The 112,198-nt window shown below is 71.9% G+C and carries 91 protein-coding genes, 4 tRNA genes and 1 pseudogene; 26 read left to right on the top strand and 70 right to left on the bottom strand.

Translation table 11 applies throughout. The features are described from left to right. Window positions 1-151: 151 nt before the first annotated feature. The 4 genes from ACIPW5_RS30575 to hrcA all read right to left on the bottom strand — a co-directional run bounded on the left by ACIPW5_RS30575 (window position 152) and on the right by hrcA (window position 4,309). Window positions 152-898 (bottom strand): 16S rRNA (uracil(1498)-N(3))-methyltransferase, encoded by a 747-nt coding sequence (locus tag ACIPW5_RS30575; protein WP_401251763.1) that lies wholly within the window; start codon window positions 896-898, stop codon window positions 152-154. Beyond that, the gene (locus ACIPW5_RS30580) at window positions 895-1,986 is read right to left on the bottom strand and encodes a nitronate monooxygenase (RefSeq protein ID WP_401251766.1); all 1,092 of its coding nucleotides are present in this window, start codon (window positions 1,984-1,986) and stop codon (window positions 895-897) included. Before ACIPW5_RS30580 ends, ACIPW5_RS30575 begins: the two co-directional genes overlap by 4 nt. 166 nt (window positions 1,987-2,152) lie before the next feature. Continuing rightward, window positions 2,153-3,292, bottom strand: a complete 1,140-nt coding sequence (gene dnaJ / locus ACIPW5_RS30585; protein WP_401251769.1) for a molecular chaperone DnaJ — start codon at window positions 3,290-3,292, stop codon at window positions 2,153-2,155. After that, the gene (gene hrcA / locus ACIPW5_RS30590; RefSeq protein ID WP_362474602.1) at window positions 3,293-4,309 is read right to left on the bottom strand and encodes a heat-inducible transcriptional repressor HrcA; all 1,017 of its coding nucleotides are present in this window, start codon (window positions 4,307-4,309) and stop codon (window positions 3,293-3,295) included. Window positions 4,310-4,468: 159 nt separating this feature from the next. Between hrcA and ACIPW5_RS30595 the strand changes: the two genes are divergently transcribed. Then, the gene (locus tag ACIPW5_RS30595) at window positions 4,469-5,200 is read left to right on the top strand and encodes an MBL fold metallo-hydrolase (RefSeq protein WP_401251772.1); all 732 of its coding nucleotides are present in this window, start codon (window positions 4,469-4,471) and stop codon (window positions 5,198-5,200) included. A 28-nt stretch (window positions 5,201-5,228) separates the two neighbouring features. Then, window positions 5,229-6,029 carry a DUF3097 domain-containing protein gene (locus tag ACIPW5_RS30600; protein WP_401251775.1) on the top strand — a complete coding sequence of 267 codons (801 nt, stop codon included), beginning with the start codon at window positions 5,229-5,231 and terminating at the stop codon, window positions 6,027-6,029. Between the two features lie 6 nt (window positions 6,030-6,035). Here ACIPW5_RS30600 and ACIPW5_RS30605 read toward each other — a convergent pair whose 3' ends face one another. The 4 genes from ACIPW5_RS30605 to lepA all read right to left on the bottom strand — a co-directional run bounded on the left by ACIPW5_RS30605 (window position 6,036) and on the right by lepA (window position 11,898). Further along, complete coding sequence (locus tag ACIPW5_RS30605; RefSeq protein ID WP_401251778.1) at window positions 6,036-6,590, bottom strand: Uma2 family endonuclease; 555 nt, start codon at window positions 6,588-6,590, stop codon at window positions 6,036-6,038. A 67-nt stretch (window positions 6,591-6,657) separates the two neighbouring features. Continuing rightward, window positions 6,658-7,890, bottom strand: coding sequence for a radical SAM family heme chaperone HemW (hemW, locus tag ACIPW5_RS30610; protein ID WP_401251781.1), 1,233 nt, complete (start codon window positions 7,888-7,890; stop codon window positions 6,658-6,660). A gap of 57 nt (window positions 7,891-7,947) precedes the next feature. Then, entirely contained in the window at window positions 7,948-9,840 is a 1,893-nt protein-coding gene (locus ACIPW5_RS30615; RefSeq protein ID WP_401251784.1) for an AMP-dependent synthetase/ligase, read from the bottom strand. Between the two features lie 192 nt (window positions 9,841-10,032). Continuing rightward, window positions 10,033-11,898, bottom strand: a complete 1,866-nt coding sequence (gene lepA, locus ACIPW5_RS30620) for a translation elongation factor 4 (protein WP_401251787.1) — start codon at window positions 11,896-11,898, stop codon at window positions 10,033-10,035. Window positions 11,899-12,108: 210 nt separating this feature from the next. On the opposite strand from lepA, the gene rpsT reads away from it, so the two are divergent. Then, entirely contained in the window at window positions 12,109-12,369 is a 261-nt protein-coding gene (rpsT, locus tag ACIPW5_RS30625) for a 30S ribosomal protein S20 (protein WP_030030523.1), read from the top strand. A 195-nt stretch (window positions 12,370-12,564) separates the two neighbouring features. Here rpsT and holA read toward each other — a convergent pair whose 3' ends face one another. Beyond that, complete coding sequence (holA, locus tag ACIPW5_RS30630; RefSeq protein WP_401251790.1) at window positions 12,565-13,560, bottom strand: DNA polymerase III subunit delta; 996 nt, start codon at window positions 13,558-13,560, stop codon at window positions 12,565-12,567. 61 nt (window positions 13,561-13,621) lie between these two features. On the opposite strand from holA, the gene ACIPW5_RS30635 reads away from it, so the two are divergent. Beyond that, window positions 13,622-13,864: a hypothetical protein gene (locus ACIPW5_RS30635; RefSeq protein WP_401251793.1), complete on the top strand. Its 243-nt coding sequence runs from the start codon at window positions 13,622-13,624 to the stop codon at window positions 13,862-13,864. A gap of 17 nt (window positions 13,865-13,881) precedes the next feature. On the opposite strand, the gene ACIPW5_RS30640 is transcribed toward ACIPW5_RS30635, so the two are convergent. From ACIPW5_RS30640 to ACIPW5_RS30705, 14 genes and pseudogenes are all read right to left on the bottom strand, one after another. Next, window positions 13,882-14,763 (bottom strand): YceI family protein, encoded by an 882-nt coding sequence (locus tag ACIPW5_RS30640; RefSeq protein ID WP_401251795.1) that lies wholly within the window; start codon window positions 14,761-14,763, stop codon window positions 13,882-13,884. Window positions 14,764-14,899: 136 nt separating this feature from the next. Then, window positions 14,900-17,245: pseudogene (locus ACIPW5_RS30645) on the bottom strand (ComEC/Rec2 family competence protein); the annotation flags it as partial. Between the two features lie 131 nt (window positions 17,246-17,376). After that, a complete protein-coding gene (locus ACIPW5_RS30650; protein ID WP_401251798.1) occupies window positions 17,377-18,147 on the bottom strand; it encodes a helix-hairpin-helix domain-containing protein in 771 nt (256 codons plus the stop codon). 384 nt (window positions 18,148-18,531) lie between these two features. After that, window positions 18,532-19,377 (bottom strand): DegV family protein, encoded by an 846-nt coding sequence (locus tag ACIPW5_RS30655; protein WP_401251801.1) that lies wholly within the window; start codon window positions 19,375-19,377, stop codon window positions 18,532-18,534. Window positions 19,378-19,461: 84 nt separating this feature from the next. Further along, window positions 19,462-20,226, bottom strand: coding sequence for a hypothetical protein (locus ACIPW5_RS30660; protein WP_401251804.1), 765 nt, complete (start codon window positions 20,224-20,226; stop codon window positions 19,462-19,464). 129 nt (window positions 20,227-20,355) lie between these two features. Continuing rightward, window positions 20,356-23,220 (bottom strand): leucine--tRNA ligase, encoded by a 2,865-nt coding sequence (gene leuS / locus ACIPW5_RS30665; protein ID WP_401251807.1) that lies wholly within the window; start codon window positions 23,218-23,220, stop codon window positions 20,356-20,358. Window positions 23,221-23,477: 257 nt separating this feature from the next. Continuing rightward, window positions 23,478-23,550: transfer RNA gene (locus ACIPW5_RS30670), tRNA-Ala, on the bottom strand. A 153-nt stretch (window positions 23,551-23,703) separates the two neighbouring features. Further along, window positions 23,704-23,937 (bottom strand): hypothetical protein, encoded by a 234-nt coding sequence (locus ACIPW5_RS30675; protein WP_008738908.1) that lies wholly within the window; start codon window positions 23,935-23,937, stop codon window positions 23,704-23,706. 146 nt (window positions 23,938-24,083) lie between these two features. Further along, window positions 24,084-24,156 (bottom strand) — tRNA-Ala (locus ACIPW5_RS30680). Between the two features lie 133 nt (window positions 24,157-24,289). Next, window positions 24,290-24,952: a histidine phosphatase family protein gene (locus ACIPW5_RS30685; RefSeq protein ID WP_401251972.1), complete on the bottom strand. Its 663-nt coding sequence runs from the start codon at window positions 24,950-24,952 to the stop codon at window positions 24,290-24,292. Continuing rightward, window positions 24,949-25,395, bottom strand: a complete 447-nt coding sequence (gene rsfS / locus ACIPW5_RS30690) for a ribosome silencing factor (RefSeq protein WP_125602767.1) — start codon at window positions 25,393-25,395, stop codon at window positions 24,949-24,951. The genes ACIPW5_RS30685 and rsfS overlap by 4 nt, the downstream gene beginning before the upstream one ends. Window positions 25,396-25,538: 143 nt before the next feature. After that, a complete protein-coding gene (locus tag ACIPW5_RS30695) occupies window positions 25,539-27,185 on the bottom strand; it encodes a LytR C-terminal domain-containing protein (RefSeq protein ID WP_401251811.1) in 1,647 nt (548 codons plus the stop codon). 24 nt (window positions 27,186-27,209) lie between these two features. After that, entirely contained in the window at window positions 27,210-27,827 is a 618-nt protein-coding gene (nadD, locus tag ACIPW5_RS30700) for a nicotinate-nucleotide adenylyltransferase (RefSeq protein ID WP_007264023.1), read from the bottom strand. 64 nt (window positions 27,828-27,891) lie between these two features. Next, entirely contained in the window at window positions 27,892-28,059 is a 168-nt protein-coding gene (locus tag ACIPW5_RS30705) for a hypothetical protein (protein ID WP_362474236.1), read from the bottom strand. Window positions 28,060-28,200: 141 nt separating this feature from the next. Between ACIPW5_RS30705 and ACIPW5_RS30710 the strand changes: the two genes are divergently transcribed. Then, the gene (locus ACIPW5_RS30710; RefSeq protein ID WP_401251815.1) at window positions 28,201-29,319 is read left to right on the top strand and encodes a M48 family metallopeptidase; all 1,119 of its coding nucleotides are present in this window, start codon (window positions 28,201-28,203) and stop codon (window positions 29,317-29,319) included. Here the strand turns inward: ACIPW5_RS30710 and ACIPW5_RS30715 are convergent. From ACIPW5_RS30715 to ACIPW5_RS30745, 7 genes are all read right to left on the bottom strand, one after another. After that, window positions 29,288-30,481: a hypothetical protein gene (locus tag ACIPW5_RS30715; RefSeq protein ID WP_401251818.1), complete on the bottom strand. Its 1,194-nt coding sequence runs from the start codon at window positions 30,479-30,481 to the stop codon at window positions 29,288-29,290. The two genes, ACIPW5_RS30710 and ACIPW5_RS30715, sit on opposite strands and share 32 nt — an antisense overlap. Window positions 30,482-30,548: 67 nt before the next feature. Then, on the bottom strand, window positions 30,549-31,088 hold the full coding sequence (locus ACIPW5_RS30720; RefSeq protein ID WP_401251821.1) for a hypothetical protein: 540 nt from the start codon (window positions 31,086-31,088) through the stop codon (window positions 30,549-30,551). Between the two features lie 77 nt (window positions 31,089-31,165). Further along, window positions 31,166-32,452, bottom strand: a complete 1,287-nt coding sequence (locus ACIPW5_RS30725; RefSeq protein ID WP_401251823.1) for a glutamate-5-semialdehyde dehydrogenase — start codon at window positions 32,450-32,452, stop codon at window positions 31,166-31,168. 402 nt (window positions 32,453-32,854) lie between these two features. Further along, complete coding sequence (locus ACIPW5_RS30730; RefSeq protein ID WP_385761397.1) at window positions 32,855-33,250, bottom strand: hypothetical protein; 396 nt, start codon at window positions 33,248-33,250, stop codon at window positions 32,855-32,857. 82 nt (window positions 33,251-33,332) lie between these two features. After that, window positions 33,333-34,460, bottom strand: coding sequence for a glutamate 5-kinase (gene proB, locus ACIPW5_RS30735; protein WP_401251825.1), 1,128 nt, complete (start codon window positions 34,458-34,460; stop codon window positions 33,333-33,335). A gap of 93 nt (window positions 34,461-34,553) precedes the next feature. After that, on the bottom strand, window positions 34,554-35,000 hold the full coding sequence (locus tag ACIPW5_RS30740) for a GtrA family protein (RefSeq protein ID WP_401251828.1): 447 nt from the start codon (window positions 34,998-35,000) through the stop codon (window positions 34,554-34,556). Then, entirely contained in the window at window positions 34,997-35,980 is a 984-nt protein-coding gene (locus tag ACIPW5_RS30745; protein WP_401251831.1) for a glycosyltransferase family 2 protein, read from the bottom strand. Before ACIPW5_RS30745 ends, ACIPW5_RS30740 begins: the two co-directional genes overlap by 4 nt. 159 nt (window positions 35,981-36,139) lie before the next feature. On the opposite strand from ACIPW5_RS30745, the gene ACIPW5_RS30750 reads away from it, so the two are divergent. Both ACIPW5_RS30750 and ACIPW5_RS30755 read left to right on the top strand, forming a co-directional pair. Continuing rightward, on the top strand, window positions 36,140-39,019 hold the full coding sequence (locus ACIPW5_RS30750; RefSeq protein ID WP_401251834.1) for a CDP-glycerol glycerophosphotransferase family protein: 2,880 nt from the start codon (window positions 36,140-36,142) through the stop codon (window positions 39,017-39,019). Further along, window positions 39,016-40,197 (top strand): glycosyltransferase, encoded by a 1,182-nt coding sequence (locus ACIPW5_RS30755; protein WP_401251836.1) that lies wholly within the window; start codon window positions 39,016-39,018, stop codon window positions 40,195-40,197. Before ACIPW5_RS30750 ends, ACIPW5_RS30755 begins: the two co-directional genes overlap by 4 nt. Window positions 40,198-40,274: 77 nt before the next feature. Here the strand turns inward: ACIPW5_RS30755 and galE are convergent, their stop codons facing one another. From galE to ACIPW5_RS30795, 8 genes are all read right to left on the bottom strand, one after another. Next, window positions 40,275-41,291 (bottom strand): UDP-glucose 4-epimerase GalE, encoded by a 1,017-nt coding sequence (gene galE, locus ACIPW5_RS30760; protein WP_401251839.1) that lies wholly within the window; start codon window positions 41,289-41,291, stop codon window positions 40,275-40,277. Between the two features lie 16 nt (window positions 41,292-41,307). Next, complete coding sequence (locus tag ACIPW5_RS30765; RefSeq protein ID WP_401251842.1) at window positions 41,308-42,948, bottom strand: glycosyltransferase family 2 protein; 1,641 nt, start codon at window positions 42,946-42,948, stop codon at window positions 41,308-41,310. Window positions 42,949-43,014: 66 nt separating this feature from the next. Beyond that, window positions 43,015-44,460: a GTPase ObgE gene (gene obgE / locus ACIPW5_RS30770; protein ID WP_401251845.1), complete on the bottom strand. Its 1,446-nt coding sequence runs from the start codon at window positions 44,458-44,460 to the stop codon at window positions 43,015-43,017. Window positions 44,461-44,630: 170 nt separating this feature from the next. Beyond that, the gene (rpmA, locus tag ACIPW5_RS30775; protein WP_007264038.1) at window positions 44,631-44,885 is read right to left on the bottom strand and encodes a 50S ribosomal protein L27; all 255 of its coding nucleotides are present in this window, start codon (window positions 44,883-44,885) and stop codon (window positions 44,631-44,633) included. A 13-nt stretch (window positions 44,886-44,898) separates the two neighbouring features. Further along, the gene (gene rplU / locus ACIPW5_RS30780) at window positions 44,899-45,219 is read right to left on the bottom strand and encodes a 50S ribosomal protein L21 (RefSeq protein ID WP_007264039.1); all 321 of its coding nucleotides are present in this window, start codon (window positions 45,217-45,219) and stop codon (window positions 44,899-44,901) included. A gap of 280 nt (window positions 45,220-45,499) precedes the next feature. Further along, window positions 45,500-49,537, bottom strand: coding sequence for a ribonuclease E/G (locus tag ACIPW5_RS30785; RefSeq protein WP_401251849.1), 4,038 nt, complete (start codon window positions 49,535-49,537; stop codon window positions 45,500-45,502). A gap of 234 nt (window positions 49,538-49,771) precedes the next feature. Next, entirely contained in the window at window positions 49,772-50,551 is a 780-nt protein-coding gene (locus tag ACIPW5_RS30790; RefSeq protein ID WP_401251852.1) for a TIGR03936 family radical SAM-associated protein, read from the bottom strand. Between the two features lie 109 nt (window positions 50,552-50,660). After that, window positions 50,661-51,611, bottom strand: a complete 951-nt coding sequence (locus ACIPW5_RS30795; protein ID WP_401251855.1) for a hypothetical protein — start codon at window positions 51,609-51,611, stop codon at window positions 50,661-50,663. Window positions 51,612-51,791: 180 nt separating this feature from the next. Here ACIPW5_RS30795 and ACIPW5_RS30800 point away from each other — a divergent pair, with 180 nt between their 5' ends. Beyond that, on the top strand, window positions 51,792-53,204 hold the full coding sequence (locus ACIPW5_RS30800) for a recombinase family protein (RefSeq protein WP_401251857.1): 1,413 nt from the start codon (window positions 51,792-51,794) through the stop codon (window positions 53,202-53,204). Between the two features lie 36 nt (window positions 53,205-53,240). On the opposite strand, the gene ACIPW5_RS30805 is transcribed toward ACIPW5_RS30800, so the two are convergent. The 10 genes from ACIPW5_RS30805 to ACIPW5_RS30850 all read right to left on the bottom strand — a co-directional run bounded on the left by ACIPW5_RS30805 (window position 53,241) and on the right by ACIPW5_RS30850 (window position 65,801). Then, complete coding sequence (locus tag ACIPW5_RS30805; protein WP_401251860.1) at window positions 53,241-55,178, bottom strand: TIGR03960 family B12-binding radical SAM protein; 1,938 nt, start codon at window positions 55,176-55,178, stop codon at window positions 53,241-53,243. A 76-nt stretch (window positions 55,179-55,254) separates the two neighbouring features. Continuing rightward, window positions 55,255-56,778: a CHAD domain-containing protein gene (locus tag ACIPW5_RS30810; protein WP_401251863.1), complete on the bottom strand. Its 1,524-nt coding sequence runs from the start codon at window positions 56,776-56,778 to the stop codon at window positions 55,255-55,257. Window positions 56,779-56,891: 113 nt separating this feature from the next. Beyond that, window positions 56,892-58,091: a rod shape-determining protein RodA gene (gene rodA, locus ACIPW5_RS30815; protein ID WP_401251976.1), complete on the bottom strand. Its 1,200-nt coding sequence runs from the start codon at window positions 58,089-58,091 to the stop codon at window positions 56,892-56,894. Window positions 58,092-58,100: 9 nt separating this feature from the next. Then, window positions 58,101-60,263: a penicillin-binding protein 2 gene (gene mrdA / locus ACIPW5_RS30820; RefSeq protein ID WP_401251866.1), complete on the bottom strand. Its 2,163-nt coding sequence runs from the start codon at window positions 60,261-60,263 to the stop codon at window positions 58,101-58,103. Window positions 60,264-60,279: 16 nt separating this feature from the next. Then, the gene (gene mreD / locus ACIPW5_RS30825) at window positions 60,280-60,975 is read right to left on the bottom strand and encodes a rod shape-determining protein MreD (protein ID WP_401251869.1); all 696 of its coding nucleotides are present in this window, start codon (window positions 60,973-60,975) and stop codon (window positions 60,280-60,282) included. A 3-nt stretch (window positions 60,976-60,978) separates the two neighbouring features. Continuing rightward, the gene (gene mreC / locus ACIPW5_RS30830; protein ID WP_401251872.1) at window positions 60,979-61,929 is read right to left on the bottom strand and encodes a rod shape-determining protein MreC; all 951 of its coding nucleotides are present in this window, start codon (window positions 61,927-61,929) and stop codon (window positions 60,979-60,981) included. A 167-nt stretch (window positions 61,930-62,096) separates the two neighbouring features. Beyond that, entirely contained in the window at window positions 62,097-63,116 is a 1,020-nt protein-coding gene (locus ACIPW5_RS30835) for a rod shape-determining protein (RefSeq protein ID WP_030008578.1), read from the bottom strand. A 316-nt stretch (window positions 63,117-63,432) separates the two neighbouring features. Then, on the bottom strand, window positions 63,433-63,843 hold the full coding sequence (gene ndk / locus ACIPW5_RS30840) for a nucleoside-diphosphate kinase (protein WP_125821114.1): 411 nt from the start codon (window positions 63,841-63,843) through the stop codon (window positions 63,433-63,435). Window positions 63,844-63,907: 64 nt separating this feature from the next. Continuing rightward, window positions 63,908-64,267 carry a DUF4233 domain-containing protein gene (locus tag ACIPW5_RS30845; RefSeq protein WP_401251874.1) on the bottom strand — a complete coding sequence of 120 codons (360 nt, stop codon included), beginning with the start codon at window positions 64,265-64,267 and terminating at the stop codon, window positions 63,908-63,910. A 7-nt stretch (window positions 64,268-64,274) separates the two neighbouring features. Beyond that, window positions 64,275-65,801, bottom strand: coding sequence for a bifunctional folylpolyglutamate synthase/dihydrofolate synthase (locus tag ACIPW5_RS30850; RefSeq protein ID WP_401251876.1), 1,527 nt, complete (start codon window positions 65,799-65,801; stop codon window positions 64,275-64,277). Window positions 65,802-65,918: 117 nt separating this feature from the next. Here ACIPW5_RS30850 and ACIPW5_RS30855 point away from each other — a divergent pair, with 117 nt between their 5' ends. After that, the gene (locus tag ACIPW5_RS30855; protein WP_401251877.1) at window positions 65,919-66,968 is read left to right on the top strand and encodes a rod shape-determining protein; all 1,050 of its coding nucleotides are present in this window, start codon (window positions 65,919-65,921) and stop codon (window positions 66,966-66,968) included. Here ACIPW5_RS30855 and ACIPW5_RS30860 read toward each other — a convergent pair whose 3' ends face one another. Further along, window positions 66,969-68,117: a sensor histidine kinase gene (locus ACIPW5_RS30860; RefSeq protein ID WP_401251880.1), complete on the bottom strand. Its 1,149-nt coding sequence runs from the start codon at window positions 68,115-68,117 to the stop codon at window positions 66,969-66,971. Between the two features lie 162 nt (window positions 68,118-68,279). Between ACIPW5_RS30860 and ACIPW5_RS30865 the strand changes: the two genes are divergently transcribed. Next, complete coding sequence (locus tag ACIPW5_RS30865; RefSeq protein ID WP_401251883.1) at window positions 68,280-68,852, top strand: vitamin K epoxide reductase family protein; 573 nt, start codon at window positions 68,280-68,282, stop codon at window positions 68,850-68,852. A 64-nt stretch (window positions 68,853-68,916) separates the two neighbouring features. Here the strand turns inward: ACIPW5_RS30865 and ACIPW5_RS30870 are convergent, their stop codons facing one another. Continuing rightward, on the bottom strand, window positions 68,917-71,538 hold the full coding sequence (locus ACIPW5_RS30870) for a valine--tRNA ligase (protein WP_401251886.1): 2,622 nt from the start codon (window positions 71,536-71,538) through the stop codon (window positions 68,917-68,919). A gap of 98 nt (window positions 71,539-71,636) precedes the next feature. On the opposite strand from ACIPW5_RS30870, the gene ACIPW5_RS30875 reads away from it, so the two are divergent. Beyond that, the gene (locus tag ACIPW5_RS30875) at window positions 71,637-72,230 is read left to right on the top strand and encodes a hypothetical protein (RefSeq protein ID WP_401251889.1); all 594 of its coding nucleotides are present in this window, start codon (window positions 71,637-71,639) and stop codon (window positions 72,228-72,230) included. 93 nt (window positions 72,231-72,323) lie between these two features. Next, window positions 72,324-73,322: a hypothetical protein gene (locus ACIPW5_RS30880; RefSeq protein ID WP_401251891.1), complete on the top strand. Its 999-nt coding sequence runs from the start codon at window positions 72,324-72,326 to the stop codon at window positions 73,320-73,322. 66 nt (window positions 73,323-73,388) lie between these two features. Here ACIPW5_RS30880 and clpX read toward each other — a convergent pair whose 3' ends face one another. The 5 genes from clpX to ACIPW5_RS30905 form a co-directional block, all read right to left on the bottom strand. Further along, window positions 73,389-74,675 (bottom strand): ATP-dependent Clp protease ATP-binding subunit ClpX, encoded by a 1,287-nt coding sequence (clpX, locus tag ACIPW5_RS30885; RefSeq protein WP_007264060.1) that lies wholly within the window; start codon window positions 74,673-74,675, stop codon window positions 73,389-73,391. Window positions 74,676-74,829: 154 nt separating this feature from the next. After that, entirely contained in the window at window positions 74,830-75,483 is a 654-nt protein-coding gene (locus tag ACIPW5_RS30890; protein WP_401251979.1) for an ATP-dependent Clp protease proteolytic subunit, read from the bottom strand. 104 nt (window positions 75,484-75,587) lie between these two features. After that, window positions 75,588-76,205, bottom strand: a complete 618-nt coding sequence (locus ACIPW5_RS30895; protein ID WP_401251895.1) for an ATP-dependent Clp protease proteolytic subunit — start codon at window positions 76,203-76,205, stop codon at window positions 75,588-75,590. A gap of 286 nt (window positions 76,206-76,491) precedes the next feature. Continuing rightward, on the bottom strand, window positions 76,492-77,871 hold the full coding sequence (gene tig / locus ACIPW5_RS30900; RefSeq protein ID WP_401251897.1) for a trigger factor: 1,380 nt from the start codon (window positions 77,869-77,871) through the stop codon (window positions 76,492-76,494). Between the two features lie 180 nt (window positions 77,872-78,051). Then, a tRNA-Pro gene (locus ACIPW5_RS30905) sits at window positions 78,052-78,128 on the bottom strand. A gap of 178 nt (window positions 78,129-78,306) precedes the next feature. Here ACIPW5_RS30905 and ACIPW5_RS30910 point away from each other — a divergent pair. Next, window positions 78,307-78,377 (top strand) — tRNA-Gly (locus ACIPW5_RS30910). A gap of 85 nt (window positions 78,378-78,462) precedes the next feature. Here the strand turns inward: ACIPW5_RS30910 and ACIPW5_RS30915 are convergent. The 5 genes from ACIPW5_RS30915 to ACIPW5_RS30935 all read right to left on the bottom strand — a co-directional run bounded on the left by ACIPW5_RS30915 (window position 78,463) and on the right by ACIPW5_RS30935 (window position 82,784). Next, window positions 78,463-78,657, bottom strand: a complete 195-nt coding sequence (locus ACIPW5_RS30915) for a hypothetical protein (protein WP_362055086.1) — start codon at window positions 78,655-78,657, stop codon at window positions 78,463-78,465. A 164-nt stretch (window positions 78,658-78,821) separates the two neighbouring features. Beyond that, window positions 78,822-79,277 carry an HD domain-containing protein gene (locus tag ACIPW5_RS30920; protein ID WP_401251900.1) on the bottom strand — a complete coding sequence of 152 codons (456 nt, stop codon included), beginning with the start codon at window positions 79,275-79,277 and terminating at the stop codon, window positions 78,822-78,824. Next, window positions 79,274-80,659 carry a pyridoxal phosphate-dependent decarboxylase family protein gene (locus ACIPW5_RS30925; protein WP_401251903.1) on the bottom strand — a complete coding sequence of 462 codons (1,386 nt, stop codon included), beginning with the start codon at window positions 80,657-80,659 and terminating at the stop codon, window positions 79,274-79,276. Before ACIPW5_RS30925 ends, ACIPW5_RS30920 begins: the two co-directional genes overlap by 4 nt. Before the next feature lie 76 nt (window positions 80,660-80,735). Continuing rightward, a complete protein-coding gene (locus tag ACIPW5_RS30930; RefSeq protein WP_401251906.1) occupies window positions 80,736-81,524 on the bottom strand; it encodes an ABC transporter ATP-binding protein in 789 nt (262 codons plus the stop codon). Window positions 81,525-81,641: 117 nt separating this feature from the next. Continuing rightward, entirely contained in the window at window positions 81,642-82,784 is a 1,143-nt protein-coding gene (locus tag ACIPW5_RS30935) for a PP2C family protein-serine/threonine phosphatase (RefSeq protein ID WP_401251908.1), read from the bottom strand. Window positions 82,785-82,901: 117 nt separating this feature from the next. Here ACIPW5_RS30935 and ACIPW5_RS30940 point away from each other — a divergent pair, with 117 nt between their 5' ends. Continuing rightward, a complete protein-coding gene (locus tag ACIPW5_RS30940) occupies window positions 82,902-84,137 on the top strand; it encodes a GNAT family N-acetyltransferase (protein ID WP_401251911.1) in 1,236 nt (411 codons plus the stop codon). Window positions 84,138-84,150: 13 nt separating this feature from the next. Here ACIPW5_RS30940 and ACIPW5_RS30945 read toward each other — a convergent pair whose 3' ends face one another. Then, a complete protein-coding gene (locus tag ACIPW5_RS30945) occupies window positions 84,151-84,957 on the bottom strand; it encodes an Fpg/Nei family DNA glycosylase (RefSeq protein ID WP_401251914.1) in 807 nt (268 codons plus the stop codon). 63 nt (window positions 84,958-85,020) lie between these two features. Next, window positions 85,021-85,509, bottom strand: coding sequence for a ribose-5-phosphate isomerase (locus ACIPW5_RS30950; RefSeq protein ID WP_401251917.1), 489 nt, complete (start codon window positions 85,507-85,509; stop codon window positions 85,021-85,023). Window positions 85,510-85,728: 219 nt separating this feature from the next. Here ACIPW5_RS30950 and ACIPW5_RS30955 point away from each other — a divergent pair, with 219 nt between their 5' ends. Continuing rightward, a complete protein-coding gene (locus ACIPW5_RS30955; RefSeq protein WP_401251920.1) occupies window positions 85,729-87,216 on the top strand; it encodes an amino acid permease in 1,488 nt (495 codons plus the stop codon). Window positions 87,217-87,290: 74 nt separating this feature from the next. On the opposite strand, the gene ACIPW5_RS30960 is transcribed toward ACIPW5_RS30955, so the two are convergent. Then, window positions 87,291-87,875, bottom strand: a complete 585-nt coding sequence (locus ACIPW5_RS30960) for a biotin transporter BioY (protein WP_401251923.1) — start codon at window positions 87,873-87,875, stop codon at window positions 87,291-87,293. A gap of 284 nt (window positions 87,876-88,159) precedes the next feature. On the opposite strand from ACIPW5_RS30960, the gene ACIPW5_RS30965 reads away from it, so the two are divergent. From ACIPW5_RS30965 to ACIPW5_RS30975, 3 genes are all read left to right on the top strand, one after another. Continuing rightward, on the top strand, window positions 88,160-89,548 hold the full coding sequence (locus ACIPW5_RS30965; RefSeq protein WP_401251926.1) for an amino acid permease: 1,389 nt from the start codon (window positions 88,160-88,162) through the stop codon (window positions 89,546-89,548). Between the two features lie 144 nt (window positions 89,549-89,692). Beyond that, window positions 89,693-91,102 (top strand): amino acid permease, encoded by a 1,410-nt coding sequence (locus tag ACIPW5_RS30970; RefSeq protein ID WP_401251928.1) that lies wholly within the window; start codon window positions 89,693-89,695, stop codon window positions 91,100-91,102. Window positions 91,103-91,287: 185 nt separating this feature from the next. Then, complete coding sequence (locus ACIPW5_RS30975; RefSeq protein WP_030958438.1) at window positions 91,288-91,944, top strand: superoxide dismutase; 657 nt, start codon at window positions 91,288-91,290, stop codon at window positions 91,942-91,944. Window positions 91,945-92,068: 124 nt separating this feature from the next. Here ACIPW5_RS30975 and ACIPW5_RS30980 read toward each other — a convergent pair whose 3' ends face one another. Continuing rightward, window positions 92,069-92,716 (bottom strand): DsbA family protein, encoded by a 648-nt coding sequence (locus tag ACIPW5_RS30980; RefSeq protein ID WP_401251931.1) that lies wholly within the window; start codon window positions 92,714-92,716, stop codon window positions 92,069-92,071. Between the two features lie 125 nt (window positions 92,717-92,841). On the opposite strand from ACIPW5_RS30980, the gene pepN (ACIPW5_RS30985) reads away from it, so the two are divergent. Further along, on the top strand, window positions 92,842-95,397 hold the full coding sequence (gene pepN / locus ACIPW5_RS30985) for an aminopeptidase N (protein WP_401251934.1): 2,556 nt from the start codon (window positions 92,842-92,844) through the stop codon (window positions 95,395-95,397). A gap of 64 nt (window positions 95,398-95,461) precedes the next feature. Here the strand turns inward: pepN (ACIPW5_RS30985) and ACIPW5_RS30990 are convergent, their stop codons facing one another. Then, complete coding sequence (locus ACIPW5_RS30990) at window positions 95,462-96,004, bottom strand: peptidase inhibitor family I36 protein (protein WP_401251937.1); 543 nt, start codon at window positions 96,002-96,004, stop codon at window positions 95,462-95,464. Window positions 96,005-96,226: 222 nt separating this feature from the next. On the opposite strand from ACIPW5_RS30990, the gene ACIPW5_RS30995 reads away from it, so the two are divergent. Further along, window positions 96,227-97,189: a hypothetical protein gene (locus tag ACIPW5_RS30995; RefSeq protein ID WP_401251940.1), complete on the top strand. Its 963-nt coding sequence runs from the start codon at window positions 96,227-96,229 to the stop codon at window positions 97,187-97,189. On the opposite strand, the gene ACIPW5_RS31000 is transcribed toward ACIPW5_RS30995, so the two are convergent. Beyond that, the gene (locus tag ACIPW5_RS31000; RefSeq protein ID WP_401251943.1) at window positions 97,165-98,061 is read right to left on the bottom strand and encodes a pyridoxamine 5'-phosphate oxidase family protein; all 897 of its coding nucleotides are present in this window, start codon (window positions 98,059-98,061) and stop codon (window positions 97,165-97,167) included. The genes ACIPW5_RS30995 and ACIPW5_RS31000 overlap by 25 nt on opposite strands. Window positions 98,062-98,084: 23 nt before the next feature. After that, entirely contained in the window at window positions 98,085-98,549 is a 465-nt protein-coding gene (locus tag ACIPW5_RS31005; RefSeq protein WP_401251946.1) for a VOC family protein, read from the bottom strand. Between the two features lie 141 nt (window positions 98,550-98,690). On the opposite strand from ACIPW5_RS31005, the gene ACIPW5_RS31010 reads away from it, so the two are divergent. Together ACIPW5_RS31010 and ACIPW5_RS31015 are read left to right on the top strand one after the other, a co-directional pair. Further along, a complete protein-coding gene (locus ACIPW5_RS31010) occupies window positions 98,691-99,257 on the top strand; it encodes a CGNR zinc finger domain-containing protein (protein WP_401251949.1) in 567 nt (188 codons plus the stop codon). 274 nt (window positions 99,258-99,531) lie between these two features. Next, a complete protein-coding gene (locus ACIPW5_RS31015; RefSeq protein WP_401251951.1) occupies window positions 99,532-102,870 on the top strand; it encodes a S8 family serine peptidase in 3,339 nt (1,112 codons plus the stop codon). A gap of 88 nt (window positions 102,871-102,958) precedes the next feature. Here the strand turns inward: ACIPW5_RS31015 and ACIPW5_RS31020 are convergent, their stop codons facing one another. After that, the gene (locus ACIPW5_RS31020; protein ID WP_401251953.1) at window positions 102,959-104,440 is read right to left on the bottom strand and encodes a M28 family metallopeptidase; all 1,482 of its coding nucleotides are present in this window, start codon (window positions 104,438-104,440) and stop codon (window positions 102,959-102,961) included. A gap of 265 nt (window positions 104,441-104,705) precedes the next feature. On the opposite strand from ACIPW5_RS31020, the gene ACIPW5_RS31025 reads away from it, so the two are divergent. Then, the gene (locus ACIPW5_RS31025; protein WP_401251955.1) at window positions 104,706-105,734 is read left to right on the top strand and encodes an aspartate-semialdehyde dehydrogenase; all 1,029 of its coding nucleotides are present in this window, start codon (window positions 104,706-104,708) and stop codon (window positions 105,732-105,734) included. A 55-nt stretch (window positions 105,735-105,789) separates the two neighbouring features. On the opposite strand, the gene ACIPW5_RS31030 is transcribed toward ACIPW5_RS31025, so the two are convergent. Beyond that, entirely contained in the window at window positions 105,790-106,296 is a 507-nt protein-coding gene (locus ACIPW5_RS31030) for a DUF1203 domain-containing protein (RefSeq protein ID WP_401251958.1), read from the bottom strand. 138 nt (window positions 106,297-106,434) lie between these two features. Here ACIPW5_RS31030 and pepN (ACIPW5_RS31035) point away from each other — a divergent pair, with 138 nt between their 5' ends. Further along, on the top strand, window positions 106,435-109,014 hold the full coding sequence (gene pepN / locus ACIPW5_RS31035) for an aminopeptidase N (protein ID WP_401251961.1): 2,580 nt from the start codon (window positions 106,435-106,437) through the stop codon (window positions 109,012-109,014). A 533-nt stretch (window positions 109,015-109,547) separates the two neighbouring features. Here pepN (ACIPW5_RS31035) and ACIPW5_RS31040 read toward each other — a convergent pair. Beyond that, on the bottom strand, window positions 109,548-109,802 hold the full coding sequence (locus ACIPW5_RS31040; RefSeq protein ID WP_401251964.1) for a hypothetical protein: 255 nt from the start codon (window positions 109,800-109,802) through the stop codon (window positions 109,548-109,550). 183 nt (window positions 109,803-109,985) lie between these two features. Between ACIPW5_RS31040 and ACIPW5_RS31045 the strand changes: the two genes are divergently transcribed. Beyond that, window positions 109,986-111,329, top strand: a complete 1,344-nt coding sequence (locus ACIPW5_RS31045; protein WP_401251967.1) for a hypothetical protein — start codon at window positions 109,986-109,988, stop codon at window positions 111,327-111,329. A 54-nt stretch (window positions 111,330-111,383) separates the two neighbouring features. Continuing rightward, entirely contained in the window at window positions 111,384-111,851 is a 468-nt protein-coding gene (locus tag ACIPW5_RS31050; RefSeq protein ID WP_401251969.1) for an NUDIX hydrolase, read from the top strand. Window positions 111,852-112,198 lie beyond the last annotated feature (347 nt).

Below are 112,198 nucleotides of genomic sequence, written 5' to 3' on the forward strand. Positions count from 1 at the left end.
CGGGGCTGAAATCAGCCCCGCCGGCGTTTGAGGCGCGGGGGTCTGGGGGCGGAGCCCCCAGGGAACGGGCGAAGGGCGGGGCGGGGAGCAGCCCGCGCAGCGGCACGGCGGCCGCACCCGGCGCCCCCGACCCGCCCGGCCAGGGCAACGGCTACGACCAGCGCCCCGTCCGCGCCAGCAGGACCGCCGCGGCCGCCGTCCCGGCGGTGGAGGTGCGCAGCACGGACCGCCCCAGCCGGTACGGCCGCGCCCCGGCCTCGGCGAAGGCCGCCAGTTCCTCCGGCGAGACCCCGCCCTCGGGGCCGACCACGAGCACCACGGACCCCTTCTCCGGCAGCACGGCCGTCGCCAGCGCCTCCGAAGGGGTGTCGCGGTCCTCGTGCAGCACCACCGCCAGGTCGGCCTGCGCCAGCAGCGCTGCCACCTGCTTCGTGGACATCGCCCCGGCCACCTCCGGGAACCGGACCCGGCGTGACTGCTTGCCCGACTCCCTGGCCGTGGAACGCCACTTGGCCAGGGACTTCTCCCCCCGGTCGCCGCGCCACTGCGTGATGCACCGCGAGGCCTGCCACGGCACGATGGCGTCGACGCCGGTCTCCGTCATCGTCTCGACCGCCACCTCGCCCCGGTCGCCCTTCGGCAGCGCCTGCACCACCGTGATCCGCACGTCGGGCTCCGGCTCCTCCAGCACGCTCTCCAGGTCCATGACCACCAGGCGGTCCTTGCCCTCGGCCGCCTTGACGACGCCCTCGGCCCAGCGGCCCCGCCCGTCCGTGAGGACCACGTCCTCACCCGGGCCCAGCCGCTTCACGGACACCGCGTGCCGTCCCTCGGGGCCCTCCAGCACGAACTCCGGCCCCGCCGGAACCTCTTCGACCACGAACACGGGGGCCGTCATGACGTTCTCCTCGTCTGCAATGCGTTCAACGCGTTCTGCGCCTCGGCCAGTTCGGCCGCGAGCACCTCCACCAGCTCACCGGCCGGCAGCGCCCGCGCCAGCCGGTGCCCCTGGCCCGCCCACAGGGACATGCCCTGCGGGTCCCCGGCCGCCGCGGCCGCCCTGCGCAGCCCCGCGGTCAGGTGGTGGACCTGCGGGTAGGCGGCCGGGGCGTACGGCCCGTGCTCCCGCATGAAGCGGTTGACCAGGCCCCGGGCGGGCCGTCCGGTGAAGGCCCGGGTCAGTTCCGTGTGCGGGAACATCGGGTCGGTCAGGGCCTTCTTGTGCAGCGGGTGCGCGCCCGACTCCGGGCAGGCCAGGAAGGCGGTGCCGAGCTGGGCCGCGTCCGCTCCGGCCGCGAGCACCGCCGCGATCTGCGCCCCGCGCATCAGCCCGCCGGCGGCGGTGACGGGCAGGGCCACGGCCTCCCGTACCTGCGCGACCAGCGCGAGCAGGCCGACGCCGGCCGTGCCGTCGGTCTCCGGGTCGTCGCGGTGGGTGCCCTGGTGGCCGCCCGCCTCGATGCCCTGGACGCAGACGGAGCCGGCCCCGGCCGCCTGCGCGGAGCGGGCCTCGTCGACGGAGGTGACGGTGACGACGGTGTGCGTGCCGGCCCTGCGCAGCCGCTCCAGCACGGCGGGCGCGGGGGTGCCGAAGGTGAAGGAGACCACCGGGACGGGGTCCTCCAGCAGGATGGCGAGCTTGGCCTCGTAACCGTCGTCGGAGGTGCCGATGATGTCCTCGGGGGCGAGCGAGACCTCGTACCAGCCGGCCTCGCCGGCCAGCTGCCCGCGGTAGGTCTCCACCGCGGCCGGGTCCACGTACCCGGTCTGCGGCATGAGGAGGTTCACGCCGAAGGGGCGCCGGGTGAGGCCCCGCGTCCGCTTGATCTCCTGGTACATGCCGTCGGCGGTCTTGTAGCCGCCGGCGAGGTAGCCGAGCCCGCCCGCCTCGCACACCGCGGCGACGAGCGGCGGGCAGGAGGCGCCGCCCGCCATGGGAGCCTGCACGATCGGGTACGGCGGGAGGCCGTTCGGTGCGGAGGACATGGACTGCATCGTGCCACGTCCCGGCCACCGCGCCGAACCGTCGCATTCGCCTGGCATAGTCCGCTTCCGCAACGTGTCCGGGAACCGCCGCGGCCAGGCCCCGGACAGCACGGAGCCCGGTCCGGGGCGTCCCCGGACCGGGCTCGTACGAGTTCCCCGGGCCGACTCAGCGGCCGTTGAACGCGTCCTTCAGACGGCTGAACAGACCCTGCTGGCCGGGGGCGAACTGGCCCATCGGCCGCTCTTCGCCGCGCAGCTTGGCGAGCTGGCGCAGCAGCTCCTCCTGCTGGGCGTCCAGCTTGCCGGGGGTGGTGACCTCGACGTGGACGATCAGGTCGCCGCGGCCGCCGCCGCGCAGGTGGGTGACGCCCCGCCCGTGCAGCGGGATGGCCTGCCCGGACTGGGTGCCGGGCCGGATGTCGATCTCCTCCATGCCGTCCAGCGTCTCCAGCGGGCACTTGGTGCCCAGGGCCGCGGCCGTCATGGGGATGGTGACCGTGCAGTGCAGGTCGTCCCCGCGCCTCTGGAAGGTCGGGTGCGGCAGCTCGTGGATCTCCACGTAGAGGTCGCCGGCGGGGCCGCCGCCGGGGCCGACCTCGCCCTCGCCCGCGAGCTGGATCCGGGTGCCGTTCTCGACACCGGCGGGGATCTTGACGGTGAGGCTGCGGCGGGAGCGGACCCGGCCGTCGCCCGCGCACTCGGGGCACGGGGTCGGGACCACGGTGCCGAAGCCCTGGCACTGCGGGCAGGGGCGCGAGGTCATGACCTGGCCCAGGAAGGACCGGGTGACCTGGGAGACCTCGCCGCGGCCGCGGCACATGTCACAGGTCTGCGCCGAGGTGCCGGGGGCGGCGCCCTCGCCGGAGCAGGTGCCGCAGACGACGGCCGTGTCGACCTGGATGTCCTTGGTCGTGCCGAAGGCGGCCTCGTCCAGTTCCAGGTCCAGGCGGATCATGGCGTCCTGGCCGCGGCGGGTCCGCGAGCGCGGGCCGCGCTGCTGGGACTGGCCGAAGAAGGCGTCCATGATGTCGGAGAAGTTGCCGAAGCCGCCGGCACCGAAGCCGCCCGCGCCGCCACCGCCGCCCGAGGAGGACAGGGGGTCGCCGCCGAGGTCGTAGACCTGCTTCTTCTGCGGGTCCGAGAGGACCTCGTAGGCCGCGTTGATCTCCTTGAAGCGCTCTTGCGTCTTCGGGTCCGGGTTGACGTCCGGGTGGAGCTCACGGGCGAGTCGGCGGAAGGCCTTCTTGATCTCGTCCTGCGATGCGTCGCGGCGCACGCCGAGTACGGCGTAGTAGTCCGTGGCCACTTACGACTCCGCCAGGATCTGTCCGACGTAACGTGCCACTGCGCGTACCGCTCCCATCGTTCCGGGGTAGTCCATGCGGGTCGGTCCGACCACGCCGAGTTTGGCGACTGCTTCGCCGCCCGAACCGTAGCCGACGGACACGACCGACGTGGAGTTGAGTCCCTCGTAGGCGTTCTCGTGACCGATGCGTACGGCCATCCCCGACTCGCCGGCCTCGCCCAGCAGCTTCAGGAGCACCACGTGCTCCTCCAGCGCTTCGAGCACGGGCCGGATGGTCAGGGGAAAATCATGTCCGAAACGGGTGAGGTTGGCGGTGCCGCCGATCATCAGCCGCTCCTCCGCCTCCTCGGCCAGCGTTTCGAGGAGGGTCGCGAGGACGGCCTTGACGGTCGCCCGGTCGTCGATCTCGAACGACTCCGGAAGGTCCTGCACCAGCTGCGGCACGTCGGTGAAGCGACGGCCGACGACCCTGCTGTTCAGGCGCGCCCGCAGATCGGCGAGGGAGTTCTCGCCGAAGGGGGTCTGGGTGTCGACCAGCCGCTGTTCGACCCGCCCGGTGTCGGTGATCAGGACGAGCATCAGCCGGGCCGGGGCCAGCGACAGCAGCTCGACGTGCCGCACGGTGGAGCGGGTCAGCGACGGGTACTGGACGACGGCGACCTGCCGGGTGAGCTGCGCGAGCAGCCGTACCGTGCGGCCGACCACGTCGTCGAGGTCGACGGCCCCGTCGAGGAAGTTCTGGATGGCCCGGCGCTCGGGCGTCGACAGCGGCTTGACGCCCGCCAGCTTGTCGACGAAGAGCCGGTAGCCCTTGTCCGTGGGGATCCGGCCGGCGCTGGTGTGGGGCTGGGCGATGTAGCCCTCCTCCTCCAGCACGGCCATGTCGTTGCGCACGGTGGCGGGCGAGACGCCGAGCTTGTGCCGCTCGGTGAGCGCCTTGGAGCCGACGGGCTCCTCCGTCCCGACGTAGTCCTGGACGATGGCGCGCAGCACCTCGAGTCTGCGTTCGCTGAGCATCGCGCACACCTCCGGATGCGGTCGGTCGACGGTCGGGCCTTCGGGGCCGGTCCTGGCTTGTTGGCACTCTGCGCTCGGGAGTGCCAGAGATCCCCCGGTCAGTGTACGGCCGGGTAGTACGCCGGGGGCAAGGGCGGCCCGCCAGGGTAGCGTCACCGCATGGACGTGCATTGGGAAGAGGCGGGCTGGGAACGGGTCACCGGACGGGTGGGCCGGCGACGGCTCCCGGTGTGGGACTGCACCGTGGGACTGGTGGTGGGGGACGAGTCGGTGCTGCTGATCGACCCGGGATCCTCCGTGCGCGAGGGGGCGCAGGTGCGCGCCGAGGCGGAGCGGCTGACGGGCCGCCGCGTGACCCATATCGCATTCACGCACGGACATTTCGACCACGTGCTGGGGGGTGCGGCCTTCTCGGGCGCCGAGTTCTTCGGGGCGGTCGGCCTGGAGCGGATGCTGTCGGCCCCGGCGGGCCGCGAGGACGTGCGGGTGAGCGCGGTCCGGATGGGTCTGCCGGAGGCGGAGGCCGCGGAGGCGGCGGACCTGCTCCAGGCGCCCCGGCACCTGGTGTCGGGCGAGTGGACGCTGGAGCTGGGCGGGGTGCAGGTGCTGCTGGCGAACGTGGGGCCCGCGCACTCCGAGCACGACCTGGCCATCTTCGTGCCGGGCGAGCGGGAGGCGGTGTTCTGCGGGGACCTGGTCGAGGAGTCGGGCGAGCCCCAGGCCGGCTCGGACGCGGTGCCGGGCCAGTGGCCGGCCGCCCTGGACCGGCTGCTGTCGCTGGGCGGGGACGACGCGGTGTACGTGCCGGGTCACGGAGCGCTGGTGGACGCGGAGTTCGTGCGTGCGCAACGCGACACACTGGCGGCCAGGTTCGGCGTGTCGGGGGCGTGAGGGCGCCGGCTCTCCTAGTGTCGGCCGGATGCGTGAGTACTCCCCCGACCTGACCCCGCAGTGGAAGCGCGCCAAGCCCGTGCCTGAGGTGCCGGCGGACCCGGACCTGGTGGTCGAGGTGGCGGGTACGGACTTCTGCGGCGCGGTGGTGGCCTGCGAGGCGGGCACGGTGACCCTGGAGGACCGCTTCGGCAAGCGCCGGGTGTTCCCGCTGGAGCCGCGCGGCTTCCTGCTCGACGGCGCGGTGGTCACCCTGACCCGCCCCGCGCGCGGGCCCGCCGCGCCCGCCCGTACGGCCTCGGGCTCGATCGCCGTCCCGGGGGCGCGGGCGCGGGTGGCGCGGGCGGGGCGGATCTACGTGGAGGGGCGGCACGACGCCGAGCTGGTCGAGCGGGTCTGGGGCGACGACCTGCGCATCGAGGGCGTGGTGGTGGAGTACCTGGAGGGCGTCGACGACCTGGCGACGGTGGTGGCCGAGTTCTCCCCCGGCCCGGACGCCCGTCTCGGGGTCCTGGTCGACCACCTCGTACCGGGCTCGAAGGAGTCCCGGATCGCGGCCTCGGTGACGGGGCCGGACGTGCTGGTGGTGGGCCACCCGTACGTGGACGTCTGGCAGGCGGTGAAGCCGTCGGCGCTGGGCATCCGGGCCTGGCCGGAGGTGCCGCGCGGCCAGGACTGGAAGACGGGCGTCTGCCGGGCCCTGGGCTGGCCGGAGAACACCGGCGCCGCCTGGCAGCACATCCTGTCCCGCGTGACGTCCTACCGCGATCTGGAGCCGACGCTGCTGGGGCGGGTGGAGGAGCTGATCGACTTCGTCACGGCTCCCTGACCGGGGCTACGCGAGGGTGCCGAACTCGGTGGTGTCGAGCGTGACGCCGAGGACGTCGAGCGGGACCGGCTCGCCGAACTTGCCCCTGCGCGTGACCCGGTAGTCGGCCCCTTCGCCGGCACCGAAGGGTTCGCTGAGGACCGTGCACTCGGCCTGGAAAGGGTCGACGATCAGGTACGTGGGGATCCCGCCGGCCGCATAGACGAAGCGCTTCGTCAGGTGGTCGCGCAGCTTGCTGGTCCTGGAGACGACTTCAACCACCATCGCCAAGGCGCCCGCGTCCAGCGGACGACCCGACTCCGGCGCCGCCCCGATCGGCAGTACGGCGAGGTCCGGCTGCGGTTGGGAGGATTCCGCCTGGATGTCCACATCCTGTGTCTGGAGCGAGTACCAGCGGTCCACGGGGATCTGCCGCTGCACAAACGTGACGATCAGGTTGTGGACCACGTCCTGCCCGGCCGTCATGACGATCTCTCCCCTGAGGAGCTCGGCCTTGACCCCTTCGGGAGCCTCGAAGCTCGCGAAGTACTCGGCCATCCGGCGATCGTCCACAGCGGTCACGGCAGAAGGCTACGAACAGGCTAGGCCGCACCTGCCCGTATCCGCAGCGAATCACTCGGGGGAGTGATCAGTCCACCAGGTCCCGCACCACCGCGTCCGCCAGCAGCCGTCCGCGCAGCGTCAGGACCGCCCGTCCGGCATCGTAGGGGGCCGCTTCCAGCAGGCCGTCGGCCAGGGCGCGGCGGGAGGCCGCCAGGCCTGCGGGGGCCAGCAGGGACAGCGGGACGCCGTCCACGAGGCGGAGCTCCAGCAGGATCCGCTCCACCCGCCGGTCCTCCGCCGACAGCAGCTCGCGTCCCGCGCCCGGGGAGCGGCCCTCCGCGAGGGCGGCCGCGTACGCGCCGGGGTGCTTCACGTTCCACCAGCGGACCCCGCCCACGTGCGAGTGGGCGCCGGGGCCCGCGCCCCACCAGTCGGCGCCTCGCCAGTACAGCTCGTTGTGCAGGCAGCGGCCGGCCTCGGTGGTGGCCCAGTTCGAGACCTCGTACCAGGAGTAGCCGGCCGCGGCCATGACCTCGTCGGCGATCAGGTACCGGTCGGCGTGCACGTCGTCGTCGGTCATCGGGACCTCGCCGCGGCGGATCCGGCGGGCCAGCTGGGTGCCCTCCTCGACGATCAGGGCGTAGGCGCTGACGTGGTCGGGGCCCGCGCCGAGCGCGGCCTCCAGGGAGGCCCGCCAGTCGTCGTCGGACTCGCCGGGGGTGCCGTAGATCAGGTCGAGGTTGACGTGCTCGAAGCCCGCCGCCCGCGCCTCGGCCACGCAGGCCTCGGGGCGGCCGGGGGTGTGGGTGCGGTCGAGGACCTTCAGGACGTGCTGCCGGGCGCTCTGCATGCCGAAGGAGATCCGGTTGAACCCGCCGGCCCGCAGCTCGGCCAGGTACGCGGGGTCCACGGACTCCGGGTTGGCCTCGGTGGTGACCTCGGCGTCCTCGGCCAGCCCGAACTCGTCGCGGATCGCCGCGAGCATGCGGACGAGGTCCCGGGCGGGCAGCAGCGTGGGCGTGCCGCCGCCGACGAAGACGGTCCGCACGGCGCGCGGGTCGTCGCCGAGGACCTTGCGGGCGAGGCGGACCTCGTCGATCAGGGTGTCGGCGTAGTTCTCCCGGGAGGCGAGCACGCCGCCGGTGCCGCGCAGCTCGGTGGCGGTGTACGTGTTGAAGTCGCAGTACCCGCAGCGGGTGGCGCAGTACGGGACGTGCAGGTAGAACCCGAGCGGCCGGTCCCCGGCGCCCTCCAGGGCGTGCGACGGCAGCGAGCCGTCTTCGGGCATGGGGTCACCATCGGGCAGTGCGGAAGGCATGAGCCCATTGTCCCGCACCGCCCCATGGTCGTTTACGCCCTCGGCCCGGGGCGGAGGCTACGCCTCCCTGGAGCCCTCGTACATCTCCTCGATGAGGTGCTTGAACTCGCGCTCGACCACCGGCCGCTTCAGCTTGAGGCTGGGGGTGAGGTCGCCGTGCTCGACGTCGAGGTCGCGCGGCAGGATCCGGAACTTCTTGATCGTCTGCCAGCGCTGGAGGTCCTCGTTGAGGGTCTGGACGTACGTCTCGACCAGCCGGCCGGTCTCGGCCGCGGCGAGGACCTCGCCGTACGTCTTGCCCTCCAGGCCGTTCTCGGCGGCCCAGCCCAGGATGGCGGGCTCGTCGAGGGCGATCAGGGCGGAGCAGAAGTTCCGGTCGGCGCCGTGGACGACGATGGTCGACACGTAGGGGCAGATCGCCTTGAACCGGCCCTCGATCTCCGCCGGGGCGACGTACTTGCCGCCGGAGGTCTTGATCAGGTCCTTCTTGCGGTCGGTGATGCGCAGGTAGCCGTCCGGGGAGAGCTCGCCGATGTCGCCGGTGTGCAGCCAGCCGTCGCTTTCGAGGACCTCGGCGGTCTTGTCGGGCTGGCGGTGGTAGCCCTGCATGATGCCGGGGCCGCGCAGCATGACCTCGCCGTCGTCGGCGATGCGCACCTCGGTGCCGGGGAGCGGCTTGCCGACCGTGCCGGTGCGGTAGGCCTCGCCGGGGTTGACGAAGGAGGCCGCGCTGGACTCGGTGAGGCCGTAGCCCTCCAGGATGTGGATGCCGGCGCCGGAGAAGAAGTAGCCGATGTCGGGGGCCAGGGCGGAGGCGCCGGAGACGGCGGCGCGCAGGCGGCCGCCGAAGGCCTCGCGGAGCTTGGAGTAGACGAGGGCGTCGGCGACCTTGTGCTTGGCGGAGAGGCCGAGGGGGGCGGTGGCCCGGCCGGTGCGGCGATAGTTGTCCTGGGTGACCTTGGCGTACTCGCGGGCGACGCCCACGGACCACTGGAAGATCTTGTACTTGGCCCCGCCGCCGGCCCGGGCCTTGGCGGCCACGCCGTTGTAGACCTTCTCGAAGATGCGCGGGACGGCCGCCATGTAGGTGGGCTGGACGACCGGCAGGTTCTCGATGATCTTGTCGATGCGGCCGTCGACGGCGGTGACGTGGCCGACCTCGATCTGGCCGGAGGTGAGCACCTTGCCGAAGACGTGGGCCAGCGGCAGCCACAGGTACTGGACGTCGTCCGAGTTGATCATGCCGGTGGCCACGGTGGCCTTGGCCATGTACGACCAGTTGTCGTGCGGCAGGCGGACGCCCTTGGGGCGGCCGGTGGTGCCGGAGGTGTAGATGAGGGTGGCGAGCTGGTCGGGGGTGATGGCCGCGATCCGCTCCTTGACCGCCGCGGGGTGCTTGGCGAGGTACTCCCTGCCGCGCTCCTCCAGCTCGGCGAGGGAGAGCACCCAGCCCTCCGGGTCCCCCTCGGCGGGCACGGCGTCGGCCGCCTCCAGGACCACCACGTGGGCGAGGTCGGGCAGGTCGGCGCGGCGCTCGCGGGCCTTGGCCAGCTGCTTCGCGTCCTCGGCGATCAGCACCCGGCTCTCGGAGTCCGAGAGGATGAAGGCGGACTCGTCGGCGTTGGTGCTGGGGTAGATGGTGGTCACCGCGCCGCCGGCGCACATCACGCCGAGGTCCGAGAGGATCCACTCGACCCGGGTGTTGGAGGCGAGCGCGACCCGCTGCTCGGGGCGCAGGCCGAGGGCGACGAGTCCGGCGGCGATGGCGAAGACCCGGTCGGCGGCCTGCCCCCAGCTGAGCGACTTCCAGTCGTCGGGACCGCCCTCGCGGCCGGCAGCTGCCACGGGGAAGCGGTAGGCCTCCGCGTTCGGCGTGGCGGCGACGCGGTCAAGGAAGAGGGCCGCCACGGTGGGCGGACGGTTCTCGATCAAGGTCTGTGTGTCGCTCACGGACGTCCTCCGGACCACGCGGCAGGGCCTGTTCGGGCATGACTACGGGCATGACTACGGGCTTGTAACTGGCGGGTAACCAATGCTCAGGGTAGGGGCCCTCCGGCTGGCGCGTAAGAGCCAACCGGCGGCCGATTCATAACGAAAGAGGCCCCCGAGCGTACGCTCGGGGGCCTCTTTCGCATACAGCGGCTACTTCTTCTTGCCGCTGGACTCGTCGCTGGACAGGACGGCGATGAAGGCCTCCTGGGGGACCTCCACGGAGCCGACCATCTTCATCCGCTTCTTGCCTTCCTTCTGCTTCTCCAGCAGCTTCCGCTTACGGGAGATGTCACCGCCGTAGCACTTGGCGAGGACGTCCTTGCGGATGGCGCGGATGGTCTCGCGGGCGATGACGCGGGAGCCGACGGCGGCCTGGATCGGCACCTCGAAGGCCTGCCGCGGGATGAGCTCGCGCAGCTTGGCGACCAGGCGCACGCCGTAGGCGTAGGCGGCGTCCTTGTGGCAGACGGCGGAGAAGGCGTCGACCTTGTCGCCGTGCAGCAGGATGTCGACCTTGACCAGGCTGGAGGCCTGCTCGCCGGTGGGCTCGTAGTCGAGGGAGGCGTAGCCGCGCGTCTTGGACTTCAGCTGGTCGAAGAAGTCGAACACGATCTCCGCGAGGGGGAGCGTGTAGCGGATCTCGACGCGGTCCTCGGAGAGGTAGTCCATGCCGAGCAGGGTGCCGCGGCGCTGCTGGCAGAGCTCCATGATCGCGCCGATGAACTCGGTCGGCGCGAGCACGGTGGCCCGGACGACCGGCTCGAAGACGTCCTTGATCTTGCCTTCGGGGAACTCGCTCGGGTTGGTGACGGTGACCTCCGTGCGGTCCTCCATCACCACCCGGTAGACCACGTTGGGCGCGGTGGCGATCAGGTCGAGGCCGAACTCGCGCTCCAGGCGCTCGCGGACCACGTCCAGGTGCAGCAGGCCGAGGAAGCCGACGCGGAAGCCGAAGCCGAGCGCCGCCGAGGTCTCCGGCTCGTAGACGAGCGCGGCGTCGTTGAGCTGGAGCTTGTCCAGGGCCTCGCGCAGCTCCGGGTAGTCCGAGCCGTCGAGCGGGTACAGGCCCGAGAAGACCATCGGCTTCGGGTCCTTGTAGCCGCCGAGGGACTCGGTGGCGCCGCCCGTCATCTGGGTGATGGTGTCGCCGACCTTGGACTGGCGGACGTCCTTCACGCCGGTGATCAGGTAGCCCACCTCGCCGACGGACAGGCCGTCGGCCGGCAGCATCTCGGGCGAGTTGGTGCCGATCTCCAGCAGCTCGTGCGTGGCGTTCGTCGACATCATCCGGATGCGCTCGCGCTTGTTGAGCGTGCCGTCGACCACGCGGACGTAGGTGACGACGCCCCGGTACGAGTCGTAGACCGAGTCGAAGATCATCGCGCGGGCGGGGGCGTCCTTGACGCCGACCGGGGCCGGGACGGTCTCGACGACGCGGTTGAGCAGGGCGTCGACGCCGAGGCCGGTCTTCGCCGAGACGCGCAGCACGTCGTCGGGGTCGCAGCCGACCAGGTTCGCCAGCTCCTCGGCGAACTTCTCCGGCTGGGCGGCCGGCAGGTCGATCTTGTTCAGGACCGGGACGATCGCGAGGTCGTTCTCCATCGCCAGGTACAGGTTGGCGAGGGTCTGGGCCTCGATGCCCTGGGCGGCGTCCACCAGCAGGATCGTGCCCTCGCACGCCGCGAGGGAGCGGGAGACCTCGTAGGTGAAGTCGACGTGCCCGGGGGTGTCGATCATGTTCAGGATGTGCGTGGTGCCCGTGCCCGCGCCCTCGGTGGGGCTCCAGGGCAGGCGGACCGCCTGCGACTTGATCGTGATGCCGCGCTCGCGCTCGATGTCCATGCGGTCGAGGTACTGGGCGCGCATCTGCCGCGAGTCGACGACACCGGTGAGCTGGAGCATCCGGTCGGCGAGCGTCGACTTGCCGTGGTCGATGTGCGCGATGATGCAGAAATTACGGATCAGCGCCGGGTCGGTACGGCTCGGCTCGGGCACGTGGCTGGGGATGGCGGGCACGCAGTGTCCTGATTCTCGGTCGCTGTCGGATCTGCTGTCGGATCGGTAGGCAGACTTGTACGCAGACTCCCATGGTCCCATGGACGCGGGGATGCGCTCGGTTTGGGCCGGTCGAAGCGCGCCTGGTAGTCTGGGTGGCTGTGTCTCGCATGCCCTCTCAGCAGACGTGACACGAATCCGAAAAAACTCTGAACCTGAAAAGGCTCTTTCGTGGCGAACATCAAGTCCCAGATCAAGCGGAACAAGACCAACGAGAAGGCTCGCCTTCGCAACAAGTCGGTCAAGTCCGAGCTGCGCACCTTCATCCGCAAGGCCAACGAGGCGATCCTCGCCGGCGACGCGGAGAAGGCCACCGCTGCGGCCCGCCTGGCTTCCAAGAAGCTGGACAAGGCCGTCTCGAAGGGTGTCATCCACAAGAACGCCGCCGCCAACAAGAAGTCGGCGCTGGCCTCCAAGGTTGCCGCCATCTGAGTTCCGCACTCGATGTGATCGCCGGGACGGACCCAGCGGGCCCTCTCTCCCGCTCCTGACCGGCACCCCGCGCCGCACGCGGCCTGCGTTCGCCACGCGGGTGCGGCGCACAGAGCAGTGACCGAAGGCCCCGGATCCCCCCTTCCCCAGGGAGGATCCGGGGCCTTCGTGTGTCCCCCGGGGCCCGGAAGGGGCTCAGCGCCCCCGCGGGGCCCTGGCGGCCCGCGCCACGGCCACGACGGCCTTCTCCAGCGCGTACTCCGGGTCGTCCCCGCCGCCCTTGACCCCGGCGTCGGCCAGCGCGACCGCGCGCAGCGCGTCCGCGACGCCGTCCGCCGACCAGCCCCGCATCTGCTGGCGGACCCGGTCGATCTTCCACGGCGGCATGCCCAGGTCCCGGGCGAGGTCGCCCGGACGGGCCCCGCGCGGGGCGGAGGCGAGCTTGCCGATGGCCCGGACCGCCTGCGCCAGCGCGCTGGTGATCAGAACGGGGGCCACACCGGTCGCCAGGGACCAGCGGAGGGCTTCGAGGGCCTCCGCGGCCCGCCCCTCGACCGCCCGGTCGGCGACCGTGAAGCTGGACGCCTCCGCACGGCCCGTGTAGTAGCGGCCGACCACGGCCTCGTCGATGGTGCCCTCGACGTCCGCGCACAGCTGCGCCGCCGCGCTCGCCAGCTCCCGCAGGTCGCTGCCGATCGCGTCCACCAGCGTCTGGCAGGCCTCCGGGGTCGCCGAGCGCCCCAGGGTCCGGAACTCCCCGCGGACGAACGAGAGCCGGTCGGCCGCCTTCGTCATCTTCGGGCAGGCGACCTCGCGGGCACCCGCCTTGCGCGCCGCGTCCAGCAGGCCCTTGCCCTTGACCCCGCCCGCGTGCAGCAGGACGAGGGTGATCTCCTCGTACGGCTCGGCGAGGTAGGCCTTGAGCTCCTTCACCGCGTCCGCGCCCAGGTCCTGCGCGTTCCGCACGATCAGGACCTTGCGCTCGGAGAACAGCGAGGGGCTGGTCAGCTCCGCCAGCGTGCCGGGCTGGAGCTGGTCGGAGGTCAGGTCCCGTACGTCGGTGTCGGCGTCGGCCGCGCGGGCGGCCGTCACCACGTCCCGCACGGCGCGGTCGAGCAGCAGGTCCTCCTGCCCCACCGCGAGGGTGATCGGGGCGAGCGGATCGTCGGTGGGGTTCTTCCTGGTGGCCATCGCCCCCAGCATCCCACGCCGCACTGACAGCACCCCTCGCCCCGTGCCCGAGAATGGTCGGGTGAACGTGCGACATGTACTGGTCCTGCCCGACCGCGACGCCGCCGAGGAGGTGGCCCAGGAGGCCGTGGACCGCTTCGGCCTGCCCGAGGAGCCCCAGTTGGTGCGCGACGCCCTCGCCGGCGAGGACGACGCCGAGGACGCCCAGTGGCTGGTGGTCGTCGAGGACCCCCGGGAGCGGCTCGACGCCGCCGCGCTGGACGAGCTCGCCGCCGAGTACGAGGGCTGGCTGGAAGCCCCGTAGGGCGGCGCTCCCGCGGCCTACGCCTTGTGGACGATCTGCACGTCCAGCTCCACTTCCACGGTCGGCCCGATCGCCGCGATGCCCTGGGCCAGCACGGACTGCCAGTTCAGCGCGAAGTCCCCGCGGTTCAGCTCGGCCGTGGCGCGGCAGGCCGCCCGCGGCTCGCCCTCCAGGCCCGTGCCGTGGCCCAGGTACTGGGTGTCGAGGGTGACCGAGCGGCTGACCCCGTGGAGGGTGAGGGCGCCCGCGACGGCCCAGCGGCTGCCGCTGCGGTGGATGAACCGCTCGCTGTAGAACTCCACCCGCGGGTGGCGGACCGCGTCCAGGAAGTCGGAGGACCGCAGGTGGTCGTCCCGCCGGCGCATCCCGGTGTCGATGCTCGCCGCATCGATGATCACGTGCATGGAGGAGTCCTCCATGCGCTCGGCTATCCGCACCGCTCCGGCGAAGGTCGTGAACCGGCCGTGGATCCGGGCGAAGCCCATGTGCCGGGCGGTGAAGGCGATCGACGAGTGCGTCGGGTCGAGCTCCCAGTGACCGGGCTGCGGCAGCAGCGGCGGCTCCACCGAGTCGAGGATGATCTCCGCCGTGCCGGGCTGCGCCGGGTCCCCCACCAGCGTCGCCCCGTGGAAGGGCGCGTACCCCTCGGCGGTGACGGAGAGCCGGTACTCGCCCTCCGGCATCGCCGCCGTGAACCCCCCGTAGGGATCCGTCTCCCCGCTGACGACCCGTCGGCCGATCGGGTCGGTGACCTCGAACTTGGCCTGGCGGATGGGCTGGTGGACCGTGTCGAGCACCCGGCAGCTCAACAGCCGCGCCGTGTGCGGCAGTGTGAGAGTGGCGGATGTGGTCGAAGCGGCACCACTGGTCGTCTCCATCCCCCGTCGGCGACCGAACATGGCTAGTGCACCCCCGTGCTGTGTGGACTTGGACCGTTCTGGCGAAGAGGCATTCGATCATGCTGTCGGGTTGTGGGCAAACAGAGTGGTCGCGCCCGGTATGACCACGCACTTTCGGACGCCGTCCGGCCGGAAACGCACGCATCCGGGCGCCGCTCCCCGAGACGGCGACGGAGCCGTCCTCGTCGGTCCGCAAAACGGCCGCCCCATGGGCCCTGAGCTGGGCGATCGTGCCCGGTGCGGGGTGCCCGTAGCGGTTTCCGGCACCGACGGGGACGATCGCCAGGCGCGGCCGGATCCGGTCCTGGAGGCCGGGGTCCTGGTGTGCCGATCCGTGGTGGGCGACCTTGAGCACGTCCACCGGGCCCAGTTCCGGATGCTCCCTCAGAAGCGCTTCCTGCGAAGGGGGTTCGAGGTCTCCGAGCAGGAGGAGCGTCAGACCCGAGGTACGCACCAGCAGGGCGACGCTCGCGTCGTTGGGCCCCTCCGGCGGCGGAGCCGTCGCCGAGGGCCACAGCACCTGCCACTCCAGCAGCCCGGTCCGGCGCCGCTCCCCCGGCACCGCGGGCACGACGGGCACCCCGGCCCGCGCCGCCGCCCGCCGGACCGCGGCCGCCTGCGCGGCCGGCTCCTCCAGCACGGTGGTTTCGATCACACCCACGGACCGGCCCCGCAGCACCCCGGAGACCCCTCCCACGTGGTCGGCGTGGAAGTGCGTCAGCAGGAGCAGCGGGACCCGGCTCACCCCCAGGGCGCGCAGGCACGCGTCGACCGGCCCCGGCTCGGGCCCGGCGTCGACCACGACGGCCGTACCGGCGCCGGCGGCCAGCACGGCCGCATCGCCCTGGCCCACGGCGCACTGGACGTAGCTCCAGCCCGGCGGCGGCCAGCCGGTGACGGTACGGACCAGCTGCGGCGGCCGCACCACCGCGACCAGCAGCAGCACGGCCGCGACGGCACAGGCCCCGCGGCGCCGCCCGAACCGGACCCCGAGCCCCACCGCGACCGGCACGGCCGCAGCCAGCAGCAGCCCGCCGACCAGCCCGCCCGGCCAGGGCAGCTCCGCCCCCGGCAACCGGGCCCCGGCCCGCGCCACGGCGGCGATCCACCCGGCGGGCACCCCCGCGCACCGGGCGAGCAGCTCCGCCACGGGCATGGACAGCGGGGCCGCTCCGAGGACCGCGAAGCCGAGCACGGTGGCGGGACCGGCCGCCAGCTCCGCCAGCAGGTTGCACGGCACCGCGACCAGGCTCACCCGGGCGGAGAGCACCGCCACCACCGGGGCGCACACGGCCTGCGCCGCGAGGGCCGCCCCCAGGGCGTCGGCGAGCCGCGGCGGCGTCCCCCGCCGCCGCAGGGCCCCGCTCCAGCGCGGCCCGAGGGTCAGCAGCGCCCCGGTCGCCAGCACCGAGAGCAGGAACCCGGTGCTGCGGGCGAGCCACGGGTCGTACAGCACCAGCAGCAGCACCGCCCCGGCCAGCGCCGGGACCAGGGACCTGCGCCGCCCGGTCGCGAGGGCCAGCAGGGTGACCGCCCCGCAGCCGGCGGCCCGCAGCACGCTCGGGTCGGGCCGGCACACCACCACGAAGGCCAGCGTCAGCGCCGCCCCGCCCAGGGCGGTGGCCCGCAGCGAGAGTCCCAGCCGGGGCGCCAGCCCGCCCCGCTCGGCGTGCTGCGCGCGGGCCGGGGACCCGATCAGCAGGAACAGCACCACGGTCAGGTTGGAGCCCGAGACGGCCAGCAGGTGCAGCAGGTCGGTGGCCCTGAAGGCCTCGTGCAGCTCGGGCGGGACCCGGGAGGTGTCCCCGACCACCAGCCCCGGCAGCAGGGCCCTGGCGTCCCCGGGGAGCCCCTCGGTGGCCTCCCGCAGCCCGCCCCGCAGCACCCCCGCGAGCCGCTGCACCTGGTCCGGGCCGCCCGTCACCCGGGGCGGGACGTCCCCGGCCGGGCGGAGCAGGGCCACGGCCCGCTCCCCGTCCCGCGCCGGCGCCAGCCGGGCCACCACCGCGACCCGGGTCGAGGGCTCCAGCCGGGCCCACCCCGGATGCCCGGCCAGCACCCGCACGGGGGTCTCCACCCGGGTCCGCGTCCCGTCGGGGCCGCTCACCCCGGTCAGCACCGCGTCCAGCACCACCACCGGCGGCCCGGCCCCGCCCCGGGCCGTCCGGGGGTCCGAGCCGACGGTGAGCTCCGCCCGCACCCGGGCATGTTCCCCGGCCAGCCGGGCCATCGGCCCCGCCCGCGCCTCGGCCCGCTCCAGCCCGGCCACCCCCGCCCCGGCGGCGGCGCAGAGCAGCACGGCGGCCACGGCCGGTCCGACCCCCCACAGCGGCTGCGCCCCGCGGAGGGCGGCGAGCAGCAGCACCCCCGCCGCGGCCACCGCGAGCCCCGCCCCGGCGGCGCTCCACCCGCCCGGCACCCCGAGCGCCAGGGCCGCCGCACCCCAGGCCGCCACGGCCGGCACCGCCAGCCGCAGATCCACCGGCCCGGCCCGCTCGTCCCGCGCCGACTCACCTCCGGCCCGCTCACCCTGAACAGGCCCACCCCGCGCCGACTCACCTCGGGCCCCCGCACCCCCCGCCGGCGCTCCCCCCGCCCGCTCCCCGGCGCCGCTCACGGCCGCACCAGCCCGCGCAGTTCGGCGAACCTCCGCTCGCCGATCCCGTCGACCTGCCGGAGGTCCTCCACGGCCCGGAACCCGCCCCGCGCGGTGCGGAAGGCGACGATGTTCCGGGCGAGCACGGGCCCCACCCCGGGCAGCGCGTCCAGCTGCTCGACCGTCGCACCGGCCAGGCTCAGCGGCCCGGCCCCGGCCCCGGCCCCGCCCGCTCCCGCGCCGGGAGCCGGCCCTCCCGCACCCGGCGGCGCGCCGGCACCCACCAGCACCTGTTCGCCGTCCACCAGGACCCGGGCCCGGTTCAGCCCGGAGGTGTCCGTACCCGGCCGCACTCCCCCCGCGGCGGCCAGCGCGTCCTCCACCCGCGAGCCGCTGGGCAGCCTCCGCACACCGGGCTCGCGCACCTTGCCGCTGACGTCCACCACGATCCGGGCCCCCGTACCTCCCGGGGCCGCCGACGGCACCGGGGCGGCAGGAACGGCGCCGGGCCCGAGCACGGCCGGGGCCGTCACCGGCTGCGGCCGGCCGGACCAGTACTGCTGGGCGGCGAACCCGACCGCCACCACCAGCACCACCGCCACGGCGGCCACCGTCCTCGGCTCCACCCCGCACCGGACCTGCAGCCACACCGGCAGCCGCTCCCGCAGCGCGGGCCTCCACGCCCCTCCGGCGGCCGGGTCCGCGACACCCGGCGCGTCCACCGCACCGGGCGCCCCGACCGCCCCCGGCGGGTCCGCCACCCGCAGCGCCCCGGTCTCCTCCCCCACCCCCGGGGTTCCGCCCGACAGCAGGGCCTCGGCCCTGCGCCGCGCCTCGGCGGGATCGGGCCGCGGCCGGGCACGGCGCCGCTCGCGGAACCTCCCGTCGGACCGGCGCGCCCGCCCGGGCCCGCTGCCACCGCCGCCCGCACCCGCGGGAGGAGCAGCCGTGGACCCACCTGGAGCTGAACCCTGAGCCGGAACCGGAGCTGAACCCTGAGCCGGAGCCGGACCTGAAGCCGGACCCGGAGCCGGAGCCGGAACCGGAGCTGAAGTACGCGTTCGAAGAGTCATGCCCCGAAGCTAGAGCCGCCCCGCGAACCACCGCTCGGAGCCCTCGATTCCTGTGGACCACCGCTCCGTTGTGGACAACCCGGCCACTCTCCCGGGTGATCAGCGCGGGGAGACGACCGCCGCGAGCAGCCCCGGCCCGGTGTGTGCGCCGATCACCGCGCCAACCTCGCTGACGTGCAGCTCGACCAGGCCGGGAATGCGCTCGCGCAGCCGCTCGGCGAGCTTCTCGGCCCGCTCGGGGGCCGCCAGGTGGTGGACGGCGACGTCGACGCCCCGCGCCCCGGCCCGTTCGACGGCCAGCTCCTCCAGCCGGGCGATGGCCTTCGAGGCCGTGCGCACCTTCTCCAGCATCTCGATCCGCCCGCCGTCCAGGGTCAGCAGCGGCTTGACCGCCAGCGCGGAGCCGAGGAGGGCCTGCGCGGCACCGATCCGGCCGCCGCGCCTCAGGTAGTCGAGGGTGTCCACGTAGAAGTAGGCCGACATCTCCGCGGCCCGCTTCTCGGCGGCGGCCACGGCCTCGTCGGCGGATCCGCCGGCCTCGGCGGTCTCGGCGGCGGCGAGGGCGCAGAAGCCGAGGGCCATGGCGACCATGCCGGTGTCGACGACGCGGACCGGCACGGGGGCGGTCCGGGCCGCGACCACGGCGGCGTCGTAGGTGCCGGAGAACTCGGCGGACAGGTGCAGGCTCACGATGCCGGTGGCGCCGGCCTCGGCGGCCTCCCGGTAGGCCTGCACGAACCGCTCCGGGCCGGGGCGGGAGGTGGTGACGGGGCGGCGCTTCTGCAGGGCCGCGGCGAGGCTGCGGGCCGAGATCTCGGTGCCCTCCTCAAGGGCCTCGTCGCCCAGGACCACGGTCAGGGGGACGGAGGTGATCCCGTGCCGCGCCATCGCCTGCGGGGGCAGGTAGGCCGTGGAATCGGTGACGATCGCGACATGGCGGGACATGAGCCGGAGGTTACCGGCACAGGGGGTGTTCCGGCAGCCCGGAGCTCCCCCGCACCCCGGACACCCCCTCGGTCCTTCTTCCGCTCAGGTGGTGGTCTCCGGCCGGGGGGCCTTCTGCCAGGGGTACGCCGCCGCCGGGGCGGCGGGGTCCAGCGCCGGCCGGGCCGGCTCCTGCGGCCGTGCCGCTTCCCCGGCCCGCTGCGAGGGCTGTGCCGGCCGCGCGCCCGGCTCGGCGCCCGCGGCCGCCTGGCGCGCGTCCCAGGCCGCCGCGGCGGCCGCCAGGTCGTCGACCGACTCCCGGGACCAGTCGCGCAGCGCGTCCGACTCGACCTCGATCTGCTCCGAGAGCAGCGACAGCTCGTCGTCCGCGAACCGCCGGGCGCGGTCGCGCGCCGCCCACCGCAGCGAATCGGCCGACTTCGTGATCTTGAGGGTGCGCTCCCGCAGATCGGGCAGGCGCTCCGCGATGCGCTTGCGGTCGGGCTCCTGCTCCAGCCGCTTCAGCTCGTCGTCCAGCTCGTGACCGTGCCGGCTCAGCCGCTCGAAGAGGGCGACGGACTCCTGCAGCGAGCTGTCCGACTGCACGCCCTGGTACAGGGCGGCCTGGGTGGCGCGCATGGAGTTGCGCAGGTCGAGCCGCAGCTGGGCCAGTGAGCCGGCGACCCCGGTCTGACCGATGCTCCTGGCCTTCAGGGTGGTGTCCTCCACCGTCCGGCGGGCCTGCGTGATCGTCCGGTCCACGCCGCGCTTGGCCGCGCCCACCGCCTTCACCGTGGCCCAGGCGCCCAGCCCCAGGATGGCGAACAGCACCACCAGGGCGAAGATGATGATCAAAGCGCCTACCTCCATGAGGTTCCCTTCCCCGGCTTGTTCCCGTCCCTCCCACCGTAAACGCCGCGGGCAGGCCAGGGGTTCCAATCGAACCCCCAACCTGCCCGTACGGGATCACCCCGAGGACCACCTCGGACGAGGAGCGCCTCAGATGACGATGTTCACCAGCTTCGGCGCGCGCACGATCACCTTGCGGATCTCCGCGCCGCCCAGGGCCGCGACGACGCCCGCGTCGGTGACGGCCAGCTGCTCCAGGTCGGCCTCCGAGATGCCCGGCGCCACCTCCAGGCGCGCCTTGACCTTGCCCTTGACCTGGACCACGCAGGTGACCGTCTCGTCCACGACGTACGCCGGGTCCGCGACGGGGAAGTCCTGGTGGACCACCGAGTCGGTGTGGCCCAGGCGGTGCCACAGCTCCTCCGCGATGTGCGGGGCCAGCGGGGCGACCAGCAGCACCAGGCGCTCGGCCACGGAGCGCTCCAGCGGGCGGCCCGCCTTCGTCAGGGCGTTGTTCAGCTCGGTGATCTTCGCGATCGCCGTGTTGAAGCGCAGGCCCGCCATGTCGGAGCCGGCCCCGTCGACGGCCTTGTGCAGGGCGCGCAGGGTGGCCTCGTCGGGCTCGCCGTCGACGACGGTGACCTCGCCGGTCTCCTCGTCCACGATGTTGCGCCACAGGCGCTGCAGCAGGCGGTACTGGCCGACGACGGCGCGGGTGTCCCACGGGCGCGAGACGTCCAGCGGGCCCATCGCCATCTCGTACAGGCGCAGGGTGTCCGCGCCGTACTCCTCGCAGATCTCGTCGGGCGTGACGGCGTTCTTCAGGGACTTGCCCATCTTGCCGTGCTCGCGCTTGACGGGCTCGCCCTGGTAGAAGTAGCCGCCGTCGCGCTCCTCGACCTCGGCCGCCGGCACGTACACGCCGCGCGCGTCGGTGTAGGCGTACGCCTGGATCATGCCCTGGTTGAACAGCTTGTGGAACGGCTCGGCCGAGGACACGTGGCCCAGGTCGAACAGCACCTTGGACCAGAAGCGGGCGTACAGCAGGTGCAGCACCGCGTGCTCGGCGCCGCCCACGTACAGGTCGACGCCGCCGTGCGGCGCGCCCTCGCGCGGGCCCATCCAGTACTGCTCGATCTCCGGGTCCACCAGGGCGGACGCGTTGTGCGGGTCCAGGTAGCGCAGCTCGTACCAGCAGGAACCAGCCCAGTTGGGCATGGTGTTGGTCTCGCGGCGGTAGGACTTGACGCCGTCGCCCAGGTCCAGCTCCACGTTGACCCACGCCTCGTTGCGCGACAGCGGGGTCTCCGGCTTGGAGGTGGCGTCGTCCGGCTCGAAGGTGCGCGGCGAGTAGTCCTCGACCTCCGGCAGCTCCAGCGGCAGCATCGACTCGGGCAGGGCGTGGGCGACGCCGTCCGCGTCGTAGACGATCGGGAAGGGCTCGCCCCAGTACCGCTGGCGGCTGAACAGCCAGTCGCGCAGGCGGAAGTTGACGGTGCCCTCGCCGATGCCGCGCCCGGTCAGCCACTCGGTGATGACGGCCTTGGCCTCTACGACGCCCAGGCCGTCCAGCGAGACGCCCTCGCCGGCGGAGTTCACCAGCTTGGCGTCGTGGGAGACGAACGCGTCCGCCCACTCGGCGGTGTCGGTGCCGCGGCCGTCCGTCGGCTCGACGACGCAGCGGATCGGCAGCTCGAAGGCGCGGGCGAACTCGAAGTCGCGGGCGTCGTGCGCCGGGACGGCCATGATGGCGCCGGTGCCGTAGCCCATCAGCACGTAGTCGGCGATGAAGACGGGGACCTTCTCGCCGCTGACCGGGTTGACCGCGTACTCGCCGGTGAAGACGCCGGTCTTGTCCTTGGCCTCGGCCTGCCGCTCGACGTCCGACTTGGAGGCGGCCTGCTTGCGGTACGCGGCCACGGCCTCGGCGGGGGTGGCGTACCCGCCGGTCCACACGTCGTGGGTGCCCTCGGGCCAGGCGGCCGGGACGAACTTCTCGACCAGCGGGTGCTCGGGCGCCAGGACCATGTAGGTGGCGCCGAACAGGGTGTCCGGGCGGGTGGTGAAGACGGTGATGGCCTCGTCGCCCAGGGCGAAGTCGACGCGCGCGCCCTCGCTGCGGCCGATCCAGTTGCGCTGCTGCAGCTTGATGGCCTCGGGCCAGTCCAGCGCGTCCAGGTCGTCCAGCAGGCGGTCCGCGTAGGCGGTGATCCGCATGTTCCACTGGCTCAGGCGGGACTTGAAGACGGGGAAGTTGCCGCGCTCGGACCGGCCGTCCGCGGTGACCTCCTCGTTGGCCAGTACGGTGCCCAGCCCGGGGCACCAGTTCACGGGCGCGTCGGAGGCGTAGGCCAGGCGGAAGCCGTTCAGCACGTCGGCGCGCTCGGCGGCGGTCAGGTCCGCCCAGGCGCGGCCGCCGGGGACCTCACGGGTGCCGGCCTCGAAGGCGGCGACCAGCTCGGAGACCGGGCGGGCCTTCTTCGCGTCGGCGTCGTACCAGGAGTTGTAGATCTGCAGGAAGATCCACTGGGTCCACTTGTAGTACTCGGGGTCGATCGTCGCGAAGGAGCGGCGCTTGTCGTGGCCCAGGCCCAGGCGGCGCAGCTGGACCTTCATGTTCTCGATGTTCGCCTCGGTCGACACGCGCGGGTGCGTGCCGGTCTGCACGGCGTACTGCTCGGCCGGCAGGCCGAAGGCGTCGAAGCCCAGGGTGTGCAGGACGTTGTGGCCGGACATCCGCTGGTGGCGCGCGAAGACGTCGGTGGCGATGTAGCCCAGCGGGTGGCCGACGTGCAGGCCCGCACCGGAGGGGTACGGGAACATGTCCATGATGAACTTCTTGGGCCGGGCGACGAGCGCCGGGTCGCCGGCCAGGTCACCGGTCGGGTTCGGCGCCTCGTAGGTGCCCTCCGCGTCCCATACGTCCTGCCAGCGTGCCTCGATGTCGGCGGCCATGGCAGCCGTGTAACGGTGCCCCTCGGCCGCCTCGGGGGCCGGGGTGTTCGTCTCGCTCATGATTTCTGAAGCTCCATCGATCGTCTCTGCCGTCTCTGCCCGCCCAAACGAAAAAGCCCCTCGCACAGGAGGGGACGCCGCGCCGATGCCGACCTTCTCGAAGGGTCGGTACTGATCAGCGCGGCTCGGTAAGCAGAAGGCGTACGGCACGCATGGCGTCAGGGTACCGCAGCGGCCCCCACGGGCGCTCGGACGTTCCACCGACCGGGCACAACGAGAAGCGGGCCACCCGATCCGGGTGGCCCGCTTCTTCACTGTGGAGCTAAGGAGAATTGAACTCCTGACCTCCTGCATGCCATGCAGGCGCTCTACCAACTGAGCTATAGCCCCTTGTTTCTCTCTGCCGCCGGGCCCCTTCTCGGTTTCCCTTGCCGGTTCCCCCTGGCGACATCGAGAACATTACACGGTCATGGCCCCAGACCAAAAATCGGTTTCCGGTGGCCCGTTATGTCCGATTCTGCCGCGCCCGTTCCGCTCTCCCGGTCATGCCCGGGCGAACTGGTAGAAGCGCTTCAGCGTGCAGTGCTCGTCGAGCAGGCGGCCGTAGATCGGCTCGCCCTCCAGCTCCCGATACGTCTCGATCGGGTCGCCTTTTATGATCAGCGCCCGCGCGCATTCCTCGCACCAGTACTGGTAGTCGGGATTGACCGGGTCCATGTCCCGCACGATCGGCGTGCCGTTGTTGCACCAGTCGCACCGCCGCCGGTGTGCACCCATCCGTCAGCGACTCCCTCCCGCGTCGGGCCGTCGTGTCCCCCTCCGGCCGTCCGATTCTGCCACGTCGACAGCGGACGGGTCAGCAAGCGCACAAACGGGAACAAACGCAAGGATCCCGCCCCCTGTTGGGGACGGGATCCTGATTGTGGAGCTAAGGAGAATTGAACTCCTGACCTCCTGCATGCCATGCAGGCGCTCTACCAACTGAGCTATAGCCCCGCTCTCCGCCGCGTTCCCCCCGTTTCCGGTGTTCTTCGCTGCGAACAAGAAGAACTCTAGCCTGTGACCAGCCGGAAAGTGAAATCCGGGCCCGAGCGGGCCCGGGGGCCACACGGAGGGCCCGGCGGAAGCCTCAGTCGTCGTCGCCGAGCACCGGCTCCGGCAGCGTGCCGGCGTTGTGCTCCAGCAGGCGCCAGCCGCGCGCGCCCTCGCCCACGACCGACCAGCAGCAGTTGGAGAGCCCGCCCAGGCCCTCCCAGTGGTACGGCTCCAGGCCCAGGAGGCGCCCGATGGTCGTACGGATGGTGCCGCCGTGGCTGACGACGACCAGCGTGCCGCCCTCGGGCAGCCGGTCCGCGTGCTCCAGCACCACCGGAGCGGCGCGGTCGGCGACCTCGGTCTCCAGCTCGCCGCCCCCGCGGCGGACGGGCTCGCCGCGCTTCCACGCCGCGTACTGCTCGCCGTACTTCTCGAGGATCTCCTCGTGGGTGAGCCCCTGCCACTCGCCGGCGTACGTCTCGCGCAGCGCCTCGTCGTGCGCCACGGACAGGCCCGTGACGGCGGCCAGCTCGGCCGCCGTGTCCGCGGCGCGCCGCAGGTCGGAGGCCACGATGGCGTCCGGCTTCAGCGAGGCCAGCAGCCGGGCGGCGCGGCGCGCCTGCGCCACACCCGTCTCGGTCAGCTCGATGTCCGTCGAACCCTGGAAGCGGCGCTCCAGGTTCCACGAGGTCTGGCCGTGCCGCCAGAGGACGATCTTCCTGCCGGACCGGCCGGCGGGCGTCGTGGTCGTGCTCAGAACAGATCACCGTCCATCTCGTCGTCGCCCTGCGCCTCGCGCAGCTTGGCGTGCTCCTCGGCCTTGCCGATGGTGAGCTTGGCGTCCTCGGGGAGCTCGATCTCGGGGCAGTCCTTCCACAGGCGCTCCAGCGCGTAGAAGACGCGCTCCTCGCTGTGCTGGACGTGGACGACGATGTCGACGTAGTCCAGCAGGATCCAGCGGGCGTCGCGGTCGCCCTCGCGGCGCACCGGCTTGGCGCCGAGCTCCTTGAGGAGGCGCTCCTCGATCTCGTCGACGATCGACTTGACCTGACGGTCGTTGGGCGCCGAGGCGAGCAGGAAGGCGTCGGTGATCGACAGCACGTCGCTGACGTCGTACGCGATGATGTCGTGCGCGAGCCGGTCGGCCGCCGCCTGGGCGGCGGTGGTGATGAGCTCGATGGAGCGGTCCGTGGCGGTCACTGGCCATGCTTTCGGGTTGGCGGACAGATACCCACAAGGGTCTCACGTACCGCCGACGCCGCCCGCGCGGAACGTCCGGCGCGGGCGGAACCGCAGGTCGGGGCCGGTCCGGCAGGGCAGCCCCGCGGGCCCGGCACGCGCCCTCAGGACGGCTTGTAGTCCTTGCCCAGCACCACCACGACGTCCGCGTTCACCGGGTTCTCGGCCTTCCGCACGGCCGTCTCCGGCAGCCCCAGCGTCTTGGCGACCTCGACGGCCCGGTCCCGCTGGGCCTCGTCCTGGTACGTGATCCGCGTGACGGCCGCCGCCCCGTCGGCCCGGCCGCCGTCCACGAAGCCGTAGCCGCCGTTGAGCAGCGCCGCCTTCGCCGCCCCCCGCGCCTTCTCGTCCCCGGTGGCGTCCTTGAGGCCGACCCGCGGGACGGCGCCCGGCTGGGCCGCGCCGGCGGAGCCGCCCAGGATCTCCTTGACGACCTTGCGGTTGGCCTCGTCGGTCAGGCCGCCGTTGGGCTTCACGGTGAGCACCTCGGTGCGGTACGCCGCCACCTTGGCGTGCTCGCCGATCCGCGCCAGCAGCCCGCCCAGGTTCTGCGCGTCGAGCCCCGGGTCGAGGATCTGGCCCATGCTCTCGACGGTCGTGGCCGCCGCCTTCGGGTCGCCCGGGATCTTGCGGAGAACGGCGTAGAGCACCTTCCCGGTGCGCTCCAGCTGCCTGGCCTCCGGTTCGCCCGGGCCCCGGTGGGTGGCGTACGCGACGGCCATCGCCCCGGTCAGGCTCTGCCCGGTCCCCCGGGGCACGGCCGGGGTCCTGGCCTGCTCGTCGGCCGGGACGGCCGTGTCGGTGTCCACCTCGATGCCCCCGACGAGCTCGACGAGGCGCTCCAGGAAGGGGGTGTCCAGGCGCCAGGTGCCGCCGATGCGGGTGCCGAGGACGGTGTCGAGGGACTCGCGGGTGCCGAGGCCGCCCTCCTCGACGGCCTTGCCGAGGGAGGTGCCGGTGCCGTCCTGCCCGGCGACGCCGAGGCTGTTGGGGATCAGGACGGTGGCGCCCTGGCCGGTCGTGACGTTGTCCACGAGGAGGGCGGTGGAACTGCCGCCCCGCTTCGTGTTGTGCAGGTGGACGACGATCATGTCGCGCTTCTGGGCGCCGGCGGCGGCCGCGGCGCCCTTCTTCTGCCCGGGGCCGTCGAGGAAGGGCAGTCCGCCCGCGTACCAGAGCCAGCCCAGCCCGCCGACGCCGGTCAGGGCGAGGACGGCGACCAGGGCGACGACCCGGTTGCGGCCCCGGCGGCGGGCCTCCTCGCGGCGCTCGGTGCGGCTCTCGGTGAAGGCGAGCCAGTCGATGACGTCCTCGGAGTCCTCGTCGGGCCCGTCGACGAAGGAGAACTGTTCCGTGCGGTGGTCACGGCCGCCGGGGGCGTCCGTGATCCCGGCGGGGGGCCCGGCGGGCGCCGCCCGGCGCGGTTCGGGCACCGGTGCGGGTGCGGGCGGCGGGGGCGGCTGCTGCTGGGGGGCGCCCTGCTGCGGGATCCACTGCGGGTGCTCCTGCCGGCCCGGGTACGGGTCGTGGCCCTGCGGCTCCGGGTACGGCTGCTCGTACTGGTCGTACCGCTCGTACGGGGGGTACTGCTCGTACTGCGGGTACGGGGGGTGCTGCTGCCCGTACGGGGGCGGGGCGGGCGGTGCGGGCTGCGCGGTCACCTGGCCGTACACGGGTCTGCCGTACGCGTCGTAGCCGATGGGCTGCTGCTGGGCGGCGTACGGGTCGTACGGATCCTGTGGGTCGTTCACCGCGGGGCCCCTCTCTCCGGAAGCTCAGGCTCCCCGGTACAGCTCGCGCTTGTCGATGTAGCGCACCACACCGTCCGGAACCAGATACCAGACCGGATCGCCCTGGGCGACCCGCGTGCGGCAGTCCGTGGAGGAGATGGCGAGCGCGGGGACCTCGACCAGCGAGACCCCGCCCTCGGGCAGTCCGTCGTCGGTGAGGACGTGGCCGGGCCGGGTCACTCCGATGAAGTGGGCGAGGGAGAACAGCTCGTCCGCGTTGCGCCAGGTGAGGATCTGGGCGAGGGCATCGGCACCGGTGATGAAGAACAGGTCGGCGTCGGCGTTGAGCGCGCTCAGGTCCCGCAGGGTGTCGATGGTGTACGTCGGGCCGCCGCGGTCGATGTCGATGCGGCTCACCGAGAACTGCGGGTTGGAGGCCGTCGCGATGACCGTCATGAGGTAGCGGTCCTCGGCGGGCGACACGGCCCGCTGGGACTTCTGCCACGGTTCGCCCGTGGGTACGAAGACCACCTCGTCGAGGTGGAAAAGGGCGGCCACCTCACTGGCGGCCACCAGGTGTCCGTGGTGGATCGGGTCGAACGTCCCGCCCATCACTCCGAGCCGGCGCTTGACCGGGCCCGTAGGCATTTCCTGCTCTCCCATGAGCGCAGAGCCTACTGGCCCGGTGACGCGCGCGCGGCGGCCCGGTGCGTACGAGGAGCCCGGCCTAGCGGTCGCGGTTCAGGCGGGTGGTCACCCAGAGCATGAGCAGCAGGATCACGAGCGCACCGCCACCGGTCAGGTACGGGTTCAGGCTGTCGTGGTTGCCGCCGTGCTGCCCGCCTTCCTCCGCAGCGAGGAGGACCAGGTTGTGGGCGGTGGTGGAGAGGCTCATCAGGCAGGTACCTATCGAGTCGGGGAGCGGGCGGAGACTTCCCTCACATCGTATGCGGGGGCCCTGGGCACGCTCACGCCGACTCAGGCGTTGGAAGAGGATGGACGCACGACACCACAGCCGATCCAGGGGGAGGGCGCCATGACGGACACCGTTTCCGAGACGTCACCGGCACGCAATCGCAGGAGGTTCCCGGGGATTTCCTCGCGGGCCTACGAGCACCCGGCGGACCGCTCGGCGCTGGTCGCGCTGCGCAAACTCGCCGGTTTCGACACGGTGTTCAAGGCCCTCAGCGGGCTGCTCCCGGAGCGCAGCCTGCGCCTGCTGTTCCTGTCGGACTCGGTGCGGGTGGGCGAGACCCAGTTCCCCCACCTGCACGAGATGCTGCGCGACGCCTGTTACATCCTGGACCTGGAGAAGGTCCCCCAGATGTACGTGCAGCAGGACCCGAAGCCCAACGCGATGTGCATCGGGCTGGACGAGCCGATCATCGTCGTGACCACCGCCCTCGTCGAGCTGCTCGACGAGGAGGAGATGCGGGCGGTGGTGGGCCACGAGGTGGGCCACGCGCTGTCCGGGCACGCCGTGTACCGCACCGTGCTGCTGTTCCTGACGAACCTCGCCCTGAAGGTGGCGTGGATCCCGCTGGGGAACGTGGCGATCACGGCGATCGTCACCGCGCTGCGCGAGTGGTTCCGCAAGTCGGAGCTGTCGGCGGACCGCGCGGGCCTGCTGGTCGGGCAGGACGTGAACGCCTCGATGCGCGGCCTGATGAAGATCGCGGGCGGCAACCACCTCCACGAGATGAACGTGGACGCCTTCCTGGCCCAGGCCGAGGAGTACGAGCAGGGCGGCGACCTGCGCGACTCCGTCCTGAAGATCCTCAACATGCTGCCGCGCACCCACCCCTTCACGACGGTGCGGGCGGCCGAGCTGAAGAAGTGGTCACAGAGCCGGGACCACCAGCGGATCATGGACGGGCACTACCCGCGCCGGGAGGACGACAAGGACACCTCGGTGACCGACTCGTTCCGCCAGTCCGCCTCGCACTACGCGGATTCGGTGCGCAGCAGCAGGGATCCGCTGATGAAGCTGGTCGGCGACATAGCCGGCGGCGCGGGCGACCTGGGCGGGAAGCTGCGCGACAGGTTCACCGGATCGGGCGGCGCCGCCACCCGGGATCCCGGCGGCTCCGGCGACGCCAAGGGCGCCCAGGGGGCCGAGGGCGCTACGGGCTCGGGCCCGGGAGGACGGGACTGACGGAGGCCTGCGCGGGCGGCCGGGACGGCTCCGGCGTGCTGCTCGGCGTCCCGGCCGGTGCGAGTACGCCGCACAGCCCGGCCGTGCGCCGGGGGTGGCCGCTGGCGTACGGGTCGCTCGCGGGCGGGCCCACGGTGGTGGGACCGGCGCCGGCCAGGAGGGGGCGGAAGCCCTCGGCGGGTTCGGTGGCGCAGTCCTGCGGCCCGGCCATCACGTAGGCCGAGGACACTTCCGCCCGGCGGGCCGTGAGGTCCTCCCGGTCGAAGCGCAGGCGCAGCTCCCGTCGGACGGTGAAGAGCGAGGCTCCGTCGGCGGCGGCGGGCGGTCCGGACGCCGGACGGACGGCGTACACGAAAGTGTGGTCGGTGCTCACCTCCAGCACCTCGGGGTTGAGCTCCTGGAAGGCGAGGGTCCCGCTCACCCGGACGCGGCTGTCGGCGACGGCGGCGACGGCGGGGTCGAAGCGGACCAGCCAGCCGGTGGCGGCGTGCCGGCCGTCGCCGGAGGGCGAGGCCACGCTCTCGTCGAACTGCGCCAGCTGCCCGGGGTCCAGGAACACCCGCACGGGCCGGGAGGCGGCGCCGGAGAGGACGTCCGGGTCGAGCGAGGACTGCACCAGGTAGTCCTTGGCGATGGTCAGGGCGGCGACGACCTGGCTCTCGGTGAAGTGGTGCGTGCGCCGGACGGCCGGAAGGGTGATGCCGGCCGCCCCGATCCGGTACTCGGCCGCCGGGCTCTTCGCGTAGAGGTCGGCCGGGCGGCCGCCGGGCACCGGTTCCGCCGGTGCCAGGGGGACGACGGTGCTGCTCAGCGGCTCGGCGTTGCCGCCGGCCGGGGGCACGTACGGGTTGCGCATGCCCAGGTACACGGCGATCGCGAAGGCCGAGGCGATGAGCAGCACGAGCAGCATGCCCTGACGGGCGCCGCGGCCGGGGGTGCCGGTGCGGGGGCCGCCGGAGCCCCCGCCGGACCAGAGGGAGCGGCTGCGGACGGCGCGGGCGTGCTCGCCCATGCGTTCCTGGGCGGAGAACTCCTGGAGCCGGGCAGCACGGACGAAGTCCTCGTCGAACACCACCGAGCGGTACTCGTCCGGGCGTAGTTCGTCGTCACCCCCGCCGATGCCTTCGGGGGTGCCGTTGGGCGGATCTCCTGGAACGGCCATCGCTTCTCCCGCTGTCCCCGCTTCAGAGAAGCCCCCAGCTCCGGAGCGAACGAGCGGGGTCGTACCTTCAGGGTTGGCGGCCGACGGGGTACGTAAACGCGCCGACGCCCGTGACTTCCCTGAGCGGCGTACTGGCCGGGGCGGGTGCGGGGTCCTGGTCGCCGGCGGCACTGCGGTAGACGGCGCTGAAGGCCAGCGCGACCATGCCGAGCCCCATCACGACGGCGAGCACCCATGCGACGGGGCGCAGCCAGGGCGCGCGTCCGCGGTACGGGCGCATGGCACCGCCGTAGACCCCGTACGGGCCTTCGGCGTAGCCGTGGCCGTACTGGCCGGGCTCCCATCCGGGGTCGTCGAAGCCGTACCCGTCGGGGTACCCGTAGTCGTCGTCGGCCGCGCGGCCTCCGGCGACGCGGGCGGCCTCGGCCTCGGCGCGCGCCCGGTCGGCCGCTCGCTGGCGCTCGGCCGCGCTCGGTTCATGGATCTCGGCGTTCCGGACGAAGGCCTCGTCGAACACCACGGAGGCGAAGTCGTGATCCGCGCCTCCGCGGTCGTCGTCGGGCTCCCCGTCGTCCGGGAACGGCTTGCCCCCCACGTCGTCCGGCACGGGACCAGCGTAGACCTGGGGGGCTGCTTTGGGCAGGGTGTAAGCCTGATTCCGGCCACACCGTGTCCGAGCGAGGGTTACCGAACGTGACCGTCGCCGGTGACGATGTACTTGGTGGAGGTGAGCTCGGGAAGGCCCATCGGGCCCCGGGCGTGCAGCTTCTGGGTGGAGATGCCGATCTCGGCACCGAAGCCGAACTGGCCACCGTCCGTGAACCGGGTGGAGGCGTTCACGGCGACGGTGGTCGAGTCGACCAGCTGGGTGAACCGGCGGGCGGCGGCCTGCGAGGTGGTGACGATCGCCTCGGTGTGGCCGGAGGTCCAGCGGCGGATGTGGGCGACGGCGTCGTCGAGGGAGTCCACGACGGCGGCGGCGATGTCGTACGACAGGTACTCGGCGGCCCAGTCCTCGTCGGTGGCGGGTACGGCGGTGACCTTGCCGCCCTCGGCGGCGGCCAGCACCCGGCCGTCCCCGTGGACGGTCACGCCGGCTTCGGCGAGCGCGTCGAGGGCGCGCGGCAGGAAGGCGGCGGCGATGTCGCGGTGCACGAGGAGGGTCTCGGCGGCGTTGCAGACGGAGGGCCGCTGGGCCTTGGAGTTGATGAGGATGTCCACGGCCATGTCGAGGTCGGCCTGGGCGTCGACGTAGACGTGGCAGTTGCCGGTACCGGTCTCGATGACCGGAACGATGGACTCCTCGACGACGGTCTTGATGAGCGAGGCACCGCCGCGCGGGATGAGCACGTCGACGAGGCCGCGGGCGCGCATCAGCTCGCGGACGGAGTCGCGGGACTCGCCGGGGACGAGCTGGATCGCGTCGGCGGGCAGGCCGGCGCCCTCGATGGCGTCGCGCAGGATGGCGACGAGGGCGGTGTTCGAGGCGTACGCGGAGGAGCTGCCGCGGAGCAGGACGGCGTTGCCGGACTTCAGGCAGAGCGCGGCGGCGTCGACGGTGACGTTCGGGCGGGCCTCGTAGATGATGCCGACGACCCCGAGGGGGACGCGGATCTGGCGGAGGTCGATGCCGTTGGGGAGGGTGGAGCCGCGGACGACCTCGCCGACGGGGTCGGGCAGGGCCGCGACGTCGCGGACGTCGGAGGCGATGGCGCGGACGCGCTCCGGGGTGAGGGTGAGGCGGTCGATGACGGTCTCGCTGGTGCCGGCGGCGCGGGCCTTGTCGGTGTCCACGGCGTTGGCGGCGACGATCTCGGCCGTACGGGCCTCCAGCGCGTCCGCGATGGCCAGCAGGGCGGTGTCCTTGACGGACCGCGGGAGTGGCGCGATGGCGGCGGCGGCGGTGCGGGCCGCTCGCGCGGTGGCGGTGACGGGGGAGGCGGTGGCGGTGGCGTCGTCGAGCGAGGTCATGCCGCCCAGGGTAATCCCCGCCGTCCCTGGCTCCGCCGGGCCTTCCACCCCCCGAGACACCGGTGCCCTGGCCGGGCTGTGTGGGGGGCCGGGTGCGGGGCGCCGCTGCCGCTGCGCGGGGCCGGGTCCCCTACCCGCCCTTCGCCCGTTCCCCGGGGCGTTGCCCCGGACCCCGCGCCTCAAACGCCGGCGGGGCTGGAAGATCCAGCCTCGCCGGCGTTTGAGGCGCGGGCGCGGTAGCGCCGTAGGGGTCCGGGCCGCAGCCCGGGGAACGGTGGAAGGGCGGGTAGGGGACCCAGCGCCGCGCAGCGGCCCACTCACCCGCACCCGCCCACCGGCCCCGGCCACCCGAACCGGCCCCGCCCGGCAGGCCGCCGGACGGAGTCCGGCGCAGCGGCGCGTCTAATAGGGGTGCACGCCGACCGGGTGGGCCGGGGGTGGGCCGTAGCCCTCTGCCACGCGGGCGTGGTACGTCGGGCGGTCGATGACCTCCAGGCCGACGATCTCCCACGGCGGCAGCTGCGCCGTGGAGCGGTGTTCGCCCCAGAGCCGCAGGGCGACGGCCGCCGCGTCGTGGAGGTCGCGGGCCTCCTCCCAGTAGCGGATCTCCGCGTGGTCGTCGGCGTACCGGCTCGTCAGCAGGAAGGGGTGGTCGTGCGCGAGCTGTTCCAGCCCGCGCCGCACCTCGGACAGCGGCGCCGGCTTGCCGGAGACGCTGAGGGTGATGTGCCACAGGCGGGAGGTCTCGGCCTGCTCGTCCCCGCCGCCGCCCACACTGGTCAGCGCTCGTCTCACCAGCCCGCCTCCTGTCTGCGCCACGCGTGTCCGCCCCACACAGTTGACCAGTCCCCGGCCCGCCGCGCGGCGGTTTTGCAGAACCTCAGCCCTGGAGCAGCACCAGATCGTCGCGGTGGACGACCTCCCGCTCGTACGCGGGTCCGAGCTCCCGCGCAAGCTCACGGGTGGAGCGGCCGAGGAGCTGCGGGAGTTCCTTCGCGTCGAAGTTGACCAGGCCCCGGGCCACGGCCCGGCCGTCGGCCGCGCGCAGCTCGACGGGGTCGCCCGCGCTGAAGTCGCCTTCCACGGCGGCGATGCCCGCGGCCAGCAGCGAGCTGCCGCGTTCGGTGACGGCACGGACGGCGCCGTCGTCAAGGACCAGGTGCCCCTGGGGGGTCGAGGCGTGCTGGAGCCAGAGCAGCCGGTCGGCCGAGCGGCGGCCGGTGGCGTGGAAGTGCGTACCGGTCTCGCGGCCGGCGAGGGCGTCCGCGGCCTGGCTGGCGGAGGTCAGGACGACCGGGATCCCGGCCGCGGCGGCGATCCGGGCGGCTTCGACCTTGGTGACCATGCCCCCGGTGCCGACCCCCGCCTTGCCGGCGCTGCCGATGGAGACGTGGGCGATGTCCTCGGGGCCGCGCACCTCGTCGATGCGGGTGGTGCCGGGCAGGGACGGGTCGCCGTCGTAGAGGCCGTCGACGTCGGAGAGCAGGACGAGGAGGTCGGCGCGGACCAGGTGGGCGACGAGGGCGGCCAGCCGGTCGTTGTCGCCGAAGCGGATCTCGTCGGTGGCGACGGTGTCGTTCTCGTTGACGACCGGCAGGGCGCCCATGGCCAGGAGCTGGTCCAGGGTCCGGTAGGCGTTGCGGTAGTGGGCGCGCCGGCTGGTGTCGTCGGTGGTCAGCAGGACCTGGCCGACGCGGACGCCGTAGCGGGCGAAGGAGGCGGTGTAGCGGGCGACGAGGAGGCCCTGGCCGACGCTGGCGGCGGCCTGCTGCCGGGCGAGGTCCTTGGGGCGGCGGGCCAGGCCGAGCGGGGAGAGACCGGCCGCGATGGCTCCGGAGGAGACGAGGACGATCTCCTTCTCGCCGCCGCTGCGCGCCTTGGCGAGGACGTCGACCAGTGCGTCCACCCGGTCGGCGTCGAGCCCGCCCGCCGCGGTGGTCAGGGAGGAGGAGCCGACCTTGACCACGATCCTGCGGGCGTCCACGACACCTTGCCTAGCCGCTGACACGTCTTTCCCCTCACCACAGAACCTGACGGCCCACTGACCGACTGACCGATTGGCCCAATCTACGGGGTGCGGCGGCGGGACCGCCCGCCGGTTTCAGACCGTGGACGAGGAGCGCTCCCGCGACGGGCCGCCGGCGGGTTCGGAGGCGGCCCCGGTGCCGGGGATGAGGATCTTGCGGGAGAGCAGGAAGGTGAAGGGGATGGCGACGACGGCAGCGACCAGCGGCGCGATGCGGGTGTCCATTCCGGCCCAGCTGACCAGGGCGTAGAGCCCGGCGGACTGGATGACGTAGTTGGTGACGTTCGTCAGCGGGAAGAGGAGGAACTTCTTCCAGGTGGGCCGGGTGCGGTAGGTGAAGTAGGTGTTCATGAAGAACGACCCGATCATCGACAGCACGAAGGCGAGCGTGTACGCGGCGAAGTAGGGCATCCACGGGTGGAGCAGCAGGTAGATGCCGAAGAAGGTGCCGGTGTTCACGCCGCCGACCAGGGCGAACCGGACGATCTGGCCGAGCTGGGCGCGTCGGCTGTGGTCGCTCATCGGCGGCTGCGCTCCGCGATCACGGCTTCGGAGATCCCGGGCATCCGCTCGGCGTCGGCTCCGTGGGCCTCCTTGACGAGGAAGTGCGGGCGGCGCTTGGTCTCGTAGTAGATGCGGCCGATGTACTCGCCGATCAGACCCAGCATGATCATCTGCATGCCGCCGATGCCGGCGATCATCGCGACGATCGTCACGTAGCCGGGCGAGTCGATGCCGTTGGTGATCGCCATGACGGTGATCCACAGCGCGTACAGACCGGTCAGCGCGACCAGCGACACGCCGAGCCAGATGCCGATGCGCAGCGGCTTGTTGTTGAAGGAGATCAGCCCGTCCATGCCGTAGTTCAGCAGGGACCCGAACTTCCACTTGGTCTCGCCCGCCTCGCGCTGGGCGTTCTGGTAGTCGAAGTGGACGGTGTCGAAGCCGATCCAGGAGAAGAGGCCCTTGGAGAAGCGGTTGTACTCGGGGAGCGCGAGCAGGGCGTCGACGGCCGGGCGCGAGAGCATCCGGAAGTCGCCGACCCCGTCGGTCAGCTCCACGTCGACCCAGCGGTTGACCCCGCGGTAGTAGAGGCGGCTGAGCGCGGAGCGGACCTTCTTGTCGCCCTCGCGGGTGCGCCGGGCGATGATCTGGTCGTGGCCCTGCCGGTAGTGCTCCAGCATGGTCGCGATCAGCTCCGGCGGGTGCTGGAGGTCGGCGTCCATGATGACCACGGCGTCGCCGGTGGCCTCGCGGAGCCCGGCGAGCATGCCCGCCTCCTTGCCGAAGTTCCGGCTGAAGGAGACGTAGCGCGTCCGCTCCCCGTGCTCTGCGGCGATCTTGCGGAGCTTGTCGAGGGTCCCGTCGCGGCTGCCGTCGTCGACGTAGCAGACCTCGTACTCGACGGGCAGGGCGTCCAGGACCCTGCGGATCTCGGCGTCGAACCGGTCGATGACGGCTTCTTCGTTGTAACAGGGGACAACTACCGACAGCTTGGTCATGAGCACTTCCTGCTGGCGTCCTAACGGGTGATTGTCGGCGACCGGACCCGCCACTCACCTCTTCCTTAGAAGTATGCACGCCGGTGGCCGGCCTGCCCGAGTCGCGTGCGGCACACGGTAGCTTTGACTGAATAAGCGGAATGGAACGAAGGGATCGAGGTGCACGTGCCTGACGTCTCCGTGGTCGTCATCGTCTACAACGACGCAGAGCGTCTGCCGGCGGCCGTCCAGTCGGTTGTGGACCAGACCCTGCACGGGGTCGAAGTCGTGATCGTGGACGACTGCAGCAAGGACCGTTCCTACGCGGTCGCCCAGGAGCTGGAAGCGGCGAACCCGGGGCGGGTGCGCGCCTTCCAGCTGCCCGAGAACAGCGGGGGCTGCGGCGCCCCGCGCAACCACGGCATCAAGCAGGCCACCGGCACCTACGTCATGTTCCTGGACAGTGACGACGTCCTGGAGCGCAACGCCTGCCGGAACATGCTGGCGGCCGCCGAGAGCACCGGCTCCGACCTGGTCTCGGGCATGTGCGTGCGCGTGCACCTCGACAACCGGTGGGGCAAGACCACCGAGTGGTACCCGTGGATCTACTCCCGCACCCGCACCCTGGAGTCGATCACCGAGTACCCGGACCTGCTGGTCTACGACACCCTCTCCACGAACAAGTGCTACCGGCGCGCCTTCCTGCTGGAGCAGGGGCTGGAGTTCCCGGTCGGCATCCACTACGAGGACCTGCTGTTCTCGGCCCAGGCCTACGTGGCCGCCCGCCGCATCACGCTGATCCCGAACCACGTCTACTACTGGAACGTGGTCGAGAAGGCCGCCGCCAAGTCGATCAGCAACCGGCGCCACGAGATCGCGAACTTCGTCCACCGGATGGAGATCCACCGCCGGGTCGACGAGCTGCTCGCCGCCAAGGGCCACACGGCCATCAAGACCGCGAAGGACGCCAAGTTCCTCAAGCACGACCTCGTGCTGCACCTGCGCGACCTGCCGCTGCTGGGCGACGCGTACCGCCAGGAGTTCGCCCGGCTCGCCAACGGCTACCTCGCCGGCATCGACCCGGCCGCGTACGAGAACGTCACGTACCTCCAGGCCATCTGCGCCTACCTGCTCGGCAAGGAGGACTGGAAGAACCTCCTCCCGGCCGCCGACGCGATGACCAACAAGGGCCGGCTGTCCTCCCCGCTGGCCGAACGCGACGGGCGCGTCTACTGGTGCGCCGAGCACATCGACGACCCCGAGGACACCGAGGGCCGCCGGATACTGGACGTCACCGACCAGGGCTTCCACACCACCCCGCTGTCCTCCCTGGTCCTGGGCAACCGCCTGACCTCGTACGAGGACGACGGGCGCGGCACCGTCACCCTGTCCGGCTCCGTCGTGAACCCCCTGGGCCGTATCCGGGAGGACGCCGAGCTGAAGGCCTCCCTGGAGTTCCGGGCCCGCCGTCAGATCGGGGTGCGCTCCTTCAGCTTCCCGGTGGCAACCGTGCGACACGCCGGTAGCACGATCGAGTGGACCGCCACCGCCGACATCGGCGGCACCGTCCGCCCGCTCGGCATCATCGACGCCGTCTGGGACGTGCGCCTGAAGCTGACCGCCGGCGGCGACCGGCTGACCACCCGCGTCTCGGTCGGCGGCGTCGACCTGGAGTCGGCGTCCCGCCTGCGGGTGCGCCCGCGCCTGACCCGGCTGGTCTCGGACCGCTTCGAGCCCGAGGTGACCAAGAAGGGCAACCTCTCCTACGTCCTGGCCGCCGAGGGCGCCGCGGCCGTGCGCACCCAGACGCTGCTCGGCAGCGCCATGCACGGCAGGGCCGCCGGCCTGGTCAAGCGCAGCCTGCGCCGGGCCCTGAAGGCCCGCCGCAACATCGGCTCGGGCGAGCAGAAGGTGAAGGTCTACCACGAGGTCTTCTCGAAGCTGCCGGTCAAGAAGGGCACGGTCGTCTTCGAGAGCCACATGGGCAAGCAGTACAGCGACAGCCCGAAGGCGATCTACGAGGAGCTGGTCCGCCAGGGCGCCCCGTTCGAGGCGATCTGGTCCTACGCCGGCGCCAAGCCCACCGGCTTCCCCGAGCAGGCCACCCTGGTCAAGCGCTGGAGCTGGCAGTACCTGCGGGCGCTGGCCCAGGCCGAGTACTGGGTCGACAACCAGGGCTTCCCGCTGGCCCTGACCAAGCGCCCCGGAACCACGTACATCCAGACCTGGCACGGCTCCGCGCTCAAGCGGATGGGCTTCCACGAGCCCCGCACCAAGGCACAGGGCCGGGTCGGACAGGACCGCTTCCAGGCGGCCGTCAACCGCTTCGACCACTTCCTGGTCCGCTCCGAGCACGACGTCCGCACCCTCGCCAAGGGCTTCCGGCTGCGCGACGAGGTGCTGCTGCGCACCGGCTACCCGCGCAACGACGCCCTCGTCGAGGCCCACCGGGCCGAGGCGGACAGCGGAGAGCGGGTGCGCGGCCCGCTCGCCGCCGAGCTGGGCCTGGACCCGGACAAGCGGGTGCTGCTGTACGCGCCGACCTTCCGGGCGAGCGCGGACGGCACGGTGGAGGGCTTCGAGTTCCCCTTCGACGTGGAGGAGTTCGCGGACCGGCTCGGCGACCGCTTCACCCTGCTGGTGCGCACGCACTACCTCAACAGCGTCTCGCTGCCGCCGTCGGTGGCCGGCCGGGTGGTCGACGTGTCCCGGCACCACGACATCACCCCGCTGCTGGCCCTCGCCGACGGGCTGATCACCGACTACTCGTCCGTGATGTTCGACTACGCGGTGCTGGACCGGCCGATGCTGTTCTTCGCGTACGACTACGAGAAGTACTCCACCGACATCCGCGGCACCTACTTCGACCTCAAGGAGAAGGCGCCCGGCCCCGTGGTGGCCACGGCCGACGAGCTGATGCAGGCCGTCGCCGCCTTCGACGAGGCCGACGCCAAGTACGCGGAGGCCCGCCAGCGCTTCCTCGCCGAGTTCGGCGAGTACGACCGCGGGGACGCCGCGCGCCGGATCGTCGAGAAGTTCTTCACCAGGAGCGGCAAGTGAGCCAGCAGCCCCACGAGCCCGCGGTGCAGGGCGGCCGCGACGTCTTCATCGTCTCCAACAGCGTGGACGAGCTCGGCGGCGTGACCACCTGGTCGCACCAGATGGCCCGGCTCTTCACCGACCGGGGCCACCGGGTGCACATCGTCGGCATCGCGCCCGTCGCCGAGGAGATCCGCCAGCAGCTGCCGGACGGGCTCCCGTACGGGATGACCACCCTGTACGAGACCCACCCGCCGAAGGCCCGCCGGCTGCGCGGCATCAAGGGCCGCCTCAACGCCCCGGAACGGCGCCGCCAGGCGGCCCGCCGGGCGGGCATGCGGGCGAAGGCGGAGACGCTGAACGCCCTGTTCCGAGCGGCCCGGCCGGGTGCCGTCGTCATCGTCACCCAGGTGTGGGCGATGGAGTGGGTGGCCCTCGCCGACACCAAGGGGCTGTCGGTCATCGGCATGAGCCACGAGTCCTTCGAGGCCAGCCACACCTCCACCCGCGGCGCGCGGGTCCGCCGCTTCTACCCCGAGGTGGACCGGATGCTGGTGCTCACCCCGGAGGACGCCGACCTGTGGATCCGGGCCGGCATGGAGAACGTCGGCAGCATGCCGAACCCGCTGCCGTTCATGCCGGACTCCCCCGCACCGCGCACCGCGAAGGTCGTCGCGAGCGTCGGCCGCCTCGCCTTCGAGAAGGGCGTGGACCTGCTGCTCGACGCGTGGGCGGACGCCGTCCCGCACCACCCCGACTGGACCCTGCGGATCTACGGCGCCGGCACCGAGGAAGCGACGCTGCGGGCGCACTGCACCTCGCTGGGCCTGGACGACTCGGTGGAGTGGATGGGCAGCACCGCCGACGTCCTGGGCGCGCTGCGCGGGGCCTCCGTGTTCGCGCAGGCCTCCCGGGCCGAGGGCTTCCCGATCACCCTGCTGGAGGCGATGGCCGCGGGCCTGCCGGTGGCCGCGTTCGACTGCGCGCCGGGCGTGCGCGAGATCGTGCGGCACGGCGAGGACGGGCTGCTGGCCCGCCTGGGCAACACGATGGAGCTGGCCGGACACCTGGACACCCTGATGTCGGACGGCGAGACGCGCGAGGCCCTCGGCAACGAGGCGTTCCGCAGCGTGCGGCGCTACTCCCCCGCGGAGATCACCGACCGCTGGGAAGAGCTGTTCGCCTTCCTGGAGCGCTGAGCCGACCCGTACGTACGGGAGGAGCCGCCCGCCCCGGACCTGGTCCGGGGCGGGCGGCTCCTCCCGTACGGGTCCGGTCAGACCTTGTGGACGTCCCGGTGGTGGTCCGGCTGGCCGGCCTCGCGGTTGGCCTCCCAGCCGGCCCACGCCGAGGTGATCATCTCGCGGACGTCGTGCCGCGCCTTCCAGCCCAGCTCGGCGGCGATCCGGTCGGCGGAGGCCACGACCTTCGCCGGGTCCCCGGGACGGCGCGGGGTGACGACCGGCGCGTAGGTGTGCCCGGTGCCCGCGTTCAGCAGCTCGACCATCTCCTTGACGGAGACGCCCTCACCGCGCCCGATGTTGACCGTGAGGTCCTTGTACTCGCCCGCCGCGCCCCACTCGGCGAGCCTGCGCGCCGCCACCACGTGGGCGTCCGCGAGGTCCTCCACGTGGATGTAGTCGCGGATGCAGGTGCCGTCCGGGGTCGGGTAGTCGTCGCCGAAGATCCGGGCGCCCTCGCCGGCGTCGTAGCGCTCGAAGACCATCGGGACCAGGTTGAAGACGCCGGTGTCCGCGAGCTCGGGGGCCGCCGCGCCCGCCACGTTGAAGTAGCGCAGGCAGGCGGTGGAAATGCCGTGCGCCTTACCGGCGGCGCGGACCAGCCACTCGCCGGCCAGCTTGGTCTCCCCGTACGGGCTCAGCGGCTTGCACGGGGTCTCCTCGGTGACGGAGTCCACGTCGGGCATGCCGTACACGGAGGCGGAGGAGGAGAACAGGAAGTTGCGGATGCCCGCCGCCGCCACGGCCTCCAGCAGCACCGTGAGGCCCTGCACGTTCTCGCGGTAGTAGTACAGCGGCTTCTCGACGGACTCGCCGACCTGCTTCTTGCCGGCCAGGTGCACCACGCCGGTGATCTTGTGGGTGCGGAGGGCGTCGTCCAGGGCGAGCCGGTCCAGCACCGACGCCGTCACCAGCGGGACGCCCTCCGGAACGCGGTCCTCCCGGCCCGTGGAGAGGTCGTCGAAGACCACGACCTTCTCACCCGCGAGCAGCATCGCCCGGACGACGTGCGCGCCGATGTATCCGGCGCCACCGGTGATCAGAAATGTCATGCGTATCTCCCGAGCTCTAACGTGACCTGCGCGCGCGGGCGCGGTCGAGGCGGTTGCGTACGAAGGTCAGCGCGCCCCCGGCACCGGGCGCGAGGCGCACGGCCAGCGCACCGGCGGCCGTGCGGTAGGGCTGCGCCAGCAGAACACCGTACCGGCTGCTGGGCAGGGCCCTGCGGCGGAGCAGACCGCCCAGGGGGCGCAGGGAGGTGTACAGGGAGCTCCCGTCGGCGCAGCGCACGCCCACCCGGACGTCCCACGCCTGCATCCCGACGAGCCCCCGGCGGCGCCCCTCCGCGGCCAGCGCGGCGAGCCGGAACGGCACCTCGGCGGTCCACCCGTCCCCGTCGGCGGCGGCCCGCAGCTCCACCGGCCGCAGCAGGACGGGATCGCCCCCCGCACGCGGCGGGAAACCCAGCTGGACGGTCTGCGGACCCGCCTCGGCGAGCCGCCCGTACAGGTCGCGCACCCGGAGCCGGACGGCCCCCGCCCCAGCGGGCTCGGCGTCGACGGTGACGGGCAGGTCCGCCGCCGGCAGGGCGTCCAGCCCGTCCAGCGGCACGGGCAGCTCCGCGCTCCACACCGGCTCCCCGGCCGCGTCGCGCGCGTACGGGGGCAGCAGCCGGGCGGGATCGGCGGCGAACCGCATCAGCCGCTCCACGTCCCCCGGCGGGGTCTCGGCGGCCGCCACCACCCGGGCCGCCCAGCGGGCCCGGGCGGGCGCGGCGGCGGTGTCGGCGGGGTCGAAGCCGGCCAGGTACGCGCGGGTCAGCTTCCACCAGTCGGCCCGGTACTCCGGGTCGGTACCGAGCTCGCGCAGGTACATGCGCAGGTCGTAGTCGAGGAACTTCACCTGGCAGGCGCGCCCCAGCTCCGGGGAGGCGGCGGCCAGGGTGCGGGAGGCGGTGCGGTGGGCCTCGACGCGGGAGCGCCAGTTGCCCACGTCCTTGCGGTCCAGGGAGATCGACACCTGGGCGGCGCTGCGGCGCACGTGCCACACGTAGACGAGGTCGCCGACGACCGCGATCCGGGGCGCCGCGGCCAGGACGCGGGAGGTGAAGACGAAGTCCTCGTACACGAACCGGCCGTCCGGGAAGCGGATCCCGTGCTCCGCCAGGAAGGCGCGGTCGTACAGCTTGTTGACGCAGAGGGTGTCGCGGACCAGCTCGGGCCGGTCCGCGGGCCGCTCGATCACGTCACCCGGCGTGTACAGGCCGGGCATCCAGGGCACCTCGCGGCCCTCGGGCAGTTCCCGGCGCACGCACGCGCCGACGGTGACGGGCGCCCGGTGCTCCTCCGCCGCCCGCAGCAGCGCCTGCGCGGCACCCGGCGGCAGGACGTCGTCACTGTCGAGGAAGAGGACGTACGGGGAGGTCGCGGCGGCGATCCCGTCGTTGCGGGGGGTGCCGCAGCCGCCGCTGTTCTCCGTGCGGTGCAGGACCCGCAGGCGCGGGTGGACCGCCGCGAGCCCGTCCAGGACGCCGGCGGTCCCGTCCGAGGAGGCGTCGTCCACCGCGATGACCTCGGCGACCACCGGGCCCTGGGCGAGGGCCGAGGAAACGGCCTCGCCCACGAGCCCGGCGTCGTTGTACGCGATGACCACCACGGAGACCGTGGGACCCGCGGCGGTGTCCCTGCTGGAATGACTGCTGCTGCTCACCCGCAGGATCCTAGGCGAACGGCGTAAAGCCGACTTCAAAGCCGGCCCTCCGCCGCCCCCGCCCGGTCAGAAGGGACGGAACTCGTCGTACTCCTTCTGGGCGGAGTCGCCGCGCCGGGCTTCCTTCTCGTTGCGGCGCTGGGTCGCCGGACGCGGAGCGTCCAGGCGGTGGTCCTCACCACGGCGGCCCAGCATCTCGGCACCGGCCATCACGGTCGGCTCCCAGTCGAACACGACCGCGTTCTCCTCGGAACCGATCGCGACGCCGTCGCCCGCCTTGGCACCGGCCTTCTTCAGCGCGTCCTCGACACCGAGGCGGTTGAGCCGGTCGGCGAGGTAGCCGACGGCCTCGTCGTTGTTGAAGTCGGTCTGGCGCACCCAGCGCTCCGGCTTCTCGCCGCGCACCCGGTACACCTCCTCCACCTCGTCGTAGACGACGGTGAAGCCCGCGTCGTCCACGGCCTTCGGACGGATGACGATGCGGGTCGCCTCCTGCTTGGGCTTGCGGGCACGCGCCTTGGCGACGACCTCGGCGAGGAAGTAGGAGAGCTCCTTCAGCCCCGTACGGGCGACCGCGGAGACCTCGAAGACCTTGTAGCCGCGGGCCTCCAGGTCCGGACGGACCATGTCCGCCAGGTCCTGGCCGTCGGGGATGTCGACCTTGTTCAGGACGACGAGGCGCGGACGCTTCTCCAGGCCGCCGCCGTAGATCTTGAGCTCTTCCTCGATGACGTCGAGGTCGGCCACCGGGTCGCGGTCGGTCTCCAGGGTGGCGGTGTCCAGCACGTGCACGAGGACCGAGCAGCGCTCGACGTGGCGCAGGAACTCCAGGCCGAGGCCCTTGCCCTGGCTGGCGCCGGGGATCAGACCCGGGACGTCGGCGATGGTGTAGACGGTCGAGCCGGCCGTGACCACGCCGAGGTTCGGGACGAGGGTGGTGAAGGGGTAGTCCGCGATCTTCGGCTTGGCGGCGGAGAGCACCGAGATCAGCGAGGACTTGCCGGCGCTGGGGAAGCCGACCAGCGCCACGTCGGCGACGGTCTTCAGCTCCAGGACGATGTCGCCGCTGTCGCCGGGGACGCCGAGGAGGGCGAAGCCGGGCGCCTTGCGGCGGGCGGAGGAGAGCGCGGCGTTGCCGAGGCCGCCGCGGCCGCCCTCGGCCGCGACGTACGTGGTGCCCTGGCCGACGAGGTCGGCCAGCACGTTGCCCTGCTTGTCGAGGACCACGGTGCCGTCCGGCACGGGCAGGACCAGGTCCTGGCCGTCCTTGCCGGAGCGGTTGCCGCCCTCGCCGGGCTTGCCGTTCGTGGCCTTGCGGTGCGGGCTGTGGTGGTAGTCCAGCAGGGTGGTGATCGCCTGCTCCACCACCAGGATGACGTCGCCGCCACGGCCGCCGTTGCCGCCGTCGGGGCCGCCGAGCGGCTTGAACTTCTCCCGGTGTACGGAGGCGCAGCCGTGGCCCCCGTTACCCGCGGCGACGTGCAGCTCGACGCGGTCCACGAAGGTGGTCATGGGTGTTCCTCCAGATACATACGGGAATGTCCCGGGCAGGCCTTGCTGCCCATTAAACGTGTCTATGAGACAACGCGCCGAGGGCGGACCTCTCTTCCCGGCGCGTGCCGGGAAGAGCTGAGATCCGCCCTCGGGGTGTTACGAACGCTTGTGATGCAGCAGGAGCTGGATCAGGCGGCCGGAACGATGTTGACGACCTTGCGGCCACGGTGCGTACCGAACTGCACCGCACCCGGCAGCAGCGCGAACAGCGTGTCGTCGCCACCGCGACCGACACCCGCACCCGGGTGGAAGTGGGTGCCGCGCTGGCGGACGAGGATCTCGCCGGCGGAGACGACCTGACCGCCGAAGCGCTTCACGCCGAGCCGCTGAGCATTGGAATCGCGCCCGTTCCGGGTGGACGATGCGCCCTTCTTGTGTGCCATGTCTCAGTCCCTCTTACTTCGCAGCCGTGGGGATACCGGTGACCTTGATCGCCGTGTACTGCTGGCGGTGACCCTGGCGACGGCGGTAGCCGGTCTTGTTCTTGTAGCGCAGGATGTCGATCTTGGCGCCCTTGGTGTGGTCCACGACCTCGGCCGTGACCTTGATCCCGGCCAGCACCCACGGGTCGCTGGTCACGGCGTCGCCGTCGACAACGAGCAGGGTCGAGAGCTCGACCGTGTCGCCAGCCTTGGCAGTGGAAATCTTGTCAACCTCAACGATGTCGCCGACAGCAACCTTGTGCTGGCGACCACCGCTGCGCACGATGGCGTACACGCGGATCTCTCTCTCACTCGGGACGGATGCTCCTGAAGCCAGCCGCTCACACGGGCCTGGGCCCACGGTGATCCGGATTGGACGAGCGGCCTCTCCCGTAAGCCGGCCGCTTGCGCGGACCCGCGGGAGGAAGGTGCTCAGGAGCGCGACGCACACTGAACGGTTAATCGTCCAAGACACGCCGACGGTCTAGGTTACGGGGCTGGTTCCGGAGGGTCAAACCGGGCCCCGTGCCACCGTGGACCCCGCCCGGAGGCGGGGTCCACGGTCACGGAACGGGTCAGGCCTCGGTCGGAGCCGTGACGGACGGAGCGCTCTGCTCCGCCGCCGCGGTCTTCTTCGTGGCCCGCTTCGCCGTGGTCTTCTTGGCCGTCGCCTTCTTCGCGACGGTCTTCTTGGCTGCCGCCGCCTTCTTGGCCGGGGCCTTCTTCGCCGTGGTGGCCGCCTTCTTGGCCGGAGCCTTGCGGGCGGCCTTCTTGGCGGGCGCCGGCGCCTCGGCCTCGGCCTCCGCCCCGTCGGCCGGGACCTCGGCCGGGGCGGTGTCCGCGGCCGGCTCGGCGGCCGGGACCTCGACGACCACGACCGCGGCCTCCGCCGCACCCGCGGGCGCGGTGGCCTTGCGCACGGCACGGCGGCGCGGACGCGCCGGGGCGGCCTCCGCCACGGGCTCGGCCGGGATCTCGGCGACCACGGGCTCGGGCTCGGACACGACGGCCGGCTCAGCGGCGACCGGCTCGACGACGGCCTCCACGACCGGCTCCGGCTCGGCCACGACCACCGGCTCCGGGGCCACGACGGGCTCCGGCTCCGGGGCGGTCGCCTTGCGGGTCGCCCGGCGACGGGTACGGCCCTTCGGCGCGGCCTCGTCCACCACCGGGGCCGCCTCCACGACCTCGGCGACGACCTCGGCGGCCGGCTCCAGCACCGTGTCCGCGGGCTCCGTCACCGGCGCGTCCTCCACCACCGGGACCACCGGCGCGGGGGCGGCCGGCACCGGGGCGGCGAACCGCTCCGCACCGCGCGGGGCACCCGCCGGAGCGGTCGCCTTGCGGGTGGCGCGGCGACGGTTGCGGCGCCCGCTGATGCCCGCGGCGGCCTCGGCCTCGGCCGGGCTGCTGTACAGCTCCTCGTCCGGCACGAACGCCGGCTCCGGAAGGGCCCGCGGCGCGGCGAGCTCCGCGGCCACCTCGGCCTCGGTCTCGGCCTCCAGCACCTCGGCCTCGGCGGTCTCGACCGTCTCCAGCTCGTGCTCGTGCTCCTGGGCGCGGCCGGCGCGACGCTTGGCGCGCTTGCCGTTGCCACCGCCGCCGACCGCGGTCGGGGTCTCCATGTGCACGATCACACCGCGGCCGTTGCAGTGGACGCAGGTCTCGGAGAAGGACTCCAGCAGACCCTGGCCCACCCGCTTGCGGGTCATCTGGACCAGGCCCAGCGAGGTGACCTCGGCCACCTGGTGCTTCGTACGGTCGCGGCCCAGGCACTCCAGCATGCGCCGCAGCACCAGGTCGCGGTTGGACTCCAGGACCATGTCGATGAAGTCGATGACGACGATGCCGCCCAGGTCGCGCAGCCGCAGCTGGCGCACGATCTCCTCGGCCGCCTCCAGGTTGTTCCTGGTGACGGTCTCCTCGAGGTTGCCGCCCTGACCGGTGAACTTGCCGGTGTTGACGTCGATGACGATCATCGCCTCGGTCTTGTCAATCACGAGGGAACCGCCCGAGGGCAGCCACACCTTGCGGTCGAGCGCCTTGGCGAGCTGCTCGTCGATCCGGTACGTCGCGAAGACATCGACCTCGGAGGTCCAGCGGGACAGCCGGTCGGCCAGGTCCGGGGCCACGTGGGACACGTAGCCGTGGATGGTCTCCCACGCCTGGTCACCGCTGATGATGACCTTGGAGAAGTCCTCGTTGAAGATGTCGCGCACGACGCGGACCGTCATGTCCGGCTCGCCGTACAGCAGGCTCGGCGACGAGGTCGTGATCTGCTTCGACTTCTTCTGGATGTCCTCCCACTGCGCCTGCAGACGCTCGACGTCGCGGCGCAGCTCCTCCTCGCTCGCACCCTCGGCCGCGGTGCGCACGATGACGCCCGCGTCCTCGGGGACGATCTTCTTGAGGATGGTCTTCAGGCGCGCGCGCTCGGTGTCGGGCAGCTTGCGGCTGATGCCGGTCATCGAGCCCTCGGGCACGTAGACCAGGTAGCGGCCGGGCAGCGAGACCTGGCTGGTCAGACGGGCGCCCTTGTGGCCGATCGGGTCCTTGGTGACCTGCACCAGGACCGACTGGCCGGACTTCAGGGCGGACTCGATGCGACGCGGCCCGTTGGCCATGCCGAGCGCCTCGAAGTTGACCTCACCGGCGTACAGGACGGCGTTGCGGCCCTTGCCGATGTCGATGAAGGCGGCCTCCATCGACGGCAGCACGTTCTGGACCTTGCCCAGGTAGACGTTGCCGACGTACGAGGTGGCCTCTTCCTTGTTGACGTAGTGCTCGACGAGCACGTTGTCCTCGAGGACGCCGATCTGGGTGCGCTCACCGGACTGGCGGACGACCATCACGCGCTCGACGGCCTCACGGCGGGCCAGGAACTCGGCCTCGGTGATGATCGGCACACGGCGGCGGCCCTGCTCGCGGCCCTCACGACGGCGCTGCTTCTTCGCCTCCAGACGGGTCGAGCCCTTGATGGACTGCACCTCGTCGGACGGCTCGGCCTTCTCGCGCGCCGGGCGCGGCTCGCGGACCTTGAGCACGGTGCGGACACCGTCCTCCTCGCCCGCCTCGACCTCGACGGCACCGTCACCGCTGCGGCGGCGACGACGACGGCGACGACGGCTGGAGGTGGAACCGAGGGCCTCGTCGGCGTCCTCGTCCTCGTCCTCCTGGTCGGCTTCCTGCGGCTCGGCCTCCTGTGCGGCGGCCTCGCCCTCGGTCTCCTCGTACGCGGACTCGTCCAGGTCGGCGGCCTCACCGCGACGGCGGCGACGGCCACCGCGACGGCGGCGGCGCGAGGGACGCTCGCCCGACTCGTCGGACTCGTCCTCGTCGAAGCCGTCGGCCTCGGCCTCCGGCTCCTCCTCCACGAGCTCCGGCTCGACGGCCGGGGCCACGGGCTCGGCGGCACCGCGACGGCGGCGGCGACGGCCGGCCGGCTGCGCGGCGGGGGCCTGGACCTCGGCGGCGGCCTCGGCCTCTTCCTCCTCCTCGGCCTCCTCCACCGAAGCGGCGGCGGCAGCGGCCGCAGCGGCCATGGCCGCGGTCTCCGGGGTCTGGAACATCGGCTCGGCGAACACCGGGGCCTGGAAGACGGCCACGGCGGGACGCGCGGCACGGCGACGGCCGGCCGGAGCGGCCTCCGGCTCCTCGGCGGCCACGGGCTGCGCGGCGGCGGCCGGAGCAGCCGGGGCGGAGGAACGGGTGACGCGGCGGCGGCCGCGCTTGGGGGCGTCCACGGCGTCGGCGACGGTGACGGCGCGGGTGGCCTTGGGGGCCTCGGCCACGACGGCCTGCACCTCTTCCTCGGCCTCCTCCTCTTCCTCCACGACCGGGGCGGGCTCGGTCACGGCGGCCGGAGCGGCGACGGCGCGGGTGGCACGGCGACGGGCACGCGGCGCGGGAGCGGCCGGAGCCTCCTCCTCCACCACGGGGGCCGGCGCGGCGGCCGGAGCGGCCTCCACCACGGCCTCGGCGGACTCGGCGACGACGGCCGGAGCGGCGACGGCGCGGGTGGCACGGCGACGGGCACGCGGCGCAGGGGCGGCCGGAGCCTCCTCCTCCACCACGGGGGCCGGCGCGGCGGCCGGAGCGGCCTCCACCACGGCCTCGGCGGCCTCGGCGACGACGGCCGGAGCGGTGGTCGCACGGGTGGCACGACGGCGGGCACGCGGCGCGGGAGCGGCCGGAGCCTCCTCCTCCACCACGGGGGCCGGGGCGGCCTCGGCCTCGGCAACGGCCTCGGCGACCGGAGCGGTGGCGGCACGGGTCGCACGGCGACGGGCACGCGGCGCAGGAGCGGCCGGAGCCTCCTCCACGACCGGCGCAGCGGCCGGAGCGGCCTCCACCACGGCCTCGGCCGACTCGGCGACAGCGGCCGGAGCGGTGGCGGCGCGGGTGGCACGACGGCGGGCACGCGGCGCGGGAGCGGCCGGAGCCTCCTCCACGACCGGCGCAGCGGCCGGAGCGGCCTCCACCGGCGTCTCGACGACGCCGCCGGGCGGGCCGGCCGGCCGGGAAGCCGCGCGGCGACGCCTGCGCGGAGGCAGGTTGTCGCTGGGGCTGCCGGTGTCGGCGGCGGGGGTGTTCTCGTTTTCGTTGTTGAGCATGCGGGCGGTTCTCCCGTCACGCTCCCGGGCGCCGCGGCTGACGTCCGGTCCGGCACGACCCCGCGCGAGGGGCGCGGAGCCGGCCTCCGGGGCGCGTTCGCCTCACGGGAGCTGTAGTCCATGGCCGCCGGTTCCGTACGTGTTGTCCGTACGGCCTGGCGGAAGTCTTCAGGTCAATGCGCTGCCCGACCCAGGTGGCTCCCGAGTGCCAGGGCGGCGCGACGACGACGATCCCTACGCGGCGGGACCTTCCGGCGCCTTCGCGTCGGCGTTCACGGCGGCCGTGGGTGGGGCGGCCGTGACAGCCTCGCGGTCGGGCGCGAGCGGGTCGGTCACCGTGCCGGACTCCTCGTCGAAGAGCCCCTGCGCCAGCCTGGTCACCGCTGCGGGGACCGGCGGCGCCAGGTCGGCCACAGCTTGGAGACCGGACAGGACGTCGTCGGGTCGCACGGCAGGTGTCAAATGCCGAACAACCAGCCGCAGTATCGCACAGGCATTGTCCAGCGGCCTATCAACCTGGGCAGGAAGCGCCTCGAGGCTGACGACGGCGCCGCGGGTGTCGAACGTCCGCATGCCGTTCTTGGTACGGCGCTGCACCTCGACCGTCTCGGCGGCGAGGAAGGCCTCCACGGCCCGCGCGGCGTCGGCGGGCTCCACGCGCTCCAGGCGCAGCTCCCACACGGAGGCCGTCAGCCGGTCCGCGAGCCCGGAGGTCCGGGCCTCGACGGCGTCGACGATGTCCAGGCCGACCGGCATCGACTCGTCGAGCAGCTCGCGGAGCTTCTCGGGGTCGCGGTGCTGGGCGAGGCCGATCTCCAGGTACTCGGCCTCACTGCCGGTCCCGGTGGGAGCGGCGTTCGCGTACGAGACGCGGGGGTGCGGGGTGAAGCCCGCCGAGTACGCCATGGGCACCTCGGCGCGGCGCAGGGCCCGCTCGAACGCGCGCTGGAAGTCTCGGTGGCTGGTGAACCGGAGGCGGCCACGCTTGGTGTAGCGCAGTCGGATGCGCTGCACCACCGGTGCGGGAGGCGGGCCTTCGGGCTGTCGCTTGCCCAGTGGTTCTTCTCCTTGTGCGGGGCGTCGCGGCTCGCGCGCCGCCCTGAGGTCCGTCGACCCGTCCGGCTCACCCCCGCCGTTCGTGCAGGGAGATCTCGGGAGCGGGTGCCGCGTCGGCGGCTGTCGTACTACCCAGAGTACGCGCCCGTGACCTCGCCGGTTCCCCCGGCGGGCCCCCGAACAGCACGCGACGCACCTCGGCCCGCGCCTCGCGCACCGCGGCGCGGGCGGTGCGCCACACCTCGCGGACGGCGTGCCCGACGGGTGTGGCCACCTGCCGGTACGCCCACGCGGCGGGCCGGGCGACCCAGCCGCGCCACAGCCGGCGCAGCCCGCGGCCGAGGGCGCGCAGGATCCGGCCGGCGATGTGCCAGGCGGCGACGAGGACCTCACCGAGCGGCAGGAGGACGTACCGGTACAGCAGGGAGAGCGGCGGCAGGACCACGTACCGCCCCGCCCACACCAGCCCGTGGCCTACCGGGACGAGCACGTACCGCCACAACCCCACCCAGGGCCACACGAACACCACCGTGCACAGCCCCCGCACCAGCCACCGCAGCCCGTGCCCGACGGGCGTCAGCACCTCCCGGTACAGCCACCCCGAAGGCAGTACCACCAGGTGCCGCAGCGTCCACGCGATCCCGGTCCCGACGGGCACCAGCACGTACCGCCCGAGGGCGACGCACAGCCAGGCGGCCGCCAGCCCGAGGGGCCGCAGCAGGTACCGGTATCCGGGCGCGAGGAGGTACCGCCACAACCCGACCCAGGGCCAGTAGAAGAGGACGAGCAGCAGCGGCCGCAGCAGGTACCGCCACACCCGCAGGAGCACCCACCCGGCCCCCCTGCCGAGCGGCGCCAGCACATGCCTCTGCGCAGCCCGCGCCCCCACCACGAGCAGGTCCCACAGGGCCCGCACGGGCAGCACCACGAGCACGGCGACGACCTTCACGGGCACCCTGACCACCCCGGTCAGACACCCGCCCCCACCCGGCACGGCCTGCGACTTCTCCATCTGCATGCCGCTAAGGACACCAGAACCCGGCCATCCGTTGCGCCGGGGTCCTGCCGGTCGACCGACCCCCCTACAGATAATTTGACATTTCATCAACCAAAAACACGGTCCGCCAGAGGTCGACAGATTCGAGCAACTGTTTCCAATCCCCTGTGCCACCGCCCCGGAATCCCTAGCCTCCCTCATATGAGCACACGCCAAACGGTCTACACGTGGACCGCCGCGGAAAAGGACCTTCTCGCCGAGTTGCAAAGAGATGCACTCGCGCTGCCCACCGACGCACCCAGGGCCCTGTTGTCCGTACGGTTGTCGGTGCTCACCGAAACCACCACCTCGCCCGTACGCCAGGAACTCGACCTTCGCCTGCTCGCCCGGGAGCGGGGATACCGGGTCGTGGGGGTAGCCCGCGACCTGAACGTCTCCGCGACGAAGGTGCCGCCCTGGCGGCGTCCACAACTGGGCCCTTGGCTCCGGGACAGGATTCCCGAATTCGACGTGCTGTTGTTCTGGAAGATGGACCGCCTGGTGAGAAAAGTCGCCGACTTGACCACGATGATCACCTGGTGCTTGGAGTACGGAAAAAATCTGGTATCGAAGAATGACCCGGTCGACCTGACCACAGAAGCGGGGAAGGCACTTGCCGAGATCGTCAGCAGTGCCGCCGAGGTCGAGGCGGCCTGCACCGGCACCCGGGTCGCCGGCCTCTGGAGCCACGCGAAGACGCAGAGTACGTGGCTCGTCGGCAAACCCGCGTACGGCTACACCACCACGCGGGACTCAGAAGGCAAGTGCGTCCTCACCATCGACGAGCGCGCACAGCGCGCGCTGCGCTGGTGCCGGGACAGGATCCTGAGCGGCGCCTCGGCCCAACGTCTGGCACGGGTGCTGGTGCGCGCCGGTGTCTGCGGCCCGGGGCTCACCACCAGCACGCTCCTTCGCAGGCTCCGCAACCCGGCCCTCCTCGGGTACCGGGTGGAAGAGGACAAGAAGGGCGGCGTCCGCCGTTCGAAGCCGGTACTCGGAAGGGACGGCCATCCGATCCGCGTCGCTGACGGAATCTTCACTGCAGAGCAGTTCCAAGAGCTGCAAACCGCCCTCGACCGGCGCGGCACGTCCCAGCCGACCCGCCGGCCGGACGGGGCCACCAGGTTCCTGGGCGTCCTCGTCTGTTCCGATTGCGGCACCAACATGGTCGCGCAACGGACCAGATCGGCCTCCAGGACCTATGAATACCTTCGGTGCCGCGCGTGCCGGGGAGGCGGGCGGGGAGCGCCCGACCCTCGGGTCGTCTACAGCCGGGTCATGGAAGAGGTCCTGTCCGCGCTCGGGGACGAACCCGTGCAAGTCCGGGAGTATGTCGACGGCCAGTGGCTTCTGACGCGGACGGGCCATACCTTTCGCGATTCCTGGGCCGAGCACGGAATCGAGGGAATGGCCAAGGACCTGGTCCGCGCGGGCATCACCTGCAAGGTCACGAGGACCAAGGTCCGGAAGGTCCGCGCCCCAGAGGTCCATACGCAGCTCGTCATACCCGAGGACGCACGCCGACGGCTCGTGATCACCAGGGACGGTTTTGCGGCCGGGCTCGGAAAACAGTGAATGCCCCCGCCTGGCGACAGGGGCATTCACTCGACGTCACGACTTGGGGCTACCGCCCACCACGCTCAGCGGGAGCAGCTTCTTGCCCGTCGGTCCGATCTGGATCTCGGTCTGGAGCGCAGGACACACGCCGCAGTCGAAGCACGGCGTCCAGCGGCAGTCGTCGACCTCGGTCTCGTCGAGGGCGTCCTGCCAGTCCTCCCAGAGCCAGTCCTTGTCCAGGCCCGAGTCCAGGTGGTCCCAGGGCAGGACCTCCTCGTACGTGCGCTCGCGGGTCGTGTACCAGGCCACGTCCACGCCGTACGCCGGCAGGGTCTTCTCCGCGGCCTGCATCCAGCGGTCGTACGAGAAGTGCTCGCGCCAGCCGTCGAAGCGGCCGCCGTCCTCGTAGACCGCGCGGATGACGTCGCCGATGCGGCGGTCGCCGCGCGAGAGGAGGCCCTCGACGATGCCCGGCTTGCCGTCGTGGTAGCGGAAGCCGATGGAGCGGCCGTACTTCTTGTCGCCGCGGATCTTGTCGCGGAGCTTGCCGAGGCGGGCGTCCGTCTCCTCGGCCGAGAGCTGCGGCGCCCACTGGAACGGGGTGTGCGGCTTGGGGACGAAGCCGCCGATGGAGACGGTGCAGCGGATGTCGTTCTGGCCGGAGACCTCGCGGCCCTTGGCGATGACGTTGACCGCCATGTCGCCGATCTGGAGGACGTCCTCGTCGGTCTCGGTCGGCAGGCCGCACATGAAGTACAGCTTCACCTGGCGCCAGCCGTTGCCGTACGCGGTGGCGACGGTGCGGATCAGGTCCTCTTCCGAGACCATCTTGTTGATGACCTTGCGCATGCGCTCGGAGCCGCCCTCGGGGGCGAAGGTCAGGCCCGACCGGCGGCCGTTGCGGGTCAGCTCGTTCGCCAGGTCCACGTTGAACGCGTCCACGCGGGTCGACGGGAGGGACAGGCCCACCTTGTCGTCCGTGTAGCGGTCCGCCAGGCCCTTGGCGATGTCGGCGATCTCCGTGTGGTCCGCGGAGGACAGGGAGAGCAGGCCGACCTCCTCGAAGCCCGTCGCCTTGAGGCCCTTCTCGACCATTTCGCCGATGCCGGTGATGCTTCGCTCCCGCACGGGGCGCGTGATCATGCCGGCCTGGCAGAAACGGCATCCGCGGGTGCAGCCGCGGAAGATCTCCACGGACATGCGCTCGTGGACGGTCTCGGCGAGCGGGACCAGGGGCTGCTTGGGGTAGGGCCACTCGTCGAGGTCCATGACGGTGTGCTTGGAGACGCGCCACGGAACACCGGAGCGGTTCGGGACGACACGGCCGATGCGGCCGTCCTCCAGGTACTCGACGTCGTAGAAGCCCGGCACGTAGACGTTGCCGGTCTTCGCGAGGCGCAGCAGGACCTCTTCGCGTCCGCCCGGGCGGCCCTCGGCCTTCCAGGTGCGGATGATCTCGGTCATGTCGAGGACGGCCTGCTCGCCGTCGCCGATGACCGCGCAGTCGATGAACTCCGCGATCGGCTCGGGGTTGAAGGCCGCGTGGCCGCCCGCGAGGACGATGGGGTGGTCGACGGTGCGGTTCTTCGCCTCCAGCGGGATGCCCGCGAGGTCCAGGGCCGTGAGCATGTTCGTGTAGCCCAGCTCCGTGGAGAAGGACAGGCCGAACACGTCGAAGGCCGAGACGGGGCGGTGGCTGTCCACGGTGAACTGGGGCACCTGGTGCTCGCGCATCAGGGCTTCCAGGTCCGGCCACACCGAGTACGTGCGCTCGGCGAGGACGCCCTCGCGCTCGTTCAGCACTTCGTAGAGGATCATGACGCCCTGGTTGGGCAGGCCGACCTCGTAGGCGTCCGGGTACATGAGCGCCCAGCGGACGTCACAGGACTCCCACGGCTTCACGGTGGAATTGAGCTCACCACCGACGTACTGGATGGGCTTCTGCACATGCGGGAGCAGAGCTTCGAGCTGTGGGAAGACCGACTCGGACATCACGCGACTTTCGTGAAGCGGGCAGGGGGCGACTCTCAAGCGTACCTTGAGGGCCGGGTGGCCCCTGCCCACGTGATCACTTCAGGGCGGCCCGCAGCCGGGGGTCGGCGGCGCGGGCCCAGGTGTCCGGGAGCTCGCGTTCGATGCGTTCGGCCCGTGCTTCTTCGCGGCCGTGGAGCAGGCCCCAGGTGAAGGAGGGCTCGCCGGAGCCGTGGGCCTGGTGGGCCAGGTCGCGCAGGGCGGTGCGGGCGACCACGCTGTCCTGGTGTTCGCCGAGCAGGGTCTGGACGGATTTCATGGCCTTGGCGAAGTCCTTGGCGGGCCTGCCGAGGGCGGCTTCGGCGGCCTCGCCGGCGTAGCGGGCGCGTTTGGCGGCCTTGCGGGCGTCGTGCAGGGCGTGGTCGGCCCCTTCGCCGGGGGTCAGGGCGAGGGCGTGGTCGATGCGGGAGGCGAGCCTGCCGTAGTCGCGGAGCATCGCCTTGGGCAGGGCGCCGGTGGCGGGCTTCGCGGCGCCGGGCAGCAGCGGCGGGTCGGCGAGGAGGGCTTCGAGGGCGTCGAGGAGGGCGAGGTGGCGGGGACTGTCGAGGGCTCCGAGGGCGAGGCGGCGGGCAGTGGAGCGGCGGGCGTTGTTCCAGGTGCGCAGGCGTCCGCGGACGGGTCCGGCGAGGAGGGTGCGGGGGAGGTCGGCGAGGGCGGTCCGCAGGTGGTCGTGGAGGACCTCCCGGTCGCGGTCGGCGCCGAGTTCCGCGCCGAGCCGGCGCAGTTCCTCGCCGAGGGGGTCGGTGACCTGGCGGTCGAGGACCTTGCGGTAGGTCTTGAAGGCGCTGCGCAGGCGGCGGGCGGCCACGCGCATCTGGTGGACGGAGTCGGGCTGGCCGCGCCGTACGGCGGGGTCGTAGGCGACCAGGGCGTCGACCTGTTCGCGCAGGTACGCGAGGACGTGGGCGCCTGCGGTGCCTTCGGCGGCCGGGTCGGGGGCGGGGCGGGCGGGGGGTTCGGCGCCGGTTTCGGCGAGGGCGCGGGCGAGTTTGGAGGGGGCGTCGGAGACCTTGAGTCCGGCTTTCGCGAAGACGGTCTCGACGGCGTCGAGGAGGGCGGGGTCGGTGTCGTCGGCGAGTTCGACCTCGACCTCGGTCCAGGTGGCGGTGGTGTCCTGGTGTTCGGCGGTGACCGCGTCGGTGCTGAGTTCGGCGAGGAGGCTGCCGTCGGCGTCGAGGAGGTGGCTGACCTTGCGGGAGGAGAGCAGCCGGACCTGCGGTTCGAGTCGGGCGTCGCGGACGCGGGAGCGGACGAGGGCGGCGAGCGGGGCGGGCACGGTGTCGCCGAGGGCGGCGGTGATCTCGTCGCGGATGCCGGGGGCGACGGGGAGTTTGAGGTGCCAGCCGGCGTCGTGGCCGCCGGTGCGGCGGCGCAGGGTGATGCCGTCGGCGGCGAGCCGCTGGTCGGGGGTGTCGTAGTAGACGGCGTCGAGGTCGGCGGTGCCCTGGTCGGTCACGGCGGCGATGCCGGCCGTGCCGGTGAGGTCGGGGACCCCGCGCCGCTCCGCCTTGGGCTTCGTGAACTCGAATTTCCGCTCGATCTCGCGCTTCGTGTCCGCCATGGATCGAATCTAGTCCTGAACGGTCCGCGGCGCGGGGGCGCGCGGCGGATTCGGCGCGGTTGTGCCGGATGGTGGCCTGGTGCCGCCCTTGTGGGGCGGCACCAGGGCCGGGTTCAGGCGGACAGGGGCCGTTGCACCTTGATCGACTGGAGTAGTCCGACGGCCACCCAGACGGCGAACATCGACGAGCCTCCGTAGGAGACGAAGGGCAGGGGCAGGCCGGCGACGGGCATGATGCCGAGGTTCATCCCGATGTTCTCGAAGGCCTGGAAGGCGAACCAGGCGATGATTCCGGCGGCCACGATGGTGCCGTACAGCTCGGTGGTGGCGCGGGCGATCATGCAGGCGCGCCAGAGGACGACGCCGAGGAGGCCGAGGATGAGGATGCCGCCGACGAAGCCGAGTTCCTCGCCCGCGACGGTGAACACGAAGTCGGTCTGCTGTTCGGGGACGAACTGTCCGGTGGTCTGGGGGCCCTTGAAGAGGCCGGATCCGGTCAGGCCGCCGCCGCCGATGGCGATGCGGGCCTGGTTGGTGTTGTAGCCGGCGCCGGAGGGGTCGAGCTCGGGGTTGGCGAAGGCGGCGAAGCGGTTGATCTGGTACTGGTCGAGGACGCCGAGCTGCCAGATGAGGACGGCTCCGGCCGCGCCGGTGCCCATCAGGCCGAGGACCCAGCGGTTGGAGGCGCCGGAGGCCAGCAGGACGCCGAGCACGATGACGACCATCACCATGACGGATCCGAGGTCGGGCATCAGCATGACGATGCCCATGGGGGCGGCGGCCAGGCAGAGGGCCTTGACCACGGTGCGGTGTTCGGGGTGTACGAGGTCGCCCGCGTCGACCCGGGCCGCCAGCAGCATCGCCATCACCAGGATGATCGTGACCTTCACGAATTCCGAGGGCTGGAGCGAGAAGCCGCCGCCGATGACGATCCAGGCGTGGGCGCCGTTGATGGTGGCGCCGAGCGGGGTGAGCACGGCGGTGACGAGGAGGAGCGAGAGGCCGTAGAGGACCGGGACGGCGCCGCGCAGGTTGCGGTGGCCGAGGAGGACCGTCGCGATCATCAGGACGAGGCCGATGCCGGTGTTGAGCAGGTGGCGCCACAGGAAGTACTGCGGGTCGCCCTGGTTGAGGGTGTCCCGGTGGCGGGTGGCGGACCACACCAGCAGGGCGCCGGTCAGGGACAGGGCGAGCGCCGACAGCAGTATCGGCCAGTCGAGCCGGCGCAGGACCGAGTCGCGCGCCGTCAGCCGGGCGAGCGTGCCCTTCTGGGGCGCGTACCGGGATACGGAGAAGTTGTTGGCGGTCTGCATCATCACGTCTCAGTCATGCCGCAGGGGCGGCGGGCCGGCGAGCGCGGGCGGCGCCAGCTCCTCCGGGGACGGGGGCACGTACGGCTTGATCTCGGGGGAGTCGATGGTGCCGTCGGGGTGGACGGTGGGCAGCTGGGTCTGCGGCCTGGGCAGGAGGGCCTTGCCGGTCTCCTTGCCGTCCATGGTGAGCCCGTACATCGCGTTGTAGATGTTGCGGACGGCGGGGCCGGAGGCGCCGGAGCCGGTGCCGCCCTGGGAGATCGTCATCACGATGGTGAAGTCGTCGCTGTAGGTCGCGAGCCACGAGGTGGTCTGCTTGCCGTAGACCTGGGCGGTGCCGGTCTTGGCGCGCAGCGGGATCTTGTCCAGGGGCCAGCCGATGAAGCGCCAGGCGGCGGTGCCGCCGGGTTCGACGACCATGCGCAGGCCCTTGTCGAGGTCGCTGATGGTCTTGGCGTCGACGGGGAGCTTGCCGTGGGCCTGGGGCTTGATCTCCTCGATCCGGCCCTGGGGGCTGACGACGGCCTTGCCGACGGTGGGGTTGTAGAGGGTGCCGCCGTTGCTGATGGCGGCGTAGGCGGTGGCCATCTGGATGGGGGTGACGAGGACGTCGCCCTGGCCGATGGCGAAGTTGATGCTGTCGTAGGCCTTGAGCTGGTTGCCTTCGAGGCAGCTCTCGTAGGCGATCTGCTCGACGTAGGTGCCGCCCTTCTTGCCCTGCTTGCACCAGGAGTCCTTGTTGGCCTCCCAGAAGCTCTGCTTCCAGTGGCGGTCGGGGATGCGGCCGGTGACCTCGTTGGGCAGGTCGATGTGGGTCTCGGAGCCGAGTCCGAACTCGCGGGCGGTCTTGTAGAACCAGTCGTGCGGGTTCTTGGGTTCGAGGCCGCCGTCGCGCTGCCATTCCTTGTGGCCGAGGGCGTAGAAGACGGTGTTGCAGGAGAACTTGAGGGCTTCGCCGAGGGTGATGGGGCCGTGGCCCTTGGACTCGAAGTTCGCGAAGCTGCGGCCGCCCATGTTGTAGGAGGCGCTGCAGTTGTACTTGTCGTCGAAGGCGTAGCCGGCGCGGACGGCGGCGCTCGCGGAGACGACCTTGAAGATGGAGCCGGCGGGGGCCTGGCCCTGGATGGCCCGGTTGAGCAGGGGGTAGTTGGAGTCCTTGCTGGTGAACTTGGCGTAGTCCTTGCCGGAGATCCCGCCGACCCAGACGTTGGGGTCGTAGTCGGGCTGGGAGGCCATGGCGACGACGCGGCCGGTCTTGGTCTCCATGACGACGACGGCGCCGGAGTCGGCTTCGTACTTGCGGCCGGTGATGTTGTCGGTCTCGTTGCGGACGACCTTCATCGCCTCGGCGAGCTCGTATTCGGCGACGGCCTGGACGCGGGCGTCGATGCTGGTGACGAGGGTGGATCCGGCGACGCCGGGGTCGGACTTGGTCTCGCCCATGACGCGGCCGAGGTTGTCGACCTCGTAGGAGGTCACCTGTGCCTTGCCGCGCAGCTCCTTGTCGTACGTGCGCTCGATGCCGGAGCGGCCGACCTGGTCGGAGCGCAGGTGGGGCGAGTCGGTGTCCTTGGCCTTCTGGATCTCGTCGTCGGTGACGGGCGAGAGGTAGCCGAGGACCTGGGCGGTGCGGCCGCCGCCGACGGCCGGGTAGCGGCGTACGGCGGTGGGTTCGGCGGTGATGCCGGGGAAGTCCTCGGGGCGTTCGCGGATCTGGAGGGCCTGCTGGGTGGTGGCCTCCATGGTGACCGGGATGGGCTGGTAGGGGGAGCCGTTCCAGCAGGGCTTGGGGGTCTGGGAGTCGCAGAGCCGGATCTTGTCCATGACGTCCTGCGGCTTCATGTCCAGGACTCCGGCGAGGCGGGTCAGGACGGCCTTGCCCCGGTCCTTTATCCGCATGAGTTCGGTGCGGGAGGCGGAGACGACGAGGCGGGTCTCGTTGTCGGCGAGGGGGACGCCGCGGGCGTCGAGGACATCGCCGCGGACGGCGGGTTGCACCACGCGCTGGACGTGGTTGCTGCGGGCCTCGTCGGCGTACTCGTGGCCGTTGCGGATCTGGAGGTACCAGAGCCGGCCGCCGAGGGTGGCGAGCAGGGAGAAGACGAGGATCTGGATGATGACGAGCCGGATCTGCACCCGGGGGGTGCGGCCGGTCTCGGGAATGTTGGTCATGCCTGGTGCTCCCCCGTCACAGCTTCTTGACGTTCTTCACGCCTTTGACGCCCCTTATCCGGACGGCGCGGTTGGCGCGGCCGCGGGCGGTGCGCAGCCTGAGGCCGCCGCGCTGGCTGCCGATCCGGAGGCCGGTGCCACCGGCGAGCCAGCCGGTGGACACGTCGGCTCCCTGCGGCGGGCCCCCGTTGGCTTCGACGGCCATGGGGTCGTTCTCGGCGCGGCGGGCCAGGGCCATGATCCACGGCACGGTGAAGGGGGCGAGCAGGAGGTCGTAGAGGACGGCGGTGAACAGGAGTCCGCCGAGGCCCACGTGGCGTTCGGCGGTGTCGCCGACGAGGGCGCCGACCCCGACGTAGAGCATGATCGATCCGGCGGCCGCGGCAAGGACGGTCAGCATGGGGCCCCAGGCGGAGCGGAACCGGCCGCTGTCGGGGCGGGCGAGGCCGACCAGGTAGCCGATGGTGCACAGCACGAGGGCGTAGCGGCCGGCGGCGTGGTCGGCGGGCGGGGCGAGGTCGGCGAGGAGTCCGGCGCCGAAGCCGATGAGGGCTCCGGAGGTGGGTCCGTACACCAGGGAGAGGGAGACGACGGTCAGCAGCATCAGGTCGGGGACGGCGCCGGGGAGCTGGAGCCTTCCCAGGATGGTGACCTGGAGGACGAGGGCGACCACGACGAGGGTGGCGGAGAGCAGGATCCGGTTGAAGCGCATGGCTCAGCGTTCCTCCTCGTCCGCGGGCCGGCCGGAGACGCTCGGGGAGGGCGTGACCGTGACGGTGACCGTCGGCGTGGGCTTGGGGGGTTCGGGCTTGGGGGGCAGGACGGTGTCGCGCGGGTCTTCGCGGGGCGGCATGACGACCACACCGACGATGTCGAGGCGGGAGAAGCCGACGAAGGGGCGGACGTGGATGGTGCGGGTGAGGCCGCCGTTGGAGGCGTCGACGCGGACGACCTCGCCGAGGGGGACGCCGGGCACGAAGGGCTTGTTGGCGCGGGAGCCGAAGGTGACCAGGCGGTCGCCGGGGCTGACCCGGGCGCGGCCGTTGAGCATCTGGACGGACAGGGGGCGGTCGCCCTGGCCGGTGGCGAAACCGAGTTCGCCGCTCTGCTCCAGACGGGTGCCGACGGTGAAGTCGGGGTCGCTGGCGAGGAGGACGGTGGAGGTGTCGGGGCCGACGGTGGTGACGCGGCCGACGAGTCCGTCGCCGTTGAGGACGGTCATGTCGCGTTCGATGCCGTCCTTGCTGCCGGCGTCGATGGTGACGGTCCAGGAGAAGCCCTGGGCCGCTCCTATGGCGATGACCTCGGCGCCCTTGATGCCGTACTGTCCGGCGCCGGCCCGCTTGAGCATCTCGTCGAGTTCGCGGATGCGGCTCTTGGCCCGCTCGTCGCTGCCCATCCTGGTCTTCAGGAGGGCGTTCTCGCGCTCCAGCCGGGTGATGCGGTTGTGGCGCTCGTCGGAGTCGCGTACGGCCCCTATGGCGTTGGCGACCGGGTCCACCGCGGTCGCCACGCCCTTCTCGACCGGGCCGAAGACCGCTGCGGCGGCCTTGCGGGCACCGTCCACCGGTGACTCCTCGCCCGCTCTGATGTCCACCGTGATCAATGCGAACGCGATGGCGATCAGCAGCACCAGGAGCAGCCGGCTCTCTCGTGTGTCCCTCACGTGCGGCGGCCGTGCCTTCCTCGTAGAAAACCCGTGCGGCGGAGCCGCTCCGGCGGAGCCGGGGCTGCACCGGACTGTGCCTGTATATCAACGATCCGCCGCACGGGCGCGGTAGCACCCGTACGGCGGATCCTTGTGTTCCGCTTGCCCCGTTGGAGGGGTTTTGGTCACCGCCGGGGCTGGGCGTCCAGGACCTGCTGGAGGGCTTCGAACTCCTCGACGCACTTGCCGGAGCCGAGGGCCACGGAGTCGAGGGGGTCCTCGGCAATGTGGATGGGCATGCCCGTCTCGCGGCGCAGCCGCTCGTCGAGGCCGCGGAGCAGGGCGCCGCCGCCGGTGAGGACGATGCCGCGGTCCATGATGTCGCCGGAGAGTTCCGGCGGGCACTTGTCGAGGGTGGTCTTGACGGCGTCGACGATGGAGTTGACCGGCTCCTCGATGGCCTTGCGCACCTCGGCCGCCGAGATGACGACGGTCTTCGGGAGGCCGGAGACCAGGTCGCGGCCGCGGATCTCGGTGTGCTCGTCCTTGTCGAGGTCGTACGCCGAACCGATGGTGATCTTGATCTGCTCGGCGGTGCGTTCGCCGAGGAGGAGCGAGTACTCCTTCTTGATGTGCTGGATGATCGCGTTGTCCAGCTCGTCGCCGGCCACACGGATGGACTGCGCCGTGACGATTCCGCCGAGGGAGATGACGGCGACCTCGGTGGTGCCGCCGCCGATGTCCACGACCATGTTGCCGGTGGCCTCGTGGACGGGCAGGCCCGAGCCGATGGCGGCGGCCATGGGCTCCTCGATGATGTGCACCTGGCGGGCGCCGGCCTGCGTGGACGCCTCGATGACGGCGCGCCGCTCCACTCCGGTGATGCCGGAGGGCACGCAGACCACGACGCGCGGGCGCGCCAGGTAGCGGCGCTTGTGGATCTTGAGGATGAAGTACCGGAGCATGCGCTCGGTGATCTCGAAGTCGGCGATCACGCCGTCCTTGAGGGGCCGTACGGCGACGATGTTGCCGGGCGTGCGCCCGATCATCTTCTTCGCCTCGGAGCCGACCGCCAGGATTCCACCGGTGTTCGTGTTGATGGCGACCACGGACGGCTCGTTCAGAACGATTCCCCGGCCCCTCACGTACACCAGCGTGTTGGCGGTCCCGAGGTCGATCGCCATGTCACGGCCGATGAACGACATGTTGTTCCCCTTGTTCCCCATGAGGAGCGTCTGGCCTTCCAGTTGATAGCGGCTGCTGTCAGGTCGGCGAGGTGGGTGTGTGGGTGGAGGCCCCATCGTAAGGCCGCGAGTACCGGTACCGCGCGACGGGACTCCGGCGATGGCGCCGGACGGGCAACCCGCCCCCTTAGTGGTGACGTCGTGTCCTTGCCATGCGTTCCCGCGCGACTCCGGGAATACCGAAGGGCGACCGAAATTACTTCGGTCGCCCCAGGTCATGAGCGCTATTTGGCTGATGTCTCGTCAGGAAAGCGCGCTCGGGAATGCTCCGCTACGCTCAGAGGGCCGGGAAGAAGAGCTTCAGCTCGCGCTCCGCGGACTCCTCGGAATCCGAGGCGTGGATCAGGTTCTCGCGCACGATGGTGCCGAAGTCCCCCCGGATGGAGCCGGGCGCCGCGGCGATCGGGTCGGTGGGTCCGGCCAGCTGGCGGACGCCCTCGATCGCGCGTTCCCCTTCCACGACCAGGACGACGACCGGGCCGCTCGCCATGAAGCCCATCAGGGGCTCGTAGAAGGGCTTGCCCTTGTGCTCGCCGTAGTGGGCCTCCAGGGTCTCCGCGTCCAGCGTGCGCAGCTCCATCGCCGGAATGGTCCAGCCGGCCTTCCGCTCGATGCGGCCGATGATCTCGCCGACCAGCCCGCGGCGTACGGCGTCGGGCTTGAGGATGACGAGCGTGCGCTGGGTCATGTGGTAACTCCTTGCGGCAAAAGGGTGCGGTGCGACGAATCTACAGGGCCGAAACGGTGAACCGTCACGCAGCGTCAGGAGCTGCGGCTTCCGCCTGACGGGCGGCCCAGCTGGCCTTGATCGCGTCGATCTTCCGGCCGTAGTGCACCGAGCACCACCACAGGCCCGCGAAGACCGCGCCGAGGAAGAACATCGTCGGGACCACGAAGCCGCTCGCGATCAGCCCGATCTGCAGCGCCCAGCCGATCTGCACCGCGCCCGGACGCGACAGCATCCCGCACAGCAGCACCGACACCAGCATCGTCACACCGCAGACCGTCCACACCTGGGCCTGGGTCAGGTCCGGGTTCTTCATGGCCACCAGGCCCGCGAAGCCGACGATGAAGAATTCACCGATCAGCGTGCTCGCGCAGAGCGTGCGCATCGATTCCTCAGCCCTTCTTGAACAGCAGGCGGGCCTCGCCCACCGTGATCACGGAACCGGTCACCAGGACGCCGGCCCCTCCGTATTCGGCCTCTTCCTCCGCAAGGGTGACGGCCGCCTCCAGCGCGTCGTCCAGGCGGGGCTCCACCTGCACCCGGTCCGGCCCGAAGACCTCGACCGCGATCGCCGCCAGCTCGTCGGCGCCCATGGCCCGGTGGCTGGTGTTCTCGGTGACCACGACCTCCGCGAAGATCGGCTCGAAGGCCTCGAAGACGCCCTTGACGTCCTTGCCCTCGCTCGCGGCCACGACACCGATCAGCCGGCTGAAGCCGAAGGCCTCGGTGACCGCCTCCGCGGTCACCTGTGCCCCCGCCGGGTTGTGCGCGGCGTCCAGGATCACCGTCGGGCTGCGGCGCACGACCTCCATGCGGCCCGGCGAGGTCACCGAGGCGAAGGCCTGCCGCACCGTGTCCGCGTCCAGCTCCCGCGCGTGCTCCCCGCCGACGCCGAAGAAGGCCTCGACGGCGGCCAGCGCGACCGCCGCGTTGTGCGCCATGTGGGCGCCGTACAGCGGCAGGAAGATGCCGTCGTACTCGCCGCCCATCCCGCGCAGGGTCAGCATCTGGCCGCCGACCGCCACCTCGCGGGAGACGACGCCGAACTCCATGCCCTCGCGGGCCACGGTCGCGTCGACCTCGACGGCCTTCTTGAGCAGTACCTGCGCCGCGTCCACCGGCTGCTGCGCCAGGATCACGGTGGCGTCCTGCTTGATGATGCCGCCCTTCTCCTGGGCGATCTCGCCGGGCGTGGAGCCGAGCCGGTCCGTGTGGTCCAGGCTGATCGGGGTGATCACCGCGACCGTCCCGTCGATCACGTTGGTGGCGTCCCAGCTGCCGCCCATGCCGACCTCGACGACGGCCGCGTCGACCGGCGCGTCCGCGAAGGCCGCGTACGCCATGCCGGTGAGCACCTCGAAGAAGGACAGCCGGTACTCCTCGGCGGCGTCGACCATCTCCACGTACGGCTTCACGTCGTGGTACGTCTCGATGAAGCGCTCGGCGCTGATCGGCGCCCCGTCCAGGCTGATCCGCTCGGTCACCGACTGGACGTGCGGGCTGGTGTAGCGGCCGGTGCGCAGGTCGAAGGCGTTCAGCAGGGCCTCGATCATGCGTGCGGTGCTGGTCTTGCCGTTGGTGCCGGTGACGTGGATGGACGGGTACGCGTGCTGCGGCTCGCCCAGCACGTCCATCAGCGCGGCGATCCGGCTGACGGAGGGCTCCAGCTTGGTCTCGCCCCAGCGGGTGGCGAGCTCCTGCTCCACCTCCTGCAGCGCCTTCGCCACCTCCGGGTCCTCGGGGCGGGACGGCACGGGGTCGCCCGAGGGCGGCCCGGCCTGGGCGCGCAAGGTACGGCTGCCGGCCTCGATCACCGCCAGGTCGGGGTCGCGGTCGGACTCTTCCGCCACGATCTGGTCGAACTCGTCGAAGGGACGGTCGCGGTCGCCGTCGTGGCTCTCGGGCTGCTGCTCACTCACGGGTCCAGTCTACGGACGGGGCCCCGCGGGACTTTCGGCCCGGCCGTTTCGGGACCTTCGGCCGCGAAAGCGACCTGATCGTTATGCAAGCCTTGCGGGCAGGAGATAGGGGAACAAATGCCGCAGGCCAGCACCACCACGACCGCTTCCAGCCGCGACATAGGGATAGACCTGGGGACCGCGAACACCCTCGTCTACGCCCGCGGCCACGGGATCGTCCTCAATGAGCCGTCCGTGGTGGCGGTCAAGGCCGGCACCACCACCGCCCTGGCCGTCGGGGCCGAGGCCAAGGAGACCATCGGCCGCACCCCGGGCTCCATCACCGCCATCCGCCCCCTCAAGGACGGGGTGATCTGCGACTACGAGGCCGCCGAGGAGATGATCCGGCACTTCGTGCGCAAGGCCGTGCCCGGCCGCCGCCCCCGCACCCGGATGGTGATCTGCGTGCCGTCCGGCGTGACCCCCGTGGAGCGGCGGGCCATCATCCACGCCTCCACCCGGGCCGGCGCCAAGACCGTCCACCTCATCGAGGAGCCGATGGCCGCCGCGATCGGGGCGGGCCTGCCGGTGGCCGAAGCACGCGGCTCCATGGTGGTGGACATCGGCGGCGGCACCTCGGAGGTCGCCGTCATCTCGCTCGGCGGGATCGTCACCTCCCAGTCCCTGCGGGTCGGCGGGGACCGGCTGGACGCCGCGATCACGGACTACGTGCGCAAGGAGCACGCGCTGCTCATCGGCGAGCGCACCGCCGAGGACGTCAAGGTCGCCATCGGTTCGGCCTGGCCCGTCCCCGACCGGCCGGAGCTGGAGACCCGCACCTTCACGGTGCGCGGCCGCGAGAAGGTCGGCGGCATGCCCAAGACCCTGGAGCTGACCGCGCCCGACGTCCGGGCCGCCCTCGACGAGCCCGTCGAGGCGATCATCGCCGCCGTCCGCACCACCCTGGAGGACTGCCCGCCGGAGCTCTCCGGCGACGTCATGGAGCACGGCATCGTGCTCACCGGCGGCGGCGCCCTGCTGCCCGGACTGGACCTGCGCATCGCCTCCGCCACCGGGATCCCGGTGTTCGTCGCGGACGCCCCGCTGGACTGCGTGGCCCTCGGCTCCGGCCGCTGCGTCGAGGACCTCGACACCCTGAGCGGGCTGCTCTCCCCCGCCAAGGCCTGATCAGCCGCGCGGCAGCACCGCCACGACCTCGTACGAGTCCGGCGTCCGCGTCGCCGTCAGGGTGCCCCCCAGGCTGCGGACCCGCTCGGCCATGCTCGCCGTGCCCGAGCCCGCCGAGACCGGGGCCCGGTCCGGGACGCCGGCCGGCAGGCCGTTGCTGACGGCGATCCGCACGTGCGGGCCGTCCGCCCGGACCGACACCTCGACGGTCTCGCCACGCGCGTGTTTGGCCGCGTTGGTCAGGCACTCCTGCACCACCCGGTAGACCGCCGCCTGCCGCAGCGGCGACAGCGCTTTCGCCTGCGGGTCCATCGCCAGCCGGACCGGGGAACCCGCCCGCCCGCTCTGCTCCGCCAGGGCCGCCAGCCCGTCCACGCCGGGGGTCGCCGCCCGCTCCCCGCGCTGCACGATGATGTCGTTGAGCACCAGGTGCGCCCGCCGGGCGGTGTCCGACAGCTCCTCGAAGTCCTTGGCGTACGGGGTCTCGCGCGCCCGCATCGACAGCACCTCCGAGCGGACCGTCAGCAGGGTCAGCTCCCGCCCGACGAAGTCGTGGACGTCCCGGGCGACGGAGGTCCGCTCCTGCTGCACCGCGTTCAGCACGGCCGACTCGGCCCGCCGGGCCTCCAGCTCGCGCACCAGGTCGTGGCGGCAGGCGGCGATCCCGACGGCCGAGGCGAGCACGCCGATGGGCACCACCAGGCCGAGGAAGGAGCTGAGCGTCGCGGCCCTCGGCTCGGGCCAGCCCGGCACGCAGAACACCGCGACCGCGAAGGACACGTACCCGACGGTGGCCAGCACGGCGGCCCGCCGCCCCCGGTAGCGGCCGACGGAGTACAGCGCGAACTGGATCAGGGTCAGCTCGTGCAGCCAGCCGATGAACAGCAGGGCGGTGGCGTACGCCACCCACGGCATCCGGCGCCGCAGCAGCAGCGTCGAGCAGCCCGCGGTGAGCACGACGGCGGCCCCGGCGCCGTTGAGGGAGTTGTCGGCGGCGGCCAGCCCGGGCAGGTCGAGCGCCATCAGGGCCAGACAGCTCAGCGCCGCGAGGACGTCCTGCGCCCGTGGGGAGGCGACCCGGCCCTCGGCGATCCGGCGGGCGGAGGCCACGAGCCGGTGGAACGCCGACAGGGCGGGCTTGACGTGCATGCCCCCCATCATCCGTGCTCCGCGGCCGGGATCGGATCGGCAGATGGGACGAATGAAGTGATATGCGGCACTCCGCTTTTCCCGGACAGGGGCCCAAAGGCCCGCCTCCCGGCGACCTTCCGCCCTGGCCCCGCCCGCTCCGGCCGCCCTAGCGTCGGAGGAATGACCACCGCAGCCGCGCCCGCCCGTTCCGCCGAGAGCCGCCGGACGGGGCTGCTCCTCCTCGCCGGCGGACTGATCGGCGCCCTCGCCTCCGGCGCCCTCCTCCACGACCGGCTGCGCACCCTGGAGGACCCCCTCTACACCCCGGGCTGCAACATCAACGCCGTGCTGAGCTGCGGCGACGTGATGACCTCCTGGCAGAGCGACCTCCTGGGCCCGCCCAACGCCCTGCTCGGCCTCGCCGCCTTCGCCGCCCTCGCGGGCCTGGGCCTGGCGGTGGCCGCCGGAGCCCGGCTCCCGCGCCTCCTATGGCAGGGCCTGTGGGCCGCGCTCGCCGCCGGCTTCGCCCTCACGCTGTGGCTGATCGGGCAGTGCCTGTACGTGATCGGCGCGCTGTGCCCGTGGTGCACGGCCGTCTGGGCGGTGACGATCCCGCTGTTCTGGTACGTCACCCGGCACCTGGCCCGCCCCGGCTCCCCGCTGCGCGCCCTCCCCCACTGGCTGGTCCCGGCCGCCCTGTACCTGGCGGTGGCCGCGCTGGTCGTGACCCGCTTCGGGACCGGCCTCCTCTGAGCACACGCGAAGGCCCCCGCACCGTCCGGAGACGGTGCGGGGGCCTTCGTACGCTCGTGCGCCGCTACGCGGCGGGCAGACCGGCCAGCTGCGCCTGGATCCGGGCGATGTCCGCCTCGGCCTTGGCGAGACGGCCCTTGATCTTGTCCACGACGTTGTCGGGGGCCTTGGCGATGAACGCCTCGTTCGCCAGCTTCGCCTCGGCCTGCTGCTTCTCCTTCTCGGCGGCGCCCAGGTCCTTCGTCAGGCGCTTGCGCTCGGCCTCGACGTCGATGGTGCCCGACAGGTCGAGGGCGACCGTGGCCCCGCCGACCGGGAGGGTCGCGGCGGCGCTGAAGGCGTCGCCCTCCGGCTGGAGGCGCAGCACCTGGCGGATGGCCGCCTCGTGCGCGCCGAGCGCCGTACCGGACAGGTCCAGGCGGGCCGGAACCTTCTGCTTGTCGTCGAGGCCCTGCTCCTTGCGGAACCGGCGGACCTCGCGGACCAGGTTCTGGACGCCCTCGATCTCGGCCTCGGCGGCCTCGTCGCGGAAGCCGCTGTCCTTCGGCCAGTCGGCGATCACGAGGGACTCGCCGCCGGTCAGCGTGGTCCACAGGGTCTCGGTGACGAACGGGACCACCGGGTGCAGCAGGCGCAGCATGACGTCGATGACCTCGCCGAGGACCCGGCTGGAGACCTTCGCCTGCTCGCCGCCCGCGAAGAAGGTCGTCTTCGACAGCTCGACGTACCAGTCGAAGACCTCGTCCCACGCGAAGTGGTAGAGCGCCTCGCTGAGCTTCGAGAACTGGAAGTCCTCGTAGTAGCCGTCGACCTGCGCGACCGTCTTGTTCAGACGGGAGAGGATCCAGCGGTCGGTGGCCGACAGCTGCTCGGCCGGCGGCAGCTCGCCCTCGATCGTGGCGCCGTTCATCAGCGCGAAGCGCGTGGCGTTCCAGATCTTGTTGGCGAACTTGCTGGACGCCTGGACCCAGTCCTCGCCGATCGGCACGTCGGTGCCGGGGTTGGCGCCCTTGGCCAGGGTGAAGCGGACGGCGTCGGAGCCGTACTTGTCCATCCAGTCCAGCGGGTCGACGACGTTGCCGAAGGACTTCGACATCTTCTTGCCGCGCTCGTCGCGGACCAGGCCGGTCAGCGCGATCGTCTTGAAGGGGACCTCGCCGTCCATGGCGTACAGGCCGAACATCATCATCCGGGCGACCCAGAAGAAGATGATGTCGTGGCCGGTGAGCAGGACGTCGGTGGAGTAGAACTTCGCCAGGTCCGGGGTCTTCTCCGGCCAGCCCAGCGTGGAGAACGGCCACAGGCCGGAGGAGAACCAGGTGTCCAGGACGTCGGTGTCCTGGGTCCAGCCCTCACCCGTGGGCGGCTGCTCGTCGGGGCCGACGCAGACGACCTCGCCGTCCGGGCCGTACCAGACCGGGATCCGGTGGCCCCACCACAGCTGGCGCGAGATGCACCAGTCGTTGAGGTTGTCGACCCAGTCGAAGTAGCGCTTCTCCATCTCCTTCGGGTGGATCTTGACCCGGTCGTCGCGGACCGCGTCGCCCGCGGCCTTGGCGAGGGTCTCGACCTTGACCCACCACTGGAGGGACAGGCGGGGCTCGACGGTGGTGCTGCAGCGCGAGCAGTGCCCGACGGAGTGCAGGTAGGGGCGCTTCTCGGCGACGATCCGGCCCTGCTCGCGCAGCGCGCCGACGACCGCGGAACGGGCCTCGAAGCGGTCCAGACCGAGGAAGGGGCCGTGGACGGTGATGACACCGTGCTCGTCCATGATCGTCATGTTGGGCAGGCCGTGGCGCTGCCCGATGGCGAAGTCGTTCGGGTCGTGCGCCGGGGTCACCTTGACGCAGCCGGTGCCGAACTCGGGGTCGACGTGCGCGTCCGCGACGACCGGGATGGAGCGGTCGGTGAGCGGCAGCTTGATGAGCTTGCCGACGAGGTGCTTGTAGCGCTCGTCGTCCGGGTGGACGGCGATGGCCGTGTCACCGAGCATCGTCTCGGCGCGGGTGGTGGCGACGACGAGGGTGTCCTCGCCCTCGCCGTACGTGATGGAGACCAGCTCGCCGGCGTCCTCCTGGTACTCCACCTCGATGTCGGAGATGGCCGTCAGACAGCGGGGGCACCAGTTGATGATGCGCTCGGCGCGGTAGATCAGCTCGTCGTCGTAGAGCTTCTTGAAGATGGTCTGGACGGCCTTCGACAGGCCCTCGTCCATGGTGAAGCGCTCGCGCGACCAGTCGACGCCGTCGCCGAGGCGGCGCATCTGGCCGAGGATCTTGCCGCCGTACTCTTCCTTCCACTGCCAGACGCGCTCGACGAACTCCTCGCGGCCCAGGTCGTGGCGGGACTTGCCCTCCTCGGCGAGCTGCTGCTCGACCTTGTTCTGGGTGGCGATGCCGGCGTGGTCCATGCCGGGCAGCCACAGGGACTCGAAGCCCTGCATGCGCTTGCGGCGGGTCAGGGCGTCCATCAGCGTGTGCTGGAAGGCGTGGCCCAGGTGGAGCGAGCCGGTGACGTTCGGCGGCGGGATGACGATGGTGTACGCGGGCTTCTCGCTCGCGGCGTCGGCCGTGAAGTAGCCACGCTCTACCCAGCTCTCGTAGAGCTTCCCCTCTACCTCGGCCGGGGCGTACGCGGTCGGCAGTTCGGAGTTGGGGGCACTGGGTGTCTGCGTGTTCTCGGTCACGGGGCACAGGATACGGCGGGTGCCGCCCGCGTCACGAATCCATTGCACCGCGGCAGCTTCCGTTGACCTCCCCGGGCCGGGACCCTTCTCATACGCTGGTGAACACGATCGGCCGGCCCCCGGCCCCGCGCCGGCGCCGGGCCGCCCCCAGGACCGTGACGGCCGTGCTCGTCATCGGGACGGGAGCCCTCCTCGGCAGGCTGGGCATGAACGCGCTCGCCGCCGACGGTCCGGGTGACGCGCGCTGGTACGACCTGGTCCCGCCGGCGTCCTTCCAGGGGCTGACCCTCCAGGAGTCCGGGCCGCGCGTGGACGCCGTCAGGGAGGACCCGGGTCTCCGCGAGCCGGGCACCGAGCCCGTGGCCGCGGTCTACGCCGACCAGGAGGGGACCGCGCGGCTGGTGGTCAGCGGGGTGGCGGGCGCCTTCGCAGACCGGGACCCCGGGGCCGAACTCGCCAAGGCGGTGCGTGCCATGGGGGTCGACGGGGCCGTCGCCCAGCGGCCCGGCACGCCCGCGGGCGGCGCGATGAGCTGCGGGACGCGGGCGGCCGGGGTGCTGTGCGTGTGGGCCGACCACAGCTCCCTGGTGACGGTCACCGTCCCCGTCGGGAGCGGCCCCGTCACGATCGGGGCCCTGGCGGAACGGACCCGCGCCCTGCGGACCGCGATGGAGGTACCGGCGTGGTCGTAGTTCGGTAACGGCCGGGACCCCGATGCCCCCGGCGCCCGCGCCTTCCGCCAGGATGTGTGAAACGGATAAGCACACCTCACAGGGGGACGCGGGATGAGTTACAACCAGCCGGGGCCTTACGGCCAGCAGCCGCAGCAGCCCGACCCCTACGGCCAGCAGCCCCCGCAGCAGCCGAATCCGTACGGCCAGCAGCCCCAGCAGCCCGGCTACGGCTACCCGCAGCAGCCCGCGCAGCCGTCCTACCCGCAGCAGCCCGCGCAGCCCTCGTACCCGCAGCAGCCCGCGCCCTCGGGCTACCCGCAGCAGGGCGGCTACCAGGCCCCGCCGCCCCCGCCGCCGGCCCCGCAGCCCTCGTACGACTACCAGCCGCCGCAGCAGCCCCAGACGCCCGCGTACGTCCCGCCGCCGTCGGCACCCCCGAAGAAGTCGAAGGCCGTCCCGGTCATCGCCGCCGTCGTGGGCGTCGCCGTGATCGCGGGCGGCGCGTGGTGGTTCCTGGGCTCCGGCGCCTCGGTCTCCGACGAGACGAAGGGCTACAAGCTGGTCGCCCCGGAAGCGGTGGGCGAGTTCCAGAAGGACCCGAAGTACCAGCCCAAGCAGCTCGGCGACGCGGACAAGCCGCAGGTCGAGGCTGCGGGCATCAAGAACCCCACCCAGGTGGGGATGGACTACTTCGTCGGCGACCCGAAGAACCCGCTCACGTTCAAGGGCCTCGCCTTCAGCGGTTACTACGGCGAGATCGCCGACCCGGAGAAGACCGTCGACGCGGCCTTCGCCACGGTGCAGGCGAAGATCACCAAGGACGGCAAGTCGGACGCCAAGTTCGTCGGCACCCCCAAGGAGTTCACCCCCGACGGCTTCGACGGCGCCGTCATGAAGTGCGCGGAGTTGAAGGCCACTTCGAAGGATCCGAACAACAAGGGCCCCAAGGAGGTCACGCTTCCGGTGTGCGTCTGGGCCGACTACAGCACCACGGCCTCGGTCTTCGCCAGCGACGCCGCCGCGATCCTCGCGAGCAAGCCGGGCTACACCCTGGAGCAGGATGCCGACCTGACCGCGCAGCTCTACAAGAGCGCCCGCGTCAAGAAGTGACCGCACGGCGCGTACGCGGAAGGGGCGCTCCCGTTCGGGAGCGCCCCTTCTCGTACGTGCTTGCCGCTACGCCGACTTCTCGTGCGGGCCCTGGTCCTTCGGGACGATGCGGGGCACCAGCGTCGGGTTGACGTTGGAGCGGACCACGTCGGCCGTGATGACCACGCGGGCCACGTCCTTGCGGGACGGGACCTCGTACATCACCGACATCAGGACCTCTTCCATGATGGCGCGCAGGCCGCGCGCGCCCGTCTGGCGGAGGATCGCCTGGTCCGCGATGGCTTCGAGGGCCTCGCGCTCGAAGTCCAGCTCGACGCCGTCCAGTTCGAACAGGCGCTGGTACTGCTTCACCAGGGCGTTGCGCGGCTCCACCAGGATCTGGAGGAGCGCCTCGCGGTCCAGGTTGTGGACCGAGGTGATGACCGGGAGGCGGCCGATGAACTCGGGGATCATCCCGAACTTCACCAGGTCCTCCGGCATGACCTCCTGGAACTGGTCGCTCGCCTCGATCTCGCGCTTCGAGCGGATCGTCGCCCCGAAGCCGATGCCCTTGGCGCCCGCACGCGACTCGATGATCTTCTCCAGGCCGGCGAAGGCGCCGCCCACGATGAAGAGCACGTTCGTCGTGTCGATCTGGATGAACTCCTGGTGCGGGTGCTTGCGGCCGCCCTGCGGGGGGACGGACGCGGTGGTGCCCTCAAGGATCTTGAGGAGGGCCTGCTGGACGCCCTCACCGCTCACGTCGCGCGTGATCGACGGGTTCTCGCTCTTGCGGGCGACCTTGTCGATCTCGTCGATGTAGATGATCCCGGTCTCGGCCTTCTTGACGTCGTAGTCGGCCGCCTGGATCAGCTTGAGCAGGATGTTCTCGACGTCCTCGCCGACATACCCGGCCTCCGTCAGCGCCGTCGCGTCGGCGATGGCGAACGGGACGTTGAGCATGCGGGCCAGGGTCTGGGCCAGCAGCGTCTTGCCGGAGCCCGTGGGGCCCAGCAGGAGGATGTTGGACTTCGCGAGCTCGATCGCGTCGTCACGGCCCTGCGCGCCGCCGTTCTCGCCGGCCTGGACGCGCTTGTAGTGGTTGTAGACCGCCACCGAGAGGGCCTTCTTCGCCGGCTCCTGGCCGACGACGTAGCTCTCCAGGAACTCGTAGATCTCACGGGGCTTGGGGAGTTCCTCCCACCGGACCTCGGAGGTTTCCGCGAGTTCTTCTTCGATGATCTCGTTGCAGAGGTCGATGCACTCGTCGCAGATGTACACACCGGGTCCTGCGATGAGCTTCTTCACCTGCTTCTGGCTCTTTCCGCAGAACGAGCACTTGAGCAGGTCGCCGCCGTCACCGATGCGTGCCACGAGGTGCTTCCCCTTCGCCTGGGAGACGCTTTGGTTCAGCGCTCCTGGTGCCTCATATCCGACGGTACCTTGCCGGGGGCCCCGTTCGGGGCCCCCTTGACGCGGTTCACATCGCGGAATCCCGCGGTGCGGCCGCGCCGACTGGCGGCAAGGATCAGACCGCGTTCATCTTGCGGGTCGAGACGATCTGGTCGATCAGCCCGTACGCCAGCGCGTCCTCGGCAGTGAGGATCTTGTCGCGCTCGATGTCCTCGCGGATCTTCTCGATCGGCGTGGACGAGTGCTTGGCCAGCATGGACTCCAGCTGGTCGCGCATGCGCAGGATCTCGTTGGCCGCGATCTCCAGGTCGGAGAGCTGCTCGCGGCCGGTGCCGCCCGAGGGCTGGTGGATCAGCACGCGGGCGTTCGGCAGCGCCATGCGCTTGCCGGGGGTTCCGGCGGCGAGCAGGATCGCGGCGGCGGAGGCGGCCTGGCCCATGCAGACCGTCTGGATGTCCGGCTTCACGAACTGCATCGTGTCGTAGATGGCCGTCAGCGCGGTGAAGGAGCCACCGGGGCTGTTGATGTAGATGGAGATGTCGCGGTCCGGGTCCATCGACTCCAGGCACAGCAGCTGCGCCATGACGTCGTTGGCGGACGCGTCGTCGATCTGCACGCCGAGGAAGATCACGCGCTCCTCGAAGAGCTTCGCGTACGGGTCGTACTCGCGCACGCCCTGCGAGGTGCGCTCGACGAAGCGCGGGATGACGTAGCGGTTGTCGACCTGGGGGCCGGAGTAGAGGCCGCTCGCGGAGAAGTTGGTCTGCATCTGGGTGTTCACCGTCCTGGTGGCGTTCTGCGGGCTGAGGGTGCCTGGTTCGGGCGGGCGGGGCGCAGGGGTCCTCGTACGGGACCCCGTGCGCCGGGCCGGGATCAGGCCCCGGTGCCGCCGCCGCCCGGGACCAGGGACGCGGCGGAGATGATCTCGTCGATGAGGCCGTACGCCTTGGCCTCCTCCGCCGTGAACCAGCGGTCGCGGTCGCCGTCGCGGATGATCGCTTCCACGGTCTGGCCCGAGTGGTGCGCGGTGATCTCAGCCATGCGCTGCTTGGTGCGCAGCAGGTACTGGGCCTGGATCTTGATGTCCGAGGCGGTGCCGCCGATGCCGGCGGAGCCCTGGTGCATCAGGATGTCGGTGTTCGGCAGCGCGAAGCGCTTGCCGGTGGCGCCGCCGGTGAGGAGGAACTGGCCCATGGAGGCCGCCATGCCCATGCCGATGGTGACGACGTCGTTCGGGATGTACTGCATGGTGTCGTAGACCGCCATGCCCGCCGTCACGGAGCCGCCGGGGCTGTTGATGTACAGGTAGATGTCCTTCTCCGGCTCGGCGGCCAGGAGGAGGAGCTGTGCGGTGATCTTGTTCGCGATGTCGTCGTCGACCTGCTGGCCGAGGAAGATGATGCGTTCGCCGAGCAGCCGGTTGTAGACATGGTCGCCGAGGCCGCCACCGATGGACGGCTCACCCGCGGCGTAAGGCTTCAGATTCGTCACGTATCCACCTGCTCGTCTCCGACGGCCACATGCCGTCTCAGCGTCTCGTTCTGGGGCGCGGACCGACCGGGGTGCGATGCCCGCCGGTTTCGGGTACTCCCGTGCCCTCGTATTCATGGACCCTAACGCGCAGGTAGGACAACGCCATCCCGCTTCCCGAACTGTTCGCTCGGAGCGCAAGCTCCCGAGCGGCCCGCGAGGGCACGCGGAAGGGCCCGGACGCGGCTGCGTCCGGGCCCTTCGGGGCACTGCTCAGGGGGCTCCGCGGAGGCGCCCCCCGGAGGTGTTACTTGGCCTCGGCGTCACCGTCGACGGCGGCCTCGACGACCTCGGCGGCCGTCTCGGTCTCGTCCTCGTCGTCGGAGAGGTCGACGACCTCACCCTTGGTGTCGACGACCTTGGCGGCCTCGACGACGACCGCGAGGGCCTTGCCGCGGGCGACCTCGCCGACCAGCATCGGGACCTGGCCGCCCTCGACGACGGCCTGGGCGAACTGGTCGGGGGACATGCCGGAGGACTGCGCGCGGCGCATGAGGTGCTCGGTGAGCTCCTCCTGGTTGACGCCCAGCTTCTCCTTGTTGACCAGCGCGTCGAGGACGAACTGGGTCTTGATGCCCTTGACGGCCTGCTCGGACGTCTCGGCGTCGAACTCCTCGACCGTCTTGCCCTGGATCTCGAGGAACTTCTCGAGGTTCAGGCCCATCTGGCCGAGCTGGTGGTGCTCCAGGTTGTGCTTGCGGGTCTGGACCTCGTCCGCGAGGAGCTTCTCGGGGATCGGGACCTCGACGAGCTCCAGCAGCTTCTCCAGGACGCGCTCCTGGGCCTGCGTGGCCTGGTCGTACTGCTTCATGTTCTCGAGGCGCTTGCGGCTGTCGGCCTTCAGCTCGTCGAGGGTGTCGAACTCGCTCGCCAGCTGGGCGAACTCGTCGTCCAGCTCCGGCAGCTCGCGGGCGGAGACCTTGGTGACCTTGACGGTGACCTCGGCGTCCTTGCCCTCGGCGGAGCCGCCCTTCAGCTGCGAGGTGAAGGTGGCCTCGCCGCCGGCCTCCAGGCCCTTGACGGCCTCGTCGATGCCGTCGAGGAGCTCGCCCGAGCCGATGGTGTAGGACACGTCGGTGGCGACGCCGTCCTCCAGGACCTCGCCGTCGACCTTGGCCTCGAGGTCGATGGTGACGACGTCACCCTCGGCGGCGGCGCGCTCGACGTCCTTGGTGGACGCGAAGCGGTTGCGCAGCTGCTCGACCGACTTCTCGACGTCCTCGTCCGAGACCTCGACCGCGTCGACCTCGACCTCGATGCCGGAGTAGTCCGGGATCTCGATCTCGGGGCGGACGTCCACCTCGGCGGTGAAGGCCAGCAGCTCGCCGTCCTTCAGCTCGGTGATGTCGACCTCGGGCTGGCCCAGCGGGTTCAGGTCGGCCTCGTTGACGGCCTCGGTGTAGAACTTCGGGAGGGCGTCGTTGACGGCCTCCTCCAGCACCGCACCGCGGCCGAAGCGCTGGTCGATGACGCGGGCAGGGATCTTGCCCTTGCGGAAGCCCTTCACCGTGACCTGCTGGTTGATCTTCTTGTACGCCGCGTCGAGGCTGTCCTTGAGCTCCTCGAAGGGCACCTCAACAGTGAGCCGAACCCGAGTCGGGTTCAGGGTCTCCACGGCGCTCTTCACGGTTCGGTCTCCTTGTGGCTGACTGCTGGGGGTTCTGCCGGAACGCTGCGATTCAGCGGTCTCAGCGGATTCGGCCCGGTACATCAGACACACGGGCACGCAGCTTGCATAGTAACCGCAAGCGGCAATCAGCCCACAACGCGATCTTCGCGAACGAGCGCGGCGGCGGGCGGTACTGAGTGGTCGGGGTGGCCGGATTCGAACCGACGACCTTCCGCTCCCAAAGCGGACGCGCTACCAAGCTGCGCCACACCCCGTCGGTGCGACACGTAGGGTACATGCCCGGAGACCCTCCGACGCCCCCGGTTTCACCGGCGGGCGCACGCGCGTGCGGGGCGGACCGGGACACGGCGGGAAAAGCTGTGTGCACTCCCCCCGCGCGACCCGCTAGGATGCTGTCCGTGCCGCGGTCCCCGGACCTGCGGCGCGCGTGTTGCGGGTGTAGCTCAATGGTAGAGCCCTAGTCTTCCAAACTAGCTACGCGGGTTCGATTCCCGTCACCCGCTCGTGATGGCTCGGGGCCAGGCCGGAGATCTTCTCCAGGACCTGGCCCCTTGTCGTTTCCCGCCGGGATCCGGCGCGGACCCCGCTTCAGAGCTTGATGCCCGCGATGGTGTCCGCGAGGGAGTTCAGGAAGCGGTTGACGTCCGGGGCGATGGAGCTGGACGCGAGGAAGAAGCCGAAGAGGACCGCGATGATCGCGGGGCCGGCCTTGATGTGCTTGCCGCGGATCAGGATCACCAGGATGACCGCCAACAGAACCACCACTGACAGCGAAATGGCCACTACTGATCACACCTTCGGTCGTCCCCTGGCCGGCCCGGCGCGCGCGGCGTTGCGCGCCCCACATGCACCATCCTCCCACCAACCGGCCCCGGCTATCCGCCCCGTGACGAATCGCCGGGACGGCTTTCCCGCCAAGCGGGCGCGGACCGGGCACATTTCGGGCATCAGGGGGCGGTGATGCCGAGGAGGGAGCGGACGTGGGCGTACTTGGCGGTCAGCCGGTCGCGGGTGGCGGCGTCCAGGACGGACAGTCGTACCGGGTCCGCGTTGTGCGCGAGGTCGGCCTCCTTCACCAGGCGGGCGCCGGGGGTGGCGAGGATGCGGGCCGTGTACTCCCCGACCGGTTCCCCGGGCCGCTTGGTGAGGGCCAGCACCATGTCCTTGACCTCCTGCGGGAGGGCTGTGGCGGCGAGCTGCTCCGGGCTGAGCGCGTCGTCCTCCACCGCGTCGTGGAGCCAGGCCGCGGCCTGCTGGGCGGGGCTGCCGCCGCGCAGGCGGACGCCCTCGGCCACGGCCGCGAGGTGTTCGGCGTAGGGGCGGCCGGCCTTGTCGGTCTGGCCCTCGTGGGCGGAGCGGGCGAGGGCCTCCACCTCGGCGAGGGTCAGGGAGCGGTCCGTCATGCGATCTCCTTCGCTGCCGCGCTCAGGGCCCCGGCGGCCCGGTCCACGTCCGCGGGCGTGGTGCGCCAGTTGGAGAACGCGGCGCGCAGACCGGCGGTTCCACCGAGGACGGTGGGGGTGACGAACACGTCGGCGGCGACGGCCTCGCGCAGGGCGGCCAGCCGCTCGGGGGCGGGGGCCCCGGCGAGGGTGAAGCAGACGACGTTGAGGCGGACCGGGGCCAGCAGCCGGAAGGCCGGGTCCCGGTCGAGGCGTTCGCCGAGCAGGCGGGCGCAGGCGATGTCCCGTTCGACGATCTCGCGGTGGCCCTCGCGGCCGTACGCGCGCAGGGTGAACCAGGCGGCGAGGGCGCGCAGCCGGTGGGAGTTCTCCGGGGTGAGGTGGACGAGGTCGGGGTCGGGGCCGAGGGGGCCGAGGTAGGCGGCGGCGTTGGCGAAGACCCGGGTCTGGAGGTCGCGGCGGCGGGTGAACTGGACGGCGCTGTCGTAGGGGACGTTGAGCCACTTGTGCAGGTCGACGCAGACGGAGTCGGAGGCGTCGAGGCCGGCGGTGAGGTGGGCGTGTTCGGGGGTGAGGGCCGCGAAGGCGCCGAAGGCGGCGTCGGTGTGGAGCCAGAAGTCGTGGCGGTCCTTGAGGGCGGCGACGGCCCGGAGGTCGTCGAAGTCGACGGTGTTGACGGTGCCGGCGTTGGCGACGACGACGGCCGGGCCGGGTGCGTCGGCGAGGGCCCGGTCGAGGGCGGCGGGGTCGACGGCCTCCCGGCCGGGGAGGGTGGGCACGGGGACGAGGGCGGCGCGGCCGAGGCCGAGGACGGACAGGGCCTTGGCGATGGAGGAGTGCGGGGCTCCGGAGAGCACGCGGACGGGGCCGAGGGCGGCCACGCCGTCCTGGGCCGGGGAGACGCCGAGGCGTTCGCCGAGCCACTCCCGGGCGATGGCGAGGCCGACGGTGTTGGACAGGGTGGCGCCGCTGACGAAGGTGCCGGTGTGGGCTTCGGAGAGGCCGAAGAGCTCCCGGAGCCAGCCGGTGGTCTCGCGTTCGAGGTGCTGGCCTGCGCCGTCCATGGCGGAGTTGGAGTTCTGGTCGTGGGCGGCGGTGAGCCAGTCCCCGGCGAGGGCGGCCGGGGTGGCGCCGCCGGTGACGAAGCCGAGGTAGCGGGGGCCGGCGGAGGCGGAGAGGCGGGGTTCCCAGCGGGCCCGGAACTCGGCGAGGGCCGCTTCCGCGCCGGTGCCGCGTCCGGGGAGCGGCACCGGCGGCGGGGCGTCCTGCGGCGGTACGACGGGGCGGTCGTCCAGGGTCGCGAGGGCCTCGGCGGCGGTGCGGCGGGTGGCGTCGAGGATCTCGGGGAGGCGGGCGAGGTCGGCGGCGAGCGTGCGGTCCATGGGCGGCACGCTAGCCCTCGCCGCGCGGGGGCGACCGGGCCAATCGGCGCCGAGTGGCCCGGTCCGGGCGGGGTGGTCAGGCCGCCGTGTACGTCGGGGCCGGGCGGCCGGCGAGGCCTGCCATGCGGGCGGCGATGGTGGGGGCGGGGCTGCGGGGGAGGCGGTCCGCGATGAGGCCGTCGGCGAGGAAGAGGACCTGGTCGGCGTGGGAGGCGGCGACCGGGTCGTGGGTGACCATGACGACGGTGGCGCCGAGGGAGTCGACGGCGTCGCGGAGCAGGCCGAGCACCTCGGCGGCGGTGGTGGTGTCGAGGGCGCCGGTCGGCTCGTCGGCGAAGACGACGTCGGGCCGGGTGACCAGGGCCCGGGCGATGGCGACCCGCTGCTGCTGGCCGCCGGACAGCTCGGCGGGCCGGCGCCGGCCCTTGCCGTCCAGGCCGACGCGGGCGAGCAGCTCGGCGGCCCGGGCCCGGTCCTGGCGGCCGCCGCCGAGGCTCATGGGGAGCAGGACGTTCTGTTCGACGGTGAGGGAGGGCAGCAGGTTGAAGGCCTGGAAGACGAAGCCGAGGCGGCTGCGGCGCAGCTCGGTGAGCTCGTTCTCGTTCATGGTGGTGATCTCGGTGCCGCCGAGCCGGACGGAGCCCTCGGTGGGGACGTCGAGTCCGGCGGCGCACTGGAGGAAGGTGGACTTGCCGGAGCCGGAGGGGCCCATCACGGCGGTGAAGCTGCCCCGCGGCAGGGTGAGGTCGATGCCGCGCAGGGCGTGGACGGTGGCGGCGCCCCGTCCGTAGACGCGCCGTACGCCGCTCAGCTCCACGGCGGGTCCGGTCTCCGCGTCGTGTCGCCTGGTCCGCCTCAGCCCCATGGTGTGCCGCCTTCCGTACCGGTGTCCGTTGGTGTTCCCGACGCTACGGAGGGGTGCGGGGCGGCGGCCATGGAGCGGCCCGGCGGACGGGCGGTGGGGTAATCCCCACCTCCGGGGTCAGGGGGCGCGGCGGATGAGGAGGAGGGCGCGGTCGTCGTTGACGTCCTTGGCGACCTTTTCGATGAGGTGCCAGGCGGCGCCCTCCCAGCCGGCGGCGACGTAGCGGTCGGCTTCGCCGGTGAGCCGGTCCATGCCCTCGCTGATCTCGCGTTCGGCGGTCTCGACGAGGCCGTCGGTGAAGAGCATGAGGACGTCTCCGCGCCGCAGGTTGCCGCGGGCGGGTTCGAATTCGGCGCCGTCGTAGACGCCGAGCAGGGGGCCTTCGCCGGAGATCTCCCGCCAGCGGCCGGTGCCGGCCGAGAGCTGGAGGGCGGGGAGGTGTCCGGCGGAGAGCAGTTCGTAGTCGCCGGTCTCCAGGTCGAGGACGAGGTGGATGGAGGTGGCGAAGCCCTCGTCCCAGTCCTGGCGGAGCAGGTAGCCGTTGGCGGCGGGGAGGAACTGCTGGGGCGGGAGGGCGCCGAGGAGGCCGCCGAAGGCGCCGGAGAGGAGGAGGGCGCGGGAGCCTGCTTCCATGCCCTTGCCGGAGACGTCGGTGAGGACGACTTCGAGGGTGCGGCCGCCGTTGGTGCGGGCGGCGACGACGAAGTCGCCGGAGAAGGACTGGCCGCCGGCCGGGCGCAGGGCCATCTCGCGGTGCCAGCCGCGGGGCAGGGCGGGGAGCTTGCTCTGGACCCGGATGCGTTCGCGGAGGTCGAAGAGCATGGTGCCGCCGCGTCTCCAGGGCACGCCGACGCGGCTGCGGAACTGGGCGATGACCAGGCCGAAGAATCCGCAGGCGGCCACCACGAGGACGGTTCCGGGGGTGACCCGGGCGGGGCCCTGGGTGTAGGGGCCGAGGACGAGGGCCTCGACGATCAGGGCGGCCGCGGCGGCGGCGTACAGCCCGAGGAGGCTGGCGGGGCGCAGCAGGAGGCCGCCGGCGACGATGGGCAGGACGAGGGCCGCCGGGGAGAACCAGACGGGCATCAGGAGGGTGCCGCAGGCTATGGCGGGGACGGTCAGGAGGAGGCCGGCGAAGGCGAGCCAGTCGGAGGCGTCTCCGCGGAAGTAGTCGACGGCGGATTTGCGCAGGGCTGTGCGTGCCCGGTGCGACAGCATGCGCATCCGGGCCATGAACGTCTCCACGCGCGCTCCGGCCATTGCTTCGGGACCATATCCATCCTGGCTGTGACTGCGCAGGGGGACCCCCGGACCAATGGCACTTCGCGGGGCGAAAACCCTTCGACTGCGGTGGAACGGCCGGGTGAGGATGACCGCATGGCTCTTGAGATGCGGGTTTTGAAGTGGAATGAGTGGGATGTCTGGTTCGATCATCTGGAGCTGGCGTTCGGCGGTGTGACCGAGCCCGCACCGGTGCGGGAGCTCTTCCGGTCGCTGACGGAGCCCGGCCGCTCGCTCGGCGTCTGGGACGGCGAGGACTGCGTCGGCTCGGCTTCGGCCTTCGGCTTCCGCCTCTCGGTGCCGGGCGGGGCGCTGGTGCCCGTGTCGGGCGTGACCATGGTCGGTGTCGCGCCGACCCACCGTCGGCGCGGGGTGCTCACGTCGCTGATGCGGCGCCAGCTGGACACCATCCGTACGGGTGAGGAGCCGATCGCCGTACTGACGGCCTCGGAGCCGGAGATCTACGGGCGGTTCGGCTACGGCACCGCCGCGTACTCCACGGCCCTCGACATCGACACCACCCGCGTACGGCTCTCCGTGCCGCCGGGGACGGACGCGGTGCGGCTGCGGCTCGTGGCCCCGGAGAAGGCCCTCGCGGACTGCGAGCGGGTCTACGCGGGCCTGGTCGCGGCCCGGCCGGGCATGCTCGCCCGGCAGCCGGGCTGGGAGCGGCAGGCGCTGGTGGACGCGCCGGAGCTGCGGGGCGGGTCCTCGCCGCTGAAGTGCGTGGTGGCCGAGGACCCGGAGGGCGGGGTGATCGGGTACGCGCGCTACCGGGTCAAGCCCGACTGGGAGCTGATCGGCTCGGACGGCAAGGTCGAGGTCGACGAGGTGCACGCGCCGGACCCGGCGGCGTACGCGGCGCTGTGGCGCTACCTCTTCGAGATCGACCTGACCTGGCACGTACGGGCGACCAGGCGGCCCGTCGACGATCCGCTGCTGCACCTGGTGAGCGACATCCGGCGGGTCCGGGCGCAGCAGCGGGACGCGCTGCACCTGCGGCTGGTGGACCTGCCGGCGGCGCTCGGGGCGCGGGCGTACGGGGCCGCGGTGGACGTGGTGCTGGAGGTGGAGGACGCGTTCTGTCCGTGGAACGCGGGGCGGTGGCGGCTGACCGCGGGGGCCGACGGGGCCGCGCGGTGCGTGCGCTCCGAGGACGCCGCGGACCTGGAGCTGTCGGTGCGCGAGCTGGGCTCGGCGTACCTGGGCGGGGTCACGCTGACCTCCCTGGCGGCGGCCGGCCGGGTGCGCGAGCTGCGCCCGGGCGCGCTCCGGGAGGCCTCGCGGGCCTTCGCGGGCGACGTCGCCCCCTGGCTCCCGCACAACTTCTAGGGAGCGGCCAGGCCTAGCCCTGCTGGCAGGCGGGGCACCAGAAGAGGTTGCGGGCGGCGAGGTCGGCGGTGCGGATCTCGCCCCCGCAGATGTGGCAGGGCATGTTCGCCCGCCGGTAGACGTACACCTCGCCGCCGTGGTCGTCCACCCGCGGCGGGCGGCCCATCGCCTCGGGGAGGTGTTCGTCGCGGACGGTGTCGATGCGGTTCCGGCGGACGCCCTCGCGCATCAGCACCACCAGGTCGGCCCACATCGCGTCCCATTCGGCGCGGGTGAGGTCCCGGCCGGGGCGGTAGGGGTCGATGCCGTGCCGGAAGAGGACCTCGGCGCGGTAGACGTTGCCGACGCCCGCGACGATCTTCTGGTCCATCAGCAGGGCGGCGATCGTGGTCCGGCTGCGGGAGATCCGGGTCCAGGCGCGGCCGGGGTCGTCGGCGGGGCGCAGCGGGTCGGGGCCGAGGCGGTCGTGTATCGCCTTCTTCTCGCCCTCGCCGATCAGCGCGCAGGCGGTGGGGCCGCGCAGGTCGGCGTAGTGGTCCTCGTTGAGGAGGCGCAGCCGGACGGTGTCGGTGGCCGGCGGGGCCGGGGCGGGGCCGAAGCCGAGCTTGCCGAAGAGGCCGAGGTGGATGTGGATCCAGGCGTCGCCGAGCTCCAGGAAGAGGTGCTTGCCGTGTGCCTCGGCGCTCTCCAGTTCCCGCCCGTCGAGCAGGGCGGCGCTCTCGGCGAAGCGGCCCTGGGGGCTGCTCACCCGTACCGGGCGGGCGGCGAAGCGCTCGGTGTGGTCCTGGGCGAGGCGGTGGATCGTATGCCCCTCGGGCACGGCGGCGCTCCTCGATGCGAACGGGCGTGCCGCCGGACGGGGGCGTCCGGCGGCACGGGCGTACTACTGGTCCTGCGGGTGGTGGGCCGGGATCGGGGGGAGCTCGCCGGTGGTCTCGTACGCGGAGAGCATCTCGATGCGGCGCGTGTGGCGCTCCTCGTCGGAGTACGGGGTCGCCAGGAAGGCCTCGATGAAGGCGGTGGCCTCGTCCTGGGTGTGCATGCGGCCGCCGACGGAGATGACGTTGGCGTTGTTGTGCTCGCGGCCGAGCTTCGCGGTCTCCACGCTCCAGGCGAGGATGGCGCGGACGCCCTTGACCTTGTTGGCGGCGATCTGCTCGCCGTTGCCGGAGCCGCCGATCACGATGCCGAGGCTGTCGGCGTCCGCGGCGGTCTTCTCCGCGGCGCGCAGGCAGAACGGCGGGTAGTCGTCGACGGCGTCGTAGATGTGGGGCCCGCAGTCGACGGGCTCGTGGCCGTTGTTCTTGAGCCAGTCCACGAGGTGGTTCTTGAGCTCAAAGCCGGCATGGTCGGATCCGAGATACACGCGCATGGGTCGAGTGTGGCATGCGCGGGGTCGGGAGGGGTCAGAGGGGTGTCGCATAAATCACTTCTAAACCTCAAGTAAACCCAAAGAACGCAGACGGGAGGGGTCGGGACCTTGGTCCCGGACTGGAGGCCTTGGGTAACTATCGGAAGAAGGTCTTCCGTACTGGCCGGAAATCGGGTTTGAATGCCGGAACTCTCCACCCGAGAACCTAAGGATTCGTCCATGAGCACCACGACGACCCTTCAGAAGGCAGGCGGCCCCGGCGAACCCGGTTCCTCCCAGCCCTCCGACGGTCTCAAGGCCGGTCTCAAGAACCGCCACCTTTCCATGATCGCCATCGGCGGTGTCATCGGCGCCGGCCTCTTCGTCGGATCCGGCGGCGGCATCGCCAAGGCCGGCCCCGCCATCCTGATCTCGTACGCCCTCGTCGGCGCGATGGTCGTCTTCGTGATGCGGATGCTGGGCGAGATGGCCGCCGCGAGCCCGAACTCCGGCTCCTTCTCCGCCTACGCCGACCGTGCGCTGGGCCGCTGGGCCGGCTTCTCCATCGGCTGGCTGTACTGGTTCTTCTGGGTCGTCGTCCTGGCCGTGGAGGCCACCGCCGGCGCCGTCATCCTCGAAAGCTGGATCCCGGCCGTCCCGCAGTGGGCCTGGTCCCTGATCGTGATGGCCGTCCTGACCGCCACCAACCTCGGCTCGGTCGCCTCCTACGGCGAGTTCGAGTTCTGGTTCGCGGGCATCAAGGTCGTCGCCATCGGCGCCTTCGTGGTCGTCGGCATGCTCGCCGTCTTCGGCGTCCTGCCCGGCTCGGACAACCCGGGTGCCGGCTTCGCGCACCTCACCGACACCGGCGGGTTCATGCCCAACGGCTGGGGCTCGGTCCTCACCGGTGTGCTGATGGTCGTCTTCTCCTTCATGGGCAGCGAGATCGTCACCCTGGCCGCCGGCGAGTCCGAGGACCCGCGCCGCGCCGTCACCAAGGCCACCAACTCGGTCATCTGGCGCATCGGCGTCTTCTACCTGGGGTCGATCTTCATCGTCCTGACCCTGCTGCCGTGGAACGACAAGTCGATCGTCGAGAAGGGCTCGTACGTCGCGGCCCTCGACTCCATCGGCATCCCGGCCGCCGGCCAGATCATGAACGTGATCGTCCTGACCGCCGTGCTGTCCTGCCTGAACTCGGGCCTCTACACCGCCTCCCGCATGGCGTTCTCGCTGGGCGAGCGCGGTGACGCGCCCAAGTCCTTCGCGAAGGTCAACAAGCGGGGCGTCCCGATGGCGGCCATCCTCGGCTCCACGGTCTTCGGCTTCGTCGCCGTGATCTTCAACTACACCAACCCGGACACCGTCTTCAGCTTCCTGCTGAACTCCTCCGGTGCGATCGCGCTCTTCGTCTGGCTGGTCATCTGCCTGACCCAGCTGCGCATGCGCAAGATCCTCGTCGCCGAGGCCCCGGAGAAGCTCACGGTGAAGATGTGGCTCTTCCCGTACCTGACCTGGGCCACCGCCGCGATGATCACCTTCGTCCTGGGCTACATGGTCTACGACGAGGGCAACCGCGAGACGGTGCTGTACTCCCTGCTCGTCGCCGCCGTCGTGATCGTGATCGGCGTGGTGCGCCAGTCGCGCCGCAAGGGCGAGCTCGCGGCCGGGGTCGCGGCCGGCGCCGCTGCCGACGTCACGGTCGACGCCTCGGTCGACGCCTCCTGACCGGCCCCCGCACACGGCAGCAGCCCCGGACCGCGCGCTCGCGGTCCGGGGCTGCGTCGTTCGGGGTGCGGTGCTCAGCCGCGGCGGCCGGCCAGCTTCCAGGCGGCCGGCAGCGCGCCCATGGCCAGCGCGGCCTTGAGCGCGTCGCCGATCAGGAACGGGGTCAGGCCCGCGGCGACGGCGGCGGCGAGCGACATCCCGGTGGCGGCCATCAGGTACGGCACGCCCACCGCGTAGATCACGGCCGAGCCCAGCACCATCGTGCCCGCGGTACGCAGCACCGAGCGGTCGGCACCGCGCCGCGCGAGGGCGCCGACGAGGGTGGCGGCCAGCAGCATGCCGAGCACGTAGCCGAAGGAGGCCCCGGCCGCGCCGGAGGTGCCCTCCGCGAACCACGGCACGCCGGCCGTGCCGGCCACCGCGTACAGCGCCAGCGCCAGGAAGCCCAGGCGGGCGCCGAAGGCCGTGCCGACCAGCAGGGCGGCGAAGGTCTGGCCGGTGACCGGAACGGGCGAGCCGGGGACGGGCACGGAGAGCTGCGCGGCCAGACCGGTGAGCGCGGCTCCGCCGACGACCAGGACGGCGTCCCGGACGCGGCTCGCGGGCAGCAGGTCGGCGAGGACGGCGCCGGGGCGGAAGGAGACGGAAGCGGTGCTCATCGAAGGCTCCGGAAGATGGGGTGGTCGGGCGGGACACCGCGACGTTAGCCGCCGCCACACGGCCGCCCCACCATCGACCGGGACAAAGCCATACTGTCCGGTTTGGTGGAGACCGCACAAAGGTGCAGCCTTACACCCGAGTTGAAGTGATCCCCATCACGGGCCACATTCGACCACACATCCTTTTTGCTCCCGGGGGTCCACTCCAGCCAGACTGTAGGTTCCCGCCAATCCCCCCGGATATAGCCCAGCGTCGCTTTCCTATCGAGAGTACGAATCTGCTCATGCGCGAAGACCTGTCCGTCACCGGGAGCGACCTGCCCCCGGAACCCCTGAGCCACAGCCTCAAGCAGCGCCACCTGACCATGCTGGGGCTCGGCGGCGTGATCGGCGCCGGCCTGTTCGTCGGCTCCGGCGCCGGCATCGGGATCGCCGGCCCCGCGATCGTCATTTCGTACCTGCTGGCCGGCGTGCTCGCCATGCTGGTGATGCGGATGCTCGGCGAGATGTCCGCCGCCATGCCCGCCTCCGGCTCCTTCTCCGTGTACGCGGAGAAGGCCCTCGGGCGCTGGGCCGGCTTCTCGGCCGGCTGGCTGTACTGGTTCCTGCTGGTCGTGGTGCTCGCCGTGGAGGCGACCGGCGCCGCGAACATCGCGCACGGCTGGGTGCCCGCGGTCGACCAGTGGCTGTGGGTGCTGATCTTCATGGTGGTCTTCACCCTCAGCAACCTGGCCGCCGTCCGGAACTTCGGCGAGTTCGAGTTCTGGTTCGCCGCGCTCAAGGTCGGCGCGATCGTGCTGTTCCTGATCCTGGGCACCCTGGCGATCTTCGGCCTGCTCCCCGACACCGAGCCGGTGGGGCTGGCCAACCTGACCGGGCAGGGCGGCTTCTTCCCGGCCGGCTTCGGCGGGGTGATCGCCGGCATGCTCGCGGTGATCTTCGCCTTCGGCGGCCTGGAGGTCGTCACCATCGCCGCCGCCGAGTCGGACGACCCGGCCCGGTCCGTGTCCCGCGCGGTGCGCAGCGCGGTGTGGCGCATCCTCTTCTTCTACGTCGGCTCGATGCTGGTCATCGTGACCCTGCTGCCGTGGGACTCGCTGAAGCCCGGCGAGAGCCCGTACGTCGCCGTCCTGGACTCCATCGGGATCCCGGCGGCCGGGCAGATCATGAACATCGTGGTGTTCGTGGCGCTGCTGTCCGCGCTCAACGCCAACCTGTACGGCTCCTCGCGCATGATCTTCTCGCTGGCCGAGCGGGGCGAGGCGCCCCGGGCGCTGCTGAAGGTCTCGGGCGGCGGGGTGCCGCGCCGGGCGGTGTTCGCGTCGGTGGCCTTCGGGTTCGTGTCGGTGGTGCTGAACCTGCTGTGGCCGGACACCGTCTTCCTCTACATGCTCAACGCGGTCGGCGCGGTGCTGCTGTTCGTGTGGGCGCTGATCGCGGTCTCGCAGCTGCGGCTGCGGCCCCGGCTGGAGCGGGACATGCCGGAGCGGCTCACGCTGCCGATGTGGGCCTTCCCGTACCTGACGTGGGCGGCGCTGGCCGGGATGGCGGCGGTGCTGGTGCTGATGCTGTTCGACGACTCGGCCCGGCCGCAGCTGCTGTGGTCCTCGGGCGCCGCGGCGGCCGTCCTGCTCGTGGCCTGGTACCGGGAGCTCCGGGACCGGCGGTCCTGACCGTCCGGCACACGTCGCGCAGGCCCGGGACTTCGGTCCCGGGCCTGTTCCCGTTTCCGGGGCCGGCGGTCACGTCCGGTGAGAGCGGTGTCCGGATAGTGGACAACCAACGTCCGATAACCGGACGATCGGCAGACTGACCCCATGAGCCAGAGCACCACCACCGCACCTCCCGAGCAGCAGGCCCCCGCGCCCGCCAAGGCCGCCTCCCCCCTCGGCAACGGCCTCAAGCAGCGCCACCTCTCGATGATCGCCCTCGGCGGGGTCATCGGCGCCGGCCTCTTCGTCGGCTCCGGCGCCGGCATCGCGGCCGCCGGCCCGTCCATCGTGCTGGCGTACGCCGTGTCCGGGCTGCTCGTGATGTTCGTGATGCGGATGCTCGGCGAGATGTCCGCCGCCAACCCGGCCTCCGGCTCCTTCTCGGTGCACGCCGAGCGCGCGATCGGACCCTGGGCCGGCTTCACCGCGGGCTGGATGTTCTGGACCCTGCTGGTCGTGGGCGTGGCCATCGAGGCGATCGGCGCGGCGCACATCCTGGCGGGCTGGTTCCCCGGCACCCCGTCGTGGATGTGGGTGCTGGTGCTCATGGTGGTCTTCACCGTCGCCAACCTGGGTGCGGTCGCGCGCTTCGGCGAGTTCGAGTTCTGGTTCGCCGCCCTCAAGATCGGCGCCATCGCGCTCTTCCTCGGCCTGGGCGTCCTCGCCGTCCTCGGTCTGCTGCCCGGCACCTCCTCCCCCGGCGCCGGCAACCTGCTGCACGACGGCGGCTTCCTGCCCAACGGGATCGACGGGCTGCTCGTCGGCCTGCTCGCCTCGGTGGTCGCGTACGGCGGCCTGGAGACCGTGACCATCGCGGCCGCCGAGTCCGCGGACCCGGTCAAGGGCGTGGCCAAGGCCGTGAGGACCACCATGTGGCGGATCGCGATCGTCTACGTCGGCTCGATGCTGGTGATCGTCACCCTGCTGCCCTGGAACGACCCGGCCGTCACCGAGCACGGCCCGTACGCGGCGACCCTGGACCACCTGGGCATCCCGGCCGCCGGGCAGATCATGAACGTCGTCATCCTGATCGCCCTGCTGTCCGCGATGAACGCCAACATCTACGGCTCCTCGCGCATGGCCTACTCCCTGGTCGCCCGCGGCCAGGGCCCCAAGGCGCTGGGCAAGGTCTCCGGCGGGGTGCCGCGCCGGGCGGTGCTCGCCTCCGCGGGCTTCGGGTTCGTCACCGTCCTGCTGTCCTACTGGTACCCGGACACCCTGTTCGCCTGGCTGCTGAACATGGTCGGCGGGGTCATCCTCATCGTCTGGGGCTTCATCGCGGTCTCGCAGTTCGTGCTGCGCCGGCGCCTGGAGCGCGAGGCGCCCGGGAAGCTGGTCGTGAAGATGTGGGGCTTCCCGTACCTGACCTGGGTGGCGCTGGCCGGTGTCGCCGGCGTGCTGGTCCTGATGGCGGCGGGCGAGGACACCCGCACGCAGGTGCTCTTCACCGGCGGCCTGACGGCGGCCCTGGCGGCGACCGGATACGTGATGCAGCGCCGGGCGGCGCGTCCGTAAGACCCCCACCGAACAGCACGTCAGAGGCCGGGCCCATGCGATCGCATGAGCCCGGCCTCGGTCGTTCCGGAGGTGTGGACAAGAGAGGTGACCCTTACGTGTGACCCGGAATAGATACTGCTAGCGTGCAGTTGCGCATTAATTGCAATTAGCGATTGGCACGCTGAGGGGACCGGAAAACACGCATGGCCATCTACACGCTTCCTGAGCTTCCTTACGACTACGCGGCTCTCGAGCCGGTGATCAACCCGCAGATCATCGAGCTGCACCACGACAAGCACCACGCGGCCTACGTCACGGGCGCCAACAACACGCTGGAGCAGCTGGCCGAGGCGCGCGACAAGGAGAACTGGGGCGCCCTCAACGGCCTGGAGAAGAACCTCGCGTTCCACCTCTCCGGCCACATCCTGCACAGCATCTACTGGCACAACATGGCCAGCCCGAAGACCGGCGAGGGCGGCGGCGAGCCGACCGCGGCCGACGGCCTGGGCGACCTGGCGGACGCGATCACCGAGTCCTTCGGCTCCTTCGCCAAGTTCAAGAAGCAGCTGACCTTCGCGTCCTCCGCGACGCAGGGCTCCGGCTGGGGCGTCCTCGCCTACGAGCCCGTCAGCGGCCGCCTCGTCGTCGAGCAGGTCTACGACCACCAGGGCAACGTGGGCGTCGCCAGCACCCCGATCCTGGTCTTCGACGCCTGGGAGCACGCCTTCTACCTTCAGTACAAGAACCAGAAGGTGGACTTCATCGAGGCCATGTGGAACGTCGTCAACTGGCAGGACGTCTCCAAGCGCTACGCCGACGCCAAGGCGAACACCCCGCTGCTGATCCCCGTCAAGGGCTGATCACACACCCGAGCCCGTCCGCCTCGTGATCGTCTTCTCAACCTTCACCGGCGGACGTGTCCAGCAGAAGACCCCCGTGAGGACGTGACTCGCGGGGGTCTTCTGTATGCGGGGCAGGGACTGACTACTCGAAGGACGGACCCTGGGTACGGGTCCGCTTGATCTCGTAGAAGCCGGGGGTCCCGGCGACCAGCAGGGTGCCGTCCCACAGACGGGCGGCGGCCTCGCCGCGCGGGGCGGGGGTGACCACCGGGCCGAAGAAGGCGACCTCCTCGCCGTCGGCGCCGGGCACGGAGATCACCGGGGTGCCGACCTCCTGGCCGACGCGCTCGATGCCGTCGTTGTGGGAGTCGCGCAGGACCTGGTCGTACTCGTCGGAGTCGGCGTAGGCCAGCAGCTCGGCCGGCAGGCCGACCTCCTCCAGGGCATCGGCGATGACCTCGCGGGTCGCACCGCGGTCCTCGTTGTGGATCTTGGTACCGAGGGCGGTGTACAGCTTGCCGGTGACCTCCTCGCCGAACTTCTGCTGGGCGGCGACCACCACGCGGACCGGGGCCCAGCCCTTGGGGCCGAGCAGTTCGCGGTAGCGCTCGGGCAGCTCGTCGAGCTTGTCCTCGTTGAGCACGGCGAGGCTCATCACGTGCCAGCGGACTTCCACGTCACGGACCTTCTCGACCTCCAGCATCCAGCGGGACGTCATCCAGGCCCAGGGGCAGAGCGGGTCGAACCAGAAGTCGACCGGCGTCTTCTCGCGCACCTGGGTGTCGGTCATGGCTCTCCTCAAGTCACATAGGGCGTCACGGGGCATGTTCCTCTGCGCCAACCAGGCCGGAACCACCCGCATTCCCCGTGGGAGGATTCCAGCGAAGACCGAGATCACGCACGAAGGAGTGCAACGTGCCCGGAGAGAACCTGTCCCGCGACGAGGCCCGCGAGCGGGCCGAGCTGCTGTCCGTCGACGGGTACGAGGTGGTCCTCGACCTGAGGTCCGCGGTGGACGAGGCCGAACCCGCCGAGGGCCCCCGCACCTTCCGCTCGGTGACCACCGTGCGCTTCCGGGCCGCCGCCCCCGGCGCGTCCTCCTTCGCCGACCTGATCGCCCCCTCCGTGAACTCCGTCACCCTCAACGGGCGGGCGCTGGAGCCGGCCGCCGTCTTCGACGGGGCGCGGATCGCGCTGGAGGGGCTGGCCTCCGAGAACGTCCTGGTCGTCGACGCGAACTGCGCCTACAGCCGGACCGGCGAGGGCATGCACCGCTTCGTGGACCCGGAGGACGGCGAGGTCTACCTCTACACCCAGTACGAGCCCGCGGACGCCCGCCGGGTCTACGCCAACTTCGAGCAGCCCGACCTGAAGGCGCCGTACCGCTTCGAGGTGACCGCGCCCGAGGGCTGGCAGGTGTGGAGCAACGGCGCGGAGGAGTCCCGCGAGGGGCAGACCCGGCGCTTCGCCGAGACCGCGCCCATCTCCACGTACATCACCTGTGTGGTGGCGGGTCCGTACCACTACGTCACGGACACCTACACGCGCGGGGACCTGACCATCCCGCTGGGCGCGATGTGCCGCAAGGGGCTCGCGAAGCACTTCGACGCGGACGACGTCTTCCTCGTCACGAAGCAGGGCTTCGACCTCTTCCACGAGATCTTCGACTACCCGTACCCCTTCGGGAAGTACGACCAGGCCTTCGTGCCCGAGTACAACCTCGGCGCGATGGAGAACCCGGGGATGGTGACCTTCCGCGAGGAGTACATCTTCCGCGGGAAGGTCACGCAGGCCTCCTACGAGCGGCGCGCGAACGTCATCCTGCACGAGATGGCGCACATGTGGTTCGGCGACCTGGTCACCATGAAGTGGTGGGACGACCTGTGGCTGAAGGAGTCCTTCGCGGACTTCATGGGCTCCTTCGGACTCGTCGAGGCCACCCGTTTCGACCAGGCCTGGGTCACCTTCGCCAACAGCCGCAAGGCGTGGGCCTACCGGGCCGACCAGCTGCCGTCCACGCACCCGATCACGGCCGACATCCGTGACCTGGAGGACGCCAAGCTGAACTTCGACGGCATCACGTACGCCAAGGGCGCCGCGGTGCTCAAGCAGCTCGTCGCGTACGTGGGCCGGGACGCGTTCCTGGACGGCGCGCGGCGCTACTTCAAGGCGCACGCGTACGGGAACACCACCCTGGACGACCTGCTGTCGGTACTCGGGGAGGTCTCCGGGCGGGACATGGCGCAGTGGTCGCAGGCCTGGCTCCAGACGGCGGGCGTGAACGCGCTGACGCCGGTGGTGACCTCCGACGCGGCCGGGCGGCTGACCGAGCTGGCGGTGGTCCAGGAGGGCGAGCCGCTCCGTCCGCACCGGGTGGCGGTGGGCCTGTACCGGCTGGAGGCGGACGGGTCGCTGGTGCGCTACGCACGGGCCGAGGCGGACGTGGCGGGCGCCCGGACGGTGGTCGCGGACCTGGCCGGGCTGGAGCGGCCGGACCTGGTCCTGGTCAACGACGAGGACCTGACCTACTGCAAGATCCGCTTCGACGAGGCCTCGCTGGCGGCGCTGCGCGGGCACCTGGGCGACCTGACGGACCCGCTGGCGCGGGCACTGTGCTGGTCGGCGCTGTGGAACCTGACGCGGGACGCGCTCATGCCGGCGCGGGACTTCGTCTCGCTGGTCCTGGCGCACGCGGGCCGGGAGACCGACGTCGGCGTGCTCCAGCAGCTGCACGCGCAGGCGCTGAGCGCGGTGACCCTCTACACGCCCGCGGCGCGCCGCGAGCAGACCGGGCGGGACCTGGCGGCGGGCGCACTGCACGAGCTGCGGCTGGCCGAGCCGGGGTCGGAGCACCAGCTGACCTGGGCCCGGTTCTTCGCGGCGAGCGCGGCGACGGAGGGCGACTTCCAGCTGCTGCTGGGCCTGCTGGACGGCACGGCCCGGATCGACGGGCTGGAGGTCGACCAGGAGCTGCGCTGGGACTTCCTGCTGCCGCTGGTGGCGCACGGCGCGGTGGACGAGGCGGCGGTGGAGGCCGAGCTGACCCGGGACGACACGGCTTCGGGCAAGCGGCACCAGGTGCGGTGCCTGGCGGCCCGTCCGTCGGAGGCCGTCAAGGACCAGGCGTGGGCGGCGGTGGTGGAGTCGGACGCGCTGTCGAACGCGCTGGTGGAAGCCACCATCTCCGGGATGCAGCAGTCCTCGCAGCGGGAGCTGCTGGCCGGCTACACGGAGCGCTACTTCGAGGTGATCGAGCGGGTCTGGGCGCAGCGTTCGATCCAGATCGGCATCGACGTGGTGAAGGGGCTCTACCCGATGCTCCAGGACGCGGGGGCCACGGTCGACGCCACCGACGCCTGGCTCGCCGCCCGCCCGGACGCGGCCCCCGCACTGCGCCGGCTCGTGCTGGAGTCCCGCGACGACCTGGCCCGCGCCCTGCGCGGCCAGGCCTGCGACACGGCCGCGGGCTGACCCACCGTCCGGCAGGGTGCGGGCCGGCGGCCCCGCACCCTGCCGCCCCCCGTGGTGGGGTGGTTCAGCAGACCTGGACGGCGTCGATGCGGTCGTTGAGGTGATTGCCGTTGATGTCCTTGTCGTAGGACAGGTTGCGGCGGTAACCCGTTGCCCCCTCCGTCAGGACGTGGGTGCCGTTGTCGTAGAACTTCGACTGCACGTTCCCGGACTGGTTGTTGCTGTAGGACGTGACCCGGTCGTTCCAGGTATAGCCCTTGTCGGTGCGGTAGCTCCCGAGGTTCTCCCTGCGGCAATCCGTGAAGTTGATGCGGGCGCCGTTCATGTTGGAGTCCTCCCAGAGGCACAGCCAGCCCCTGTCGCAGTTGAACCAGTCCGCGGGGACGGCCCGGGAGGCGTCCGCGACCGTGACGCTCACGCCCGGCGCGAGCTGGACCGTGTCCGTGCCGACGCGCTTGGCGCCCTTGTTGTACTGCAGCAGCCCTTGGACCTGCTGCTCCACGGACCTCTCCGACGGGGCGGTCGACTGGGCTCCCGCCGGCGTTCCGGTGGCCAGCACCGCGCCGACGACGGCAACGGCGGCCAGCGCGGTCTTGAGGATGCGCATCGTGTTCTCCCCTCCCTGCCCGGGGCCCCTGTCGGCGCCGGGTACGGGGGAAACACTCGCGCCGTCACGCGTTCGGCGGTACCTGTGAGGTCATAGGGTGATCAGAGGGCGAGGCCCCTTTCGGCACTCGAACGCCCGTACTTTAGCCCCGGCTTGTCCGGATTTGTCGACGGGCGTGTAACAGGGGTTAGCAAGGCCATGGCCTGAGGGAATCACCGCGTCATGAACCAGAACGCACCCCTCCCCCTCGCCCACCTCACCGCCAGCCGCCCCCGCGTGCTGACCCTCGCCCAGCTGCGCGAGCACGGCGTCAGCGCCTCCGAGGCCGCCGGGCGGCCCTGGCAGCAGCTGCTCCCCGGGGTGTTCCTGCTCCACTCCGGCCCCGCGACCAGCGAGGAGCGGCTGCACGCCGCCCTGCTGTACGCCGGCCGGCGCGGCAGCGGCGAGGTCATGATCACCGGGCTGGCCGCCCTCGCGCTCTACCGGTTCTCCGCCACCCCCGACCTGCTCGCGCTCTCCCACATCGACGTGCTGGTCCCCAACACCCGCCGGCTGCGCTCCACCGGCGACGTCCGCATCGTCCGCTCCCACACCCCGCCCCGCCCCGTCGAGGTGACCGGGCTGCCGGTGGCCCCGGTGGCGCGGGCCGTCGCCGACGCCGTCGGACAGGTCTCCGACGCCGGCACGGTGCGCCGCATCCTCAGCGAGGCCGTGCGCGCCGGCCACTGCGAACCGGCCGCCGTCGTACGGGAGCTGACGGTGGCCCGGCTGCTGAACCGGCCGCACGTGGTCGACGCCGTCGAGTCCCTCCTCGCGGAGGGCCGGGCCATCGCGGAGGACCGGCTGTACCAGCTCGTACGGGGCTACGAGCTCCCCGAGCCCGTCTGGAACGTGGACCTGCGGCTGCCCGGCGGCCCGCACCTCGGCGGGGTCGACGCGTACTGGCCCGAGCAGGCCGTCGCCATCGAGATCGACACCCGGGCGCCCCGCCAGGGCGAGGACGAGGACTGGTCGGAGGCCGTCCGCAAGCGGGAGACCCTGGAGCGCCTCGGGGTGACCGTGCTGTACCTGACCCCCCGCAAGCTGCGCGACTGGCCCGAGCAGCAGGCGGCGGTCGTCCGGACCGCCCTGACGGCGTCCGACGACCGCGAGCCCGCCGCCTACCTGGTCGTACTGCCGCGGTGAGGCGGGTTGGCCGGGGAGTACTCCGGGGTGCTCCAGCGCAGCCGCCCCGGATGCAGGGCCTCCACCACCGCCTCCACCCGGAAGCGCACGGCCCGGCTCCCGCCGGGGCCGTACTCGGTCCGGGCCCGCCCGCTCAGCTGGAGCAGCCCGCCGCCCTCCCAGTCGGGGAAGAGCAGCCCGGCCCGCTCGTCGGCGGCCAGGTTGCCCAGGGTCAGGAACATCGCGTTGCCCGCGTAGTCCGGCCAGAGCAGTTCCGTCGGCGAGAGCACCTCCACGAAGCCCGGCATCCCGCCCCGGTGGCTGGCGTCGGCCCCGTCCGCCTCGGCGGTGGTGGCCACGAAGAAGGTGTCGGCGGCGCGGACGGCCCGCTGCTGGCCGGGGGTGAGCGCCTCCCCGCGGTGCACGACACCGGGCCCGTCGGCCACCAGCTCCAGGGGCTGCCGCTTCTGGAGGTACTTGGGGCAGTTGGAGAACACCTGCTCGGCCTCCACGGCGAAACCGCCGGGCGCCACCGCGAGGGTCCCGTTGAGCCGCATCCGGCGCCGGGTGCGCGGGTCGAGGGAGAGGGTGCCGACCCGGGTGCCGGCGGTGGCCAGGGCCCCGGCCAGCGGGTCGCCGTCCGGGAGGCCCCCGAGGACCCGGATGCGGTCCGGCCCGGTGGCCCGTACGAAGCCGGGCGCGCCGGTGAGCAGCGAGGCCCACAGCCGCCCCGCGCCGTCGGCGGCGCCGACGACGAGGTGGGGCTGCTGGGCGAGGAAGGCCGCCGCGACGTCGCGGATGTCCGCGCCGATGGAGCGGCCGACGTGCTCGGCGAGCTCGCGTACGCCGACCCGTTCCTGTACGGCCAGCGAGCCCTGGTGGTACCGGCCCATGACGGCCCCCAATCCTTGAGTTCCTAGAAGAATCCGCAGGTCGGAGCACCCGCCGTGGGGGCGGGAGCACCCTCGGCCCCGGCGGGCACGGAGATCTCCAGACGGGTGCCGTCCGGGTCGTGGAAGAAGATCCCGCCGGAGGCGGCCCCCTCGCGGTGGGCGACGACGCCCTCGTACGCGAAGTCCACGCCGAGGCCGCGCAGCCGCTCCTCGTACGCCCGGACCTCCTCGATCGCACCGGCCGAGAACGCCAGGTGGTGCAGCCCGGCGGCCTGCGGCCGGTACGGGCCCTCCGCCTGCTGCCAGAGGGTCAGGACGAGTTCGCCGTCCCGGCCGAGGAAGGCGAACCTGCGGCCCTCCTCCTTGCCCTCGCCCAGCAGGGCGAAGCCGAGGGCGTCGCGGTAGAAGGCGAGCGACCGGTCCAGGTCGGTGACGTTGAGGCCGACGTGTCCGGTGCGGAGCGTGCCGGTGGTGGCGGTGGTCGACATGCGGGTTCCCTTCCCCGAGGGTGCGGGGCCCGGAGTTCCGAGCCCTGAGGTTCTAACCTTCTACATCGAGATTAAGGGTTAGCGCCGAGTCCGTCAACCGGTCACGTACCCTTGAGGGGTTAGCGGCGCGAGGAGGCGGACATGACGGCACCGACCACGGACCCACGTCCGCTGACCGGCGAGCCGGTCTCCCTCGACCTGCTGAACACGCGCTGGATGCGGGACGGCGAGATCGCCGACCTCTTCGCGGGGGCCGCCGGACTGAGCCGGCTGGAGGGACTGGCCCTCTGGCTGGAGGGCGCGGGCCTGGCCGACCGCTTCCGCGCCGACAAGGCGGCCCTGGTCCACCTGCTGACCGCGCGCGAGGCGATCGCCCGCGCGGTCGCCGACCCGACCGACGACGGCGCGCGCTCCCTGGTGGACTCCGTCCTGGAGCACGGCCGGATCCGCGCCACCCTCACCGCCGAAGGGCCCGGCGAGCGGGCCGAGTTCGCCGACCCCTCCTGGGGTCCGGCCTGGACGGCGGCCCGCGACTACCTCGGCCTGCTGGCCACCGCGCCCGACCGGATCCGCAAGTGCGCCTCGGAGACCTGCGTCCTGCACTTCCACGACACCTCGCGCAACGGCACCCGGCGCTGGTGCTCCATGGCCGCCTGCGGCAACCGCGCCAAGGCCTCGCGGCACTACGCGCGCACGCGCGAGCGCTGAACGGTCGGAATCTGTCACACCGGTCGTGAGACGGAAGGCCGATCCTTCCCCTCAAGAGGGTCGGAAAGTCGATAAATCAACTCACCGGGCACTGCGAGTCGCCCCGGCTTGCCCCGGCATGTCCCCGGTGGCGGATGCTCCGCGCTGACGGGAACCCGCCATGTCAGGTCTCGGTAAACAACAACTCTCCCCAAACAGCTGTCACTTGCGCAAAGCTGACCGGTCATCCGGCACCGAAATCCGGACCGTATCTTTCACTTAGCCAGGGATGCTGATGACCCTCGACTCCCCCAGCTCCACCACCGGGGCCATACCCGGCACGCGGCGCGCGGCCCGCGTCGCGGCGGCCGCGGGCCTGGTGGCCGCCCTCTGCGCCACCGGCGCCGTCCCCGCCTTCGCGGCGGTCTCCGCCGACGACCCGTGGACGACCGCCCCGGTCAAGTCCGCGGACCAGAAGCTCGGTTCGGCGGACGCCGAACTGCTCCAGGAGGCCAAGGCCAAGGGTGACGCGACCGTCACCGTCATGGTCGCGACCGCCCCCGGCCAGACCAAGCAGGTCACCGACCAGCTCGACGCCGTCCAGGGCGCCTCGGTCGGCCAGACGTACGACAAGCTCGGCTACGTACGCGCCACCCTGCCGACCGACAAGGCGGAGGCCGCGCTCAAGGCGGCCGCCAAGCTGGAGTCCGTGCACGGCATGGACCTGCGGCACGAGATCAAGCTGCCGGACCCGCGCCCCGAGGCCAGCAAGGACGGTTCGGCCAGGAAGACCGCCGCCGAGACGTACCCGGCGCCGGACAAGAACACCCCGGCCAAGAACCCGTACAACCCCTCGTTCGAGACCGGCTCGCTGGACTTCCTCAAGAAGAACCCGCAGGCCGACGGCCGTGGCGTGACCATCGGCATCATGGACTCGGGCGTCGACGTCAGCCACCCCGCGCTGCAGAAGACCACCACCGGCGAGCGCAAGATCGTCGACTGGGTGACCGCAACCGACCCGATCACGGACAACGACGGGACCTGGCGCGCCCAGATCACCCCGGTCACCTCCGCGGGCGGCGCCTTCACCGCCGGCGGCCAGAGCTGGAAGGCCCCCGAGGGCACCTTCCAGTGGAGCCGCTTCAGCGAGTCGATCACCGCCAACGGCGACATGAAGGGCGACGTCAACCGGGACGGCGACACCACCGACCGGTTCGGCATGCTCTACGACCCGGCCGCCGGCACCGTCCGCGTCGACACCGACCAGGACGGCGACTTCACCAACAACGAGCCGATGAAGCCGTACAAGGACGGCTACCAGATCGGCTACTTCGGCACGGACAACCCGGCGACCGAGGTCGCGGAGCGGATCCCCTTCACCATCGAGATCCGCAAGGACGTCAAGATGGACCCGCTCGGTGGCGACTGGGTCGGCAAGAAGGCCGACTTCGTCAACATCGGCATCATCGAGTCCGAGCACGGCTCGCACGTCGCCGGCATCACCGCGGCCAACGGCCTGTTCGGCGGCCAGATGAACGGCCAGGCGCCGGGCGCCAAGCTCGTCTCCTCCCGCGCCTGCTCCTGGTCCGGCGGCTGCACCAACGTCGCACTGACCGAGGGCATGATCGACCTCGTCGTCAACCGCGGCGTCGACATCGTCAACATGTCGATCGGCGGCCTGCCGGCGCTCAACGACGGCAACAACGCCCGCTCCGAGCTCTACAAGAACCTCATCGACACCTACGGTGTCCAGCTCGTCATCTCGGCGGGCAACGAGGGTCCGGGCGTCAACACCATCGGCGACCCCGGCCTCGCCGACAAGGTCATCTCCGTGGGTGCCGCGGTCTCCAAGGAGACCTGGGCCGCCAACTACGGCTCCGGCGTGACCAAGAAGTACAACATGTTCCCCTTCTCCTCGCGCGGTCCGCGTGAGGACGGCGGGTTCACGCCGACCATCACCGCCCCCGGCGCGGCCATCAACACCATCCAGACCTGGCTGCCCGGCGCGCCCGTGAAGGAGGCCGGTTACAACCTCCCGGCCGGCTACGGCATGCTCCAGGGCACCTCGATGTCCTCGCCGCAGGCGGCGGGCGCCAGCGCCCTGCTGATCTCGGCCGCCAAGCAGGCGAAGATCGCCCTGCCCCCGGCCAACCTGCGCGTGGCGCTCACCAGCACCGCCAAGAAGATCGACGACGTCCCGGCGCACGCCCAGGGTGCCGGTCTCATCGACATCCCCAAGGCGTGGGAGTCCATCCAGCGCGGCGCCAAGGCCAACGAGTTCACGGTCAAGGCCCCCGTCGACACCGCGCTCGACCAGTTCCTGAAGACCCCGGGCTTCGGCACCGGCCTCTACGACCGCGAGGGCGGCCTGAAGGTCGGCCAGAAGAAGGTCTACGACGTCGTCGTCACCCGCACCACGGGCGTCAAGTACGGCACCCGGCACAACATCAGCTGGCGCAACAACGACGGCAGCTTCAAGGTCGTCGGCGGTGGCGGCTACGACTACGTCACGCTGCCGCTGAACAAGCCGGTCACCATCAAGGTCGAGGCCAACGTCAAGTCGGGCGGTGTCCACAGCGGCATCCTGCAGCTCGACGACCCCACCACCGAGGGCGTCGACAAGCAGATCCTGGCCACGGTCGTCGCCTCCACCCCGCTGGCGAAGCCGTCCTTCACGCTGTCGGACAAGTCCTCCGTGCAGCGCAACAGCCACAAGTCGTACTTCGTGACCGTCCCGCAGGGCGCCAAGACCCTCGAGGTCGCCCTCGGCGGGCTCGCGGCGGGCAGCCAGACGCGCTTCATCTCGATCCACCCGTACGGCACGGGCGTCGAGGACAGCGCGACCACCCAGTGCTACCCGAACTACGACAACCCGGCCAACCAGTGCCGCCCCGACCTGCGGTCGTACACCGACCCGCAGCCGGGCGTCTGGGAGATCGAGGTCGAGTCGCGCCGCACGTCGCCGCTGCTCGACAACCCGTTCAAGCTGGACGTCTCCGTCCTCGGCGCGGCCTTCGACCCGGCCGTCAAGGTCCTGCCCGAGGTCAAGCAGGGCACCCCGGCGCCGGTCCAGTGGACCGTGAAGAACGACGCCGCCGCCATCTCCGGCGGCAAGCTCCAGGGCGGCCCGCTCGGCTCCGCGAAGGTCGACAAGCCGACCATCGCCGCCGGCGAGACCAAGACCACCGAGGTCACCGTCGGTGAGGGCGCCGCCCGCCTGGACGTGGCGATCAACAAGCCCTCCGACACCGCCGCCGACCTCGACCTCGAGGTCTACAAGGACGGCGTCAAGGTCGGCTCCTCCGCCGACGGCGACTCCGACGAGTCCGTCAGCCTGGTCAAGCCCGCCGCCGGCACCTACACCATCAAGGTGATCGGCTACGCGGTCCCGGCCGGCACCACCACGTACGACTACCGCGACGTGTACTTCTCGGCCGGCCTGGGCTCCGTCCAGGTCGACGAGGCCGCCACGGTCAACCTCGCCAACGGTGCCTCCGCGCCGGTCTCGGCGAAGGTCCTGGTGACGGGCGCGGCCCCCGAGGGCCGTCAGTTCTTCGGCCAGGTCCAGCTGCTCAACGCCCGCGGCACCGCCGCCGGCACCGGCAGCGTCCAGATCGACAAGGTCACCCCGTAAGGGCATGACCGGCTGAACGCACGACGGAGGGGCGGTGCTCGACCGAGCACCGCCCCTCCTGTGTTCCCCCGCTCCCCCGTCGTGCCGGCTACTTGCCCAGCGTGCGCAGGGACTCCGCGTACGTGCCGACCGCGTGGGCGATGACGTCCAGGTTGGTGTCGAACGCCTTCAGGTCGATGTTCTTCAGGTTGTCGCCCGCCCCGTGGTAGTTCGGGTCGTACGCCGCCCCGGCCGTGCCGCCGTACCGCTTGGCCTGCTCGGCGGTCTTGATGCCCTCGGCGCCGGTGAAGGTGCCGCCCGCCGGGATGCCGTTCTCGATGAACGGGCCGTAGTCGGAGCGGCCGTCGAAGTCACTGCCCTCGTGCGGCTTGCCCTTCTTGTCGAGGAAGCCGTTGATCAGCGCCTCGATCTGCGCCGAGCCGGCCGGTCCGGCACCCGCGCCGGTCTTGTCCGAGTCGTCGCCGTCGTAGACGAACTGCGCCGGGTTCGGCGAGGCGATCATGTCGAAGTTCAGGTAGAGCGCGATGTCCTTCTTCTGCTTGTCGGACAGCTGCGCGACGTAGTGCTCGGAGCCCAGCAGGCCCAGCTCCTCCGCCGACCACCAGGCGAAGCGCACCTTGTTGGCGAACCCCTTGTTCTTCTTGTTGGCGCCCTCGTCGGCGAGCTTGAGCGCGACCTCCAGGAGGCCGGCCGAGCCGGAGCCGTTGTCGTTGATGCCGGGGCCCTCGGGGACCGAGTCCAGGTGGGAGCCGACCGTCACCACGCGGTCCGCGCGGCCGCCCTTCGTCTCCGCGATCACGTTGCGGGTCGTCTTCTTCACGTGCTCCTGGTCCAGGTCCAGGCGCACCTTCACCTCGCCCTTCGCGGCGGCCGCGGCCAGCGCCTCGCCGTCGGCCAGGGTGATGCCCGCGCTCGGGATGACCCCCTCCGCCGGGGAGGAGAACCCGCCGCGGACCGGGGTGGTCCCGCTGTGGTTGTAGACGATCACGCCGACGGCGCCCGCCGCCGCGGCCGCCCGCTGCTTCTCCACGAAGGTGCAGGCACCCCGCTTGACCAGGGCGATCTTCCCGGCGAAGGCGCCGGCCGGGTAGTCGTCCGCGGTGCAGCCGGGGGTCTCGTCGACCCGGGCGAGGGCGAGCGGGGCGGCCAGGCCGCCGGCCGGGGTGGACTTGGTGAAGGTGAAGGCCGCGGTGGCCAGCTCGCGCGGCTGGTCGCCGAGGACGGTGGTCTTCTCCGTCTTCGTGTGCGCCTCGTAGATGTCGAAGTCCTGGTACGAGACCTCGTACCCGGCCTTCTTCAGGGTGTCGTGGACGTAGGCGGCCGAGGCGGCGTGGCCCGGGGTGCCGGCGGCGCGGTTGCCGCCGTTGGCGTCGGCGATCTGCTGGAACTTCGCCAGGTGGCGGTAGGCCCCGCGCGCGGTCACCTCCTCCACCAGCTCCTGGGCCAGCCGGCCCTCGCGCGGGTGGGCGCTGGCCGGGGTGGCGGCCAGCAGCACGGGCGTGGCGACGGCGGCCGCCGCGAGGGCGGCGAGGGCCGGTACGGACCGGCGGTGGTGGCGGATGTTCCGCATGGTGGTCTTCCCCCCAGGGTGCGGGCGTTTCGGTCTGTGGTGCGCCGTGTCCGGATAACGATCACGACTGAACGGAAACTAACCGGCTTTGACCAGGCAAAACGGACGCCGAAGGCCCCGTTGACACGCCCGTCACACACTCGTCACGGGAGTTCACGGCCCCGACACCTGTCCGCACCTCGGACAATGGATTGGACAAGCCTCGTGGGGTCGAACGCATGATGGCTTCACGCGCGCCCGCGTCCACGTATTTGAAGGAGTCACCGTGAGGGTCGGAATCGTCGGAGCCACCGGACAGGTCGGCGGAGTCATGCGCGGCATCCTCGCCGAGCGGAAGTTCCCGGTCGACGAGCTGCGGCTCTTCGCCTCGGCCCGTTCCGCGGGCACCACCGTGGAGTGGGAAGGCCGCGAGATCACCATCGAGGACGCCTCCACGGCCGACTACTCCGGCCTGGACATCGTGCTCTTCTCCGCGGGCGGCGCCACCTCCAAGGCCCTCGCCGAGAAGGTCGCCTCCCAGGGCGCCGTCGTGATCGACAACTCCTCCGCGTGGCGCAAGGACCCCGAGGTGCCCCTCGTGGTCTCCGAGGTCAACCCGCACGCGATCAAGAACCGCCCCAAGGGCATCATCGCGAACCCGAACTGCACCACCATGGCCGCCATGCCCGTGCTGCGCCCGCTGCACGAGGAGGCGGGGCTCACCGCCCTGATCGCCACCACCTACCAGGCCGTCTCCGGCTCCGGCCTGGCCGGCGTCGCCGAGCTCGACGGCCAGGTCAAGGCCGTGGCCGCCGACGCGACCAAGCTGGTCCACGACGGCGAGGCCGTCGAGTTCCCCGAGCCGGGCGTCTACCAGCGCTCCATCGCCTTCAACGTGCTCCCGCTGGCCGGCTCCATCGTCGACGACGGCTCCTTCGAGACCGACGAGGAGCAGAAGCTCCGCAACGAGTCCCGCAAGATCCTGGAGATCCCGGAGCTCAAGGTCTCCGGCACCTGCGTGCGCGTCCCCGTCTTCTCCGGCCACTCGCTCCAGGTCAACGTCCGCTTCGAGCGTCCGATCAGCGTCGAGCGCGCCTACGAGCTGCTGAAGGACGCCCCGGGCGTCGAGCTGTCCGAGATCCCCACCCCGCTCCAGGCCGCCGGCAAGGACGCCTCGTACGTGGGCCGCATCCGCGTGGACGAGACCGTCGACAACGGCCTCGCCCTGTTCCTCTCCAACGACAACCTCCGCAAGGGCGCCGCGCTGAACGCCGTCCAGATCGCGGAGCTCGTGGCCGAGGAGCTGCGCGGCTGACGTCCGTGCGGTGAGCGGAGGGGCGGTGCCGTCGCGGCACCGCCCCTCCGGCGCGTCAGGGCCTGCGGACCTCGAAGAGGAAGCAGCCGAACTCGACGGCGCGGACGTGGACGAGGGCCGTGTCCGGGTCGGCGAAGGCCTCCTCCAGCGCCTGCTCCACCGCCTCGCCGGCGGCCTCGGGGAGGGTGAGCACGCGGCCGCCGAGGATCCGGCCGGCCGCGTCGTAGCGGCGGACCGCGCGCACGGCCCCGGCCTGCGCGAAGGGCTGCCCGGACCCGGCGGCCGGCCCGCCGCAGTCGGCGCCGTGCACGAAGACCGGGCCCTGCTCGTCGTACGCGCCCGGGTCGACGCCCGTCTCGGCGGCCCAGCGGCGCAGCGGGGCGTACGAGACGAGGGCGATCAGCTCCCCCGGCCGGCTGCGGCGCAGGCAGCAGCGCAGCGGGGCGCCGCCCTCCTGGTCCTCGTACGGGAGGCAGGGGCGGCCGGCGTCGTCGCGCAGGCGCAGGGCGGCGAGGGCGGCGGGCGGGATGGGGAGGGGCGTGTGCGTGGTGAGGGTGGTCATGGGTCCAGGGTGCGCGGGCGGATCGGGAAGGTCTGGCGGGAATCGGACCTCGTGTTCGCCTCTGGATTACTCCCGCCCGGCGGCCCGGCCCGCGTGGAAGGATGGCGGGGCAACGTCACCATCAAAGGAGATGAACGCGTGCCTGGCACGAATCTCACCCGTGAAGAGGCTCAGCAGCGGGCGAAGCTGCTCACCGTCGACTCGTACGAGATCGAACTCGATCTCAGCGGCGCGCAGGAGGGCGGCACCTACCCGTCCGTGACCACCGTGCGCTTCCAGTCGGCCGAGGCAGGCGCCGGGACCTTCATCGACCTGGTCGCACCGGCCGTGCACGAGGTCGTCCTGAACGGCAAGTCGCTGGACGTGGCCGCCGTCTTCCGCGACTCGCGGATCGCGCTGGACCACCTCGCCGCCGGGGCCAACGAGCTCCGTGTCGTCGCGGACTGCGCCTACACCAACACCGGCGAGGGCCTGCACCGCTTCGTCGACCCGGTCGACCAGCAGGCCTACCTCTACACCCAGTTCGAGGTGCCGGACGCCCGGCGGGTCTTCGCCAGCTTCGAGCAGCCCGACCTGAAGGCGACGTTCCAGTTCACCGTGACGGCCCCCGAGGGCTGGACGGTCATCTCGAACTCCCCGACGCCGGAGCCGAAGGACCGGGTGTGGGCCTTCGAGCCGACCCCGCGGATCTCGTCCTACATCACGGCCCTGATCGTCGGCCCGTACCACGCGGTGCACTCCTCGTACGAGGGCCCGGACGGGCAGTCCGTGCCGCTCGGCATCTACTGCCGTCCCTCGCTCGCCGAGTTCCTCGACGCCGACGCGATCTTCGACGTGACCCGGCAGGGCTTCGACTGGTTCCAGGAGAAGTTCGCGTACGACTACCCCTTCGCGAAGTACGACCAGCTCTTCGTGCCGGAGTTCAACGCGGGCGCGATGGAGAACGCCGGCGCGGTCACCATCCGCGACCAGTACGTCTTCCGGTCGAAGGTGACGGACGCGGCGTACGAGGTGCGCGCCGAGACCATCCTGCACGAGCTCGCCCACATGTGGTTCGGCGACCTCGTCACCATGGAGTGGTGGAACGACCTGTGGCTGAACGAGTCGTTCGCCACCTACACCTCGATCGCCTGCCAGGCCTACGCCGAGGGCTCGAAGTGGCCGCACGCGTGGACCACCTTCGCGAACTCCATGAAGACCTGGGCGTACCGGCAGGACCAGCTGCCGTCCACGCACCCGATCATGGCCGACATCCGCGACCTGGACGACGTCCTCGTCAACTTCGACGGCATCACGTACGCCAAGGGCGCCTCGGTGCTCAAGCAGCTCGTCGCGTACGTGGGCATGGACGCCTTCTTCAAGGGCGTGCAGGCCTACTTCAAGGCGCACGCCTTCGGCAACACGCGCCTGTCGGACCTGCTGGGCGCGCTGGAGGAGACCTCCGGCCGCGACCTGACCGCCTGGTCGAAGGCATGGCTGGAGACCGCCGGCATCAACGTGCTGCGGCCCGAGATCGAGACGGACGCGGCCGGTGTCGTCACGTCCTTCGGCGTGCGGCAGGAAGCCCCGGCCCTGCCGGCCGGCGCCAAGGGCGAGCCGGTGCTGCGCCCGCACCGCATCGCGATCGGCCTGTACGACCTGGAGGGCGGCAAGCTGGTCCGCACCGACCGGATCGAGCTGGACATCGACGGCGAGCTGACGGCCGTGCCGGAGCTGGCGGGGCGGACGCGTCCGGCGGTCGTGCTGCTCAACGACGACGACCTGTCGTACGCGAAGGTGCGGCTGGACGAGGTGTCGCTGGCGAACGTCACCGCGCACCTGGGCGACTTCACCGAGTCGCTGCCGCGGGCGCTGTGCTGGGCGTCGGCCTGGGACATGACGCGTGACGGCGAGCTCGCCACGCGCGACTACCTGTCGCTGGTCCTGTCGGGCATCGGCAAGGAGTCCGACATCGGCGTGGTGCAGTCCCTGCACCGCCAGGTGAAGCTGGCCGTGGACCTGTACGCCGACCCGGCGTGGCGGGACCAGGGCCTGGCTGTCTGGACCGAGGCCACGCTGGAGCACCTGCGCGCGGCCCAGCCGGGCAGCGACCACCAGCTGGCGTGGGCCCGCGCCTTCGCGGCGACGGCCCGCACCGAGGAGCAGCTCGGCTACCTGGCGGCGCTGCTCGACGGCTCCGCCGAGGTCGAGGGCCTGGCCGTGGACACGGAGCTGCGGTGGGCGTTCCTGGAGCGCCTGGCCGCCACGGGCCTCGCCGACGAGGCGGCCATCGCGGCGGAGCTGGAGCGGGACGCGACCGCCGCGGGCGAGCGCCACGCGGCGACGGCGCGCGCCGCCCGGCCGACGGCCGCGGCCAAGGCGGAGGCCTGGGCCTCCGTGGTGGAGTCGGCCGACCTGCCGAACGCGGTCCAGGAGGCCGTGATCGGCGGCTTCGTCCAGACCGACCAGCGGGAGCTGCTCGCGTCGTACGCGGAGAAGTACTTCGCGGTGGTCAAGGGCATCTGGGAGAGCCGCAGCCACGAGATCGCGCAGCAGATCGCGGTGGGCCTGTACCCGTCGCTCCAGGTGTCGCAGGCGACCCTGGACGCCACGGACGCCTGGCTGGCCTCGGCCGAGCCGAACGCCGCCCTGCGCCGCCTGGTCTCGGAGTCCCGCTCGGGCGTCGAGCGCGCCCTGAAGGCCCAGTCCGCCGACGCGGCGGCGGGCGCGGGAGCCTGACGCACGGCCTTGCCCCTGCCGCCGCCTGAGGGGGCGGTGGGGGCGGGGCGGGGCGGGGCGGTGTCCGGGTGGGCGGTAGCCCCTTGGGCGGTCTCAGGGAGGGTTGGGGGCTTCCCGTCAGTCCATCGTCCTTCCGGTTCGCACCGGTCCCTCAAGGGCGCTCCCTGCGGTCGCGTCGCTACGCGATGGCCTTCGGCCACCCTTGACCGACCGGCACGAACCGGAAAGCCGAAAGACTGCCGGGAAACCCCCAAAGAAACGGTCACCGGGCAGAGGCTGGAGGGACGGGCCCGTCAGCGACGAGCGAGGCGCCGGGCCCCGGCCCGCCGGGCATCCAGGCCGTCCAGCCCCGGCCCAGGGCCAGGGGCTCGACTACCTGCACGAAAAGTCGACCAGAGCAGGCCAGGGAGCCGACAGACGCGACAGATCGCTACGCGCTCCTCCCGGCTTGGCGTCCGGCGACCGCCTGGGGCTGGTACCCGCACCAAAAGTCGATCAGAGCAGCCCACGGACCCGACAGGCGCGACAGATCGCTACGCGCTCCTCTGGTCTCGGCGACCGACGGCCGTCTTGGGCTGGTCCGGGGCCGGTTCGACGTTGGTGGCGGCAGTGGTGAACTCGCGGCCGGAGGCGCCTCGGATGTAGGCGAGCTCCATCCAGCATTCGATGCCGGTGTCCGAGACGTTCTCGTTGATGACCGCCATGAGGACGCCCTCGGCGCCGGAGGCGGCGTCGCGGACGCGGCGGCGGAGGAGGCGGTGGGGGACGTACTCGTACCGGTCGGTCATTGCAGGACTCCGGGCCGGGCCAGGGGGCGTGGACGGTCCGGGCTGGTCATGGGTCGCTCCTTGCGTCGGCGCGGGGGCGTCAACTCCCGCTCGGTGTGATGAGGTAACCGCGCCGCCCCCTTGCGCGAGTACCGTTGGAGCGTCGGAGAAGCATGCAAGCCATGCACCTGTGGGGAGTTGCTCATGGCGCGACGCTCACGCACACCCAACACCGGTCTGTCGACGCTCCTTGAACAGGCCGGATGGTCAAGAAGCCAGTTCGCCTCGATCGTGAACCGCATCGGCGCGGAGGCCGGGCTCCAGCTCAAGTACGGGCAGCCCGCCGTGTCCCAGTGGGTGGCGGGACACCAGCCGAGGCCGCAGGTCAGGGCGCTGATCGTCGAGGCGTTCGAACGGAAGCTGGCACGGCCCGTCACCTACGCCGAGGCGGGACTCACGCCCCCGGGCGGGGTGGCGGAGGCGGACACTGTGCGGGAACTCGTAGACCTCGGAAGGGCCGACATGGATCCGTCCCGACGCCGCGTGATCGCGGCCGGTGTCTTCTCCGCAGCGCTCAGCATCCCCCTGTTCCCGACCCTCGCACGGGCCGACAGCCCGGACCCGATAGGGCCCGGAAAGGCGACGACGAGGGTGGGTCAGGCGCAGGTGACCGCCGTGGAGGCGATGACCGACCGGATCGCGGGCATCCTCGACGAACTCGGCGCGGGCCACGCCCGGCCGATGGCGGCGGCGTTCCTCGTGAACACCGTCGGCCCGTGGCTGAAGGCCGAGGCGGCGGTGCCGGTGCGGCGGAGCCTGCTGGCGGCCGCGTCCGACCTGGTCTACCTGACCGGGTGGATGGCGATGTACGAACGGCAGCACCGGCTGGGCCAGGACTACTACGTGTCCGCACTCAAACTGGCCGGGGAGGCGGAGGAACACGTCACCTACTGCCGCACCCTGCGCGGCATGTCCCTCCAGGCGTCCAATCTGGGCTACGGCCGGCGCGCCCTCGAACTCGCCGACTCGGCTGCGGAGGCGGCTCCCGCCGCCGGTCCGCGCCTGGTGGCGTTCCTGCGCGGGCAGCAGGCACACGGCGCGGCCATGGTCGGGGACAGGCGGCAGGCCTTCGTCCGCCTGCGGGAAGCCGAGGAGGCTCTCGCCCGCGCCGACGACCGGCGGGAGGCCATCGGCGGCTACGACCGGACCGCCTACCTGTTCCACGTGGCACACGTCCTGAACGAGACCAAGGACGTACCAGGCTCGGTACGGACCCTGCGCGAATCCATCAGGCTCCAGCCCGCCAACGAGCGGCAGGGCCGCCTGCACGCGTACGGGGTCCTCGCCCAGCGGCAGCTGTCCATCGGCCACGTCGAGGCCGCGTGCGAATCGTGGGGTCGCTTCCTGGACGAGTACGAGGCCCTGTCCTCGGCCCGGGGCGACGAACACTTCGAGGTGATGAACCTCAGGCTCCGCCCGCACGGCACCGTCCGGGCCGTACGAGAACTCCGCGAGCGCGCCCGTCTCGTCGGCGCGCTCAAGGGCTGACCGGTCCGCAGGCTCCCCGCCCCAGCCGGGGAGCCTGCCTCAGCAGGGAGAGCAATGCCCAGGCGTGACTACGAAGACGACCCCAGCGCCCCGCCGGCGACCAGTCTCGTCCCGGCGGCTTCCGCCGTCGTGGTGGACGGCGACGGCCGGGTGCTGCTCCAGCGCCGCACCGACAACGGAATGTGGGCCCTTCCCGGCGGCAAGATGGATCTCGGAGAGTCCATCGGCGACTGCGCGGTCCGGGAGACCCACGAAGAGACCGGGATCACCGTCGAGATCACCGGCATCGTCGGCACCTACACCAACCCCGGCCACGTCTTCGCCTACGACGACGGTGAAGTCCGCCAGGAGTTCTCCATCTGTCTCTTGGCCCGCCCCACCGGCGGCGACCTGCGCACATCCGACGAGTCCTTCGAGGTCGCCTGGTTCGCACCCCACGAGACCGACGGACTCCCCATGGTCCCCAGCATCCGCAAACGCCTCGACGACTGGCGGGCCGGAAACGGCCCCGTCATCCGCTGAGTCGTCCTGTGGTGCGGGTATCAGCCCAGGGCGACCAGCGGCCGCCGAGATCCGAGAAGCGCGTAGCGATCTGACGCGCCCCTGCGCATCCTGGACTGCTCTGATCGACTTTTGGTGCAGGTATCAGCCCCGGGCGGTCGTCGGACGCTGAGACGGGAGGAGCGCGTAGCGATCTGACGCGTGTGGGTGCTCCGCAGGGGGATCGGATCGGCCGCTCGTGCGGGTACCGGCGCCCGGCCCGTCGTCTCGTCACTGACGGGCCCGTCCCTCCGTCTTCTGCCCCGTGACCGTTCTTTTGGGGGCTTCCCGGCAGTCTTTCGGCTTTCCGGGGCGGGTCGGCCTGTCAA

The sequence above is a fragment of the Streptomyces sp. NPDC090077 genome, from assembly GCF_044747545.1.
Lineage (GTDB): Bacteria > Actinomycetota > Actinomycetes > Streptomycetales > Streptomycetaceae > Streptomyces.

Excerpts from the sequence above, each read along its gene's own strand:
- ACIPW5_RS30575 (WP_401251763.1), bottom strand. The coding sequence starts at position 898 with ATGACGGCCCCCGTGTTCGTGGTCGAAGAGGTTCCGGCGGGGCCGGAG.
- ACIPW5_RS30580 (WP_401251766.1), bottom strand. The coding sequence starts at position 1,986 with ATGTCCTCCGCACCGAACGGCCTCCCGCCGTACCCGATCGTGCAGGCT.
- hrcA (WP_362474602.1), bottom strand. The coding sequence starts at position 4,309 with ATGCTCAGCGAACGCAGACTCGAGGTGCTGCGCGCCATCGTCCAGGAC.
- ACIPW5_RS30595 (WP_401251772.1), top strand. The coding sequence starts at position 4,469 with ATGGACGTGCATTGGGAAGAGGCGGGCTGGGAACGGGTCACCGGACGG.
- ACIPW5_RS30600 (WP_401251775.1), top strand. The coding sequence starts at position 5,229 with ATGCGTGAGTACTCCCCCGACCTGACCCCGCAGTGGAAGCGCGCCAAG.
- hemW (WP_401251781.1), bottom strand. The coding sequence starts at position 7,890 with ATGCCTTCCGCACTGCCCGATGGTGACCCCATGCCCGAAGACGGCTCG.
- holA (WP_401251790.1), bottom strand. The coding sequence starts at position 13,560 with ATGGCCACCAGGAAGAACCCCACCGACGATCCGCTCGCCCCGATCACC.
- ACIPW5_RS30640 (WP_401251795.1), bottom strand. The coding sequence starts at position 14,763 with ATGTTCGGTCGCCGACGGGGGATGGAGACGACCAGTGGTGCCGCTTCG.
- ACIPW5_RS30655 (WP_401251801.1), bottom strand. The coding sequence starts at position 19,377 with ATGTCCCGCCATGTCGCGATCGTCACCGATTCCACGGCCTACCTGCCC.
- ACIPW5_RS30660 (WP_401251804.1), bottom strand. The coding sequence starts at position 20,226 with ATGGAGGTAGGCGCTTTGATCATCATCTTCGCCCTGGTGGTGCTGTTC.
- leuS (WP_401251807.1), bottom strand. The coding sequence starts at position 23,220 with ATGAGCGAGACGAACACCCCGGCCCCCGAGGCGGCCGAGGGGCACCGT.
- ACIPW5_RS30675 (WP_008738908.1), bottom strand. The coding sequence starts at position 23,937 with ATGGGTGCACACCGGCGGCGGTGCGACTGGTGCAACAACGGCACGCCG.
- nadD (WP_007264023.1), bottom strand. The coding sequence starts at position 27,827 with ATGGGAGAGCAGGAAATGCCTACGGGCCCGGTCAAGCGCCGGCTCGGA.
- ACIPW5_RS30705 (WP_362474236.1), bottom strand. The coding sequence starts at position 28,059 with ATGAGCCTCTCCACCACCGCCCACAACCTGGTCCTCCTCGCTGCGGAG.
- ACIPW5_RS30710 (WP_401251815.1), top strand. The coding sequence starts at position 28,201 with ATGACGGACACCGTTTCCGAGACGTCACCGGCACGCAATCGCAGGAGG.
- ACIPW5_RS30715 (WP_401251818.1), bottom strand. The coding sequence starts at position 30,481 with ATGGCCGTTCCAGGAGATCCGCCCAACGGCACCCCCGAAGGCATCGGC.
- ACIPW5_RS30725 (WP_401251823.1), bottom strand. The coding sequence starts at position 32,452 with ATGACCTCGCTCGACGACGCCACCGCCACCGCCTCCCCCGTCACCGCC.
- ACIPW5_RS30740 (WP_401251828.1), bottom strand. The coding sequence starts at position 35,000 with ATGAGCGACCACAGCCGACGCGCCCAGCTCGGCCAGATCGTCCGGTTC.
- ACIPW5_RS30745 (WP_401251831.1), bottom strand. The coding sequence starts at position 35,980 with ATGACCAAGCTGTCGGTAGTTGTCCCCTGTTACAACGAAGAAGCCGTC.
- galE (WP_401251839.1), bottom strand. The coding sequence starts at position 41,291 with ATGACATTTCTGATCACCGGTGGCGCCGGATACATCGGCGCGCACGTC.
- obgE (WP_401251845.1), bottom strand. The coding sequence starts at position 44,460 with ATGACCACCTTCGTGGACCGCGTCGAGCTGCACGTCGCCGCGGGTAAC.
- rpmA (WP_007264038.1), bottom strand. The coding sequence starts at position 44,885 with ATGGCACACAAGAAGGGCGCATCGTCCACCCGGAACGGGCGCGATTCC.
- ACIPW5_RS30785 (WP_401251849.1), bottom strand. The coding sequence starts at position 49,537 with ATGCTCAACAACGAAAACGAGAACACCCCCGCCGCCGACACCGGCAGC.
- ACIPW5_RS30795 (WP_401251855.1), bottom strand. The coding sequence starts at position 51,611 with ATGCAGATGGAGAAGTCGCAGGCCGTGCCGGGTGGGGGCGGGTGTCTG.
- ACIPW5_RS30800 (WP_401251857.1), top strand. The coding sequence starts at position 51,792 with ATGAGCACACGCCAAACGGTCTACACGTGGACCGCCGCGGAAAAGGAC.
- ACIPW5_RS30805 (WP_401251860.1), bottom strand. The coding sequence starts at position 55,178 with ATGTCCGAGTCGGTCTTCCCACAGCTCGAAGCTCTGCTCCCGCATGTG.
- ACIPW5_RS30810 (WP_401251863.1), bottom strand. The coding sequence starts at position 56,778 with ATGGCGGACACGAAGCGCGAGATCGAGCGGAAATTCGAGTTCACGAAG.
- rodA (WP_401251976.1), bottom strand. The coding sequence starts at position 58,091 with ATGCAGACCGCCAACAACTTCTCCGTATCCCGGTACGCGCCCCAGAAG.
- mrdA (WP_401251866.1), bottom strand. The coding sequence starts at position 60,263 with ATGACCAACATTCCCGAGACCGGCCGCACCCCCCGGGTGCAGATCCGG.
- mreD (WP_401251869.1), bottom strand. The coding sequence starts at position 60,975 with ATGCGCTTCAACCGGATCCTGCTCTCCGCCACCCTCGTCGTGGTCGCC.
- ACIPW5_RS30835 (WP_030008578.1), bottom strand. The coding sequence starts at position 63,116 with ATGTCGTTCATCGGCCGTGACATGGCGATCGACCTCGGGACCGCCAAC.
- ndk (WP_125821114.1), bottom strand. The coding sequence starts at position 63,843 with ATGACCCAGCGCACGCTCGTCATCCTCAAGCCCGACGCCGTACGCCGC.
- ACIPW5_RS30845 (WP_401251874.1), bottom strand. The coding sequence starts at position 64,267 with ATGCGCACGCTCTGCGCGAGCACGCTGATCGGTGAATTCTTCATCGTC.
- ACIPW5_RS30855 (WP_401251877.1), top strand. The coding sequence starts at position 65,919 with ATGCCGCAGGCCAGCACCACCACGACCGCTTCCAGCCGCGACATAGGG.
- ACIPW5_RS30860 (WP_401251880.1), bottom strand. The coding sequence starts at position 68,117 with ATGCACGTCAAGCCCGCCCTGTCGGCGTTCCACCGGCTCGTGGCCTCC.
- ACIPW5_RS30865 (WP_401251883.1), top strand. The coding sequence starts at position 68,280 with ATGACCACCGCAGCCGCGCCCGCCCGTTCCGCCGAGAGCCGCCGGACG.
- ACIPW5_RS30880 (WP_401251891.1), top strand. The coding sequence starts at position 72,324 with ATGAGTTACAACCAGCCGGGGCCTTACGGCCAGCAGCCGCAGCAGCCC.
- ACIPW5_RS30890 (WP_401251979.1), bottom strand. The coding sequence starts at position 75,483 with ATGCAGACCAACTTCTCCGCGAGCGGCCTCTACTCCGGCCCCCAGGTC.
- ACIPW5_RS30920 (WP_401251900.1), bottom strand. The coding sequence starts at position 79,277 with ATGACGGACCGCTCCCTGACCCTCGCCGAGGTGGAGGCCCTCGCCCGC.
- ACIPW5_RS30925 (WP_401251903.1), bottom strand. The coding sequence starts at position 80,659 with ATGGACCGCACGCTCGCCGCCGACCTCGCCCGCCTCCCCGAGATCCTC.
- ACIPW5_RS30930 (WP_401251906.1), bottom strand. The coding sequence starts at position 81,524 with ATGGGGCTGAGGCGGACCAGGCGACACGACGCGGAGACCGGACCCGCC.
- ACIPW5_RS30935 (WP_401251908.1), bottom strand. The coding sequence starts at position 82,784 with ATGGCCGGAGCGCGCGTGGAGACGTTCATGGCCCGGATGCGCATGCTG.
- ACIPW5_RS30940 (WP_401251911.1), top strand. The coding sequence starts at position 82,902 with ATGGCTCTTGAGATGCGGGTTTTGAAGTGGAATGAGTGGGATGTCTGG.
- ACIPW5_RS30950 (WP_401251917.1), bottom strand. The coding sequence starts at position 85,509 with ATGCGCGTGTATCTCGGATCCGACCATGCCGGCTTTGAGCTCAAGAAC.
- ACIPW5_RS30955 (WP_401251920.1), top strand. The coding sequence starts at position 85,729 with ATGAGCACCACGACGACCCTTCAGAAGGCAGGCGGCCCCGGCGAACCC.
- ACIPW5_RS30960 (WP_401251923.1), bottom strand. The coding sequence starts at position 87,875 with ATGAGCACCGCTTCCGTCTCCTTCCGCCCCGGCGCCGTCCTCGCCGAC.
- ACIPW5_RS30965 (WP_401251926.1), top strand. The coding sequence starts at position 88,160 with ATGCGCGAAGACCTGTCCGTCACCGGGAGCGACCTGCCCCCGGAACCC.
- ACIPW5_RS30970 (WP_401251928.1), top strand. The coding sequence starts at position 89,693 with ATGAGCCAGAGCACCACCACCGCACCTCCCGAGCAGCAGGCCCCCGCG.
- ACIPW5_RS30975 (WP_030958438.1), top strand. The coding sequence starts at position 91,288 with ATGGCCATCTACACGCTTCCTGAGCTTCCTTACGACTACGCGGCTCTC.
- ACIPW5_RS30980 (WP_401251931.1), bottom strand. The coding sequence starts at position 92,716 with ATGACCGACACCCAGGTGCGCGAGAAGACGCCGGTCGACTTCTGGTTC.
- ACIPW5_RS30990 (WP_401251937.1), bottom strand. The coding sequence starts at position 96,004 with ATGCGCATCCTCAAGACCGCGCTGGCCGCCGTTGCCGTCGTCGGCGCG.
- ACIPW5_RS30995 (WP_401251940.1), top strand. The coding sequence starts at position 96,227 with ATGAACCAGAACGCACCCCTCCCCCTCGCCCACCTCACCGCCAGCCGC.
- ACIPW5_RS31000 (WP_401251943.1), bottom strand. The coding sequence starts at position 98,061 with ATGGGCCGGTACCACCAGGGCTCGCTGGCCGTACAGGAACGGGTCGGC.
- ACIPW5_RS31005 (WP_401251946.1), bottom strand. The coding sequence starts at position 98,549 with ATGTCGACCACCGCCACCACCGGCACGCTCCGCACCGGACACGTCGGC.
- ACIPW5_RS31010 (WP_401251949.1), top strand. The coding sequence starts at position 98,691 with ATGACGGCACCGACCACGGACCCACGTCCGCTGACCGGCGAGCCGGTC.
- ACIPW5_RS31015 (WP_401251951.1), top strand. The coding sequence starts at position 99,532 with ATGACCCTCGACTCCCCCAGCTCCACCACCGGGGCCATACCCGGCACG.
- ACIPW5_RS31020 (WP_401251953.1), bottom strand. The coding sequence starts at position 104,440 with ATGCGGAACATCCGCCACCACCGCCGGTCCGTACCGGCCCTCGCCGCC.
- ACIPW5_RS31030 (WP_401251958.1), bottom strand. The coding sequence starts at position 106,296 with ATGACCACCCTCACCACGCACACGCCCCTCCCCATCCCGCCCGCCGCC.
- ACIPW5_RS31040 (WP_401251964.1), bottom strand. The coding sequence starts at position 109,802 with ATGACCGACCGGTACGAGTACGTCCCCCACCGCCTCCTCCGCCGCCGC.
- ACIPW5_RS31045 (WP_401251967.1), top strand. The coding sequence starts at position 109,986 with ATGGCGCGACGCTCACGCACACCCAACACCGGTCTGTCGACGCTCCTT.
- ACIPW5_RS31050 (WP_401251969.1), top strand. The coding sequence starts at position 111,384 with ATGCCCAGGCGTGACTACGAAGACGACCCCAGCGCCCCGCCGGCGACC.